This is a genomic window from Prevotella aff. ruminicola Tc2-24 (assembly GCF_900110895.1).
Lineage (GTDB): Bacteria > Bacteroidota > Bacteroidia > Bacteroidales > Bacteroidaceae > Prevotella.
On record NZ_FOIQ01000007.1, the window covers coordinates 1 to 111,641 of the forward strand.

Below are 111,641 nucleotides of genomic sequence, written 5' to 3' on the forward strand. Positions count from 1 at the left end.
CCCAGATGGTCCTTGTTCTGGTAGTAGAACGTGAACTTGTCCGTCGTGCCGCTGGCCGTCGCCTGGGCGTAGCCGCCGTCGAAGAGGTACTTGTCGATCTTGCCGTTCCTCACCACCAGGCTGCCGCCCAGCAGATAGTCCGTCGAGTCCGTGCTCTGGATCTCCGACGCCTTCAGCTCCACCTGCTGCCCGATCGTACGGGTGATGTTCGCCTTGGCCGTGTAGTGCACCATGCGCAGCTTCTGGCCCGTCGCACTGTAGACGTACTTCGTGATGCTCCCGTTGGTGAAGTAGATCTTCTGGGGATTGCCGCTCAGGTCGTAGGTATAGCTATCGCTTATCATCTTCCAAACCGTATGGTTGATTCCGAGGACAAATATAGGCAAATTGTTCGAGACTACCAAATCTGTGAGGTAAATTGTGGGATGGTCCTTCGATGCTTCGACAAACCCAAAAAGGAGATAACCCCCCCCTCGCTTTTTCTAGTTCACAACTTCTTCCGAGCACTTTTTTAGGCACTTTTTTAGGACAAAAGGAGAGATGGCGGTCCGTCAATCCTAGTCCCTTCGACAGGCTCAGGGACCGCGGTGGTTGGGGCTCAGCAACCATGGAAATCGGGGATTTCCGACTGACAGAAAACGCGGAGGCCCCCTCATATACTTTTAGCCCCCTATAGGGGGCCAAGTATAGAGGGGGACACCTCTGGCTTATTCTGTCAGTCGGCCGCCGCCATCGTTCAACTAATACTTGAACGACGAGCCGCCGAGGAATTCACGGAGGAGGGAGGTCGGGGGGATCTGGGTGTCGGGGATGGGCGTGATGTATCGGAGGAACTTCAGCAGGCGGTAGGCCTCGGCATACTCCACACAGTTCTCTGGCACCTGCTCCAGCAGTGGCTCGGCCTGACTCTTGATAACGGCCAGTTCGAAGAGCATGGCGGTGTTGAACATCGCGTCGGCATTCTCCTGGAAGGGGAAGATCCACTTATTCTCACCGGCACGGACCGACGGCCATCGGCGGATGGTCTCGCGGGCACTGACAGCCCGATACTTATGGTCGCGGATGATGCGCCGCAGCAGACGGTTGTCGGTGGTGGGGATATAGTTGTGGTTGTCGAGTAGCACCGTCGTGAGTGCCGAGGCATAGACACGGAAGATCTGCTCTTTGGGTATCTGTGCGGTCAGCTCGGGGTTCAGGGCGTGGATGCCCTCCACCACCAGGATCTCATTGTCACCGAGGCGCAGGCGTCGGCCGCTCTTCTGACTGGTACCTGTGGGGAAGTCGTAACGTGGCAGTTCCACCTCGTCGCCGCGGAAGAGGGCGGTGAGCTGTTCGTTGAGCAAGGGCAGGTTCAGGGCATGCAGGTGCTCGAAGTCGTAGTCGCCTTTCTCGTCGCGTGGCGTCTGGTCACGGTCCACGAAATAGTCGTCGAGTGAGATGTTGACGGGACGGATGCCGTTGACGGCCAACTGTATGGACAGACGCTTGCAGGTCGTGGTCTTGCCCGAGCTTGACGGACCGGCGATAAGCACGAGCTTGACGCCTTTCCGCTGTGTGATCTCATCGGCAATCTTCGCGATCTTCTTCTCCTGTAGTGCTTCCGATATCTGGATGAGGGTGGAGCTGTGGCCTTTCTGTACCACATCGTTCAGGTCGCCGATGGTGCTCAGACCAAGGATGTTCTGCCAGTTGTGGTGCTCCTTGAAGATGCCGAACATCTTATCCTGAGGGATAATCTCGCCCAGCTCGTCGGGATGCTCACGAGAAGGGATGCGCAACAGCAGACCATCGTAGTATTTCTCTAATCCGAAGAGATAGAGTTGCGAGGTGTTCGTCAGCAGTGAACCGTAATAGTAGTCCATATAGCCGTCGATGTCATAGAAGGTCGTGTAGAGCCGCCCCAGTCCCTGCAGCAGTTTCACCTTCGACTTGTAGTGAAGACTCTCGAACAGTCGGATGGCCTCCTCGGTGGTGGTCTCATGACGATGTATCGGCAGGGCCGCGTCGATAATCTCCTGCATTCGTCGGCGGATGGCGCCCGCATCGTCGAGGGTGACGGGGCGGCCGATATGCAGGTTGACATAGTAGCCGTTGCTTACGGGGATGTCGATGACCACCTTACATGGGTCGTAGAGATCGCGGACGGCCTTGCAGAGTACGAAGAACAGCGTTCTGGTATAGGCACGTGAGCCGCTCGTCGAGGTGATGTCGAGGAACTCCACCTCTTTCTGCTTATAGACCCGGTAGTGCATACCCTCTACCTTGTTGTTCACGTGGGCTGAGATAGGACCGTGCTTCAGTTCCAGTCCGCTGAGATGATACACATCTGCCAGTGTGGCACCGATCGGTACGTTGATGGTGGTGCCTGTATTGCGACAAAAAACTTGTGCTGTTTCCATTTTGATGATGATTTTCGACCACAAAGATAACGAAAAAACCAAAGAAGTGTTGGTGCATTTAGATTTTTTTATTATTTTTGCAGCAAAATTCAAATCATAGGATTTCTTTATGCTCGTTTTGTTCAAACTCCTTGGCTCGCTCGCCCTTCTGATGTTTGGTATGAAGTCGATGAGTGACGCCTTGCAGAAGATGGCGGGTCCGCAGTTGCGACACGTCCTCGGTGCAATGACCACCAATCGTTTTACGGGAATGCTGACAGGTATGCTGGTGACAGCATCGGTCCAGTCGTCGACGGCAACGACGGTGATGACGGTCTCGTTCGTCAATGCTGGACTGCTGACCCTGGCGCAGGCCATCTCGGTGATCATGGGTGCGAACATCGGAACGACGCTCACGGCCTGGATCATGTCGGCCGGTATGTCGTTCGACATTACAAGTGCCGTCTATCCGGCATTCCTCGTGGGTATTATCCTGATCTATCTGAAGAGATACCGTTATATCGGCGATTTCCTTTTCGGTCTGTCGTTCCTGCTCTTAGGACTGGGCACGCTCCGAATCACTGGAGCGGAGATGCATCTGGGCGAGAACCAGGCCGTGCTCGACTTCTTCGCTTCGTTTGATCCCGACTCGTTCGTGACCACGTTGGTCTTCCTCTTCCTTGGAGGTGTGCTGACCTTCTGCGTCCAGTCGTCGGCAGCCGTCATGGCCATCACCATGATCCTCTGTTCAAGCGGCGCCTTACCGATCTATCAGGGTATCGCCCTGGTGATGGGTGAGAATATCGGTACGACGATCACCTCTAACCTTGCCGCGCTCTCGGCTAATACCCAGGCGCGTCGGGCCGCCTTGGCACATATGTTCTTCAATGTGTTCGGTGTGGTGTGGATCCTGTTCGTCTTCCGTCCCTTCGTCGATGCCGTCTGTGGCTTGGTGGGCTACGATGTCGCCATGGTGAAGGGAGAGGTGGCCACCAAGGTGTTCCTGGCTAATGCCGCTAAGCTGAGCTTTGTGCTTGCCGCTTTCCATACCTGCTTCAATGTGGTGAACACGTTCATCCTCATCTGGTTCATCCCACAGATCGAGCGTTTCGTCTGCTGGGTCATCAAACCGAAGAAGGTCGACGAGGAGGATGAGTTCCGCCTGCATTTCATTACGGCTGGCTTCATGAAGACTCCGGAGCTTTCCGTGTTCGAGGCCCAGAAGGAGATACAAGCCTTCTCGGAGCGTATGCAGCGTATGTTCAATATGGTGCGTGAGCTGCTGACGCTCTCGTCGAGCACCAGCAGTAAGAAAGACAGCAATGGGGCTGACTTCAACAAGCTCTACTCGCGGATTGAGAAGTACGAGGGTATCTCTGATAACATGGAGTTGGAGATAGCCAACTATCTCGACCAGGTCTCAGATGCTCATCTCTCCGATGACACCAAGGCCAAGATCCGCTCCATGCTCCGTGAGATCTCCGAGCTAGAGAGTATCGGTGACGCCTGCTTCAATATGGCACGCACCATCTCAAGGAAGTATAATGGCAAGCAGGATCACTTCAACGAACGGCAGTATGATCATATCCATCAGATGATGGAGCTGACCGACCAGTCGCTCACACAGATGAACCGACTGATGATGGGACGGAAGGAGACCTTCGATGTGAACCGCACGTTTAACATCGAGCATGAGATCAATAACTTCCGTAGTCAACTGAAGTCGCAGAATATCACCGACGTGAACAACCACGAGTATACCTATGCCGTGGGTACAATCTATATGGACCTCATCAACGAGTGCGAGAAGCTCGGCGACTATGTCGTGAATGTCGTGGAGGCCCGTATGGGTATTCGCTGATTATCAAGGGGTGCCCACGGGTGTGGGCTGAGATGATACCCTCTAACCTGATCCGGATCATACCGGCGTAGGGATGGATAGTAGGCTTAATCAACACAAATCCCCCTTTACATAGATGAAAAAAAGTAAAAGGTAAGTAAAGGAATGAAAAGATTATTTTTAGGAATGGCAGCGCTGGTGGGCGCAATGAGTGTGAATGCCCAGAACAAGGCAGCGTTGTATGACTCCACACAGGTGGAGCAGTTGCAAGAGGTCGTAGTGAAAGGTGTGCGTGCGCAGAAAAACGCACCGTATGCCGTTTCCAACATCAGGAAACAGCAACTCGACGCGTTCTCGAAGACGGGGCGCGAACTGCCTCTCCTCTTCTCACAGACACCCGGTGTGCTGGCATGGAGTGAGAACGGACTGGGCACGGGAACGACGGCCATGCGTATCCGTGGTGCCGGTGGCTCACGTATCAACGTGACGCTCGACGGCGTGCCCTTAAACTCGCCCGAGGACCAGTGCGTGTTCTGGGCCAACATGAACTCCTATGGTTCTCTGCTCGGCAGTGTGCAGATACAGCGTGGCGTAGGTACATCGACCAATGGCGACGGAGCCTTCGGTGGTACGGTGGCCCTGGCGTCGGCCACGCCCTTGCTGGTGCCGAGTGTGGAGGTGTCGGCCTCATACGGCTCCTATAACACGTATAATGTCGGTGGGAAGTTCTCCTCCGGTCTGTTGTGGAACCATCTGATCATCGACGGTGCCTACCATGAGACGCATACCGATGGTTTTATGCACGGCACAAGCGGTCGCTCGGGCTCCTACTATGGCGGTCTGACATGGCTGACCGATCATTTCCGTCTGAGCTATAAGAATATCGGCAACTTCGAGCGTACCGGTCAGGCTTGGAACGGTGTGACGGCAGGTAATGATGATTACTCTCTGATGGATGGCAGCTACGACGACGGCTCATGGTCGTACAATGCCAAGACGGGTATCAGAACTTATCAAGATATGTGGAACGCCGGACTGGGTAAGTTTAATTCTCTTTATGAGCGACTTGCTACCGGTAGCGACGGACTCTTCGTGAAGGATGCCAACGGAAACTACCAGACGGAACGCTACCGCATGGCCGATGGCACCATCTGGGACAAGACTACCGATAACTTCTGGCAGAACCATAACATCCTCTCCGCAGCATGGACTATCAATGACCACTGGAGCACGACAGCCTCGCTGCACTACACCTATGGTCATGGTTACTACGAGGAGTTCCGCTATAATAATAAACTGGTGAAGTATGGCATTAAAGCGGCCGATGCCGATGGTACGAACATCAAGCGCTCGGACTTCGTGCGTAAGAAAGGACTGACACAGCATACCTATGGACTGGTGTGGAGCGCCAACTACAAAGACGATCTATGGGATGTCATCGGTGGACTGTCAGTCCAGAATTTCGATGGTAATCATTTCGGTTTCCTGACCTATGCCTCCAACGAAGTCGTCAGACAGCAGTTCCTGGGCGGCGGTGCCTATCGCTACTACGATTCAGATGCTCATAAATTCGACGGGAATGCGTACCTGAAGGCTGCTCGCCATCTTGGTGAGCAGTGGGATGTATTTGCCGACGTGCAGTATCGGTATGTGGGTTATAAGACTGATGGCTATAACGACAAGTACAAAACCGACAAGGCTACCGGTGAGATCCTGACCCATTATCTTGACATCAACGAGAAGTATCACTTCTTTAACCCGAAGGCTGGCTTCTCATGGCATACGGGTGGCCATCGCGTCTATGGTTCTGTGGCCCTGAGTCATCGCGAGCCTGAGCGAAACAACTTCACCGACAATGGTCACCGTGCCTATCCGAAGGCGGAGCGACTGACGGACTATGAATTGGGCTATACCTATAACAGCGGTATCTTCCGTGCTGGGGCGAACTTCTTCTATATGGACTATACCGACCAGTTCGTGCAGACCGGAGCCGTGAGCGATATCGGTGAGCCTCTGACCACAAATATCAAAGACAGCTACCGCATGGGTGTGGAGCTGCAGACCGGTGTGGATCCCACATCGTGGCTGACCATCGAGGGTAACGCCTCACTGAGCAGGAACAGGATCAAGGACTTTGACGAGACCGTGAACATCGACTGGGACGACGACCCCGACGACGGACAGTGGGAGACCATCCACTATGATCACTCTACGCTGGCCTTCAGTCCTTCTGCCATCCTGAATGGCTTCGTCACCCTGCATCACAAAGGCTGGCAGGCCGTATGGCACACCAACTTCGTGTCGCGCCAGTATCTCGACAATACAGAGAACGCCGACCGCTCGCTGCCCTGCTACAGCGTGTCGAACGCTTCTGTCAGTTATACTCTGAAGCCGAGGAAGGTCATCAAGGAGACGATCTTCGGCCTGAACTTCAATAACGTGTTCAACCGTCGGTATGCCGCCAGCGGATGGTCGTACTCCTGCATTCTCCGCAACTATGGCAATCATCCGAACGACAACCGTTACTACCAGCTCGGCTTCGTTCCGATGGCGGGCTTCACGGTGTCGGGCAGTGTGACGGTAAGGTTCTAAGAAGATGATGGACTTCCTGATAGCACACTGGCTTGATATCCTGACCACCATCCTGGGTCTGGCCTATATCCTGTTGGAATATAAGGCGAGCGTATGGATGTGGGTCGTGGGCTTCCTGATGCAGGCATTGGGCATCGTGCTCTACTACCAGAAAGGACTCTATGCCGACTGCGGCATGGAGTTCTACTATCTGTCGATGACGGTCTATGGCTACTGGAAGTGGGTCCGTGGGTCAGCCTCGAAGACCGTCCTGCCCATCCGTCATTTCCCTTGCCGGCTGGTACTCCCGTGGTTGGCATTGATCGTTGGTGTGTGGGGCCTTATCTATTGGCTTCTCGTGACGTACACCAACTCGACCGTGCCCCTGGCCGACAGTTTCACGACCGCCTTAAGCATCGTCGGTGTCTGGGCCCTGGCTCACAAGTATCTGGAGCAGTGGTTCATCTGGATTGCCGTCGATGTGGTGACGTGCGTGCTCTATTTCTATAAGGATATCCCCTTCAAGGCCAGTCTCTATGGCCTCTACGTCGTGATAGCCGTCTTAGGCTGGTTCAAATGGCGACGGATGATGAAGGAAGAGTCATAAAGCATATAACCATCTAACCCTCTGGGTGTCGGTCTTTCGGCCTTGTCGGGTTAGATGGTTATATGATTACCTGATAACGTTATTAGTCTATCAAGCCCAGGTGTTGTAGAATCGGAAACACTGTTGCTGCAGACTGACGATCTTTTTTCTTTTTGATGGCATTATACTCATCGGCCACCTTCTGATGGTCCTTCAGAACCTCAGCCATGAAAGCATCGTCAATCAGCCGGATGTTCACCTTACCCTTCTTTGCGTCCGACTCTATCAGGTAGCACACCTGATTGCTCATCTGCGAAGAAGCAGCAATGGCTCCGCCAACAGCGCCGCCGAGACCTCCGAGCAAGCTCTGACGGGTAAGGGCTGCCTTCCCGATTATCTTATTGACGATGCACAGTTTGTCGCCATCATAGCGGTAGCCTTTCGTATAGCCGTTGCCGAAGCCGGTATTCTCGAAGCGCAGGTTGCGACAATTCACATAGATGGTGTCTTTGCATATCACAGCAAAGGCCTCTTTCTTGATGATCTCATCCTGTGCTTTGTCGCCCGTCGTCAGCTTATAGTCGTTTCCGCCCATCCACAACTGATGTGACTTGCTGTGACCATTCAGATAGACGGTGTCGATCTCTGTCCACTGGTCGGCCTTGAAATCCTCATAACTCTTACAATACTTGTTCTGTGCCGTTGCCGTCATGGCAATAGCGAGACATAACATCACTAATCCTTTTCGTTTCATTTTTTTATGGTTTATGGTTTTTAAAGAATGCTCCCTGTAAGTTTCCTCACGATATTGCTACATCCAAGAAGACACATGACTCCACCACATGCAAAGGCCACTGCATAAAGAAAACAAATCCACCTCATAATGGATGGCTTCTTGTCTAACTCCTCAAAGTCTTTTCTATATTTCTCTTTGTCAATCCAATATTCTAATCCAAATGCGACAATTATACCAGGAATAATTAGGAATAACCAGGGGTCATAGTCAGACGTAAAAATGGAATAACCAATAACATTTTTAACAACTAGGAATATTAAAGACCATACATATAGTGTAATAGAGAAGACAAAAAGGATGCCTCCTGTTCTAATATGATACATACGGTAATCACGGATTCCAAAAACATAGTCTATTTGATAAAATCCATAGAAAATGTAATTTATGATTTTTTTCACTGCAGATGTTTAAAAGGCGAGTTGTATTCGCATAGTATGCAATATAATAAGAATTCGCCTGCAAAAGTAGAACAAATATATTAATTTTCCAAACATAAGAAGTACTATTTTATGCAAAAACTAAGCAAGACGCATGGGAGGGCGTGTTGGTTTGAGTGTTGCTTTGTAGTTTTTCCTTAACCTGACGATGGGAATCTCGGTAAAAAAGCGTAATTTTGCAGCGCAAAAGACGAAGAGTAATGAATGGGAAGGGGAGGCTTCCCGAAAAAGATACTATCAAGACATGAATAGAAGCTATGCTTTATTTTTCGATATCGACGGTACACTGGTGAGTTTTAAGACTCATGAGATACCGGACTCGACGGTCCGTGCGCTGACACAGGCGAAGGCCAACGGCCATCGTGTGTATATCGCCACGGGACGGCCTCCTATCATCATCACGAACCTTGGTGCGATTAAGCACCTGATAGACGGTTATGTGACCACCAATGGCGCCCGCTGCTTCGTCGGCGAGGAGACGGTGTCGTGTAATGCCATCCCGGCAGAAGAGGCTCGTCTGGTGGCAGATGATGCCAGAGAGAAGGGTTACGGACTGATCATCGTGGGGGAACGCGATCTGGCTGTCTTCGACCCGAAGGGTGACGTGGATCGTATCTTCCGACTGGAGCTCGCGGTTAAGAACCTCCATCTGGCGCGACCTATCGAGGAGGTGCTGCAACAGCCGGTCCTCCAGCTGACGCCATTCTTCCCCGATGACTATGAGCCACAGCTGATGGAACGGATTCCTGGCTGTATTTCCGGGCGCTGGCATCCAGAGTTCACCGATATTACCGCAAGGATGGCCGACAAGGGGCGCGGACTGCTGGCCATGGCTGCCCATGAGGGGATAGAACCGGCACACACGATCGCCTTCGGTGATGGTGGAAACGACACCTCGATGATACGTACTGCCGGCATCGGCATCGCCATGGGAAATGCCGTCGAAGCCCTGAAGCAGGAGGCAGATTATGTGACGTCCTCTGTCGATGACGATGGCGTATGGTCTGCCTTGCAACATTTCGGTATCATATCCGAATAAAAGAAAAAAAGGCATCCGGCACTATCACAGTGCCGGATGCTACGCAAACTTCAAACCGCTCGGCTCGCAGGTCATGCAAGCCTGAGCAAGAACCAAAAAAAGAAATATTACCGAATGAACAGCAGTTCGCGGTACTTAGGCAGTGGCCAGAGGGCATCATCGACGATGAGCTCGAGCTTGTCAATCTGATAACGGATATCGTCAAGCTTCGGTTCTACCTTATCGTGATACTCGATGGCTTTCTCATGTTCATCTGTGATCTTGTTGGCTAGTTTACGGGCGTTCACCAGTTCCTCTACACCCTTTTCGATGGTTGAGGTGCGCTCGGCAATCTCCTCGATGAGCTTGATGTTACGGGCAGACAGCTTCTCGGCCTTGTCGGCGGGGAAGATGGCCGACATATCCTCTACGTTGTGGAGCAGGGCGCTCTGGTAGCGGGTGGCCACAGGGATGATATGGTTCATCGAGAGGTCGCCCAGCACGCGGGCCTCGATCTGGATCTTCTTCGTGTAGGTCTCCCATTTTACCTCGTTACGTGCCTCCAGCTCCTTCTTCGACATCACACCGAGACTCTCGAACATCTTGATGCTCTCGGGGTCGAGGTAGCGCTCGAAGATCTTCGGACAGCTCTTCTCCACGTCAAGACCACGCTTCTCGGCCTCCAGTACCCATTCGTCGCTATAGCCGTTACCGTCGAAGCGGATGGGCTTGCAGGTCTTGATGTCCTCACGGAGTACGTCAATGATGGCATGGAACACAGCACTGTGCTCTGTACCGTCAAATTTCTTGGCGGTCTCGGCTACACGACTGTCTACACGTTTCTTGAAGTCTACCAAGGCCTCGGCCACGGCACTGTTCAGGGCGATCATCGCACTGGCGCAGTTGGCCTCTGAACCTACGGCGCGGAACTCGAAACGGTTGCCGGTGAAGGCGAAGGGTGATGTACGGTTACGGTCGGTATTGTCGATAAGCAGTTCCGGAATCTCAGGGATATCAAGCTTCATACCCTGTTTGCCGGCCATCGAGAAGAGATCGTCCTTGTCGGCCTTCTCGATATGATCGAGCAGTTCGGTGAGCTGCTTGCCGAGGAATGAGCTGATGATGGCTGGGGGAGCCTCATTGGCACCCAGACGATGAGCGTTGGTGGCACTCATGATGGAGGCTTTCAGCAGTCCGTTGTGCTTATAGACACCCATCAGTGTCTCGACGATGAAGGTGACGAAGCGGAGGTTCTGCTCGGCAGTCTTACCAGGAGCATGGAGCAGGACACCATTGTCGGTGCTCAGCGACCAGTTGTTGTGTTTACCGGAGCCGTTGATGCCTGCGAAGGGCTTCTCGTGGAGCAGGGCGCGGAAGCCGTGCTTGCGGGCCACACGCTTCATCAGCGACATCAGCAGCATGTTATGGTCGACGGCCAGATTGGTCTCCTCGAAGATAGGAGCCACCTCGAACTGGTTGGGTGCCACCTCGTTGTGACGGGTCTTACAAGGGATGCCGAGTTCCAGGGCCTGGATCTCAAGATCTTTCATGAAGGCAGCCACACGCTCGGGGATAGAGCCGAAGTAGTGGTCGTCCATCTGCTGGTTCTTGGCTGAGTCGTGACCCATCAGCGTGCGACCGGTGAGCAACAGGTCGGGACGTGCGGCATAGAGGCCTTCGTCGACCAGGAAATACTCCTGCTCCCAACCGAGGTTGGAGGTGACCTTCTTCACGGCCGTGTCGAAATAATGGCAGACGTCGGTGGCGGCAACATTGACGGCCTTCAGGGCACGTAACAACGGAGCCTTGTAGTCGAGGGCCTCACCTGTATAAGAGATGAAGATCGTAGGAATACACAGGGTGTCGTCGATGATGAACACCGGTGATGTGGGATCCCAGGCAGAATAGCCACGTGCCTCAAAGGTGGCACGGATACCACCAGAGGGGAACGATGAGGCGTCGGGCTCCTGCTGAACGAGCAGCTTGCCGGAGAACTCCTCGATCATACCGCCCTTACCGTCGTGCTCGATGAATGAGTCGTGCTTCTCGGCCGTGCCCTCGGTCAACGGCTGGAACCAGTGGGTATAGTGGGTCACGCCGTTCTCCTTGGCCCACTGCATCATACCTGTTGCCACGGCATCGGCGATATTACGCTCCAGGCGCGCGCCGTTGTCGATGACGTCGATCATCTTCTCGTAGACATCCTTCGGCAGGTACTTGTACATCTTCTCACGGTTGAAGACCTTCTTTCCGAAATACTCATAAGGTCTCTCACTCGGTGCCTTTACGTCGAGGGGCTTCTTTGCGAAAGCCTCGCCGACCATCTGAAATCTTAATGCTTCCATAATCTTTCCTTTCTATGATTTGGTTTGTGTTACTTTGTTGACAGATAAGTGTTGACTTTTGCGGCGGTCTGCTTGCCACTGGCCATGGCGCGGACAACGAGGCTGGCGCCATTGGCGGCATCGCCGCATACGAAGACGTTCTCCGCATATTGCGGATGGTCGGGCTTCAGGAATCCCATGGCCAGTAGCACGAGCTCGGCCTTGATGATCTCGGGCTTACCTTTCTCGACCATGATGGGACGACCGCCGTCGGGGTTGGGCTTCCAGTCGATCTCCTGGACGCGTACTCCCGTGAGTTTACCGTCTTTCCCGAGGAACTCCAGAGAGTTGATGTTCCAGCGACGTACACAGCCCTCCTCGTGACTGGAGGTGGTCTTCAACGTACGGGGGAAGCCGGGCCAGGGATTCTTCGGATCGACGGGTCCTTCGACGGGCTTCGGCATGATCTCGATCTGAGTAACGCTCTTACAACCTTGGCGGTGTGCCGTTCCGATACAGTCGCTGCCGGTATCACCGCCACCGATGACGAGGACATCCTTGCCCTTGGCCGTGATACGCTCCTCCTTGGAGAACTCCATGCCGGCGAGCACCCTGTTCTGTTGGGCGAGCAACTCAAGGGCAAAGTGTACGCCCTTCAGGTCGCGACCGGGGATATTCAGGTCACGGGCTGTCGGTGTGCCTGTGGCGATGACGACAGCATCGTAACCGGCAAGACCGTTGACAAGCGACTCGCTGGTCATCTCCTCGCCGTAACGGAACTCGATGCCCTCCTCCTCAAGCAGTCGCAGACGACGATCGATGACCGCCTTGTTGAGCTTGAAGTTCGGGATGCCGTAGCGGAGAAGACCGCCGGCGGCTTCAGCTTTTTCAAAGACCGTGACCTGATAACCCATGTGGTTCAGATCGTTGGCGGCAGCAAGACCGGCAGGCCCTGCTCCTACCACGGCCACCTTCTTGCCATTGCGAAGGGGATGATGAACACTGACGTAGCCCTCACGGAAAGCCGTCTCGGTGATGGCACACTCGTCTTCACGGTTGGTGGTCGGCTCATGCTCAATCAGGTTCAGCACGCATGCCTTCTCGCAGAGGGCAGGACAGATACGTCCGGTGAACTCTGGGAACGGGTTTGTGGCGTTGAGCAGACGGTAGGCCAATTCCCAGTCGCCTTTATATAGGGCGTCGTTCCATTCAGGCGGTTTGTTGCCTAACGGACAAGCCCAGTGGCAGAAGGGAACGCCGCAGTCCATGCAGCGTGATGCCTGTGCTCTGCGCTCTTTGGTGTTGAGCGTCTGTTCGACCTCACTGAAATCGTGGATCCTATCTTGGATAGGACGGTAGCCGGCTTCCTGCCGGTGTATCTCTAAAAATGCTTTTGGATTTCCCATTGTCTCTTTCTGTTTGAAGTTTAATAGTCGCGCTGCATGTCTGCAATCTTCTGTTTCAGTTTGTTCATCTGCTCTTCGTGGAGCACACGCTTATATTCGATGGGGACTACTTGGATGAAGTCCTCGACATAGCGGTTCCAGTCATCGAGCATCGTACGGGCCAGCTTGGAGCCTGTATAGAGGTAGTGCTGACGGATGAGCTCGTGCAGTTCCTTACGGTACTGACTCTCCTCGACGAGGTTGATCTCTACCATATCCATATTACAGAAGTAGTCGAAGTTGTGGTTCTTGTCCCAGACATAGGCGACACCACCCGACATACCTGCGGCGAAGTTACGTCCGGTCTCACCGAGGACGACCACCCGGCCGCCTGTCATGTACTCACAGCAGTGGTCGCCTGCACCTTCGAGCACGGCGATAGCACCGGAGTTACGCACACCGAAACGCTCACCGACTTTTCCGTTGATATAGAGTTCACCGGAGGTGGCTCCATAAAGACCTGTGTTACCTGCGATGATATTATCTTCTGCATTGAAGTTGGAACGTACCGGCGGAAGGATAGCGATGCGACCGCCACTGAGACCTTTTGCGAAGTAGTCGTTGGTCTCGCCCTCCAGCTTGAAGCTGACACCATGAGACAGGAAGGCACCGAAAGACTGACCTGCGGAGCCCTTGAACTTCACGTTGACGGTATTGTCGGGCAGACCGGCAAGACCGTACTTCAGAGCGATGGACCCTGAGAGCATGGCACCGACGGCGCGGTCGGTATTCTTGATGGCATAGTCGAGGTTCACCTCGTCCTGCTGGTCGATGGCTCGTTGGGCGGCTTGGATGATCTGCTGGTCGAGGGTTGTTCCTTGCATGCCCAGAGGTACCGACGGCTTGTGCACATCGCCGGTGAAGTGGCGCGTGCCTTCTGTCTGATTCAACAGTCGGCTGAAGTCGAGTACAGAGGACTCGGTCTCGATCAGTTCCGTATGACCGACAATGTCGGTCAGTCTCTTGTATCCCATCTCGGCGAGGTACTCGCGCACCTCCTGAGCGAGGAACGTGAAGTAGTTCACGAGATGCTCATATCTGCCGAGGAAATGCTTACGTAACTCAGGGTTCTGAGTGGCGACACCCATCGGACAGGTGTTGAGGTTACATTTGCGCATCATGACACAGCCCAGAACGATCAAGGCCGCAGTTCCGAAGCCGAACTCCTCGGCACCGAGGAGTGCCATCAGGATAATGTCGCGACCGGTCTTGATCTGTCCGTCAACCTGCAGACGCACACCGCCACGCAGTCCGTTCCGAACCAGTGTCTGCTGGGTCTCACTGAGACCGATCTCCGGTGAGATTCCCGCAAAGCGCATGCTGCTGGCAGGACTTGCGCCTGTTCCACCTTCGGCACCCGAGATGACGATGAGGTCGGCTTTCGCCTTGGCGACACCTGCGGCAATCGTGCCTACGCCACTCTCAGCCACCAGCTTCACGCTGACGGTGGCCTTCGGGTTGACATTCTTCAGGTCGAAGATCAGTTGGGCCAGATCCTCGATGGAATAGATATCGTGGTGAGGTGGGGGCGAGATGAGTGAGATGCCTGGGATGCTATGACGCGTCTTGGCAATGACCTCGTTCACCTTGAAGCCAGGCAGCTGTCCGCCTTCACCGGGCTTGGCACCCTGTGCCACCTTGATCTGGATCTCCTCGGCATTTACCAGATATTCAACGGTCACACCAAAACGACCGCTGGCCACCTGCTTGGTCTTACTGCTGAGGCTGATGCCGTCGACCTCGGTATGGAAGCGCTCGGAATCCTCGCCGCCCTCACCCGTATTACTACGGGCGCCCAGCTTGTTCATGGCCAGACAGATGGCCTCGTGAGCCTCTTTTGAGAGGGCGCCAAACGACATGGCACCTGCTACAAAGTGCTTGACAATCTCTTCGACGGGCTCCACCTCGTCGATGGAAATGCTCTTCTTGTTTCCGCTCTTGAACTTGAGGAAGTCGCGAATGAAGATAGGATCCTCTTTCTGGTCGACGAGCTTGGAGTATTCCTTGAATTTCTCGTAAGAAGCGGTACGGCAGGCCAATTGTAATGTAGCGATCGTCTCCGGGTTCCAGGCATGTCGGATACCATCCTTACGCCAATGGAACTGTCCGAGGTTAGGCAGGAACTTCTCGCTGCTACTGTCGGCGGAGATCGCCTTGTCGTGCATGGCGATGGCGTCCTGTGCGATCTTCTCCAGACCAATGCCACCGATGGTGCTGACTTCTGTGCCAAAGTAGGTCTTGAGTAGATTCTCGCTCAGTCCGATGCTTTCGAAGATCTTTGCACCACGATAGCTACGGATGGTAGAGATGCCCATCTTGGCCATGATCTTGAAGAGTCCCTTCTTGACGGCCTTGATATAGTTCTTCTCAGCAGTCTCGTAATCCTCCTGTATCTTATGACGCTTGACAAGATCGTCGAGGATGGCGAAGGTCATGTAAGGACAGAGTGCTGATGCACCGTAGCCCAACAGTAGGGCGGCGTGCATGGTCTCACGGATTTCACCCGACTCCACGATCAATGCCGTCTGAACGCGTTTGCCGACGGAGATCAGGTAATGGTGCACGGCCGAGACGGCGAGCAGAGAGGGAATGCAGCCTCCTCCGATCTCTCCAAAGGTGGGGAGTGCCTTGCGTATCTCTTCCTCACGGTCGGTCAGGATGATATAGTTGTAACCATCGTCGACGGCCTTTTCCGCATCCTTGCATAACTGATCCAGGGCGGCCCGCAGACTCTCCCCACCTTTAGAAGGGTCGGGGGAGGTGAAGGCGATTGGCAGTTTGATGGTGTTGAATCCTTTGTAACGGATGTTACAGAGGATGTCCAGTTGCGTGTTGTTCAGGATGGGGTGCGGCAGACGTACCATCTTACAGTTGGTCTCGTCGGGGTTCAGGATGCCCGTGCCGACACGTCCGATATATTCTGTCAGCGACATCACCAGTTCCTCACGGATAGAGTCGATGGCGGGGTTCGTGACCTGCGCGAACTGTTGACGGAAGTAGTTGAAGAAGACCTGAGGTTTGTCGGAAAGAACAGCAAGCGGGGTGTCGTTACCCATCGAGGCTGTCGGCTCCTGACCGTTGACGGCCATCGGTGCGATCGTTCCGTCGATGTCTTCCTCGCCATATCCGAACATCTGCTCTTTTTGCAGCAGATGGTCTACGGCATTCTCGACATGACGACCGCTCTTTAGCTTCTCCAGCTGAATACGGTTCGTCGACAGCCACTGGCGGTACGGATGTTCGTTGGCCAGCTGCTGCTTGATTTCTCCGTCGTAGTAGATTTTTCCTTCCTGGGTGTCGATAAGCAGGATCTTTCCTGGTTGTAGTCGTCCCTTCTCTGCAATCTCTGTCGGGTCGAAGTCCATGACACCGACCTCTGAGGCCACGACCATCGTGTCGTTTTTCGTGATGGTGTATCTTGCCGGTCGCAGACCATTACGGTCGAGCATACCTCCAGCAAAGCGGCCGTCGCTGAAAAGCAGGGCGGCAGGACCGTCCCATGGCTCCATAAGTATGGAGTGGTATTCGTAGAATGCTTTCAGGTCTTCACTGATCGGGTTCTTGTCGTTGAACGATTCTGGTACGAGGACACTCATGGCATGAGGCAGTGAGAGACCGCTCATGACGAAGAACTCCAATGCATTATCCAGGCTTGCCGAGTCGGACATGCCCGGTTGTATGATGGGCGAGATCTGTCTGATATCGCCAAGCGTCTCACTGCTCAGGACACTCTCGCGTGCCTGCATCCATCCTCTGTTACCGCGGATGGTGTTGATCTCTCCATTGTGTGCCAGAAGACGGAAGGGCTGGGCCAGCGACCATGTGGGGAATGTGTTGGTGCTGAAGCGTGAGTGTACCAGAGCCAGTCCGCTCGTGAAGTACGGGTTCGTCAGGTCAGGGAAATACTGACGTACCTGTATGGACGACAGCATACCCTTATAGACAATATTGGAGTTGCTCAGTGAGCAGATGTAGAAGTCTTTGTTTGATACACGGCATTCGATCTTCTTACGGATCATGAATAAGGTGCGTGCGAAGGTGTCGACCTTATCGTCGTTCACCCCAGTGATGAAGATCTGCTTGATGACAGGTTCTGTGGAGCGCGCAGCCTCACCGAGACAGTCGGGATTTGTCGGTACATTGCGCAGGTGCATCAGCTGTAGTCCCTCGCGCTCGATCTCCTCGATCATCACACTGAGGATGTCACGCTGTTCTTTCTCGTCCTTTGGCAGGAAGACCAGGCCTGTGCCGTATTTGCCTTTTTCAGGTACGGGGATTCCCTGAAGCAGGATAAACTCATGCGGAATCTGCAACATGATACCTGCTCCGTCACCGTCTTTTCCGATCTCCGCTCCACGGTGCCTCATGTTTTCAAGCACACGTAGCGCATTGTCTACCAGTTCGTGACTCTTACTTCCGTGGATGTTCACAATCATTCCAACGCCACAGGCATCATGTTCGTATTCTGCCTGATAGAGCCCTTTCCGGGTTTCTGTTTGCTCTTTCTTTTCCATTTGGTTTATGATCATCTCTTTTTGGGTTGTTTGAAGTATTTGTTATCTGTTATTCGGGAAGGTTGATCTCACCGTCGAAGACGAATGCGGCTGGTCCTGTCATGTAGACGTGTCCGTCGCTCTCACGCCATTCGATATCGAGCGTTCCTCCGTCCATGACGATACGACTCTTCCGACCCGCTCTTCCGGTAAGACATGCTGCTACGGCGGTGGCGCAGGCACCAGTGCCGCAGGCCATGGTGATGCCGCTACCCCGTTCCCATACCCTTGTGCGGATGCTTCCGTCGGACAAGATCTGTGCGAACTCAATGTTACAACGCTGCGGGAAGTACGGGTGGAGCTCAAGGAAAGCACCATAATGAGCGACATCGGTCTGATTGATGTCGTTAACGAAGATGACGAAGTGGGGGTTGCCCATCGAGACAAATGTTCCGATGAACTCGGTGTCGATGGCCCCCACGACACCGTCGCGCATCTCACCACCACCGACAGCCAGCTGCTTGCTGTTGCGAAGCACCGGCTTAAGCATGTCGACGGTAACGCTCTTAACCTCTCTCTCTTCGTTTATATCTAATGAGAGCGTTTTGATGCCTGATGGGGTGAGAAGTTTAATCTCTGACTGTGATGTCATCTCTCTCTCATACAGGTATTTCCCAATACAACGGGCGGCATTTCCACACATCATAGCCTCGGAACCATCAGCATTGAAGATTCTCATGGAGAAATCGGCCTCGGGTACCGGTGACTTGCCAATCAGCACTAGTCCGTCGCTGCCGATACCTTGGTGGCGGTTGCTCCAGGCCATGGCTGCGGCAGTGGGGTCAGGGATACTATATAATAAGGTATTGACATAGATATAGTCGTTCCCGGCTCCGTGCATCTTGGTGAAGTGTATCTTTTCTGTCATTTTGCTTTCTTTTTCGACGAAAATCTTTCTTTTTGTCTTATTGACGATGCAAAGGTAATTCTATTTGAAAGAGAAAAAGAGGAATAGCTGACGATTTTATCTACATTTTGCGCTCAACTTATAGATTGTAAGATAAAGGGCGTGGTTTTCTTTCGAATTGAAAGCAAATGATATGTGGATTATGCAAAAGGATAGCTTTTGTGTATTATTGATATCAAAATGTATCACAAATGGTTTATTTTGCTTTCAAAATGTCGTAACTTTGCACTCGAAAGCTTTCGATGTGTAACAAATAATAGGTAACAAGGTATGAAAAGGATTGAAGCAATCATCCGTAAGACAAAGTTTGAGGATGTGAAAGAAGCGTTGTTACAGTCGGACATCGACTGGTTTGAGTATCATAACGTGCATGGTATCGGACAGAGCCGTGAGGAAAGGATATACCGTGGCGTCCAGTACTCAACGGATGTGATAGAGCGTGTGGCACTGACGATTGTCTGCCGCGACCAGTTCGTAGAGCCTACGGTGAATGTCATCCTGAAAGTTGCCCACACGGGTGAGGTCGGCGATGGTCGGATCTTTGTGAGCGACATGATCGACACCTGGAGCATTCGTACGGGTGAGCATGGTGATATCGTATTAAGGGATAAGAAATAAAAACCCTAGCCTCCTTCGAAAGGAAGGCGTAACAACACAAACACAAAAAACACAAACCCCACGTCTCCGTTCGGGTTCCCCCTCCAAGTGGAGGGGGTTAAGGGGAGGCTTATGAGATATGAATGAAATAGGATTATCACTCGATACTGTATGGATGTTGTTGGCTGCCATGTTGGTTTTCTGGATGCAGCCGGGATTCGCACTGTGCGAGGCAGGTTTTACCCGTAGTAAGAACACAGCAAACATCTTGATGAAGAACTTTGTGGACTTTATGTTCGGCTCGTTGCTGTTTTTCTTCCTCGGTTTTGGCTTTATGTTTGGCAGCGAAGGCGCAGGTTTTATCGGTATGCCCAACTGGGGCGACCTCTCATTCTATAAAAGTGATCTGCCGGTAGAGGGCTTCCTGATTTTCGAGACGGTGTTCTGTGCTACCAGTGCCACGATCGTGAGCGGTGCTATGGCCGAGCGCACAAAATTCTCGATGTATCTGATCTATAGTGCCGTCATTTCACTGTTCATATATCCGATTGAGGGTCACTGGACGTGGGGTGGAGGCTGGCTCTGCAACGATGCTGCCGACAGCTTTATGATGAGCACTTTTGGTGATGTGTTCCACGATTTCGCAGGTTCTGCCATTGTGCATAGCGTGGGTGGTGTGCTGGCTTTGATCGGTGCTTTGGCTCTCGGTCCCCGTATCGGTAAGTATGCGAAGGACGGCAAGAGTCGTGCTATTCCTGGTCATAACCTGACGATGGCTGCACTTGGTGTATTCATCCTCTGGCTGGGATGGTTTGGATTCAACCCAGGCAGTCAGTTGGCAGCCTCTGGCGAGGTGAACCGTGTGGCTATCTCGCATGTGTTCCTTACCACAAACCTTGCTGCAGCCATGGGTGGCGTAGCTACGATGTTTGTCACGATGCTGAAGTATGGTAAACCTTCGCTATCATTGACGCTGAATGGTGTTCTGGCTGGTCTTGTTGGAATTACGGCAGGTTGTGATATGGTCAGTCCGATGGGAGCTGTTGTGATCGGTCTTGTCTGTGGTGTGGTACTGGTCTATGCCATCGAATTCATTGACCATAAACTCCATATCGACGATCCTGTGGGTGCTTCTTCCGTTCATGGTGTCTGTGGTATTCTCGGAACCCTGATGACTGGTCTGCTTTCAACGACCAATGGTGCTTTCTATGGTCACGGCTGGGGATTCTTCGGAGCAGAGTGCTTCGGTGTCTTGGTCATCGATCTCTGGGCTGCTGCATGTGGCGTGGCTTTGTTCTATGGAATCAAGAAGATACATGGTCTGCGTGTCGGTACTCGTGTCGAGGAAGAAGGACTGGATATCTATGAACATGGAGAAGCTTGTTATAACTAAATGAGTATAGGATATTAAAGAATGAAACATATGAAAAAGATTATATTATTTGTTTTGGGTTTGGTCGCTGGAACGACCGTTTATGCACAGGAGGTAGAAACAACAGTAGCTGCGGATGTGGTGAGTCAGTATATATGGCGTGGCCAAGACTTGGGTAACGTTTCGTTGCAGCCAACGCTTGGTGTCGAATATAAAGGTTTATCACTTTCGGCTTGGGGGAGTGTAGGCCTCTCTCAGCCAGCCGACACCAAGGAGTTTGACCTGACATTCGGCTATACTACTGGAGGGTTGACGATCGGTGTTACAGACTACTGGTTCGATGCCGGACTTGACCCTGAAGGACGCTATTTCAAGTACGATGCCCATGGAACGAACCATGTGTTTGAGGCAACGGTCGGTTATGACTTCGGAGTGCTCTCCTTACAATGGTATACGAACTTTGCTGGCAACGACGGCGTGAACAAGGAAGGCAAGCGTGCCTATAGTAGTTACGTGGAGGCTAATGTCCCATTCAAGCTTGCTGCTGTTGACTGGACTGCTACGGCCGGTGTCGTTCCTTCTGCCACGACGCTTTACGGAACAACAGGTTTCGCTGTCACCAACCTCGCACTGAAGGCAACGAAAGATATCAAGGTGACAGACTCGTTCTCAATCCCAGTCTTCGGACAAATTGCTGCCAACCCTTGTTCTCAGAAAGCATATCTAGTATTCGGCTTCACGCTGCAGCCGTAATCTTATATTCCCCTCCCTTCCGTCACTGATGATGGAAGGGAGGGCTTTAATGCAAACTTTTAATACACCAAAAAATGAAGATTAAGAAACGTTGGAAGATCCTGATGACGGCGATGACGCTGATTGCCGTGGTGGGTCTGGCGGTGGGAGAGCCGTCGTTTGAGTGTGACTGGTCCGTAATCTCGGCTGCAGATGTGGCTTGGCTGATTACGGCTACAATCTTTGTACTGATGATGACGCCAGGTCTGTCGTTCTTCTACGGTGGTATGGTGGGGGCGAAGAATGTTATCTCGACGATGCTCCAATCGTTTATCGCCATGGGACTGATCTCGGTGCTATGGGTGGTCGTTGGCTTCTCGTTGTGTTTTGGCGATGACATTGCAGGAGTAATCGGCAACCCGCTCACATTCCTGATGTTCAATGGTGTGGGTGGAGCCGTCTATACGACTCCGGCCGGTCATGTGCTGGGTGGAGCTACAATACCACTGGCACTCTTCGCCTTGTTTCAGATGAAGTTCGCCATTATCACGCCATCGCTGATTACTGGCTCGTTCGCTGAGCGTGTGAGGTTCTCGGCCTATATGTTCTTTATGATGTTCTTTTTCTTTGTCATCTACTGTCCGCTGGCACATATGACATGGCATCCTGAGGGATTGTTTATGAAATGGGGTGTCGTCGATTTCGCAGGTGGTATCGTGGTGCATGCCTCCAGTGGTGTGGCTGCACTGGCCGGTGCGATTTTCTTAGGAAGACGTAAGGCAGAGACACGTAAGAGTGAGCCGGCGAACATTCCTTTCGTGTTGTTAGGTGCTGCGATGTTGTGGCTTGGATGGTTCGGCTTCAACGCCGGTTCGTCACTACATGCCGATGGACAGGCTATCAAAGCGTTCCTGAATACAAACACCGCCTCGGCTACGGCTATGATGACGTGGATATTCTTCGACTGCCTGCGTGGTCGAAAACCGTCTGCCATGGGTGCTGCCGTAGGTTGCGTGGTTGGATTGGTGGCCATTACACCGTCTGCAGGCTATGTCACAGTGGGGCAGAGTATCTTTATCGCCTTTGTTATCACGCTCATCTGTAACGTTGCTGTCTACTGGCGCTCACACACCAGTATTGACGATGCACTCGACGTATTCCCGACACACGGTACAGGTGGTATTTTCGGTACCGTACTGACAGGTATCTTCATACAAGAAGGTCTCATCGCTGGCACGTGGGAGGGTTTTGTGGTATTCTTGCTCCATCTGTTGGCAATCGTCATAGTGTTCGTCTATACCTTCGCCATGAGTTGGTTGGGTTATAAGCTTATCGATCATCTCATCCCCATGCGTGTTTCGGCCTATAGTGAGAAAGTCGGTCTCGACTTCTCGCAGCATGACGAACACTATGGTCTTGCTCATATCGGTGAACGCGAGTTGGCGGAGTACGAGGAGCATATCAGAGAGAAACAGAAAGGTTGAAGAATGAATCAGTAAACTTACGTATTGTAACAGACTGGATGTGATTTGCAACTAAATGACGACGAATAGATGGTTGTGGTTATGAAAGAGATTACGAATTGTAAGTTCGGTCAATTTTTAACAATTAAAATATCGGCTGCGCGGATGGTTTTCGATAGAATTATCATATCTTTGCAGTCCATAAATACATTTGATTTATGGAAACAAAATACATCTTTATTACTGGAGGCGTGGCCTCGTCGTTAGGTAAAGGAATTATCTCGGCATCGTTAGGAAAACTGTTGCAGGCACGTGGCTATAAAATCACGATTCAGAAGTTCGATCCGTATATCAACATCGATCCTGGGACACTGAACCCCTACGAGCATGGTGAGTGCTATGTGACGGCCGACGGTATGGAGACCGATCTGGACTTAGGACACTATGAACGTTTTACGGGTATTGAGACCAGCCGCGATAACAGTGTGACAACAGGTCGTATCTATCTGAGTGTCATCGAACGTGAACGGCGTGGTGACTATTTGGGAAAGACGATTCAGGTGGTGCCGCATATCACCGACGAGATCAAGCGTCGCATCCTTCTGAATGCCACGAAGCAGGACTTGGATTTCGTCATTACAGAGATTGGTGGAACTATCGGCGATATCGAGAGTCAGCCGTTTTTGGAGGCCATCCGACAGTTGCGATGGGAACTCGGTCGTAATGCCATCAATGTGCATCTCACCTATGTGCCTTATCTGGCTGCTGCCGGTGAGCTGAAGACCAAGCCCACGCAGACGAGTGTGAAGCAGTTGCAAGGCTTGGGTATCCAGCCCGAAGTGTTGGTGCTGAGAACGGAACACCATCTGAGCGATGAGTTACGTGCCAAGGTCGCTCATTTCTGTAATGTCGATGTTGAAGCTGTTATCCAGAGTCAGGATCTGCCAAGCATCTACGAGGTGCCGGTGAACATGCAGCATCAGGGACTGGATTCCATCTGTCTGAAGAAAATGGGGGTAGAGGTAGGACCGACACCCGGTCTTGGTCCTTGGCGCAACTTCCTTGAGCGTCGTAAGAAAGCCACTAAGGTGGTTCGTGTCGGACTCGTAGGTAAGTATGACTTACAAGATGCCTATAAGAGTATTCTGGAGAGTCTCGCCCATGCAGGAACCTATAATGACTATAAAGTGAAGACCACCTTCATCAATAGCGAGCATATCACATCAGAGAATGTGGAGAAGCAGTTGGAAGGGATGAATGGTATTGTGATCTGTCCGGGGTTTGGCACGCGGGGCATCGAAGGAAAGATTATTGCTGCCGAATATACCCGTACACATGATATCCCGACGTTCGGCATTTGTCTTGGTATGCAGATGATGGTCATTGAGTTCGCGCGAAATGTGCTTGGTTACAAGGATGCCAATAGTGCAGAGATGAATCCTGACACACCGCACAATGTGATTGACATGATGGAAGAGCAGAAGAGTATCACCCAGAAGGGGGGTACGATGCGTCTTGGTGCCTATGAGTGTGAACTTGTCGAAGGTAGTCGCACATGGGATGCTTATGGTGAGGAGACACTCATCAAGGAGCGTCATCGCCATCGTTATGAGTTCAACAATCGGTATCAGACCGAGTATGAGGCGCATGGCATGAAGTGCGTGGGCATCAACCCGGCAGCTAACCTTGTGGAGATCGTGGAGATACCTGAGAAGAAATGGTATATCGGCACGCAGTTCCATCCGGAATACTCATCGACAGTACTGAATCCGCATCCTCTGTTTATGGACTTTATAAAAGCTTGTATCCATGGAGCAACTGAAGCATGAGTGTGGTGTGGCGATGATTCGCCTGCTGAAGCCGCAGAGTTACTACGAACGAAAATACGGTACGTGGGCATACGGTTTTAACAAACTCTATCTGATGATGGAGAAGCAGCATAACCGTGGTCAGGAGGGTGCGGGAATTGCTTCTGTGAGTCTGACCAAGGAACCGGGTACGGAATATATGTTCCGTGAGAAGGCCGAGGGTAAGGACGCTATTACAGAGATTTTCAGTCGTGTGACTCAAGAGATGGCAGGTGAGTTGTTGATGGGTCATCTGCGTTACTCGACCACGGGTAAGAGTGGGTTGACGTTTGTGCATCCCTTCCTGCGCCGTAACAATTGGCGCGCCAAGAACCTTTGCCTGTGTGGAAACTTCAACATGACTAATATTGAGGAGGTCTTTCAGTTCCTGACCCAGCAAGGACAGTCGCCGCGTATCTACGGTGACTCATATATCACACTTGAACTGATGGGACACCGTCTGGACCGTGAAGTGGAACGGTTATATACCATCGCCAAAGAACAGGGATTGACAGGTACGGACATCACAGACTATATCGATAATCACGTTGAGATGGCTAATGTGCTGAGGACAACGATGCAGCATTTCGACGGTGGTTATGTGATGTGCGGATTGACAGGTTCTGGTGAGATGTTCGCTGTGAGGGATCCCTGGGGGATTCGTCCTGCGTTCTATTATCGTGATGACGAGATTATAGCCCTTGCCAGTGAGCGTCCTGTGCTCCAGACGACGTTTGATCTGTCGTCGGAAGATATCTGTGAGCTTCAGCCTGGTGAGGCACTCATCGTGCATAAAAACGGTGAGAGCCGGCTGGAACTGATTATGCCTGCTCAACAGTTGAGCGCCTGTTCGTTTGAGCGTATCTATTTCAGTCGAGGATCTGATTGCGATATTTATCAAGAACGCAAACGTTTGGGTGAGCAACTTACACCTGCTATTCTCAGGGCCATTGACAATGATGTGGATCATACTGTATTCTCCTATATCCCTAATACTGCCGAGGTGGCCTTCTATGGTATGACAGACGGCTTCCGTAAACTTCATGGGGACGTGAGGACGGAAAAGGTGGTGTGGAAAGACATCAAGTTGCGTACCTTCATTGCCGATAACTCCGAGCGTAATGATCTTGCAGCACATGTCTATGATGTCAGTTATGGTTCGCTGAAAGCACACGAGGATAATCTGGTGATAATCGACGACTCGATTGTGCGCGGTACTACGTTGAAAGAGAGTATCTTCAAGATTCTTGACCGTCTGCATCCAAAGAAGATTGTGATGGTATCGAGTTCGCCTCAGATCCGTTATCCCGACTATTATGGTATTGACATGTCGCGTCTTGAGGAACTCTGTGCCTTCCGTGCCGCCATCGCACTGATCAAGGAGCGTGGCATGCAACAGTTGATAGCCGATACCTATCATGCATGTAAGACCGATCCTTTATCTGCAAACTACGTACGGGATATTTATGCACCGTTTAGTGTCGATGAGATTAACCATAAGATTGTGGAGATGCTCCGACCAGAGGGAATGCAGTCGCCCGTCGAGTTGGTGTATCAGAGTATCGAAGGACTGCATGAGGCTTGTCCTCATCATCCAGGAGACTGGTATTTCACCGGCTGTTATCCTACCCCCGGTGGTATCCGGATGGTGAACAGGGCTTTTGTGAGTTATGTAGAAGATGTGTTGAAGATGCAATTGTAAATCCGTAAATCGTAATATCATTATGTGTGGAATTGTTGGAATATTCAATGTAAAGGAGCAAACATCCGAACTGAGGCAGAGAGCACTGCGTATGAGTCAGAAAATCCGTCACCGTGGTCCAGACTGGTCTGGTATCTATTGTGGTGGAAGTGCTATCTTGGCTCACGAACGTCTGAGTATTGTCGATCCGGAGTCGGGTGGTCAACCGCTCTTCTCACCGGACAGGCAACAGGTACTTGCCGTCAATGGTGAGATATATAATCATCAGCAGATCCGAGAGAGATATGCAGGAAAGTATGATTTTATGACGGGCAGCGACTGTGAGGTTATCCTCGCGCTTTATCGCGACAAGGGTATTGATTTCCTTGAGGATCTCAGTGGTATTTTCGCTTTTGCGCTTTATGATGAGCAAAAGAATGAGTTCCTGATTGCCCGTGACCCCATAGGAGTGATTCCCCTTTATATTGGATATGACAACGACGGGAAGGTGTACGTGGCCAGTGAGCTAAAAGCACTTGAAGGTCAGTGTGATCATTACGAGCCGTTCCTTCCGGGACATTATTATTGGAGCAAGGAACCAGGCATGAAACGGTATTATCAGCGTGACTGGATGAAATATGATGCTGTTAAAGATAATCCTGCCAGTGTTGAGGCTGTCCGTGATGCCTTGAAAGACGCCGTGCGTCGTCAGTTGATGTCCGATGTGCCTTATGGCGTGTTACTTTCTGGTGGCCTTGACTCTTCAGTCATTTCTGCAATTGCGGAGAGATTCTCGGAGAAACGTATTGAGAACAACGGTCAGACACGTGCTTACTGGCCACGTCTGCACTCTTTCGCTGTTGGTTTGAAGGGAGCACCGGACTTGGCCAAGGCAAAGATGGTGGCCGATCATATCGGTACTGTTCATCATGAGATCAACTATACCATTCAGGAAGGGCTTGACGCCATTCGCGACGTGATCTACTTCATTGAAACTTATGATGTAACAACGGTTCGTGCCTCAACACCGATGTATCTGTTGGCGCGTGTCATCAAGTCGATGGGTATTAAGATGGTGCTTTCAGGTGAGGGTGCTGACGAGATCTTCGGTGGATACCTTTATTTCCACAAAGCCCCTGATGCACAAGCTTTCCATGAGGAGACTGTCCGTAAGCTCTCCAAACTGTATCTCTATGACTGCCTGCGTGCAAACAAAAGTTTGTCGGCATGGGGCGTGGAGGGTCGCGTGCCGTTCCTCGACAAAGAGTTCCTCGATGTGGCTATGCGGACCAATCCCGAGGCAAAAATGTGTCCTGGAAAGACCATGGAGAAACGTATCGTCCGAGAGGCCTTTGCCGATATGCTGCCAGCCGAGGTGGCTTGGCGACAGAAGGAACAATTCAGTGACGGCGTGGGTTATTCGTGGATTGACACACTGAAGAAGATAACCTCTGAGGCCGTCAGTGATGAACAGATGGCACATGCCGCTGAACGTTTCCCTATCAATCCCCCAAAGAATAAGGAAGAGTATTATTATCGGAGTATCTTTGCCGAACATTTCCCCAGTGAGTCGGCAGCACGAAGCGTTCCCAGTGAGGCGAGTGTGGCTTGCAGCACAAGCATCGCATTGGAGTGGGATGCCGCATTCAAGGGGATGAATGACCCAAGCGGGCGTGCCGTCAAGGGGGTTCATGAACAAGCCTATTAATATCTGAGAAGGCTGGATGTCATTTCGATATCCAGCCTTCTTTGTTTATGTTGTGTTTGTGTTGTTATTTCAACCAGTTTTGAATGCGTTGTAAAGCCTCGTCGGTCTGTTCATGACTGCCGAAGGCTGTGAAGCGCACATAGCCCTCACCGCTGGGGCCGAAGCCGACACCTGGCGTGCACACGACATGGGCGCCATAAAGCATCTCTTCGAAGAATTTCCATGAGAGACTACGGGTAGACGAACGTAGTCCGTGGGTGCTAGAGGCTTCTGGGGTCTTCGCCCATATATAAGGGGCGTTCTCTCCGCCATAGCACTCAAATCCAAGAGAGCGGAGGGCTTGGAGCATTTTGCTCGCATTCTGCATGTAATAGTCGATCGTGGAACGTATCTGTTCTTTTCCTTCTGGCGTATAGATGGCTTCTGCAGCACGCTGACTGATATAGCTTGTTCCGTTGAACTTCGTACATTGCCGACGGTTCCAGAGCGGGTTCAGAGGGATACGTTCGCCACTGAGAGTCGCAGCAGTCAACTCCTTCGGAACTACGGTATATCCGCATCGTACACCGGTAAAACCTGCGGTCTTGGAGTAGCTGTGAAACTCGATGGCAACCTTTCGCGCACCTTTTATCTCGTAAATAGAATGGGGAATCGTGTCGTCTTGTATATAAGCCTGGTAGGCGGCATCATAGAATATGAGTGTGTCATTCTTCAATGCATAGTTCACCCATTTGCGTAATTCTTCCTTGGAGATGACGGTTCCCGTAGGATTATTCGGGTAGCAGAGGTAGATGACGTCTACACGCTTGTCGGGAATCTGTGGCACAAAGCCGTTCTCTGCCGTACAGGGCATGTAGATGACATTCGACCATTTCCCATTCTCGTCTTGTGTGCCTGCCCGTCCGATCATCACATTGGAATCGATGTAAACGGGGTAAATTGGATCTGTGACGCCGATGGAGTTATCCCACCGGATGAGTTCCTGAATGTTACCAGTATCACTCTTGGCACCGTCGTTGATAAAAATCTCGTTGATATCAAGATGGATGCCACGCGGCAGGAAGTCGTTTTTTAGAATGGCCTCGCGAAGGAAATCGTAACCTTGTTCTGGTCCATATCCGCGGAAACTGCTTTGTACTGCCATCTCGTCGGCGGCCTTATGGATGGCGTCGATGACGGCTGGAGCAAGTGGCTGTGTCACATCACCAATGCCAAGACTGATGACATCGGCTTTAGGGTGCATTGCTTTGAAGGCATTAACCTTTTTGGCGATGTCAGCGAACAGATAGTTGTTCGGCAGTTTTAGAAAATGTTCGTTTACTAGTGCCATAACGTTTTTGTTACCTTTCGGACTTAATCTCTTTCTTCTTGTTCTTTTCTGTTGCAAAGATACAGCGTTTTGGTATAATTAGCAAAGATTGGCTAACTTTTTTCATGTACATTCGACGGCAAAGTAACAAATCGAAACCAAAAGACTAAAAATAATAACAGATTGAAAGAGTGCTATTCCGTTTTGATGCTTGTTCATTTTTAGGAGGGGATATGGGTATCCTTTGGATGGATAATAGTTGGGGCGTTTTCCTTTTTTCCCTGATATAATTTGGCTATCTGCGTCATTTTGCTTACTTTTGCACCAAATATCTCATTTGTTATGCAGACAAACAGTCATTTATCGCGACTTATCCATGATCAGGCCAAGAAATATGGCGAACGGGAAGCCTTGATTTACAAGGATTTTGGTAGCACGGAGTGGAAGTCGTATTCGTGGAACCAGTTTTCTGAGACAGTCAGAAAGGTCTCGAATGCCCTGTTGAATATGGGTGTTAAGGTGCAGGAGAATATCGGTATATTCTCACAAAATACAGTACAGTATCTGTTCTGTGATTTCGGCGCATGGGGAGTTCGTGCGGTGACGATACCTTTCTATGCCACGAGTAGTGAGCAGCAGATACAGTTTATGGTTAATGATGCGAATATCCGTTTCCTCTTTGTCGGAGAACAAGAACAATATGACAAGGCTCGTCGAGTATTCCCGACCTGTCGAACCATGGAACGCATCATTGTCTTTGATAAAAAGGTGCGTATCTCTGACCAAGATGCTAATACGATGTATTTCGATGATTTCCTGAAGATGGGTGAGAATTTTCCCCGTCAGACAGAAGTTGATGCCATTCAGGCATCGGCATCGATGGATGATATTGCCAATATCCTCTATACGAGTGGTACGACGGGTGATTCCAAGGGCGTTATTCTGACCTGTGGTCAGTATGATGCTGCCATGATTGCTAATGATAAGTGCGTGCCAGTAGGAGAGAACGATCGTGTGTTGAACTTCTTGCCGTTTACCCATATCTTTGAGAAAGGGTGGAAGATCCTGTGTCTCACAGAAGGTGCACGACTGATTGTTAATACCTATCCGCAAGAGGTACAACAGTCTATGAAGGAAACTCATCCTACCTGTATGTCGAGCGTCCCCCGATTCTGGGAGAAGGTCTATATGGGTGTGCAGGAGCAGATTGAGAAGGCCAATCCCGCCAAGCGGAAACTGTTCCGTCATGCCGAGAAAGTCGGTAAGAAACATAATATTGATTATGTTTCAAAAGGCAAGCGTCCGCCGTTGGCACTCCATTTGGAGTATGAGATGCTTAACAAGACGGTATTCTCATTGGTCCGTAAAGAATTAGGACTTGAAAACGCCCATTTCTTCCCCACAGCAGGTGCAACGGTAAACCCGAAGGTGGAGGAGTTCGTTCATGCCATCGGTCTGAATATGGTCGTTGGGTATGGACTGACAGAGAGTCTTGCGACAGTGAGTTGTAACCATCTTGGTGAACCGTATACGGTTGGTGGCGTCGGCATTCCCATAGAGGGCATAGATATCAAGATCAGTGACGAAGGTGAGATCTTGTTGAAGGGACCGACTATCACCCGTGGTTATTATAATCGTGACGACCTGACAAAGGCAGCCTTCACAGAAGACGGCTATTTCCGTACGGGTGACTCCGGTTATCTGAAGGGGGGTGAGTTGTTCCTGAAAGAACGTATCAAGGATTTGTTCAAGACGTCGAATGGTAAGTATATTGCGCCACAGATGATTGAGTCGAAACTTTTGGTAGATAAGTATATTGACCAGATTGCCATTATTGCCGATCAACGGAAGTTTGTCTCTGCGCTCATTATTCCCGTCTATTCGTTGCTGGAGGAATATGCTCGTGCGCATAAGATCCCGTTTGAGAATAGGGAACAACTTTGTACTAGTCCCCAGATTTGTGAAATGATGAAAGAACGTATTGACACGCTTCAGCAGCAATTGGCGCATTATGAACAGATCAAGCGCTTCACCTTGTTGCCCCATCATTTCTCTGTGGAAAAAGGAGAGTTGACCAACACGTTGAAGATTAAGCGTCGCGTGCTGAACGAGAACTATAAGAAAGAGATCGATGCGATGTACGCAGAGTAGTTTATTGTATAGAGTTTATAGATGATTACGCAAGACCAGTTGAAAGATGTTCTAGAGAGGGCGGAGGCGTTGCACCGTTATCTGGAAATTGACAAGAAAAAGATAGAATACGAGGAGGAGGATCTCCGTACTCAGGCACCCGATTTCTGGGAAGATCGGAAGCGTGCCGAGGAACAGATGAAGAAAGTCAAGGGCATTAAGAAATGGCTTGATGGCTACCAGGAGGTACGTACGATGGCTGATGAACTTCAGCTTGCCTTTGATTTTTATAAGGACGAGATGGTGACGGAGGAGGAGGTCGATGAGACCTATCGTAAGGCTGTTCGGGCTATTGAAGATTTGGAACTGAAAAATATGCTGCGCCAGAAGGAAGATCCCATGGAGGCTGTATTGAAGATTAACTCCGGTGCCGGTGGCACTGAGGCACAGGACTGGGCCTCGATGCTGATGCGTATGTATATGCGTTGGGCAGAGGCGCACGGTTATAAGGTGACCATATCTAACCTTCTTGACGGTGATGAGGCCGGCATCAAGAGTGTGACGATGCAGATAGAAGGAGGCGATTATGCTTATGGATATCTGAAATCGGAGAATGGCGTACATCGACTGGTGCGTGTATCTCCGTTTAATGCCCAAGGCAAACGCATGACCAGTTTTGCTTCGGTGTTCGTGTCGCCTCTTGTCGATGACACGATTGAGGTGTATGTCGATCCGGCCAAATTGTCGTGGGATACCTTCCGTAGCTCAGGTGCCGGTGGTCAGAACGTGAACAAAGTGGAGTCGGGCGTCCGTCTGCGCTATTGGTATACGGATCCTGATACAGGAGAGGAAGAGGAAATCCTCATTGAGAATACGGAAACCCGTGACCAACCGAAAAATAAGGAACGTGCGATGACGTTGCTCAAATCACAGCTCTACGACCGTGCCATGAAGAAGCGTCTGGAAGCTCAGGCCAAAATCGAGGCTGGTAAGAAAAAGATAGAATGGGGTAGTCAGATTAGAAGTTATGTGTTTGATGATCGTCGTGTGAAAGATCATCGCACGAATTATCAGACCACCGATGTTGATGGCGTGATGGATGGTAAGATCGACGACTTTATTAAGGCGTATCTGATGGAGTTCCCCGTTAATGATGAAGAAAACTGAAAACCAAATAATTAAAAACGTAGAATTATGAGTCAAATTGCAAAAGCATCAAAGGCTACCCATAAGAAGGCAGCTTATCAGAAGAAACAGGAAAAAGGTGGAAAGAAGGTGATGGAATGGATCTTTGGCGTATTGGTCCTTCTTGCAATCGTACTTATCTTCTTTTACATCTCCTCCATGTAACATGGATCCTTGGGGAGTTGAATGGAATACAGACATCTCCTTGGGTTCTTGTGTATCACGCCAGGCATTTTTTAATGTCTGGCGTGATAACGTAAGAGGACCAGGCCAATCAGTGCAGCCGTGGAGACGCCTATCGCGTTTGCTGCTAGATCCAACCAGTCGCCAGCTCTTCTCCCACCTGTACAATACTCTTGTAACAGTTCGATGAGCCCACTCATTAGGATGGGCATCAGCCATGCCCAGACAAACAACTTTCCGTAATTGGGACGGGTGTGTCTGCGAAGGTACTCTATCCAAATGACCAGACAGGTGATGCCATACATCACCATGTGAACCCATTTGTCGATAAATGCCACATCGTCAAGTCTTGTGGGGGGCGGTGTGAAGAATGACAGATACCAGATGGCTGCAAAAAGCAGGCAGGAAAAGGGATAATTTCTGATAAAATACAACGGGAAGCGCATATTTACTTTCAATTTGAGTGCAAAAGTAAGAATTATTTTATACTTTTGCAAACGAAAAGAAAAAAACATATGGCTAAACTGGAGAGAGCAAGTTTTGGAAGTAGGCTTGGCGTCGTTCTGGCTACGGCAGGTTCCGCAGTCGGACTGGGTAATATATGGCGTTTCCCGTATATGACAGGACAGAATGGCGGTGCAGTGTTCATCATGATCTACATCTTCTGTGTGCTGTTGTTGGGTATCCCCTGTATGATCAGTGAGTTTATCATCGGCCGTTATGGACAGGCGAACACGGCTCGTTCCTTCCGAAAACTGTCGGGTGGTAGCATGTGGTCACTCATCGGTTATATGGGTGTACTGACTGGTTTTCTGATTTCAGGCTATTATGCAGTTGTCTCCGGTTGGTGTCTTGAGTATATTTGGGCATCCTTATTAGGGAAGCTTCAGGGAGACACAGAATATATCAGTAACTATTTCGTGACTTTCTCTCAAGATCCAGTAAAACCGTTGTTTTGGACATTCCTGATATTGTTTGCCACTTATATGATTATTGAGAACGGTGTGCGTGATGGTATCGAGCGTGCCTCGAAGTTGATGATGCCCACACTGTTTATCTTGTTGTTGGTAATTGTGGGCGCGTCATGTATGTTGCCCAACGCAGACAAAGGTATTGAGTTCCTGTTTAAACCGGACATGTCAAAGTTGACAGGGGATGTCTTCCTGGCGGCTCTTGGGCAGTCATTCTATTCGCTTAGTATTGCGATGGGGTGTATCTGTACCTATGCCAGTTATTTCTCCAGACAAACGAATCTGACTAAATCAGCCGTACAGATTGGCGTAATCGATTTCCTGGTGGCTTTGTTGGCAGGATTAATTATCTTCCCTGCAGCCTTTTCGGTAGGTGTAAAGCCAGACAGCGGTCCTTCCCTGATCTTCATCACCTTACCAAATGTGTTCCAACAAGCATTCGGTGGTATTCCGTCTTTAGGCTATGGTGTTTCGGTGTTGTTCTATATCCTGTTATCCATGGCCGCGCTGACGTCGCTGATGTCGCTGCATGAGGTGAGTACAGCTTTCCTTCAGGAAGAGATGGGAACTACCCGTAAACGTGCAGCCCTGATGGTGACGGTGGGCTGTATTGTGATGGGTGGTGTCTGTTCTTTGTCGTTGGGGGCCTGGAATGGACTTCGGATGTTTGGTATGACGGTCTTTGACATGTTTGATTTTGTTACAGGTCAGCTTTTCCTCCCGATGGTGGGATTTCTCACCTGCATCTTTATCGGTTGGTTTGCTCCTCATAAGATCGTACGTGATGAGTTTACCAACCAAGGAACCCTCCGTAATGTGACGATGTTCCATTTTTATTTATTCCTAGTGAAATATGTTTGTCCGCTCTGTATCTTGTTTATATTCCTGCATCAGTTAGGTTTATTATAGTGCATTATGGAACAGAGAGGTGTGTTTGGTAGCAGACTGGCAATAGTCCTTGCAACAGCTGGTTCGGCGGTTGGCTTGGGTAATGTGTGGCGTTTCCCTTTTATGACAGGACAGAATGGTGGGGCGGTCTTCATCCTAATTTATTTCGCTTGTGTGTTGTTGTTGGGCATTCCCGGCATGGTGAGTGAATTCGTTATTGGACGACATGCACAGTCGAATGCAGCCCGAGCCTATGGGAGCATGGGACACCGGAGTTGGCGGTTTATCGGTTATCTCGGTATCCTCACTTCTACCATCATCCTAGGGTTCTATGCCGTTGTGGCAGGTTGGTGTCTTCAGTATTTGTTTGCTTCTGTAGCCGGACAACTGACGGGTGATGCGGCATATGTCATTCGCTATTTTCAGACTTTTTCTGCTGATCCTATTAAGCCATGTCTGTGGGGAGTGGCTTTTGTCCTGATTACCCACTTGGTGGTCTCTAAAGGTGTGAACGATGGTATCGAACGAGCTTCGAAGTTGCTGATGCCTTTGCTCTTGATCCTGCTTGTTGTACTGGTTGTGGCCTCCTGCATGCTTCCGGGAGCATATCGGGGTGTCGAGTTCCTGTTAAAGCCTGATTTTTCTAAAGTAAGTGGAAATGTGTTCCTTGAAGCATTGGGACAAGCTTTCTTCTCGCTGAGTCTGGGCACTGCCTGCCTCTGTACATATGCTTCATATTTTAAACGTGATACCGATTTGTTGAGATCGGCCACTCAGATAGCCTTGCTTGATTCGGGTATTGCCATCCTGGCAGGCTTGATGATCTTCCCTGCAGCATTCTCTGTGGGTGTGCAGCCTGACAGCGGGCCTTCCCTTATCTTCATTACCTTGCCAAATGTGTTTCAAGAAGCTTTCGGTGCTGTTCCTGTGGTGGGCTATTTTATTTCGATTCTTTTCTATGCCCTTCTAGTCTTTGCGGCACTGACATCCACAATCTCCATGCATGAGATTGGGACGGCATTCTTCCACGAAGAACTGCATCTGTCCCGTCGACGGGCGGCATGGGTGATTACCGGGGCCTGTGTGCTGTTGGCTGTGATTTGCTCCCTCTCTGTGGGTGCCTATGATGGTCTTCGCCTATTTGACATGCCGCTGATGGACTTCTGCGACTTTCTCACCGCTCAGTTTATGTTGCCGGCAGGTGCTTTCCTGACAAGTATTATGCTGGGCTGGTTTGTCAGTCGGCGACTGGTACAGGAGGAATTCCTCATGGGTCAGACTCATGACACAAGCCGTATGGTGAAGAGAGCATTCTTCCATATCTGGTTGTTCTCTGTGAGGTTTGTTGTCCCGATCTGTATTCTTCTCATCTTCCTCCATCAGTTCGGAGTCATATGATCCGCGAGTTCTTCTATCTCCAGAAGTCCGACCGGAAGGTGATCCTGACCTTACTTGTTGTGATGGTCGTGGCCCTGTCTGTGATCTTTCTGACGGGTGAGGAAAATAGTGAGACGAATGCATTGACACCGACTGACACCACCGTCATAAAATCGGGGTATGATAAGCAACGCAAGCCGCGTACGTCAGATATCCGTACCCGTGTAGTCTATCGTGATCGTCCTTATTATAGCAGCGATAGTCGTGCTTCGTCGCATCGCGCCTCTGAGTCACGCGACTCTTCTGTTTTTCGTTATCCGGTGAAGATCCGTGAGACAGAATATGTCGTGCTTAATTCTGCCGATACAACTGTTCTACAAACAGTTCCTGGTATTGGTCCTTATTATGCACGACAGATCGTACGTTATGGTGAACGGCTTGGAGGGTACGTCAGTGTTAACCAACTTGATGAGATTGAGGATTTCCCATTGGAATCAAAGAAGTATTTTGTGATTAAGGATTCCACCCCACGGAAGTTGAATGTGAACCGACTGACGCTCAATGAACTGAAACGACATCCTTACATCAATTTCTATCAAGCTCGAGCTATCACCGACTACCGCCGCTTGCACGGTCCTATTCGTTCGTTGGATGAACTGCGACTCTCCAAGGATTTCTCTTCAGAAGCTATCAGTCGACTATCACCTTATGTGGAGTACTGATTTTAGTTAATAAATGATAGCAGATGCTTGGCTTATGCGTTTTTTTCGTATATTTGCAACAGAAACTTAAAATACGAAGGAAATGTCAGAATCATTATTGTTGTTTATGAATGTTGGTCCGACGGAGATCATCATTATCGCACTTGTTGTGTTGCTGCTTTTCGGTGGCAAAAAGATTCCCGAGTTAATGAAAGGTCTTGGCAAGGGAGTCAAGAGCTTCAAGGAAGGAATGAACGAAGTAACGAATCTGGAAGAAGAGGAAAAGGAACAGTCTGAGAAGTAGTATGAGTGGTATGACGTTCTGGGATCATCTCGATGAGCTCCGTACTGTTATCATTCGCATCCTTTCTGTGACGGTGGTCGCTGCAGTGGTGGCCTTCTGTCTGAAAGACGAATTGTTTACCATCGTGCTGGCTCCCCGATCGAGCGATTTTATCACCTATCGGCTGATAGGCGGCGAGCCTTTCTTTCTCTCATTGATGAATACAGGACTGGCCGAGCAGTTCATGATTCATCTTAGAACGGCGATGTATGCTGGTGTGTTAGTGGCGATGCCGTATATCATCTATCAGTTGTTCTGTTTTGTCTCGCCTGCACTTTACGCCAAAGAGCGTCGTGGTGCCACCATCCTTGTCGTGAGCGGCTATGTGATGTTTATGCTTGGCACTTTGCTGGACTATCTGCTGATTTTTCCTTTGACAGTGAGGTTCCTCGGTACCTATCAAGTGAGCCCTGACGTGACGAATATGCTCACACTTCAGTCATATATGGACACATTGCTGATGATGAATCTCGTCATGGGTATTGTCTTTGAGTTACCCGTCGTCAGCTGGCTCCTGGGGAAGATGGGACTGGTGAATGCAGAGGTGATGAGTCTGTGGCGCCGACATGCCTTCGTGGCGATATTGATTATCGCTGCGATTATCACGCCGACGACGGATGCTTTTACACTCTTTGTGGTGGCTATGCCGATATGGTTGCTTTATGAACTGAGTATCTGCGTGGTCCGACTGACAGGAAAGAAATAACTAAATAAATACTTAATTATGCTACGTAAAATCAGAACGATCCTTGCCGGGGTGTTCTTTGTACTGATCACCTTGTTGTTCCTCGACTTTACGGGAACGATGCATCATTGGCTCTCATGGATGGCGAAGATACAGTTCTTGCCAGCTGTGCTAGCCCTCAATGTGGGTGTTGTCGTTGTGTTGGTGCTTTTGACACTCCTTTTCGGTCGCATTTATTGCTCGGTTATCTGTCCGTTGGGGGTATTCCAAGATGTCATCGCACGACTTAATCGCAAGAAGAACAAATATAGTTTCTCGAAAGCGCTGTCATGGCTTCGCTATACAATGCTTGGGGTGATGGTCGTAGCTTTGGTGGCGGGCATAGGCTCTGTTTTCCAGCTGTTGGCTCCTTATAGTGCATATGGCCGTATCGCCACCATGCTATTCCAACCGGTCTGGAAGGCCGGGAATAATATCCTGGCTTCTATTGCTGAGCATGTCGACAGTTATGCTTTCTATCATGTAGAACAGGTGGCGGCAGTAGGGGCTGTGATGGCCATTGCGGTAATTACTTTTATTGTTATATCCGTGTTGGCTTTGCGGAACGGACGTACCTATTGTAATACCATTTGTCCTGTGGGAACGGTCCTCTCGTTCTTTGCTCGTTTCTCTTTCCTGAAGATACGTTTTGACGAAGAAAAGTGTAAGAACTGTTCTTTGTGCTCAAAGAACTGCAAGGCGGCCTGTATCGATTATAAGACACACACTGTCGACTATAGTCGTTGTGTGGTCTGTGGAAATTGTATCTCAAAATGTAAGTTTGGCGCTTTACGCTATGATTCCCGTCTTCAGCGCCAGAAAGAGAAATCAGAGAACTTGTCCGTAGATACTTCCAAACGGTCGTTCTTACTTGCTTCGGCCATGGTGACAACTGCAGCTTTGGCACAGAAGAAAGAAAAACTGATGGACGGTGGCTTGGCAGAACTGGAAGATAAGGTGGCACCGGAGCGACAGACGGTTTTAACACCTCCGGGTTCATTGTCTTTCCAGCATTTCGCCCAGCATTGTACGGGTTGTCAACTCTGTGTATCGGAGTGTCCGAACCATGTGCTCCGACCTTCTGTTAACCTGATGCATCTGATGCTACCAGAGATGTCGTATGAGCGTGGCTATTGTCGTCCTGAGTGTAACCGTTGCTCGGAGGTGTGCCCAGCAGGTGCTATACGGCTGATTGGTCACGATGAGAAGTCTTCGATACAGTTGGGGCATGCCGTTTGGATTAAGAAGAACTGTGTACCCATCACTGATGGTGTGGAGTGTGGAAACTGTGCACGCCACTGTCCGTCTGGCGCGATTGATATGGTGCCGCTCGATGAGAATGACGAAGAGTCACCGATGATTCCTGTTGTCAACGAGGCAGCCTGTATAGGCTGTGGTGCCTGTGAATATGTCTGTCCGTCGCGTCCGTTCTCGGCTATCTATGTCGAGGGACATGAGGTGCATAGGAAGATATAGTAGGTTATATAGTAAGTCGTTAAAGTAGTAAAGTCCAATGAAAGACAAGAATATCTCCCGTCGTTCGTTCCTGAAGATCTTCGGAGCGGGAACCGTCGCCACTGCAGCCACGTTGGTCGGCTGTAAGAATACAGATAAAGCTGGGAAACAGGCTGTCAGCGAATATCGGAATCAGGTGGAGCCTCCTGTGGGTAAGATGACCTACCGTGTGAATCCGAAGACTAAAGAAAAGGTGTCGCTTCTGGGTTATGGTATGATGCGTCTGCCGACAAAGGTGGATAAACCTGATGAATTTGATCAGGAGATGATCAACAAACAGATAGACTATGCCCTTGAGCATGGCTTGAATTATATCGACACATCGCCAGTCTACTGTCAGGGAAAGTCGGAACGCTGTACGGGTATTGCCCTTAGTCGCCATAAGCGCAGTGAATATCTTGTGGCTACGAAACTCTCCAACTTCAACCATGATTACTGGTCATTCGAGAAGTCCAAGGAGATGTACCTCAACTCGATGAAGGAATTGCAGGTCGACTATATTGACTATTATCTGCTGCATGCCATTGGTGGTGGAATGGAGGAGTTCAATGGCCGATATATTGACAATGGTATCATGGATTTCCTGCAAAAGGAACGACAGGCAGGTCGCATCCGTAACCTCGGTTTCTCTTTCCATGGAAAGAAAGAGGTGTTCGATGAAATGATGGCACGACATGACGAGTTTCGGTGGGATTTCGTTCAGATTGAATTGAATTATCTCGATTGGGACTATGCTAACGAGATAAGTAACGCTAATGTGGATGCAAGCTATCTTTATGCCGAGTTACAGAAACGTGGCATTCCTGCTGTTATCATGGAACCGCTTTTAGGTGGGCGGTTGGCAAACCTCCCACAGTATCTGGCAACAGAATTGAAGAGCCATGCTCCTGAGCGCAGTGTCGCTTCGTGGGCATTCCGTTATGCGGGAAGTCATGAGGGCGTACTTTGTGTACTTAGTGGTATGACTTATATGGAACATCTGAAGGATAACCTGTTGTCTTATTGCCCGCTTGTACCACTGACGGAAGACGAGATGCGTTATCTTGACAAGGAGGTCGCAAAGAAGATTGTCGGATTGGAGAATATCCCTTGCAACGATTGTAAGTATTGTATGCCTTGTCCTTACGGTATAGATATCCCGGCAATCTTTGTGCATTATAACAAATGCAAGAACGAAGGCTCGCTACCGATGGGTGTTGGAGACAGCGAGTATCGCAAGCACCGTCGTCAGTATTTGATATCACTAGACCGTGTCGTGCCTCGTGACCGTCAGCCCGACCACTGTATCCAGTGTGGTCAGTGCGAACCCCATTGTCCACAGAGTATCCGTATCCCTCGTGAACTCCGCAAGATCGACGAGATGATAGAGAGTCTAAGGCGTGATCCCTTGGGGTTGGGTGTAAATGATAAGAAATAGATAATATGGATGCTAAAAGAATTATAGGATTCCTGCGCCAATTGATGGCAAACAATAATCGTCCTTGGTTTCAGGAACATAAAAAAGAATATGAGATTATCAGAGCGGAGTTCGAACGTGGCATTGTCCAGGCGATAGAGCGGATCACGACTTTTGATCCTGAGGTCGCTCATCTGCAGGTGAAGGATTGTACTTATCGTTTCTATCGCGACGCGCGTTTCTCGCCCGACAAGTCTCCTTATAAGAATCATCTTGGCGCTTATATCAATGCTAAGGGAAAGATGGCCTTGCGTGGTGGCTACTACCTGCATCTGGAACCAGACCATTGTGTCGTGGCGGTGGGAAACTACTGGCTTCCCACAAACATTCTCACATCTTGTCGCAACGAAATGATGGCGAACACGGATGAGTGGCTCAAATGCGTGGAGAATCCGGAGTTTCTGAAATACTTTGGCAGTGATTTGGTTAACAGTTCCAAAGAACCGATGAACATCCCTTATTGGGACCAACCTCAAGGATTCGGGTTAGAGAAACTGAAGACTTGTCCTTCGGGTTTCCCCCGTGACTGGCCATATGTGCATTATCTGCGTCTGAAGAACTATTGTGCCTGGCATGCCGTTCCTGATGACTTCTTCGAGGGCGACGCCTGGCTTGATGAGGTTGAGCGTATGTTCCGTGCCGCCAAACCGATGATGGATTTCATGAACGCGGTCATCGATGATTACGAGTGATATATACGTAAGAAAATTGTTCTTATGGAAAAAAAAGGTGAAGCAATATATGCTTCACCTTTTTTTGTTTGATTCTATGTTTGGTGCTTATTTGAAAAGCAACTGTGCGAACTGATATAGGCTCCGACGCCAGGTCTGCCACTCATGGGCAGTCTCGGGTGAGATGTAGCTGTGAGCATTGATGCCAATGGCCTTCAGATCATCGGCAACCTTACCTACGCTGGTTTCACCTTCTGCCATTCCTGTTTCCTTGCCGCCAGCACTCATAAAGAGTACCTTATTGGTCTTCTTGAAGTCAGGAATATCGGTTAGTTCGTCAGCACCGATAGTGCCACCGCTGAAGATGCCGACATAGGAGAATGTGGTGGGATTGTTCAGCGTGATACCGTGGGTTTGCATACCGCCCATTGAAAGACCTGCCATAGCACGGTGCTCTGCGTCGGCAACCACACGGTAGTTCTTCTCAACCATCGGGATGATGTCCTTGATCAGTACTTCCTCGAAAGCACCACCCATACGTCTGGCCATCTTGGCAAAGTCAGCTCCACTCATACGTGGACGAGCACCACCTTGAGGAGCACCCTGCGGACGTGGTCCTTGAGGAGCACCTTGTGGGCGTACGCCACCGGGACGTGGACCGCCAAAGCCCATAGGTTGCTCACCCGGCTTGCGGGCGTTCAGACCATTGTCCATAAAGATGATGAAGGGTACGGCCTTACCTGCGGCAATCAGATTATCCATGATAATGCCTGTCTTGCCCTGAGCACTCCAGCCCGTCTCGTTCTCACCCATGCCATGCTGCAAGTAGAGCACAGGATATTTTTTATCTGGATTAGAATAATATTCTGCTGGCAAATAAATGTAGCCGTGACGCATCTTCTGAGTTACTGATGAGTAATAATATACCTCGTTGACAGAACCCTGAGGAACATTCTTGACTGTATAGAAGTCCTCGTCGGCAGCGGGAACGTCGATACCGCTTCCCCAACGGCTGGCACCGTAGTAGTACAAACTATTTGGATCGGGCACGTTTGCACCATCGATGTTGAGCTGATAGTAATGGAAACCTTCGTCCTGAGGCTCTGAAGTACCAGTCCACACTCCGTTCTCATCCTTGGTCATCTCATAGATTTTTCCAGCAATGTCAAGTCCTACAAATGTGGCCTGAGGTGCGGTAATCTGTGCACGGACCTGACGCTTAGAGTTAATGGCCGGGAACTGTTTGTTCTCTTGGTTGGTTGTCGCAGGTTTGAAGTCCTCAACCTCTGCTTTTACAGAAGGAACAATAGGATTCTGCGCGATTGCTGTGAGGCTTGTGAGAGCCATCAACGAAATTAATAGCTTTTTCATAAAATTAAAGTTTGGTTTTTAAAATTGATAATGAGTTAATTGTTACTTTTACACTTCTATCTTGTTTGACACATCATAAATGCAAAAGTAAAATCGATAGTTCTAATCTTAGAGAAGATTAACAATTCAAAAACCAGATTACTCAAAACAAACTGGAAAAAGTGAGGTATTATGGTTAGTATTACGAATGGCCATTTCGATGTAAAAATAGAGATATGGCGTAACTATAAGTCCTATATGAAAAAAGGAAGTGACTAATTTGCTAGTCACTTCCTTTTTTTTGGTCGGGATGAGGCGACTCGAACGCCCGACCCCTACGTCCCGAACGTAGTGCGCTACCAACTGCGCTACATCCCGATTTTTTAAATCGGCTGCAAAGGTACTGCTATTTTTTGAATTTCGTGCAAGAAAATAGATAAAAAATTAGAAATAAGCGGAAAAACGCCTAATCCGCTCTCTCTTTACCGACGGTTATAAGCTTGCAGAAACTGTTTGTATTCATCGCACTTCGACACGTATCCACTGGGTTTATTGATGCTCTTCTCATACTCCACCAAGGAGGCGAAGGCTTTGTATTGCGCAGACTGTGGAGCAGGGTGACGGTCGTATTCATAGGTGTTACTGTTCCATGTCAGTGTATACCAGGGTGAAGGATTCATATAGATGTATGCTTTAGCGAAGAGTACTTCCTCTTTCAGTCTTGTGTCTTTAGAGTTGTCTGCTTTTCGCAGGAGTTCTGCGGCCTTGGCGGCGAGGTCTGTCTCATTGACACGGACAGAGTCGGAGACATTCTTCCCGTCACGCATTAGGAACCAGCAGTCACCGGTATAGCTAGCTTGCGCATAGCGTATGGCTAATTCGTAGTATCGTTTCTTTAGGTCTTCACCCGACAGCACGTTTAATTCACCTTCCATGCGTTGCATCTCCCGTGCGAAGGTAAGTTTTGGGTTTGACTTTAGTTTGCCGTTATGATTACTATAGAGAACAGCACTTCTCAGCCACTGCCGTTTGATCCAGGGAGCAACGTCATACTTGCGATTGGCGGCATAGACGGCATAGCCTTTCTTCTCATAGTACGATGTCGGAATGTCCTTCAGCCACTGGATGGCCTTTTCCCACTGACAAAGACGCATATACTTCGTGCCAATGAGATCCTCCAACGCATGTTCTGTCTTTTTCTGGTGAGTCCATAGAAAACGATCAAGGGGCGTGCGAGGAGACCGGAGTGTATACTGGAGGTAGTCCTCCAATCTTTCTACCTTCATGGTGTCGATATAGGTCTCGTATTCATAAGTGCCGGTCGCATTAAACAAGGCGGCCATCCGTTCTGGACTTTCAGCATAGCGTTTCTTGAGAGTTTGGTAGGTGACGCGGTTCAGTACGTTCTGATAATGGTTTTCGGCTTGTTTGCTAAACAACCACTCTAGTTCTTGTGCCAGCCAGTTGTCATAATTCTCACTCTGGGGAACGAGAGCCGACTCGATATATAGACGTAATACGCGGGCGTTGTCTTTAATCCGCTCTGTGCCAGACAGAGTCGTTGCTGTTCGGATATCCTTCAGTGCCCGTTCCTTACTACCAAACATATACTCTAACCAGGCTTTGGCACTTTTCCAGAGGGCAGGAACCTCTGTTTTTCTTTCTTTCACAACTTGCTCACAGAAGTTACGCATCTGCTTGGCTTCGTCTTGTGAGATGTCGCGGATGAAAAGCTTACCGCCAAACGCCTCACCCTCACCATGTGGCTGACAGGCATCATAGGCTTCCTGTGAGTTGTTGACGAAATCTTGTAGTAGGAAGGGTAGCACTTTGGCATTGGGGTCGCGGAGATACTCCTGACGGATGGCGGCGAAAGAGCGCTTCTTATAATATTGTGTCATCAGACTATTATAGTCGCCCATCTCGGCAAACAACTCTCCTGCCTTTGCCTCCTGACCGGTTTTGTACAGGGCTCCGGCATAGATGTTCTTCATCATGTCCTTGTAGACGGTCTCGATATACTGACTCGCAGTCTGCTCCCAGAAGTTGATGTTTGTATCATGCTGCCCGAGCATCATGTTGGAACGCATATAGAGAAGGGCATGCTGCGAACGAAGCCGTGTTTTCAGTTTCCCGGCAGCGTAGCTGCGGATAGCTTGCAGATTCTTTCTGCAAGCGTTGATCTCTTCCTTGGTGGGGTAGTTCCATTCCCGTTGCTTCCGTTCCTCAATGGCCACGCATCTGAGGTATTTCTCGAGATTCTGCACATAACTGACCATCAGAGCGTCGCCCTTTTTCCGGGCAGCTTTGATGATGTCGTCTGCACGGAAGAAAAAATAACTGTCATCGTTCTGTCCAAGGTAGGCCTTCCAATTGTTTCTGGTTATCTCATCCATACGGTTACTGAACTCTGTCCGCTCATAGACGCTAAACAGATAGTAGTTGTGATTGTCTGCCCAGTAGCAGGCCAGCATGGGCAGTGCGATGACTGCCAACAGACTAGTGGTGATAAATCTCCTCATAGATTTCCGGTTTATATCTGTGAATATTCTCTTTGTCAAGATGATAAGTAATGATGCTACGTTTCAGACCGTCACGTCTCTGTTCTACAGCTCGTTTCACTTTCAGAATCTCCTCTGCCTCTACAGTGTGCTCGACATGCACCCCCCGAATAATCCTCAGCCACGAGAATACGGGATAGGCGGTGGACAATGGAAGGGGATAATCATTGAGATGTTTCAGATAGGGCGATACATCCCGGATGTCGAGGATAGGGTTCCGCTCCATATAATTCTCTGGATTGCCTGTGTTATAGATCATCAGCACCCCGTAGTCTGTAGGTGGAGGAGTCATCGATAACTGGTGTAAGCGGATGGTGGTCGAAAGTTGTTGGCTCCATGCCTGTTTGACTTCTCGTAGGAACTCATAATATATGTTTCTGCTTCTGACAGTGTAGTCACAGTCAATCTGTATCTCCCGGACATTTGGGATGCCGTTGGTTTCATTCATCTGACGGATGCGTCTCACGAGCTTTTCTGCCAGTCCTTGATGCGACTGATGCATGCAGTCCTCCATGATATAGACAGTCGGGATGATTTCTATATTCCTTGGTAAGGTGTCGCTAAACGATATGGTTGCATTTGGCATAGGCCCCCGACCCTGTGTCGTGTCCATCACCACATCGAAATATCTGCAGTAGATCTTTTGGATATGGTATTGATTCAGGAATACCCGTTCTGTCGAGTCGAGCCGGAAGTCGGTGCGCCAATAATAAACGGCGTTCCCTTCTTCTAACTCTTCCTGTCTCTGACAACCTGTCATCAGCAGACAAAGGAATAGACCTGACCAGATAGTTATTTTCTTCATGATCATCAATGGTAATATCATGATGAAGCCTTTCAACTACGGTAGTTATAGTAGTTCCGGCAGTTGGAAAAGCTTGGTGCCGTTGGAGCCTTTGATCAGAATAGTCTTACCCTCAGGCGATTGTGATGTGATGGCTGTCTTTACCTCCTCCACATCATGGAATTTCCTAAAATCGCAGTTGGTCTTGGCAAACTCGTCGCCGACGAGCCAGACATCCTCAAGGTCCATTTTCTTTAGATAATCAATAACATGCTGGTGCTCTTCGACGGAAGCGTCGCCAAGCTCACGCATGTCACCAAGAATCACCATTTTATGGTCTGCTTGTATCATCTGGAAATTCTCTAGTGCGGCAGTCATACTTGACGGATTGGCATTGTAAGCATCGACGATGAGGCGGTTGTTCTTGGTGACAGTCATCTGCGAACGATTATTACTCGGAACGTAGTCCTCCAGTGCCGCACAGATCTTCTTGCGATCGACACCGAAGTTAATGCCTACGGCGATAGCCGCCAACAGATTGTCGATGTTGTACGAGCCCACGAGTTGGGTCTGTACCTTGTGCCATTTTGTGGAACGGCCCTCTTCTTCGAGTGTCATCAATGGTTCGCGCCAACGGAACTTGAGGAATGGATCATTGGCAGTAATCTCACCGCTAATGCACGTATATTGGTTCTCTGGATCGGTGGAGTACGGACTGATCCATATATCCTCGTCCTCCCCGATCTGATCGATGAGATATTCATTGTCGGCATTGAGGAAGATGAGAGCGTCCTCTTGGGTGCGAAGAAAGTCATAGAGCTCACATTTCGTCTTGATGACTCCCTCGAAGGAACCGAAGCCCTGCAAATGAGCCCTACCCACATTCGTAATTAGACCACAGGTTGGTTCGGCAGTCTCGGCAAGTGTCTTGATGTCACCAGGGTGACTGGCTCCCATTTCGATAACAGCGATCTCATGCTCCTTCGTCAGACGGAAGAGCGTCTTGGGTACGCCGACATCGTTGTTGAAGTTTCCTTGTGTATAGAGCACATTATATTTCTGTGAGAGAACAGCGGCAATCAACTCTTTCGTAGTCGTCTTACCGTTGGTGCCGGTGATGCCGATTACTGGGATGTCGAACTGGCGACGGTGCTCACGGGCAAGATCCTTGAAAGTCTGCAAACAGTCGTCGACAAGGATAAACTGTCCACTATGGTCGCCCGATTGTTGCTCTTTGGCGATTCCCGGGTCATCGACAATCGCATAGGCACATCCTTTTTCTAAGGCAGCCTCGGCAAACTTGTTCCCGTCGAACGATTCTCCCTTCAACGCCAAGAAGATACTTCCCTCCGGACAGTCTCGACTGTCGGTCGTGATGCAGGGATGTTGCAGATACAGCTGATACAGTTCCTTGATATCCATCGTCTTCACTATTTTTTGTGCAAAATTACAAAAAAACTATGAACTATGAACCATCAATTATGAATTATTTCGTATCTTTGTAGGCGATATGGACTATATGATAAATGTACACGGCAGGCTGATGGACTTGTCGGAACCACAAGTGATGGGTATCCTGAACGTGACACCCGACTCTTTCTATGCTGGAAGCCGAAAACAGACAGAGCGGGAGATAGCTGAACGAGTCCATCAGATCATAGAGCAAGGAGGGACGATGATAGATGTCGGCGGATGTTCTACCCGCCCTGGTTGTCAGGTCGTATCGGAACAGGAGGAGATGGAACGGTTGCGTTTCGGCCTTGGTATTGTGCGTCGCGAAATCCCTGATGCTGTTGTTTCTGTTGATACATTTCGTCCCGATGTGGCACGTATGACCGTGGAGGAGTATGGTGCCGATATTATCAACGATGTCAGTGAGGGCTCTACAGAGATGTTCCGGATGGTTTCTCGTCTGCGCGTACCTTATATATTAATGTCTGTCCGACCGACAATGCGAGAGATGTTGCTCTCGTTTGCCCAAGAGGTACAGCAGTTGCGCGATTTGGGTGTGAATGATATCATTCTCGATCCCGGCTTTGGTTTTGGGAAGTCGTTAGAACAGAACTATCAGGTGATGGGTGAACTGGAGAAACTGCAGGTCTTGGATCTTCCTGTGCTTGTGGGAGTGTCTCGTAAATCAATGATATTCAGACTTTTTGGATGTACCCCAATGGAGTCCTTGAATGGAACGTCTGCCCTTAACACTATCTCACTGATGAAGGGGGCGAGCATTCTTCGTGTGCATGATGTGAGTGAGGCTGTGGAGTGTTGCAAGATAGTCCAGTCGTTAACGGTCAAAAATCAAGAATAGATGTTTTTTGAGTTCGGACTGAAAGATATTATTGACATTCTGTTGGTAGCGCTGACGCTTTACTATATCTACCGACTGATGCGTGAGTCGCGTTCGCTGAACGTGTTCATCGGCATCATGGTGTTTGTCATCTGCTGGCTTTTCGTGTCGCAGGTATTACAGATGCGTCTACTGGGGTCTATCCTCGACAAACTTGTCAGTGTGGGTGTCATAGCCTTGATCGTGCTCTTTCAGGACGATATCCGGAAGTTCCTATATAATTTGGGCGCCCACCGTCGTATAAGGGCATTCTCTCAGTTCTTTACTTCTACGAAAGGTAAGGAAAAAGGACGGCGCGACGTCAAGGAGACGATTATGCCAATCGTGATGTCGTCGATGAACATGAGTAAGGCCAAGGTCGGCGCCTTGATTGTCTTGGAGCGGACAGTGCTTCTGGATGATATTGTTGTTACGGGCGACCAGATTGACGCGGTCATTAATCAGCGCTTGATAGAGAATATCTTCTTTAAGAATTCACCTTTGCACGACGGAGCCGTCGTCATATCGAAGAAACGTATTAAAGCGGCAGGATGTATTTTGCCCGTCAGTCATGACTTGGACATCCCCAAAGAATTGGGTCTTCGTCATCGTGCAGCCATGGGTGTCTCTCAGGAGAGCGATGCTGTAGCTGTTGTTGTCTCAGAGGAGACGGGAGCCATCTCTGTTGCTGTCAGGGGCGAGTTCCGCCTCCGGCTTTCGGCAGAGGAGTTGGAGAGTATACTGACTAAGGAATTAGAGTAATTTTTTAATATAAAAAACAAACGATGGATTTATTAGGTCAAATTGTAGCGCGTGCAAAATCTAACAAGCAGCGCATCGTGCTCCCCGAGGCAACAGAGGAGCGTACACTTCGTGCAGCCGATAAAGTGCTGGCTGACGATGTTGCAGACATCATCCTGATTGGTAATCCCGATGAGATCAACAAACTCGCAGCAGAATGGGGACTGACGAGTATTGGAAAGGCAACTATTATTAATCCGGAAACTAGTCCGAAAGCAGAAGAGTATGCAGAGAAGTTGGCTGAGCTCCGTAAGAGTAAGGGCATGACTATTGAGGAAGCCCGTAAGCTTGTGAAGAACCCCTTGTATTTCGGATGTATGATTATTAAGACAGAAGGCGCTGATGGTCAGATTAGTGGTGCCCTGTCGACGACGGGCGACACCCTGCGCCCGGCACTTCAGATTATCAAGTGTGCCCCTGGTATCACCTGTGTCAGCGGTGGTCTGCTGCTGATCTCCAAGGAGAAACAATATGGTGAGGATGGCGTGCTTGTCGTCGGTGATGTCGCCGTGACACCGATGCCTGATGCCGCTCAGCTGTCTCAGATCGCTGTCTGCACCGCTCAGACAGCTAAGTCGGTGGCCGGATTTGCCGAGCCTCGCGTGGCTATGCTGAGTTTCTCGACAAAGGGATCTGCTAAGCACGAAGTCTGCGACAAGGTCATTGAGGCTACCCGTCTGGCAAAGGAACTCGATCCTACGTTGAAGATCGACGGAGAACTGCAGGCTGATGCTGCTCTTGTGCCCAGCGTGGGCGCAAAGAAAGCGCCCGGCTCCGATATCGCTGGTAAGGCTAATGTCTTGGTGTTCCCGAATCTCGAGGTCGGAAACATCGGTTATAAGATGGTTCAGCGTCTGGGTGATGCTATTGCCATCGGTCCGATCCTCCAGGGTATCGCACGTCCTGTGAATGATCTCTCTCGCGGATGTTCCGTGGATGATATCTATTATATGGTGGCCATCACGGCTTGTCAGGCTATGGATGCCAAAAAGTAATTTGAAAGTATGAAGATATTAGTGCTGAATTGTGGCTCGTCATCCATCAAGTACGCATTGTATAATATGGATGATAAGAGCGTGATGACGTCGGGTGGCGCTGAGCGTGTGGGACTCGACAACGCTTTTGTGAAAGTGAAGTTGCCAAATGGTGAGAAGAAACAGATTATGCATGATATCCCCGAGCATACGGAGGGCGTGAAATTCATCTTCTCGTTGTTGACCGACCCTGAGATAGGCGTGATCAAGTCGCTTGATGAGATTGATGCGGTTGGCCATCGTATGGTACATGGCGGAGAGAAGTTTAATAAGTCGGTCATCCTGACCGACGAGGTGCTGAAGGCTTTCGAAGAGTGCTCTGATCTGGCTCCGCTGCATAACCCCGCCAATCTGAAAGGAGTTAATGCCGTCAAAGAGTTGATGCCAGGTCTGCCCCAGGTGGGTGTGTTTGATACGGCATTCCATCAGACGATGCCACCGAAGGCATTCATGTATGCTATTCCTTATGAGCTGTATGAGAAATACGGCATCCGTCGTTATGGATTCCATGGCACCTCTCATCGTTATGTCTCGCAGCGTGCCTGTGAGTTCCTGGGTATCAAGCCGGAGGGAACAAAGATGATTACCTGTCATGTAGGTAATGGTGGCTCTCTTGCTGCCATTGTCGATGGAAAGTGCATTGACACGTCCATGGGTCTTACCCCATTGGAGGGTCTTGTGATGGGTACCCGTGCCGGTGATATTGATGGAGGTGCAGTAACCTTCATCGAAAAGAAACTTGGTCTTGATGCCGATGGTATGTCCAACCTGTTGAATAAGCAGAGTGGAGTGGCTGGTATCACTGGTGGTTCCAGCGATATGCGCGATGTTGAGAATGCTGCCAAGGAGGGTAATCCCCGTGCTAGACTTGCTCAAGAGATGTATTTCTATCGTATCAAGAAATATATTGGTGCCTATGCTGCGGCCATGGGTGGGCTCGACGTTATCGTCTTTACTGCTGGTGTCGGAGAGAATCAGGTCAGCATGCGCTCTGAGGTGTGCAAGAATATGGAGTTCCTCGGTGTGAAGTTCGACGAGTCAAAGAACAGCGCACGTGGTGAGGAGGCAATCATCTCTGCCGATGACTCGAAGGTGAAGGTGGTTGTCATCCCGACCGATGAAGAGTTGATGATTGCTACCGACACGATGAATCTTCTGTAATCGTACGATGGTAACATCTGATAATCAAGGGTAGTCCTTCATGGGCTACCCTTTTTCTGTGTCTGAGCAGACAGGGATATGTATTTGTCAGTTTCTTATAAAAAAATTACAAAAAATGCAAGAAGTAACAAAAAAAAGATTAATTTTGCATCGCACTATGGACTTTGCCGATTACTAACACTTGTGGAACGATGGAGTCTGTTGTGGTAGTACGTAAATATGTTTATGGTCAAATATTAGGATTAGAAATGAAGAAGTTTGTTTTTTTCTGTATGGCGTTACTTTGCTTCTCAGCATGTAAGACGGATCTTTCAGAGATTGAGGAGCGAATTGATGAGATAGAAAGACAAGGCAAGAATCTTGAGCAGCAGGGTAAGAACCTTGAGCAACAGGGAAAGGATCTTGAGAACAAAAGTAAGGATCTTGAGCAACAGGGTCAGGACTTGGCTGGTGAAACAGAGAGGCTGCAGAATGATTTGGACAATACCCAGAACCGGATAGACGAGATAGAGAAGGAGATGAATAAGGTAGAGCCGAAGTTGCTCTCTATGGAATTCCTGGCTTCTGAGAATCCGCTCCTACTCGTGGAGAATACACGGTGCGATATCAGTGCCGATGGTATTGTGGAGTGCTGGGTCGTCAATATTATGAGTTCCAAAAAACTTATTCCTCATTTCACTTATCAGGGAGAGAACGTCACGATTGGTGGCAAGGCTGTTGAGAGTGGCGTCACGGAGGTTGACTTCAGTCAGCCTGTCGTCATGACCATCACTTCATCTGACAAGACGAAGGATTATACTATTAATGTCCACTCGTACACAGGTCTGCCTATCCTTTGGATTGAGACCATGAACAGAAGTCAGGTCTCTGTTGTCGAGAGATTCTATAATGCCCAGTTCAAGCTGGCAGAGAACGTGACAACCCGTTCTTCCGGAAGTGTAATTGAGGCAAGTGGAAAGATTAAAGGTATTGGCTCAACACAGTGGTGGAAACCTAACCTGACGGGCAAGACATACACGGAACTATGGAAGAATACTTACGAACTCCAGTTCAATGGTGTCATCTCGGTACTGGACGAGGCGAAGAATAAGGCTTGGGCACTTATTCCTAATGCCGATGATATCACGATGCTTCGTAATCAGACCGCCTATGCTATGGGAAAGATCAGTAAGTTGGCGTTTACACCGCGTTTCCATTATGTCGATGTCATGATGAATGGGGTTTACTTTGGTACCTATATGATTGGTGATAAGATTGAGGTGGGGGCCGACAGAGTCAATATTAGTAAAGACGGCTTTATCCTGAAGATTGACGCAAAGACCTCTGGTACGAACTTCAGTGCACAGACCATCGAGAAACCGCTGAGCATCATTGCTCCGAGCGTGAGCTCTGGGGATGCGAACTATAAATATATCAAGAATTTCATTACGACAGCGGAAGATGCTCTCTTCTCGGAGGATTTCACCAATACCTCTACCGGATGGCAGAAATATCTTGATATGGACTCTTTCGTTGACTGGTATCTGATCAATGAGATTGCCAAGAACTCAAACGGCGCCTTTGCTGCCGACTGCTATATGACTCTTGAGCGGGATGGTAAATTAAAGATGGGTCCGATATGGAACTTTGAGAATGCTTTCGGAAATGTGAAGAATACCAGTTCGAATGGCTTTGTCGTAAAGAACTCAAACTGGTATGCTCGTCTGTTCAAGGATCCAGCATTCGTGACTAAAGTGAAGGAACGCTTCAACTATTTCTATAAGCAGCGTAACACGATTCTGTCGGAGATTAATTCCAACGCCCAGTATCTGCGCTATTCTGTACGAGAGAACTCCAACAAATGGGAGGTGTTCGACTCTTATAAGTCGTATAGCTCCGATGTCTCAGTGATGTATCAGAATGCCGTGGGATCTATGAAGTCATGGCTGGATAAACGGATGACATGGCTGAAAGGTGAGTTTGATAAGATGTAAGGCTTTGGCCGACGGATATTGGTGATGTTTATCTAATTCAAGAAGATGAGAAAGATCGTATTCTTTGCTATCATAGTCCTATGCCTCACTAGCTGTAAGGAAGACCTGTCGGATTACTTCGAGAGGATGGATCTTCGCGAGGAGGCCAACAAGAGACAGAAGGAACGTAATGAGCAACAGGCGAAGCGGAACGAAGAGCAGGCCAAGTGGAACGAGGAACAGGCTCAACGGAATGCCGACCAGGCAGCGCTGAACAGAGGCCTGCGCCTTCAATGGGAGGAGTTGGCCAAGAAGCTTGACAGTCTTGAGGCTGTCCGGGCTGTTGTGCCACCAGTTGAGCCGAAGTTGTTGTCCGTCACTTTTGCTAAGGCGGAGAACCCGAAGTTGAGTGCGGACATCAAATGTGAGATTGTCGATGATAATACGATAGAGTGCTGGTTGCCGGGCATCGTTACCGAGAAACAACTCATCCCGCAGTTCACTTTCGACGGTACCATGGTCACCATCGATGGTATTGAGGCTGTCAGTGGAGAGACGAAGTTCAACTTCAAAAAACCGTTAAAGGTGACGGTCATGACCTCGGACAAGATGGTTCACTACTTGATGTATGTCCATTCCTATACGGGCTTACCGATTCTCTACATCAATACGGCAGGTCAGCAGGAAGTTACATCCAAGGAGTATTATATTGATGCTTCGGTCAAGTTGGTGGAGGATGTACGGACGAGAAGTGCCGGTGATGTGACCGAGGCTGTCGGTCATATCAAGGGCCGTGGTAACTCGACATGGGGCCTTCCCAAGAAACCATATAGACTGAAGTTCGACGAGAAAGTGTCTTTCCTCGGAGAACATAAAGACAAGTCATGGGTGCTGATTCCTAACTGGACGGACAAGAGTATGCTTCGCAATGCGTTGTCTTTCTATCTGGGTAAGATGAGTAATATGGACTGGACCCCTTGTTATCATTTCGTAGAGGTGATCTTCAACGGTCGTTATGACGGTACTTATCTGTTGACAGAGAAAGTGAAAGTCTCCAATCACCGGGTGGCCGTCGGTGACGACGGGTTCTTGCTCGAATGCAACAACTGGGCCGACCGTGAGGACGACGCGACATATTTCCATACGACCTATGTCGATCCGGCTATCGTAATCAAAGAGCCTGAGGATGTGCAGTATGATGATGCTAATTACACGTATATCGTGAATTATATGTCAACGCTTGAGCGTACCCTGTTCTCCTCCAGCTTTACGAATCCTTCCACTGGATGGCAGAAGTATATGGATATGGATTCTTTCGTTGACTGGTATCTCATCCATGAGATTGCCAAGAATGTTGACTGTATGTTCAACTTCAGTACATTCATGCATCTGGAGAGAGGAGGAAAACTGAAGATGGGACCACTCTGGGACTTTGATATCGCATACGGTAACCTTAAGGAAAGTGGCTCTAGTTATCTGAAATGGATCTCCCCACAGGGGAATCTCCTCACGCAGACGAAGTGGTACAGTCGTTTGATGAAGGATCCTGCCTTTGTTGCGAGACTGAAAGAACGGTTCGACTTCTTCTATAAGCATAGAAACGACGTGTTTATGTTCTTGAATGATTATGCCGATTATCTCCGTTATTCTGTCATAGAGAATGAGGATCGTTGGGGCACCTTATATCATTATACTTATAAGAATGCCGATATCTGGGGATCCTACAAGAATGAGGTGCAGGATCTGAAGGAGTGGCTGAACACGCGTTTCGAATGGATGAAGTCCGAGTACGATAAGCTATAACAGCAAAGCGGTGATCTCCTCGTCGGTCGACAGGTTGAAATCACCGGGTATCGTGTTCTTCAGGGCTGCTGCGGCCAGCGAATAGTTGAGTTGTTTCTGTTTGTCATCGGGGTATACCCTCATGGCATGTAACCACGCGCCCATGAAAGCGTCGCCCACCCCTACGGGGTCCACTACGTCGGGGATATCTACGATGGGAGCCTGAAGAAGCTCTCCGTCGGTCCATAGCAGACCTGTCAGAGTGTGGTGGTTGGACGACACGATATTACGCATGCCCATCATCCAGTTCCGCAATCGTGGGAAACGTTCATGCAGTTCGTCGAACCATTCCTTATACTCATCCATCTGCATCTTGAAGTTTGAGTCTGTTGCCGTGAATGGCGGCTGTGGATGCTGACTCAGCCATTCAAATTCGATGGCATCGCCAAACATCATGTCGCACCGTGACAGCATCCTACTAAGAGTCTCCCGTGGGTCGGCACCATAGCGCCACAGGTTCTTGCGGTAGTTGATGTCGAAGCAGACGGTTATACCCAACTCGTCGGCAATATCGAGTGCCTCAAAGGTGGCATCGGCAGCCTGTTGTGAGATAGCCGCAGTGATACCAGATACATGGAAGAATAAAGTGTCTTTCAAGATCTCGCGCCAGGGAATCATACCAGGCTTCAGGTCGTAGTAGGCGGAGTTGTTACGGTCGTAGATCACCTTGGCGGGACGCATGCCTGCTGCCGGCTCAAAGTAATAGGTGCCAATGCGTTGTCCTCCGTAGAGCACATGACTGGTGTCGACACCCAACTGAGCCAGACACATAGCTCCTGCATGTCCGACAGGGGTGTCTGGCAGACGGGTGATATATGTCACATCCTCACCGAGTGTGGCCAGCGATACGGCCACGTTAGCTTCGCTTCCTCCATATTTGCTGGTGAACATATCACCCTGTGTCAGTCGTTGGTGGTCTGGCTTTGAGAACCGGAGTAATAGCTCTCCGAAAGTTACAATCTTCTGCCTCTTCATAATTTGTCTAGTTTATCTGTTGGCTTTGCTATGGCATACTTTCTCCCTCAACGTATTGCGACATTAAGAGGTGGTCACCATCATAGACAACATAGGTGAAATGGGCGATCCAGTCGCCGAGGATGATCATACGTACCTTCTTCGTCAGTTGAAGGTCTAGTTCGATATGGCGGTGGCCATAGATGAAATAGTCCACGTTTGGGTGGTACTGGATATATCCTTTGGTGAAAAGCACCAGATGTTCGCGGCTTTCTCCCATATAGGGCGGTTCCTCACCGCTCGGACGTTTCAGTCGACTGTGCTTGGCCCAGTGAAGACCGAACCACATGCCCCAACGGGGATGCAGGGCGGAGAAGGCCCACTGACAGAAGGATGAGTGGAAGATGGTACGGATCAGCTTGAACTTCTTGTCGGGATCGCCTAGTCCATCGCCGTGAGCCAAGAAGAACATCTTACCGTAGATCTCCGTCGTCATGGGCTGCTTGTGCAAGATAACACCGCATTCCTTCTCCAGATAGTCGTATGCCCAGATGTCATGGTTGCCGGTGAAATAATGTACCTCCACACCCATGTCGGTCAGTTCCGACAGTTTGCCGAGGAAACGGGAATATCCTTTTGGTACGACATATTTGTATTCGTACCAGAAATCGAACATGTCGCCCAACAGGTATATGGCAGCTGCTTTCTCCTTGATACTGTCAAGGAAGCGCACCAGTCGTCGTTCTTGCATCCGTCCGTGCGGAATGGCAAGCGATCCCAGATGGGCATCGGAAAGGAAATAGACATTCTTCATCTGAATTGTTGATTAGTCGAACCCCAGTTCGACGCGTGCCTCTTCACTCATCATCGACTGATCCCAGGCTGGCTCAAATACCAGATTGACATTACAGCCTTTCACCCCTTCGACACTCTCCACCTTCGTACGTACATCCTCCAATATGAAGTCGGCTGCGGGACAGTTGGGCGCGGTGAACGTCATGTCAAGTTCAACAAATGGTTCTGAGTCGTTGTCCTGTACGTCAATCTTATAGATCATTCCCAGATCGTAGATGTTGACAGGAATTTCTGGGTCGTAGACGGTCTTCAGCACATCAACGATCCGCTCTTCTATCATTGTTTTCTCTTCTTGTGTCATATTCGCTGCAAAGATACGTATTTTTATCAAATTTTGCTATACGTAACAACTTATTTTATTATTTTTGCTTAGGAAAATGGAGGGCTTAATTGTATTAAGAAGAAAAGACTGCAAAAACAGATGATCGACAAGCGAGAATTCGAAATGGTTTTCAGATGTCATTATGACGGGATGTTCCGACTGGCACTAAGGATGTTAGGCGATGAGGCTGAAAGCAAGGATATTGTGAGCGACGTGTTCGCCCAACTGCTCCATCGCGGCACAGATCTCAAGTCGGACACTCTTCGGGCCTATCTGTTGACAAGCGTACGTAACCGCTGTATCAATCTGTTGGTGCACAAACAGAAAGAACAGCAGATGCAGAAGGCCGTCGTTGTAGAGATGATCACCCCAGAAAAGACCGTTGAACAGGAACAACTGCAGATGCTATACCACTACATCGACACGCAGTTTCCCAAACTCTCGCAGCAGATACTTCGTCTGCGCTACCAGCAAGGCTTGAAGTACCGCGAGATTGCCAAGGTGCTGCAGGTCAGCGAGGTCACCGTCCATAAACATCTGTCGCAGTCGCTGAAACAATTAAAGGATTATTTTAAATCATCGGATTATGGAATCAAATGACAAACTGGAAAAGCTCCTCAGGCAGATGTATACCCTAGAGTCCCTCCACGATAACGATATAGATACATCGGACATTGTCGACGAGGCGTGGACGAAGTTTGAGGCAGAACACTTTGGAGGTGGAAAGCGAAGCGTGAAAACTGAAAGTTTTTCGTTTCTCAAGATAGCTGCAATATTTGTTGGAGTACTACTGCTCTCTGGTATCACCTATGCTGCTGTGCAGATGATAAATAGCAGTTCACAGAAGTTACAGAAAGAACAGGTCGTGGCGACAGTAAATACAGAACACTCAGCTGGCAATGCCCAACTGACAGAGCAGGATAGTACTCTGCACAAACCCATCGTCTACGAAGATGCAGAATTGGCAACCATCCTGAAAGATATGGCATCTTACTATCAGGTTGAACTCATCTATAAGAATGAGGCCAGCAAGCATATCCGTCTCTATTTCACATGGGACCAAAAACAGACGATAGACGATCTTGTCGATACGTTTAACAAGTTTGAGCGCATCCAGATTGTTTACGAGAACAAGAAATTGATTGTAGAATAACTTGAATCAACACAAAATGAAACATTATATATTCACAGTGCTGCTCTGTGGCTTGACGTTGTGTGCTCAGGCACAGAGGATTAGCCGCCATTACCAAAACGAGTCACTGTCAAAGGTCCTTGAGGACTTGAACACAGTCACCAGCGATAAGACCATCTATTTCATCTATGATGAACTGGAAGACTTCACAGTTACCAGTCATTTCAGCGATCTTCCCATCAAAGAGGCCATCCGCGAGGTCGTTGGTTTCTATCCGATGAAGGTGACATATGAAGGTGACAAGATCTTCATAGAATGCACCCAAAAGGAAGATACCAAGGTGATAGGCCATATCGTGGACGAAAACGGACAACCCGTAGAATTCGCCAATATCTCATTGCACAACGCCATAGAAATTCAAAACAATGATCAAAATTCCACATATATTAACGGAGGCGTGAGCAATGAGAATGGCGATTTCGTAATACCCTGTAAGGCCCAGCGCATCACACTGAGAGTGTCGTATGTCGGCTATAAGACCGTTACCCGAAACGTCAGCGTGGGCAACATCGGCACCATCACCCTCCAGCCTGAGACCTATATGGTGAAAGGTGTTGAGATTAAAGGCGAGAGACCTCAATACAAACCAACAACGGGTGGCGTAAGCGTCGATGTGCAACATTCGCTGCTCCATGACATTGGCAATGCCGACGATCTGTTGTCGATAATCCCGATGGTGCAGGGCAAGGATGGTAAGTTTGAGGTGCTGGCCAAAGGTGAACCCGAGATCTACATCAATAATAAGAAGGTGCGTGATATGGGTGACCTGAAACAACTGAAATCGACAGACGTCAAGAGCGTGGATGTGATTACTGCCCCTGGTGCGAAATACAATGCCGAGGTGAATGCCGTGATTCTTATCAAGACCTTGAAGCCTCAGGGCGATGGATTCAGTCTGATGGCCACCAGTCAGACTTGGAAAAACAACAAGTGGAACACCTACGACGACTTGACGCTGAAATATCGCACTGGCGGTCTGGAGGCTTTTGCCAACGTTGCGCTCGATAACGGTCACTATAGCAATGATCAGGATATCGATCAAGAACTGCATATCAGCAAGGACTTGTTTAGCGGCAGTGCAGAATTACCTGTTAGGAGTTCGTGGACGGAGATTCAGTATCAGGCAGGTCTGAGTTACGACTTCAGCTCAGATCATTCTATAGGTCTGAGTTTCTCTTCGCAAAAGAACCTCCATAGTTGTTTCAAGTCGGATATGAAACAGTACTACATGAAGAACGGAACCTTTGATGGTAATGTCTATCTGACAACAGATATCCGCGAGAAAGACAAGCCCGTATGGGAACTGAACACCTACTATGTAGGTAAGATAGGGCAACTGGGTATTGATCTGAACGCTACCATATTACGACGTGAATCAGAGGAAAATAACAATCAGTATGAGACAAGTCAGGAATATGGCAACCGCACCATCACCACGCTGACCAATGAAGACCGTAAGATGGTAGCAGGCAAACTGGTGCTGACCTATCCCGTCTGGAAAGGTGAGTTAAGTGCTGGATCAGAGGCGACGAGCACGAAGAGCCGTGGTGGTAACTTTAATCTGGAGAATATCATCCCAGAGTCGGACACCGAGATGGAAGAAAAGAATATCGCCGGCTTTGCTGAGTATGAGTTACAACTAGGCCTGTGGCACCTAAATGCTGGTCTGCGCTATGAGCACGTCGCTGCGGACTACACCTCGTTTGGCGTCTGGCAGGAGGAGCCCAGCCGTACTTATAACGACTGGTTCCCCAATGTCTCAGCAGCCTGGCAAAAGGGCAAATGGGGTGCTCAACTGAGTTACAACAAGCGCATCACCCGTCCGCCATACAGCATGTTGACCTCTATGGTCATATACGACAGTCGAATCCTATACGAAGGCGGTAACCCATTGTTGCGTCCCTCGGTAAGGCAGAGCATCGATTTCAACCTCACCTATTCATGGCTGAACTTTGTCACTGGCTTTACTCGTGAGAACGACTTCTTTACCCATGTTGGTCAGGTGTACGATGAAGTGCAGGAGATTGCCATCCTCCGTCCAGATAACTTCGACCATCAGGATCGCGTCTATGCCACACTCGTCGCATCACCCAAATTCGGATTCTGGCAGCCGCAGGCTACGCTGCACTATTATCAGCAGATGTTCGATGCAGAGAGATATGGTGCGCCAAAGAAACTGAATAAGCCTGAGTTCAGTTTTAATCTGAATAGCTGGTTTGAGATCAATCCGACGGCTAAGGCCCTGGTACAGGTGAACTATTCTGGCGCCAACCACTGGGGATTCATGTATCGTGGTGACAAATTCCAGGTGAATGCCCGATTGCAGAAGTCATTCCTGAAAGGGCGCCTGGCAGCTACCCTGTATGCCAACGATATTTTCCATACGGCTAAGAACAAGACGACAACTTACTATGCCATCGGAAAGACAGCACAGGATTACTACAGTTACACGCAAAGCGTGGGACTCACCCTGAGCTATAACTTCAATGTCGCAGGCTCGAAGTATCGTGGTACAGGTGCTGGTAACGACGAAAGGAACCGTCTCTGACCATTAACATCTCCCTTGCTCATGATAAGAGTAATATTGTCCGTCAGTGACGATGACATGATCGAGAAAATGAATACGCATCAGTTCACAGGCGCGTTTGATGCTTCTGGTCAACTCATCGTCCTGACGACTAGGGGAGATGTTACCTGACGGGTGATTATGACAGACGGCCAGGATGGTGGCGTTAGCCAGCACCGCTTCGCGGATGATGATGCGGATATCGACGGCGGTCTCTGTGATACCACCGTGCGAGATGCGTATTTTCTTGATAAGGCGGTAATGCTGGTTGAGTAGTAGAACCCAGAACTCCTCCACGTCAAGATCCTGCATCACGGGTCGCATGTGGTTGTAGATACGGGTGGCGGTACCGAGATCGGGCCGTTCCTCGGGTGTCTCCATCTGTCGGCGTTTGCCCAGTTCGCAGGCGGCGAGGATACTGATGGCTTTCGCCTCACCGATACCGTTGTAGACACAAAGATCATTGATGTTTCTCTTTCCGAGAGTGTTCAGGTTGTTATTACAATCTGCGAGAATCCGTTTCATCAGTTCGACCGCGCTCTCCTTCGTGGAGCCTGATCCGATGAGGATAGCCAGCAACTCTGCATTACTCAGTGTTTCTGCACCGAGACTTGCCATTTTCTCCCGTGGCCGGTCTTCCTCCGCCCATTCTGATATTTTTAGTTTGTTCATAGTGAAAAGTTTGTGAATGAAAAGTTAACAATGAAGGATTTATTTTTGGTAATTAATTATAGAATGTCTTTTCGAACGCTTGGAACTCATCTTGCCTGAGGACACATCGTTTCCACCACGATTCGATGAACCCTAGTCCGTAACCCATCAGTTGGACGAAGGCCGCAGGGATGGAGAGAAGCCCCACCTTGAGGCTCTTGTTCCTGATGGCCGAGTCGGTCAGGATAAGGATGCCGTATAAGATGATTGGTAACCAGGGCAGCAGACAGAGCCAGCGCCATTGGTCGTTGCCACAGTAGTACATGAGGAGTCGTCCGACAGCAGAGATGAGGATCAGTCCGATGACACCGACGGTGAAGACGGTGGGCAGCAGATGTACGAGCTTGAGTGTACCAGGATGGCGCTTCTCAAGATTGATACGAGCGATGCCACTGTTGTAGACCTGCCGGAAGAATTTCCGGAAGTCGGTACGACGCTTGTGCCATACCCAGGCTTCGGGAAAGAGACGTGGCTTATAGCCTGCCTCGACGATACGATAGGAGAAGTCGATGTCCTCACCAAAACGCATCTTTGAGAATCCTCCGAGCTGAAGATAGACATCACGACGGATACCCATGTTGAATGAACGGGGATAGAACTTGTCGAGTTTCGTCTTTCCACCACGGATACCACCCGTGGTGAAGAACGAGGTCATCGAATAGCTGATGGCCTTCTGCACTGGGGTAAACGAGGGGTGGGCTGCGTCGGGACCGCCAAAGGCTTCTGCAGGAGTCTCTTTCAGAGAGTCTTCGACCGCCTGGATATAACCTTCATGCAGTACGACATCGGAATCGAGAATTAGCAGGTAGTCGCCGCTGGCACGCTCAGCCCCGTAATTACGGCTTTGGCCAGGACCGCTATTCTCCTTGGCGTAATAATGCAATGCAAGGATGTCTGCGTACTTGTCGCAAACATCCTTGCAGTTTCTGGTCGATCCGTCTTCCACAATAATGACCTCGAAGTCCTTTAGTGTCTGATTAGATAGGCTTTCGAGGAGTTCGTCCACTTCATCGGGACGATTATAGACGGGAACGATGATTGAATATTTCAATGCTCAATATTCAATTATTCCTTTACGCGCTGCAGATAGCTGCCATCGCGGGTGTCAACCTGAATCAGATCGCCCTCGTTGATGAACAGGGGAACGCGAACCTCAACACCAGTCTCCAGTGTGGCGGGCTTCAGTGTGTTAGTGGCGGTGTCGCCCTTGATGCCCGGCTCGGAATGAGTAACGCGGAGCACGGTCTTTACCGGCATCTCGGCATAGAGGATCGTGCCGTCGGTGGTGTCGGATACCACCTCTACGATATCGCTCTCCTTCATGTATTCATGGCCGATAACGAGCTCGTTGTCGATGGGGATCTGCTCGAATGTCTCCTGGTTCATGAAGATACGACCCGACTGGTCCTCATAGAGGTACTGGTAGGGACGGCGCTCGATGATGACGTCTTCGAGTTTCTCACCGATGTTGAAACGACGCTCCAGAACACGTCCGTCAGAGACGTTCTTAACCTTGATGATCATGATCGTGTTACCCTTACCCGGCTTTCTGTGCTGGAAATCGATGCAAACCCAGATGCCACCATCCATTCTGATAGCAGTTCCTTTTTTAATGTCTTGTGAATTAATCATATAAACTAAAATGTTGATTTTGTTTCGTTTTCGGGTGCAAAATTAGTGCAAATCGAGTGAAAAACCAAATTTTATTGGATTTTTCCGCATAAAACTTGCGTAATTCAAAAGAAATGAGTACTTTTGCAGCCCAAAAGTGACGATAATAACAAAATAAAATAAGTATAAAGCAATGAAGAGAACATTTCAGCCGCACAATCGCCGTCGCGTCAACAAGCACGGCTTCCGTGAGAGAATGGCCACAAAGAACGGCCGCCGCGTATTGGCTGCACGTCGTGCCAAGGGTCGCAAGAAGTTAACAGTTTCTGACGAGAACCACGGAAAGTAATCCGTTTTCTCTAACAGAATATTCGGTTAAAATAGGAAGAAGCAGAGTGTGATCTTTGCTTCTTCCTGTTTTTTGTGGTATCGTTCTAAGCATTTACTTCGTTTCAACAAACCTGAAGAATCCTTTGTTCTGTTCTTATCCTTCCGTATTTCTGCTGTCTGCAATGGTGAAGGTGCTCACGCTCGGAAAAAAAAAGAAACAAGTTTCTTTGTTTTTCTCTCGCTTATTCGTACCTTTGCACTAAAGAAAAGAATAAACAACATGAAAGCAAAGGATTTCTTTGGGAAATTCGTCAGTGCCTATCTGTGGGGTAACCTATTGGCGATGTTCCTTGTGATTGTCGCTTTGGCAATCGGCGTCAAATACGGTCTGGCATGGTACACGCATCATGGTGAGGGTATCGAGGTGCCCAAGATCGAGGGGATGTCCTATGCCGACGCCCGTCTGATGATTGATGAGATGGGCCTGAACATCATCGTCAGCGACTCTGGCTACAACAAGCGTCTGGCGGCCGACTGTGTTCTGGCGCAGAACCCGGGACCGGGTATGAAAGTAAAGACCGGTCATACGATCTATGTCACGGTGAACTCTCCTTCCTCTCCTTCCTTTGCGATCCCCGATGTGGTGGATAACAGCAGTTACCGCGAGGCGGAGGCCAAGCTGACGGCCTTGGGCTTCAAGCTCCTGCCTCCGCAGTATGTGTCGGGTGAGAAAGACTGGGTCTATGGTATCCTGTGCAAGGGTCGCCGTGTGTCAACGGGCGATCATGTGTCGATAGAGGCCCCGTTGACCCTGATGATCGGCAGCGGTGAGTACGACTCCGACGAGGATGTCGACTATATAGAGCCTGAGTACAGGATGATGCGTGGCGACGACGTGGACGAGTTCGAAGAGGTGAGATAATGCGACAGGACGAGATAGACGAGTTAGAGTGGTTGTCCGAAGAGGAATCCGACAGTGAGTCGGAAGGCGACGGCCAGCTCTATGAGCACTTCCGGATAGAGGTGGACAAAGGACAGGAGCCTGTCCGTATCGACAAGTACCTCTCTGAGCATCAGCAGCATTCCAGCAGGAACCGTATCCAGAAGGCTGCCGATGCGGGCTTTATCCATGTGAACGACAAGCCCGTAAAGAGTAATTATAAGGTCAGGCCTGGCGATGTCATCACGCTCATGCTCGACCGTCCCCATTATGACACGACGATCGAACCGGAGGATATCCCGTTGGATGTGGTGTACGAGGATGACGATCTGATGGTCATCAACAAGCCTGCGGGCATGGTGGTGCATCCCGGCTGCGGCAATTTCAACGGTACGCTCGTCAATGCCATTGCCTGGCATCTGAAAGACCTGGCCTCGTATGATCCGAATGATCCGGAGGTCGGACTGGTGCACCGTATCGACAAGGATACCAGTGGCCTGTTGGTCGTTGCCAAGACACCGGATGCCAAGACCTCGTTGGGCAAGCAGTTCTTTAATAAGACCACCCATCGTAGTTATAACGCACTGGTATGGGGTAACTTCGTCGAGGACGAAGGGCGCATAGAGGGGAATATCGGTCGCGACCCGAAGGACCGCCTCAGGATGGAGGTCTTTCCCCCCGACTCCGAGATCGGCAAACCGGCCGTCACCCATTACCGGGTGCTGGAGCGCTATGGCTATGTGACGCTGGTGGAGTGTATCCTCGAGACAGGGCGTACCCACCAGATACGTGCACACATGAGACATATCGGTCATCCGTTGTTCTGTGATGAGCGTTATGGCGGCACGGAGATCCTTCGGGGCGAGCGCACGGCGAGTTATAAGGCTTATATCCAGAACTGCTTCAAGCTTTGTCCCCGTCAGGTCCTGCATGCCCGCACGCTCGGGTTCGTCCATCCGTCGACCGGTCAGCAGATGGACTTCTCCTCTGAGTGGCCCGACGATATGGCAGCACTGATCGAGAAATGGAGAAGATACGTAAAGGTAAGAGAATAGAAAGGTAAATAGATAATAAGGTAAAAAAGTAAAGACACAATGAATGATATGAAAAGAACGATAGCTATCGTCTGCGGAGGCGACTCATCGGAGCATGATGTATCACTACGCTCCGCTCAGGGACTCTACTCCTTCTTCGACAAGGAGCGTTACCATGTGTATATTGTCGACATCAAAGCACAGGACTGGCGCGTGGAGCTCTCGGATGGCACAACTGCAAAGATCGACCGCAATGATTTCTCGTTTGTCGAGAATGGAGAGAAGAAGGTGTTCGACTATGCTTATATCACCATTCATGGTACACCGGGCGAGAATGGTCTGTTGCAGGGTTATTTCGACCTGATAGGACTGCCCTATAGTACCAGTAGTGTGTTGGTCGAGGCACTGACCTTCGATAAGTTCGTGCTCAACCAGTACCTGCGCGGCTATGGTGTCAGCGTGGCTGAGTCGCTGCTGATCCGTGAAGGCTACGAGGAGTTGGTGAGCGATGACGAGATCGAGGCGCGCATCGGCATGCCCTGTTTCGTGAAGCCCGCCGCCGACGGGTCGTCGTTCGGTGTCTCTAAGGTCAAGAACAAGGATCAGTTGGCCCCGGCCATCCGTAAGGCGATGATGGAGAGCCCGGAGATCATGGTCGAGAGCTTCCTCGAGGGAACGGAGATCTCCATCGGTGTCTACAAGACCAAGGAGAAGTCGGTCGTGCTGCCTGCTACGGAGGTGGTGACGACGAACGAGTTCTTCGACTACGATGCCAAGTACAACGGACAGGTGCAGGAGATCACCCCGGCCCGTCTGTCCGACGAGGTGACCGAGCGCGTGCGCCAGATCACCAGTCATATCTATGATATCCTGCACTGCAATGGTATCATCCGTATCGACTATATCATCTCGAAGGAGGGTAAGATCAGCATGCTGGAGGTGAACACCACACCGGGCATGACGGCTACCAGCTTCATTCCCCAGCAGGTCCGTGCCGCCGGTCTGTCCATGACCGATGTGCTCACCGAGATCGTAGAGAATCAGTTCGATGAGGACTGAGAATAGCGTCATTGATATCTATTCATTAATCATTAGTTCGTATGGCAGAGTTCGACGAGATACGGCCTTATGAGGCGGAGGAGATGAAGCAGGCGTTCGACGACTTGCTTCACGACCGACAGTTCAATGTCGTGATGAAAGGTTTCGCACCCTGGCTGCCTAAGTCAGTGCGTAATGGTCTGCTCAGATGTCTCTTCGTGGGGGTGAGGACCCCGCTCGACTTCCAGAAGCGGTTCATGAAACCCATCGTGAAGCATATCATCCGCAAGCACACCGACGGCTGCACGTTTGATGATTCGTGCCTGCCGACGGATAAGAGTCAGCGCTTCACGTTCGTCAGCAACCACCGTGATATCGTGCTCGACTCCGCTTTCCTCGATGTCAAGCTCGTGGATAAGGACTATCCCACCACCGTCGAGATCGGTATCGGCGACAACCTGCTCATCTATCCGTGGATCAAACGACTGGTACGCATGAACAAAGCCTTTATCGTGCGTCGTGGTCTCTCCCTCCGCGAGACGCTTGCTGCCTCGCAGCTCATGAGCCGTTATATCCATTATGCCGTGACGGAAAAGAAGGAGAATATCTGGATTGCCCAGCGTGAGGGTAGGGCGAAGGACTCGAGCGACCATACGCAGGATGCCGTGCTGAAGATGCTCGCCATGGGCGGCGACCTGAAGGAACTGAACATCGTGCCGCTAACCATCAGCTATGAGTATGATCCCTGCGACTACCTGAAGGCGCTGGAGTTCCAGCAGAAGCGCGATAACCCTGCCTTCAAGAAATCTCGTCAGGACGATCTCGACAATATGAAGACCGGCATCTTCGGTTATAAGGGTCGGGTGCGCTATTGCTGCGCGGCACCCGTCAACACGTGGATCGATGAGCTGGCAGACCTGCCCAAGACGGAATGGTACAAGGCACTGGCAGAGCGGATGGACCGTGAGATCCATCGTGGTTATACGCTCTATCCCTGCAACTACATCGCTCTTGACGAACTCAATGGCGACAACACTTATGCCGCCCATTATACCGCTGCCGATAAGGAACGCTTCGAGAGCTATCTGACGGGGCAGATGGCCAAGATCAAGCTCCCCGATAAGGATGAGGCTTTCCTCCGTGAACGTATGCTTACGATGTATGCCAACCCCGTACGAAACAAACTTGCAGCCGATGCGAAGTAGTCTTGTTGTTATATTATGCGCCGTCTGCGCTGTCTGTATTGTCGGTGGCTGCACGCAGGATGCCTATGATAAGGGCGAGGGCGAGTACTCTATGCTGAGAGGCGACTTCGCCGAGGCTTTCGTCGGTAGCGACAGGAAGGTGGTATCTGTTACCACTGATGATGGCGACCGTCTGCCTCTGGCCATTCCTTTTTCTGCCTCTTGGATCACCAAGGCCGACACGGCCTACCGTTGTATGCTATATTATAATAAGGTGAAGAGTACAGACGGAGCCCATCAAGCCGAGGTGGTGTCTATGAGCTCGGTGCCCTGTCCTGTCTTGAAATCCCGTTCCGAGATGAATCCCGTCAAGACCGATCCGGTGAAGTTTGAGAGCCTCTGGCTCAGTAAGACCAGGAAGTATGTCAACCTGCGACTGCTGCTCAAGACTGGCATGACCGACGACTCCACAGCCGTCCAGCGACTGGCTCTCGTCTCCGATACCGTGCTGGCATATCCCGACGGCACGCGCACTCGTTGTCTTCGTCTTCACCACGATCAGAATCGTGTGCCCGAATACTATTCCACTCAGGTATATATCAGCATCCCCACCGATAGTATCGCTACTGATACCGTCAGCTTTTCCATCAACACCTACGACGGCCTTGTCGTCAAGACGCTCACCCTTCGGTAACTTCATCGCCTGTCGAAGCTTTGACGCTCTCCCTGCGGTCCCTGAGCCTGTCGAAGCCTTGACGCTCTCCCTGCGGTCCCTGAGCGAACCATCCCTGAGCGGTCCCTGAGCCTGCCGAAGGGACTTGTCGAAGGGCCAACCAACATTCTACCTCACAGATTTGGCAGTCTCAGGCAAATTGCCTATATTTGCCGTTGATTATCAACTATGAATCGCATGGGATTACAAAAGAATGGTTGGAAGGATGACTTTAAAGTCTTTGGTTTCCAGCGCAAACATAAAACATGGGATAAAACAGCTGATGATTATAAACAAAATATGGTATGATGTCTATAACAAAAAAAAGAGGTAAGTTCGTAGTACCTGTATTACTTTTATTGCTCTTGTCTAACTGTACGGTCAGAAATACTGGCGAGGTTAAAAATGCCGACACAGATAAAGGCGTGGAATGTCGTTTATATTATATAGGAGACAGTTATCCAAAGGCAACAGAAGAGGCTGAGGAGGATGATTGGAGATCTATCAGTCTCAATTATCTTATTATCAATAACACGAGGAGGGATTTCTTTCTTCCAATTAAAAACGCCACTCATAGAGAAGACTCCATGTATGCCTCGGAAATGCGTGCCTATATAAATAAAAAGCCTATACGTACATGGTTTTCTACGAATACAAACTGGAAAGGCATTTTAAAGCCAGGCGATAGCATTAGAGCTGATTTGAAGATTGAACAGTGGGTGTTAGAAAAGAATAGTATCGATAAAAGAATAAAATTACTTGATTTGTTGAGTATGTTTGAGATGGCATATAACTGGTGTCCTTCTGATACAATATACTCTAAACTCCCCATGCCTCCATTACATTTTACGAGGAATGATTCTGTTGTTATATATTATAAAGAGATTGATCCAAAATCGACAGAAGTCATTTATTAACACAATAACGTATAAATGTAAGACATGCCATCGACGACCTTCACCTCTCTGTTTGTCCTAAAAAAGTGCTTAAAAAAGTGGTCGTCTGATGTTGTGAACTAGAAAAAGCGAGGGGGACTTTTATCTCCTTTTTCCTCTATCCGGTGTGGAAAATGACCCTACTCCGGGTGGGGGTGCCTTCTAACAGTCAAAGAGATAGTCTCCACGACGGTAAGGAATGGCACTTACGAGTGTAAGGGATAATCCCTATACCCCCTAAGGGATTATCTCTTTCTCTTGTGGAGCCTATCTGAACGACTCTTGGAGCCTATCTCGTTGAGCGTAAGATGCCACCCTGTTCTCGAACATGCATAACCGATTTATTTTCAGGCAAATATAAAAGGTTGCCAAAACTCGCGTGTACAACTCTCGCTCCAGTGTTCCTGACTTACACGCGAGTTATGATGGGGCGTTTGTAAAGATATATCGTATTTACCCCTTCTTGGACAAGCCAAGCGACCAAAGGTCGATTACGACAGGCTCAGGGACCGTGGGAAGATTGGCTCAGGGACCGTGGGGCTGTAGGCTCTTGGTCGAAAGTTGACATGTTATGCCAAATACTGATACTTTTTTGTTGTATTACTGGTATTGATAGTGTGCACACTTATAGAGATGAACTCCAATCCTATTCCAATAATTCAATGGCATGGCATGGTTGTTCGGCTTCACCTTATTAATAAATAGGGGGATTGGGTGCGCTATGATAGCCGTGAAAAGAGTGTTGTAATTACATTTGTTTACAAAAGAAGGGGCTCTTTTGATTGTCTTGTTGACACTTTATGCCCGCAAAACCCTCATATTGCGTGACCTTTCCTTCAAATGAAGCATATTGATAGGATAGTATTATGAATTGACAAGAAAAGAAAGGCCTTATTTAAAAAATGTGCTTATCTTTGCACCCGAATGTGTCTAATTACATAACTATAAACTTTGGCTTTAAGCCATGAATACAAACCAAAACGTATGAACCTAAACAACTCTTCCTAGCTCAAGAACTTGATAGTTCTGTTTAGAACTAACTAGTTTTTGGGGACTATTATGCTTCCCGACTAACATTTTCTTGCATTTTATTAAACCATTTTATCTATAGTTAAATACTTAAGTATGAATCGAAATTTTGGAAAGACAGCGCTGCTGATGGGTGCCATGACTCTTTTGGGTCTCGGTTACTCGTCAAACGCCAATGCCGCTGATGCCGTGCAAGAGGTACAGCAGGCAACGAAGAAGATTACAGGTACTGTAGTCGACGCGATGGGGCCGGTTATCGGAGCCAGTGTGATGGAGAAAGGAACCTCGAACGGTACGATTACCGATCTCGATGGTAACTTTACACTTAACGTGAAGCCGGGTGCGACGATTGTCGTATCGTTCATCGGCTTTGAGACACAGCAGATTGCCGTTGGCAATCGTGACAACTTCCAGATTACGCTGAAAGACGACAATGCCGTTCTCGAGGAGGTGGTGGTCGTAGGTTACGGTGTCCAGAAGAAGAAGCTGGTCACAGGTGCTACCGTTCAGGTGAAGGGTGAGGAAATCGCCAAGCTGAACACGACCAATGCTCTGACAGCCATGCAGTCAAGCACGCCTGGTGTGCAGATCACGCAGAGTTCATCGCAGCCTGGTAAGGGCTTTAAGGTGAATATCCGTGGTGTCGGAACCATGGGTACCTCTTCGCCATTGCTGATCATCGACGGTATCAATTCCGGTAACGCTGACGATGGTCTGAACGGTTTGAATCCCAATGATATCGAGAGCATCGATGTGCTGAAGGATGCTGCCTCGGCTGCCATCTACGGTGCCCGTGCCGCTAACGGTGTGATCCTCGTGACCACCAAGCAGGGTAAGGCTGGTAAGGTGCAGGTTCAGTACGACACCTATGTGGGTTGGTCAAATGCCTACAAAGTGCCAGGCACCGTTAATGCACAGCAGTATATGCAGATCATCAATGAGACCAACTTCAATACATACGGAACTGCTACCAACTGGAGCAGCATCGTTCCACAGGCCATCCTCGACAAGGTGGACAATGGCTGGAAGGGTACCGACTGGTTCAAGGAGTATGAGAACAAGAACGCCCTGCAGTTCAGTCACGCTATGACCATGACCGGAGGCTCTGACCGCTCAAAGTTCTCGATATCTCTGAACTACAGCTCTAACGAGGGTATCATGGGTGCAGACAATGCCTCTAACTACAAGCGTTACGGTGGTCGTATCAACTCTGAGCACGTCCTGCTCAAGGCTAATGATCGTGATGTGATCACCATCGGTGAGAATCTGTCTTACTGGTATCACAGAAGCCATGACCTCGCAGAGTCGAATGGTTACTGGAATATCATGCAGGCTGCTTATATCGCCTCTCCTCTGGTAGAGCCTTACGATGCAGGCGGCAACCTCGCTTCTTATAAGAACAATGGTGCTGGCTATAGCACGATGATCTATAACAACCCGTTGAACCACTTCCTCAATGGCGGTTTCAACTCTATCAATAAGAACCGTGACTTCGGTGTAGGTGCTACCTTCTACTGGATCATCGAGCCGATAAAGAACCTCCGCTACCGTGGACAGTTCAATACGGGCTACAGTGCCAGCAACTACCGCAGCATCTCTAAGCCATTTAGTTCTAGCTCAACTAGCTCCAGTGCTAACTTTGATCTGAACATGGGTGAGTATGAGAGCAGTAGCTTCACTTTGGAGAACACGCTCTCTTATATTCTTCCGAAACTGGGTAAGCATACGATTGATGTCCTCGTCGGTCAGTCTCTTGAGCGTTCGAATTGGAGCTCTGGTATGAATATGAGCTTCACCGTTGATGAATCGAACTTGAATTCTCTGGTTCGCAACGGATGGGACTACAATATTCCTTCTAACTATGAGACACAGTATATGACGGGTCATGGTGGTTATGACAACCCGATGCAGGGTAGTATTGCCTCCTTCTTCAGCCGTTTGAACTGGAACTACGACGAGAAGTATATGGCAACAGCCATCTTCCGTGCCGATGGTTCCAATAACTTCGCCCGCGGTCATCGCTGGGGCTATTTCCCCTCATTCTCCGCTGGTTGGGTGATCAGCAACGAGAAGTTCATGGAGAACACGAAGAGCTGGATGGACTTCTTGAAGTTCCGTGCTTCTTGGGGTCAGAATGGTAACTGCCAGATTCCTAACTTCTATTATCTCTCTAACATCGCTTTCTCTCCGACAGAATATGCCGACTATGGCTATAAGTTCTCAAGCGATAAGATTAAGACCGTTGATAGCAATATCTATACAACTGGTGCATACGCTAAGAACGCTCCTAACCCTGACGTGACTTGGGAGACTTCAGAGCAGATTAATGTTGGTTTTGATGCTCTGTTCATCAATGGCAAACTCGGCTTAAACTTCGACTGGTATGTTAAGAAGACCAAGGACTGGTTGCTCAGTGCTCCGATGAATGAGGTGCTAGGTTATGAGGAGCCTGCTATGATCAATGGTGGTGACGTGAAGAATACCGGTTTTGAGTTGGCTCTTTCTTGGCGCGATCAGGTCAATAAGGACTTCAGCTATCATGCCAATGTGAATGTGGCTACGAATAAGAACGAGGTAACCCGTATCGCCAACGCCAATGGATTTATCAATGGTCAGGTTGATGCTATCTTCGAGAACTCTTCTTTTGCTTCTCGTGTAGAGCTCGGTCACCCCATCGGTTACTTCTATGGTATGTCTTATAGCGGTATCTGGCAGAACCAGGCTCAGATTGATGCCGCTAGAGCTGCAGGCAAGGCCGTGCTTCCTAATGCTGCCCCTGGCGATCCTATCTGGGATGACTTCAGTGAAGACGGTACCATCGACTATGACGCTGACCGTCATGAGATCGGTAATCCTCATCCCGATGTAACCCTCGGTGTCAGCCTTGGCTGCGAGTACAAGGGCTTCGATTTCGCTGTCACCGGTTCGGGTGCCTTCGGTATGCAGGTGATGCAGTGCTATCGTACCGCTCTGCTGGCTAACCAGTATAACAGCTATACTGTCGATGCCTTCGATCGTTGGCACGGTGAGGGTACCAGCAACAAGTATCCTCGTCTGACCGTTGGTCAGATTGCTGATCAGTGGGTTTCTACCCGTTATATGCAGGATGCCGACTACTTCAAGATCCAGAACGTCACACTGGGCTACAACTTCAATAAGATCTGGAAGAATTCTCCGTTCAGCCAGCTCCGTCTCTATGTACAGGCTCAGAACCTCTACACCTTCACTGGTTATACTGGTGTCGATCCTGAGGTCGGTTCTTCTGGTGGTAAGGATTCTTGGGCACGTGGTATTGACGTAGGTCTGTATCCTTCGGCCCGTACTTTCATCGTAGGTGCAAGTATCAAGTTCTAATAATTTAATAAGGAAGATAAGAATATGAAAAAGATATATTTAATGGCAATCGCGATGCTCTTCGCTGTAGGTCTGACCTCTTGCGAGGACTTCCTCGATTCCGAGAATTACACGCAAGCCAATAGCTCTAACTATCCAGCCTCTGCTGGAGACCTGAATAAGGAGCTGGCCGCTCTGTATGGTGTGATGAACCAGTTTAGCACAACTCCGCTGGAGACACCATGGTTCGTTGGTTATATTATGTCTGACGATGCTAACGGTGCCGGTGGTACTGGCGACGTTGAGGCTCATGCTGTTGGTCACCTGATGGCTAACAAGGAAGACTTGTTCGACAATGCTTGGCATAATACCTATGTGGGTATTGCCCGTGCCAATGCGATCATCTATGCTGTCGACGCTTTCGACTGGACCGGTCAGGAGAAAACCCGCAACCAGTTGCTGGGTGAGGCTTACTTCATGCGTGGTCTGTTCTATCTCTGGGGCGTACAATTCTGGGGTGATATCCCTGCTTACTGGGCTTCAGCTGCTCCCGATCCATGTCCTCAGGAGAGCGCAGAGAATGTGATTATGCCACATATCCTGGCCGACTTCACCAGTGCTGCCAATCTGATGACTCATGGTATGACAACCCGTGGTGACGGTCATGCTACCAAGGGTGCTGCCGAGGGTTACCTGGCTCGTGCCTATATGTTCTATGAGGGCTTCTATAAGAAGGCTGGCGAATTGGCAAATGCCAATCTGGCTGATGTTACTTTCGACTTTGAGCAGGAGGGTGCCGGCGCTTCTCTGAGCAAGGCTCAGGTTGTGGCTTTCCTTGAGGATGCCATCAACAACGGCGGCTATAAACTCATAGAAGACTATCGTCTGCTTTGGCAGTACACCAACGAATACACCATCAAGGACTATGCTTTCGTAAAGGATCTGGATAAAGCCGGTAAGGTATGGGCTGGTAATGGTAACGAGGAGGAAATGTTCCAGATACAGTATATGAACGCTGGTTCTTGGAATGGTACTATCGGTATGGGATTCGTAAACCAGGTGTCTCTGTATACTGGCTTGCGTTGTGATGACGACGGTGCCGGTACAGCTAATGGTGACGCTAATACTCTTCCTTTCGGACAAGGCTGGGGTCAGGGTACCATCAATGCTAACCTCTGGGATGAGTGGAGTGACAGCGACCCACGTAAAAAGGCTACTATCCTTGATGCTCAGGCAGAGTGTGAGAAATTCGTATTTACCACTTCCTGCTCTGAGGATGCAGGTTACTACAACAAGAAGTGGATGCCTATCACATGCTCAAAGTCAACTTGGGATGATCATAACACCGCTTATACATGGTGGGGCGTTTATCGTAGCGAGAACACAAGTGCAGCCAACAACAACAAGAACTCTTTCCAGGGTGACCACTTTGCCGACATCATCTTGCTTCGTCTGGCTGATGTGATGCTGATGCATTCTGAGTTGACGGGCGATGCCACTCAGATGAACAAGGTTCGTGCACGTGCAGGTCTGCCTGCTACAACCTACTCTTGGAAGAACATCAAGGATGAGCGTCGCTTCGAGCTCGCTGGTGAGGGCCTGCGCTTCAATGACCTGCGCCGCTGGTCTGGTAAGGACGGTGGAGCTAGCTGTGAGGCTGCTGTGGCTCTGCAGAAGCAGGACGGATCTCGTGTGAACTACACGGGCCACTGGACTGTGATGCATCATGGTCAGGGCGTAGGCGGTAGCAGCTGGGCTCAGCGTTATGCTGATACCGACGGCTTCGTCATGATTCCTCCCCAACAGATCAGCATTGTCGGTAATCCTGAACTCCTGAAACAGAATCCAGGCTGGGGGGCAAGTGCTACTGGTGCTAATATGTCGGGTTGCCCGGTATATGACTAATAAAGAGTTTCGAATTAATCATTAAGAATAAGCAATATGAAAAAATCAATATTATTGTTCGCAGTAGCGCTGGGTATGCTCACGGCCTGTGATCCTATCAAGGAGGACGGAACCTTTGGCGTGGACAACTATACATCCAGCAACCTGCTTGATGGTGCTGAGTTTTCGCAGTATGCCGATCAGGCTTGCACGACTCCTCAGGCTGATGGTAACTATATTAAGTATAATATTCCCAATGCATCAGGTATTTATATCTATTATATAAAGGCTGATGGTTCAGAATTTAAGCTTACAAGCGGTGCAAGCGGTGGTGTATTTAACTTTGTTCCTGCTCGTGGTTCTGATCCTAACCAAACAGTTTACTTTAAGTATATCGATGCCAACAACCAAGAAGTGGTGGCTTCTAAGGAGTTTAATGTTGCTGTAGCTGCTGAGCTGAAGCCAGAGGTTCGTCTTATCGCTTCTAATGCTTATGGCAAGAAGACCTGGACATGGAACACTCATAGTGGCATTAGTGCTGGTGGAGTTGATAACCTTGTCTGGGGTAACTTCGGCGCAGATGGTAGTTGGCGTGGTGAAACCCTTAATGATTTTGTTTGGTGGGGAGTCAACGATGCTGCTGATTTGAAAGATCAGATGGGTCACTCTGTAACTGGTACTGCTATCGGTGAGGAGGATAATGGCGCAACGATGGTCTTTACAGAAGACGGTCTCGTGAAGTGCTATGACGCAAATGGCGCAGAAATTCGTTCTGGTAGCTATGAGATAAAGGGATGGACTGGTGAAAACCATGATGGATTCAAATATGGTATACTCCATACCTCAGAGGGTGCAACACTCTTCCCTTATGAGATCAATGCTGGTGGGCGTTATGTGACGGACTTCTGGATTTATTCTCTGACATCGGATAATCTTGTTCTGGTTTATCCAGATAATGGTGCATTCAGTGGCTGGTCTGAAGGAACGTATTGGGCATTTAAGAGCGAATCTGACGTCTCTGGTATGATGAACAACTACGGTAGTAAGACCTGGACATGGGATACTGAGAGTGGTATTAGCGCTGGTGGAACTGATAACCTTGTCTGGGGAAACTTCGGCGCAGATGGTACTTGGCGTAATGAAGACTTTGCTTCCTGCGGCTTCACATGGTGGGGCGTTAATGATGCATCACAACTGAAAGATCAGATGGGTCACTCTGTTACAGGTGTTGCAACTGGAGAGGAAGACAATGCTGCCACAATGGTACTAAATGAGGATGGCTCTGTAAAGTGCTATGACGCCAATGGAACGGAGATTCGTTCTGGAAGTTATGAGATTGACCTCTCAACAGCGGATGGCTGGAAGAAGGGTACATTCAAGACTACAGAAGGTGCAACTCTCTTCCCTTATGAGATTAATGCTGGTGGACGTTATGTAACAGACTTCCAGATTTACAGCATCTCTGATTCTCATATGGTACTTACTTATCCTGACAATGGCGCATTCAGTGGCTGGTCAGAAGGAACATATTGGGCTTTCAAGAAAAAGTAAATTCGTTTTGAGGTTTTAATATTTCAGTCGTCCCGCAGCACTTGATTTGCTGCGGGGCGATGTCTATTTCGCTTGCGTAAAGACTCTTTGCAACTAGATACGAACAATAGAACAAAGCAGCGTATTGACCAAAACTAATAAGGCGTGAAAAAAGTATTTTGGATTCTGATAACACAGTTGATGATACAGCTCCCCCATGCGGTAGGCAGACCTGTCGTTCAAGCGACCGTCCCCATAGTGGCTGAGGATGTGCACGTGGGGTGGTTTTCCTTGGCAACTGAGAAGAAGGCGGTAGCCATATATACAGATGCCAATGATTATAATGTCGTGCAGATTGCAGCAGAGATGCTGGCCGATGATGTGGAAAGAGTAACGGGACTTCGACCTTTACACCAGACTGTGGGATCACTGCCAAAGGATGCTTGCATCGTGTCGGGTACATTAGGAAAGAGCCAACTAGTAGACAGACTGGTGAAAAGCCTGGGAATAGATGTCAGTGGTATTCGAGGTAAGTGGGAGTCGTATATCATCACCACTGTTCAGCAGCCAGAGGGCAATGCCCCTTTGCTCCTTGTTATCGGCAGCGACCGACGAGGGACTGCTTTCGGACTGACATCTCTTTCTGAGGCTATTGGCGTGTCACCATGGTATTGGTGGGCTGATGTGAAGCCGCTTCGTAAAAAAGTACTTTATGTTGAACCGGGCTTTTTTTGTCAGGGTGAACCGGCAGTACAGTATCGCGGTATCTTTATTAACGACGAGCGCTTTGGTGGATGGGCGCGCTGGGCTGAACATCATTTCGAAAAGGCTGAGGGGAAAGTTGGTCCAAAGACATATCAAAAGGTTTTTGAGTTGTTGCTGCGTCTGAAAGCCAACTACCTTTGGCCTGCCATGCATCCAGGGACCCAAGCCTTCAATGATGATCCGGAAAACGCACGTCTGGCAGACGACTATGCGATCGTGATGGGATCGTCGCACTGTGAACAGATGCTGCGCAATAACGAGGGAGAGTGGAAGGCTGTAAACGAGCGGGCAAAGGCAAAAGGTGAGGCCGGACTTGGTAGTTTTAACTATATAACCAACCGCCAGATGATGCAGGATTATTGGGAGGAGCGTATTAAGGTCAACGGGAAATATGAGAATACCTATACCCTTGGTTTGCGCGGTATCCATGATTATCCGATGGAGGGAGCCCATACAACTGCAGAACGTGTGGCTCTGATGCAGCAGGCCATTGACGATCAGCGCAACATTCTGCGCCGTAACATCCATAAGGCAATAGAAGAGATTCCTCAGGTTCTTTGTACTTACGAGGAGGTGCTTGATGCCTATCATCATGGATTGAAGGTGCCCGATGATGTGACGCTGCTCTGGAGTGACGATAAGCATGGCTACTGTCGTAATCTTTGCAACCCAGAGGAGCTACAACGAAAAGGTGGAGCAGGCATATATTACCATTTGTCGTATCATGGTGATCCTGCCAGTTGGATATGGCTCAGTCCGCTCTCGCCCGCCTTTCTCAGTACAGAGCTCACCAAGGCTTACACCTATGGTGCCAGGAAAATCTGGGTGTTTAACGTCGGAGATATCAAACCTGCGGAAAAAGAGATATCCTTTGTGATGGACTTGGCGTGGAATCTTAATCGATGGAAACCTACCGAGGCACACAACTATACAAGATATTGGGCAGCAAAGACTTTCAGCCGGGACCTGGCACCAGAGATCGCCGATATGCTAGCAGGCTACTATCGGTTACAGGCTGCAGGCAAAGATTCCCATGTATGGTTCGTAAATTACAGCGATGAGCAGATTGGGCAGCGTATAGCTCAATGGCGTGCGCTGGCTGCTCATGCAGATGAGTTGTCATCTCGTATCCCGGAACCGTTAAAGGCGGCCTATTTCGAACTGGTGCACTATCCCATTCGTGGTGCTGCCATGATAAATGAATATCAGTTGCTGGCTCGTCGTAGTATGGTGAGGGCAACGACAGGTGATGGTGATGAGGCCATAGCAGATGGCCGACGTGTGGAAGAGATGTTTGACCGGCTGAATGCATGGACAGATCATTATAATAACGGAATCCTTGACGGCAAGTGGGCAGATTTCTTCAATTGGCAGCCCTACCATTGGTTCCGTTCGGAAAAGATAGATCCGCCTTACTGCACGCCAGAGGTGTTGGAACAGGTTCAGAACAGCCCTAAGCCGCGCTTCCTCCCTGTTTGCGAAGCTGTCTCTGTTGAAGGCGTCAGCATTGATAGTGAAATGGAAGGTGATATACCCCTTTGGATAGAGGCATTAACACCTGTTGAGAACTTCTCGAAAGCGGCTCAGGACAACGTATTCTGTCATGTCGTCTCTGACTCGGGTAATTACGATGCCTCGGCGACACCTATTAATAATATATGGCATGCTTCTTATGTCGGTCCGATGTGGAGTCGTGTCGGCATGTTGCACCTGAAGAAAGGTTCTAACCGCCTCGCTATTAACAGTCTGAAACCTGGTACCCGTATCTATAAGATATACATGGGGCTCTATCCTCCGTTTGAAAGAGAGCCTCGCCTCAGGATTCCTGCATCTCTCTATCAGAGCGCACAGGGTGGTGTCGAGCGCGTAGAAGGTTTAGGTTATACTGATGGAGTTTTAGCGCAACCTTTTGATACGTCATCTTATCAGCAGATAGAGAAGGCTCCTTTTGTTGAATATGAACTGGATCTATATGATGGTGATACCACAATCGAAGTGCGGACGTTGCCTACACTTCATCTCTATGAGGGGCGTGATGCCCGCTATGCGGTCCAACTCGGTGATACCGTACCGCAGGTGTTCTCTATCCAGACTGAGGATTTTACTGCAGAGTGGCGCTCAAACGTACTGCGTGGCTATGCCTCACGCTCGCTGTCCGTTGCTGCCACAGGTCGTCAACGGCTGCGTATTTACCTGCTCGATCCAGGCATTGTGCTACAAGAGGTCTTAATTCACTCTAAAGAATAGGGAAATGATGAGGGGATTGTGTTTAGTTATCATTCTAATGATCTCAGGATCTTGTAATCAAATGTTGGCAGAACAGCGCCAATATCTGCATGATAATTGGACGTTCGGGTTAACGCACCAGTCTAGCCGATACCCTGCTGTGGTGCCGGGGGTTGTGCATACAGACCTAATGCGCCAAGGGCTTATAAAGGATCCTTATATAGGGCTAAATGAACGGGACGTTCAATGGGTTGACAAGGAAGACTGGTTATATGAGACTACATTCCGTGTGACTGATGGTGTCTTAGCCGAGGAACATGTTGATCTTTGTTTCGATGGGCTTGACACCTATGCTGATGTTTATCTGAATGATCATAAGATATTAGAGGCGGATAATATGTTTCGCAGATGGCGAATCGATGTCAAGTCGCTGTTAAGAGTCGATAATAACGTGTTACGTGTATATTTCCATTCTCCAATAAAGGTAGATATGCCTAAGTGGGAAAAGCACTCAGGGCTTTATGATGCTGCCAATGATCAGTCGGAGAATGGCGGACTACAGGATAGAAAACTCAGCGTATTTGCTCGTAAGGCAGGCTATCACTATGGTTGGGATTGGGGACCACGACTCGTCACCTCTGGCATTTGGCGTGATGTGTATATGGAGGCTTGGAGCAAGGCCCGTATTACGGATGTCTATCTTCATCAGTGTGAGGTCAGCAAACAAAAAGCAATCGTCAGGGATGAAGTGCAGATAGAGACTGATATTGATATACCTAATGCCGTGATTACTGTGATGGATAATAAAGGTAGGAGTGTAGTCCAAAAAAAGTGTTCATTACGGAAAGGGCAGAACACTGTCTCTGTGGATTTTGTCATTAAGAATCCTCGGCTATGGTGGTGTCGTGGTTTGGGAAAGCCTGAACGTTACACTTTTATGACGAATGTTGTCGCAGATGGAAAACTTATGGCGCGGAATGAGCAACGTATTGGATTGCGTTCTGTTAGATTAGTGATGGATCCGGATGAAAAAGGTAACAGTCAGTTCTATTTCGTACTTAATGGCGTGAGAGTATTTGCAAAGGGGACCAATTATATACCACAAGATAACTTCCTGACCACTGTTACACCTGAGCGTTATTGGCAGACTTTGCGAGATGCTGTGTTGGCAAACATGAATATGATTCGTGTCTGGGGTGGAGGTATATATGAGAACGATATCTTCTATGATCTCTGTGATGAGATGGGGTTGATGGTATGGCAGGACTTTATGTTTGCCTGCAGCACCTATCCGGCTGAGGGTGACTGGTTGGAAAGTGTGCGTCAGGAAGCTGATGACAATATCCGTCGTTTGCGTAACCATCCTTGTATCGTTCTATGGTGTGGCGGTAATGAATGCCTGGATGCTTGGTATAACTGGGGGTGGAAAGGGCGTATGGAGAAAACCGATCCTGAAGGTGCCAGGCTGGTGGAACAACAGCAGGAACATCTTTACTATGATGTGCTGCAAGAAATAACTAGTCAGTTGGTTCCCGATGATATCTATACTCCAGGATCGCCTTACTCCGTACGTGGGCATGGTAGCGATGACGTGAACGGTGACCGTCATTTCTATGGCGTCGGGCATCGGCGCATGCCTGTCAGCATGTATAATCAAGAGACTTCCCATTTTTTCTCTGAGTATGGCATGCAGTCATTTCCAGAATATGCTTCGGTACTCCGCTATGCACCTGACACAACTACTCATGATATCGGTAGCCAGTTGATGATGTGGCATCAACGGGGTGGCGTGGAGGCCAATAAGGTCATTGAGTGGTATGTCAACAATGAATATGGTCATCCTCGTGATTTCCGGCAATTCCTCTATGCTTCACAGCTGCTCCAGGGTGATGCCATGCGTACAGCCATAGAATCTCATCGCCGTGATATGCCTCATTGTATGGGGTCATTGCTCTGGCAGCATAACGACTGTTGGCCTGTAGCCTCTTGGTCTACCCGTGATTATTATGGTCATTGGAAGGCGGCTCACTATATGGTGCGCCATGCCTTTGAGCCACTACTCTGTTCTGCAGTTACGAAAGGGGACAGTTTGCTTGTCTATGCAGTCAACGATCTGCAGCTCAGGCAACAGGTGAGATTGAGACTAACTGTCTATACTCTCAGTGGGCAGACGGTTCATACACAGACACAGACAAAGGTGATTTTACCCAATACATCGACTTTGTTACTTAAGCAGTCTTTATCAGAATTGCTGAAAGAACATAAGCGTGAGGATGTCGTCGTAAACATGAGCCTTACAGCCTCGTCTGGAGTCGCATATGAGGCCAATAGCTTCCTTTGTTTACAGAAAGACCTGCGACTACTGCCTGCGAAACTAGCTTTTCAGGTGGATGCAGTCGATGGTGGATGTATCATCACCATCAAGTCTGATAAGTTTGTGCGTGCTTTGGCTATTTCTTTGGATGCAGAGAAGTACTGGTTGGACAAGAACTATTTCGACTTGCTTCCGGGAGTCCCAGTCCAATGCTTTCTGCGTTCATCGTTGTCTCCGGCAGATGTCCGGCAGAGAATGACGTTCATTTCTTTGAATAGTATGAAAGAGCAATAGCGAAGGCCTGTTATTTGATATATTATTTGGTGGAGTCAGAAAATGTTAGTAACTTAGCAGCGTTTATGAATCAGGTGAAAGTGAAATATTTAGGCAATGGGTTGTCTTTGCTTGTGGGCATTGGCGTGTTCTTGTTTTGGTATGTGTGGTATCCTCACGCATTATCATATCAAGAGCAGTATCAATTGTTCCTGTGGACAGGTGACTATTTCATGGAACGTGTGAGTGTGCCTGGTGGCTTTGCTGAATGGTTGGGTGAGTTTATCGTTCAGTTCTATTATGTAGAATGGTTAGGGGCACTGCTGTTAGCGCTTCTGTTTGTTGGCTTTGGATGGTTGGCTGGCTGGATTCCTGCAGCCTTGTTGTTGTGGCTTTTAGGCGATCCAAGTGTCCTGTTAGGTTATGTTATGGCGGTTATGATCGCCGTCGGAGTAAACAGGATGAACAGGCTTTCTGGACGAACGGGCCTGCTGGCTGATATGGCGCTGGTGCCTCTGGTGTATTGGTTAGCGGGATCTTTGGCTTGGATTTATGTGGTGATGCGATGGCTTAAACTTCATAAGGCTGTAGGTTGGCTCCTGCCGTTGTATTTGCTGGTTCTGCAGTTACTGGCCTATCGTTTCCTCTTGCCGCAGTGGACGCATGAGATGGTTTTCCTGCCTGAGCAATATTACCGTATCCCGATGATGTTGCCTGCACTGATGTGGATAATCCCTGTTGTGGTGATCATCGTTTTCGTGGTGCAGTCGCTGATAAAGTCTGTCAGATGGCATATGCCTGTACAGTTTGTGGTGGCTCTGGTATTGGGCTATATAGGTATGACCAGTGGCTATGACAAGGATATGTTTGAACTTATCCGTCAGGACTATCTGGTGAGAAACGAGCGATGGGATGAAATCGTGAAACGTGCTCAGGAGTATCAGGTAAAGACACCGTTCAGTTCCGTATGCGTGAATCTGGCCTTATCTCAAAAGCATCAGTTGGCAGATCGGATGTTCGACTTCTATCAGAGTGGCGCAGATGCGTTGATCATGCCTCGTATCCGTGATTTAACCTCGATGCTCCCCTCTGCAGAGACATTCTGGCGGTTGGGTATGGTGAACTCTGCTTTGCGCTATTTCTTTGACACACAAGAGTCCATCCTTAACGGACGGACAAGTGGCCGCTGTACCAAGAGAATAGCGGAATGTATGGTTGTGAATGGTCATTATAAGACGGCCAAGAAACAACTTCATCTGTTGAAACGTAGTTTATATTATCATGACTGGGCTGTCGAGACCGAGGCTCTGTTGGCCAATGAGGATGCCATCAACAGACATCCCATATATGGTAAGCTACGTCGGTTGCGCTATCAGGACGACTTCCTCTATAGTCATCTTGAACTGTACAAAATGTTTGGCATATTGTTTATGAACAACAATAAGAACACCATGGCTCTTGAATACTTTATGGGCCAGATGTTGTTGGAAGGCCAGATGCAGGGATTCATGCAATATATGCCCATGGCGGAGAAGTATAGTGGCTATCGGACGATGCCTATTGGGTATCAGGATGCCATGCTGTGCATTCGGAAACAGGGGGCAGTCTCCGGTTCACCCTATGCGAGCTATGTAAAACGGATGATGGAAGAAAGGAAAAAAGATGAAAGCAATGATGAAGCTCACTAAGATATCATATAAGTTGTTGGCTATTGGCTGTTGGCTATTAGCTATTGTCGGTTCGTCGTGTACAGATATACCAGAGAATCCGACATGCCTCAATCAGCAGCCTTCCATATACCCCGATTATATCGGTGTAACGATTCCTGCCGATATTGCTCCTCTCAATTTTAGTTTGGCAGACGAGAATATCGACTGCATGGATGTGGTCGTAAAGGGTAGCAAGGAAGGTGAACTGCATGTAAACGGTGAGTGGGCAGATTTTGATATTGACGACTGGCATGCGTTGACTGAGCAGAATGTCGGGGGAAACTTGTCGTTTACGGTATGCATCAAGAAAGACGGCCAGTGGTTAAAGTATCAGGATTTTAAGATGTTTGTGAGTCCTTACAGGCTTGATGAATATGGTGTGACATATCGTCGCATTGCTCCTGGTTATGAGGTTGGAGGCGATATAGGTATCTATCAGCGGGATATCCATAGCTTTCAGGAGTCTGCGATCTTGGCAGAGTGTATTGTTCCTGGTCAGTGTATGAACTGTCATGTGGCCAATCGCGCCAATCCTCACACGTTTAATATGCAGATGCGTGGTTCTTGTGGCGGAACATTGATCTATAAAGACGGGAAGCAGAAATACCTGATAACCAAGACAGATAGTACCGTTGCTAACACGAGTTATTCTTATTGGCATCCTGATGGTGACTACTGTGCTTTCTCGACGAACTCCATCCACCAGAGCTTCTTTGTCGGGACAGGTCAGCGCATAGAGGTTTATGATACCTATAGTAATGTTCTCGTCTTAGATACGAGGACTGATGAACTGGTGCTTTGTCCGTTGTTACAGACAGAAGACTGGGAGACCTATCCGGCTTTCTCGGCAGATGGGAAGACGTTGTTCTATTGTACGGCCAAGCCTTATCATGTGCCTGCAGAATGGAACAAGGTGAAGTATAGTCTGTGTAAGATTTCCTTCGATGCCAGAACAGGTACGTATGGTGACCATGTGGATACCTTGTTGAATGCTCGTGTGCTGGATAAGAGTTTTACTTATCCCCGTCCTTCGTATGATGGAAAGTGGCTGATGTATAATGTGACAGATTGTGGTAATTTCCCTGTCAACCACCCTGAGGCTGACCTTTGGCTGATGAACCTGGAAACAGGGGAGACCTATCCATTGAAAGATGCAAACAGTGAGGATACGGAGAGCTTTCACAACTGGAGCCTGAATAGCCGTTGGTTTGTATTCTCCAGTCGTCGTGAGAACGGGGTTTACAGTATGCCGTATATCGCGTTTCTCGGTGAGAATGGTCAGGCTGGCAAGCCTTTCCTGCTGCCGCAACGTAATCCAAAGAAGTATTATCTGGAGGAGATGGACTCCTATAACTGTATTGACTTTACAAAAGAGGAAGTGCAGTTAGATGCCCGTGAGGTACATAAAAAAGTATTCGAGAATAAGAGAGAACAAGTAAAGATTAGATAAGATATGAAGAAGATTTTATGGTGTGTGATGGCTATGGCTGTGATGACTATGTTCTATAGTTGTAAGCAAAATAGCAATGTGTGTCGGATTCAGGGTGTTGTCAATGGAGAACAGTTTGAAGGCAAACGTATATTCCTTGTGCCGTTTACAGGCCCCAAAAGCGCAGAGACCGTTGACTCAATGGAGATTAAGGACGGGAAGTTCCATTTCGAGACTGATAGCATGCAGATGTATAAAATCCTTATTGATCTGCGATTCCGTGTAGGCATTCAACCTTTGTTGGTAATAGGTGAGCCGGGCGAGGTGAAAGTGGTCATTGATAGCGTCAGCCATGCTGTGGGTACACCTCAGAATGACTCTTTGGAGAAGTGGAAGGTGCGTACGGAGATCCATAACCGGGAGTTGAGTAAAATGCGCAGATATATAGCCGACCTGCAGCAGCAAGGCGATACGGTGCGGGCCAAGTATATCCAGCAACGTGCCGACAGTTTCCATCTGGTGTATAAGAACTATTCCCGTCAGATGGCAGAGAACCTGAAGGAGGGCGTGTTGCACGATTTCCTGAAGGATATGTTCCCGCTGACGTATCAGCGCAAGTATCCTGACGGAAGAGTCGTAACGATGAATGCTGATACGAATGAGGAAATCCCTGAGTAGATATTGGAAGGTCGGGCTGACGGTGCTGTTCGGCTTGGCGGTATTCCTGTTCTGGCAATACCGTTATCCCTTTGTTCTGGCCTATCAGGAGCAGTTACAGCTGTTTCTCTTCGACGATGACTATTTCTGCGAGCGTATGTCAGAGCCTGGCGGCTTGGCAAGATACATCGCTGAGTTCATGGTGCAGTTCTATAATTTGGTTACTATTGGGGCTGCCGTGATAGCATTACTCTTTGTACTGGTACAGCGATTGATGTGGCGGTTGATGTCTTCCAAGACTGACGGATCCTACCTCTTGAGTTTCCTGCCCGTCGTGCTGTTATGGTATGCCATGGGCGATGAGAGTGTCATGTTGACATATGTCATCGCATTGATCATGGCTTTATCTGTAGCCTTAGCTTGGTCGCGGTGGTTCGCAGATGGTGTGTTGTGGAAGAAGTTCATTGTTGCTTTGGTCATCATCCCGATGCTCTATTGGCTGATAGGTCCGATGGTCTTGCTTGTGGCTTTGATGATGATGCCTTGGCTGGTATCTGTGTCTGCCGTTGTCTATGCCTTGGGACTGATGTTGCTGAGTGCCCATTTCCTGCCGTTCCCGATGATGCGGGTGATGTTGGGTATTAGTTATTACCGCATCCCTGTTACGTTGCCATATATGCTGATGGTTATTCCTGTTGTGGCGGCTTTCATAACCTGGTCGTCTCGTATGGACTGGCTCAAGTGGAAATATATGGGACCTTTGTCTGCCGGCGTGTTGGTCTTAGGACTGCTCTTTGTCCCTCGTGGCTATGATGCCAGGAAATACGGACTCATCGAGTACGATTATCTGGTACGTGTGGGTGATTGGAATGCGATCATACAGAAAGCCGAGAGGCAGATGCCGGACCTGCCGATGAGTGTCAGTGCCACAAATCTCGCCTTAGGTATGACGAATCAATTGGGCGATCGGGCATTCGACTTCTACCAGCGCGGTACGGGTGGTCTGCTGCCGAGGTTTGAGCGAAACTTCGCTACAGCCCAGCTGACGGGTGAGATTTATTTCCATCTCGGTTTGGTGAATACTGCTCAGCGCTTTGCCTTCGAGGCCATGGAGGCTATACCTAATTACAATAAGAGTGCCAGGGTGGTGAAGCGTCTGGCCGAGACAAACCTCATCAACGGACAGTACGAGGTGGCCCGGAAGTATCTGCAGATGTTGGAAAAGACGGTGTTCTATCGTCTCTGGGCGCAGCGTACGATGGCGATGCTGGGCGACGAGAAGGCTATCAACGGGCATCCTCTCTATGGCATGCTCCGCCAGTACCGTCTGCAGGACGACTTCCTCTTCAGCGAGCGCGAGTTGGATAAGATCTGTGGTCAGCTCTTCATCCACAATCAGCAGAACATGATGGCAGCGCAATATCTGCTTATGATGCCGCTGCTCGATGGGGATGTAGCGCGATTCATGAACTATGCACAATATGTGCAAGGGAAGATAGCTTATAATCCCCGACATTGTCAAGAGGCTATCGCCTTTGCTTTTTTCCAGCAGCGGCAGCAGCCACCGCAAGGTCTCGTCAATCAGCTGACGTTGCAGCAAATGAACGAGTTCGCCCGTGTCTATGGCTCTGATAAGAACTCACCGGCACTGGCTCAGTTCAAGAACACGGTTTGGTATTACTTAACAGCAGGAAAATGAAGAAGCTAATATGGTCTTTGTGTCTTTGTCTCTCTGGGCTCCAGTTGCTATCATGCAGTTCTGGACCAGAGAACCCAATACAGGTAAGTCAGCTGCCGCCGATCTATCCTGACTATGTCGGGGTGACGGTTCCGGCAGAGATCGCTCCACTGAACTTTAACAGTGTGGAGACTGATATCGACTGCATGGATGTGGTGGTGCGCGGCTCGAAGGGCGGTGAGATGCATGTTCAGGGCAATGAGGCTGACTTTGATATAGACGATTGGCACCAGCTGACTCAGCAGAACAAGGGCGGACAGCTCTCCTTTACCGTCTGTATCCTGAAGGACGGCCAGTGGAAGCAATACAAGGACTTTTCTGTCAGCATCAGTCCGTATGCCCTCGATGAGTGGGGATTGACCTACCGCCGTATTGCTCCAGGCTATGAGGCATTCAGTAAGATGGGCCTCTATCAGCGCAACCTCTCTACCTTCGATGAGTATCCTATCATAGAGAATACTCAGGTGCCAGGCATGTGTGTCAACTGCCATTCTGCCCATCAGACCGACCCCTCGAAGTTTGTCTTTCATGTGCGTGGTGACCATGGTGCCACCATGTTCCAGATAGACGGACAGCGAGAATGGCTGAAAGCCAGCAATGACCAGTTGGGTGGCTCGATGGTCTATCCCTATTGGCATCCCAGCGGGAAGTATTGTGCCTTCTCGACCAACCAGACACGTCAGGGATTCCACGTCGCGCCTCATGAACGTATAGAGGTGTTCGACCACTCCAGCGATGTGTTTGTCTATAACCCCGTAACCCATGAGATTATCCGCGACTCGCTGCTCTCTACTAAGGACTGGAGCGAGAACTCGCCTGTATTCTCTCCCGATGGGCATACCTTGTATTATATGACCTGTAAGCAGCAGGACTATCCCATACATTACAAGGACGAGAAGTATAATCTCTGTAAGATTGCCTTTGATCCCGAGACCGGCACCTTCGGCGAACGGGTGGATACGGTATTCAATGCCGTGGCGATGGGTAAGAGTCTGACATGGCCGCGCCCTTCGTACGACGGGAAGTATATACTCTTTACCTTGATGGATTACGGCTATTTCTCTATCTGGCATAAGGAGAGCGACCAGTGGTTGCTTGACCTTCGGACAGGTGGGGCACGTGAGTTGAAGGAGATCAATAGTACGGACGCGGATAGCTATCATAACTGGAACCTCAACTCGCACTGGATTGTCTTTACCAGTCGCAGAGGCGATGGATTGTATAGCCGTCTCTATTTAACGAGTGTCGACGATCGGGGACGCTTCTCGAAACCGTTCCTCTTGCCGCAGCGCCACCCGAAGGAATACTATGAGGAGAGTATTTACTCCTTTAATACTCCCGACTTCACGAAGACGAAGGTGAACTTCGATGCCTATCGTGCCGGCCGTGAAATAGCTTCGGATAGGCGTCTTGAGACGAAGGTGTGCTCTCCAACCAAGTAGGAGATGGCATCTTTAATAGTAAAACAACTTGTTTTACCTTGTAAGGGATGGTTTCTTTAAGTGTAAAAGACTATCTGAACGAAGGTAAAACAAGTTGTTTTACTTTTAGGAAGATAGGGGTTTACTTCCGTAGGGATGATTCTCGGAACTGAATAGCCTGTCCCTTCATGGCTTTAACAACGTCATCCACGTCGAAGGGTACCTTGCCCTTACCCAGTTCCGGGGCATTGAACGACTTCAGGTTGTTGTCATAGAACGTCGGATGCTCTTGGGGCAGACAGAAGGGCTTGTGGGCTCGACCGTTCTTGTCGACGTAGCAGAAGTAAGGCTTGCCATATAGTCCGTCATCGCGTTTCGAGGCGAAGACAAACCAACGACTGTTCGATGACCAGGAATGATAGGTGTCACTCTTCCCGCTGTTCACAATGGCAAGGGGGTCGATGGCTCCTGTCTGCAGGTCCATCATCTGGAGGTCAGCCTCCGGATGCCAGATAGGGAACGTGCCATAGTCGGCAACGGTATATAGGATGAAGCGCCCGTCGGGACTGATGCGGGGATGGCAGACGGAGGTCAGGTTCTGTCCTTGGACCTTCAGTCTTTGACTGTTGAGCAGGGTGTCGACATGTGTGCCGATGGTGCCGGTACGCTCGTCGAAGGAGATACGTACAAGACTGTATTGCAGTCGCTTGATATCGTGAGGCAGACTGACGGTGTCGGCGGCGCAGTAGTATATATACTTGCCGTCGGGCGAGAAGGTCGGGAAGGTCTCGAACACCAGACTGTCGGCCAGCTGAGGAGAGGTGAAGATACGGTGTTCCTGCATGTCGGCCACAAAGATGTTCGACGAGGCATCATACACCTCCAGTCGTTTACTAGGGTCGCTGTGGAAGGCGGGGATGATCTTCTGCGTGGAGTAGGTGATATACCGCCCCGAAGGACTGAAACAGAAATACACGCTACCTGGGATGTCAAGCTTGTTGAGCCGACCGTGACGGTTAAGGATCGCACCACCGCCGGGTCCTCGAACGTACATCATCGTCAGGTCGGGATCCTGATGGGCATAGGTGTGGCAGTTCATACAGCGGTTCTCCAGCTGTTCGTGGTGGGCGATGGCGGTCACATCGAAATTCTCTACACAGCGCTGCTGAATCTGCACGTGGTTCCATATCTCGTAGTCGGGCTCGATGAGACGATAAGTGAGGTAGGGGTCTACCTTTTCACTCACTATCTGCCAGCTGAAAGGCTTGTACTGGATCCACTTGCCGTCGACAAGTGCTGTGACGGTGACCTTGATTGTTTGATCAGTTGATTGCTGCATCAGTTCTCTCCACTCGTCGATCCCGAAGACGACCTCGTTGCCACTGGCGTTGAGCGCCAGTCCGCCGGCCTTCACCTCGATAGCTTCGCAGTCGGCACGGAGCAGGAAGTTCAGTGGAGCGATATTCTCAGGTATGGTCACATCGCAGTAGTCGGGGTAGATAGGCGGCAGCGTGTTCTGCATCGTGACATCCTTCGGTGTCGGTGTGCAGGAAAGGAAAAAGGGCATAAGGGTAAAAAGGAACCCCAGGCCTTTTGCCAAACTCGTTCTATGTAATTTCTCCATCCAATTCATTCTTACCTGTCTGCTTTTTTACTTTAGTTTGACCTCGGGCACTTTGGCCTTATCGAAGTAGTACCAATAGGTGTCCTTGAAGCGGTTGTCGCCGCGTAGCTGGTTATACTGTTGGAAACGTTGGAACACGTCGCCTCGTTGGATATACGTCTCCCACTCTTTTTGTGAGGCGTCGGTGCCGGCCAGCCAGATGCACAGGGCTTCTTGATAGAGCGATTTCAGGCGGGGCTTGCCAGTCTCGATGCAATAGCGGTCGTAGTCGCGCTTGAAGCTGTCGATATCCTTCAGCAGCAGGTCGCTGCACAGGATATAGTCGAGGGCGATGGTGTTGTCAGGATTAGCATTGAGCAGTTGCATCATCAGGAAGTGAGCATTGTCTGAAATGCTTATCGTGTCGCCTGCGTTCACCATCAGGATCTTCTTCTGATAGATCTGCCGACCGTGCTGACGGATGTTCCCGGCCCATTTGCTATATACCCATGTCTTGTCGAGGATGCGCAGATACTTCTCCGCGGCCAGTGTGTCGCCGCTGACGATGTTACATTCTGCCAGGCGGCGCATCATACGGACATTACGGTTGTTATGCGAGAAGACGTTGGTCATCATGGCGGCTCGTTCCGTGAAGGTCATGTCGCCCAGTGCCCAGTAGAGCTCGTTCATGTTGCGGATGGTGAGCATGGGGGTCTCGGGACCGATCTTCTCGAAGGTGCCGAGGTAGTTTGGCGTGAACTTCAGCAGGTGGTCGGGCAGTTGGCCACGCTGGGCCTGGACCAGATTATAGAAGAACAGCATCTGGTCGGTCCATCGGTCAGAGCCTTCTATCAGTCGGATCACCTTGTCGTGGTTGCCGAAGTAGTATTCACAATCTACGGCAAAGTCTTTCTCTAAGATGAAGTCGGGCCCTTGCAGCTTCTTCATTGGTGGCAGGCCGAAGAGTAGCCATGTGGGTAACAGACCGCAGCAACAGACAACGGCTCGCTTCTTCCACCCCTTGGTGAGTGATATCAGCCACAGCAGTAACACCCAACCCATGATGGCGATGGTGGATGACAGACGGTAGCTGGTGCTGAAATGGCAGACGGCCATGAAGGTCATCAGTACCAGCGCCAGCGCCAGTGATACGATGCGGTCAACCTTAAAGTGCCTGAGAGCCCTGTAAAGGATCATGCCCGTTGCTGTCAGACAGAGCGTCAGGATGGTGGCGCCGATGTAGAGGTAGTAGTAAAACTGTGTCAGGAAGTCGCCTGTCAGTGTGGCAAGCCAACCGGGACCGGTATAGGATGATATATAGTCGCACGACCAGAGGAACAGTTGGTTCTGCTCCTGAAAGAAGAGATGGTAGGGATAGCAGAACTGGAAGAAGCACCAGCAGGTGACAGTCCAGAGTGCAATGAAGACTCCCGGGGTATATCTTAATATCTTATTTCTCACTTTCCAGAATTTTTTCCAGTTCGTTGATCTCTTCTTCCGTCGTGGCCCAACTGGTGACAAAGCGACAGATGGTATGGTGCTTGTCGGCTTGTCCGAAATGCGTGAACAGCATCTTACAACTCAGTCGGTCTACCTGTTCATTGTCGATGATGACAAACTGTTGGTTGGTGGGGGAGTCGACGTAGAACTCATAACCGTTCCTGATGAAGATATCCTTCATCCGCATGGCCATCCTGATGGCATGCGCTGACAACTTGAAATAGAGGATCTCGTCCGATTGCTCTGATAGAGGGGAGAAGAGCGCCTCGAACTGAAGACCGATCAGCGCCCCTTTGGCAATGACGGCCCCGTGCTGCTTCTGAATGGAGAAGAAATGCTTGTGGGCATTCTGGTGGGTGAAGACGACTGCCTCGCCGCAGAGTGCCCCGATCTTCGTACCGCCGATATAGAAGACATCGCAATGGCGGGCAAGATAGGGCAACGTGATGTCATTACCTTCTGCCGCCAGTCCGTAGCCGAGACGGGCACCGTCGATATAGAGCGGTATCTCGTAGTGCTGACACACCTGGTAGATGTCGTTAAGCTCCCTGGCACTGTAAAGCGTGCCGAACTCCGTCGGGAAGGTGATGTAAACCAGACCGGGGTGTACGGCGTGATCCTTGTTGCCGTCGTGCATGTAGTCGTCGAGATACTTGTCGAGCACCTTGGCCTCCATCTTTCCCTGTGTGTCGGGCAGGGTGATAATCTTATGCTCGGTGAACTCCACGGCTCCGGCCTCGTGTACGTTGATATGGCCTGTGCCGACACAGATCACTCCCTCATACTGGTAGAGCATGGAGTCGATGGTGGTGGCATTGGTCTGGGTACCACCTGTCAGGAAGAAGATCTGTGCGTCGGGCATCCCGCAGGCCTCCCGTATCCGGTTCTTGGCACGTTCGCAGAACGTATCGAAGCCATACGGGGTCGGCTTGGCACCGTTATTCTTGATCAGGTTCTCGAGCACTTTTTCGTGTGCTCCGTTGTTATAGTCACATTCGAATGAAATCATCTCGTAATTAGCTTATCTGGCTACAAAATTACGAAAAAAACTCCATTGTCGGTTGCCAAATATCAATTATTTAGTATCTTTGCAGACAAATTTGTTGCAGACTCGAGATATGTCAAAATATAAGACGACTTTCGTGGTGATTTTTTTTGTTTCTCTGATGTTTATGCTCTCATCATGGGATGGTGGGCGAAGCGGGCTGACAGGCCCCATACCACAGAGACCTCTCTACGGTGATTCCACGCAATGGTATATTCAGGACAGGGGCGGCATAGCCGATATCTTCTATGTCATCTCTACAGAGACAGGCGACCGACAGGTGGGTGGTGATACGTGTCACTTTGCCGACACCTATGATCAGGTATCGCGCGGAGCTATGTTTGTGGAGATGGCTGCTGTCGACTCGTTCTATTCCGGCAGGTTGAATTTCTATTCGCCTTTTTATCGGCAGGTATCCATGCAGTCATGGACGTCGCAGGATACGGCGATGGCGCGTATCCCTATAGCACTTTCCGACGTGAGGCGTAGTTGGGAATATTACCTGACTCATTTCAATCAAGGACGTCCTTTCGTGCTGGCTGGTTTCAGTCAGGGTGCCTGTGTCGTCAAGGAACTGATCAAGGAGATGCCCGACTCTATCTATAAGCGGATGATAGCAGCCTATGTGATTGGCTATCGTGTCACGCAGGATGAAGTGGGCCGTTATCCGAATATCATACCGGCACAAGGCGCGTCCGACCTCGGCGTGACCGTCTGCTTCAACTCCGTACGCTCTGTCGACTGTGCTATTCCCATCGTGTCTGAAGGAAATGTGGTGTGTATCAATCCTGTCAACTGGCGGACGGATACAGTGAGTACACCGTTTGTCTACTTCGGGAGACACAAGAACGATACGCTTTCTGTACGATGTGATGTCGAGAATTGTCTGCTGGTTGTCGATGGCTTCCGGGAGAGAGCGCTTCTGCCAGTGATAGGGCGCTCGGGAAACTATCATAATATGGAACTGAAGTTCTATTATCCTTATATCCGTCAGAATATTGCCGACCGTGTGGCGGCTTACATGAGTATTACCAACTAAATAATAAAAGCTATGAACAGAAAACTAATGTTTTTCGTGCTGTCGCTGGTCGCTATGGCGATGCAGGCACAGACAGCCAGAAAGTTTACAATCGACCTGACCGACGACGGGAAGGCACAGATGGTGGCGTTCCTGCCGGAGAACCCTTCTGGTAGGGCTATTGTAGCAGTGCCTGGTGGCGGCTATTCTGTCCTCTCTAACTCGCATGAGGGTTATCTCGCATCGGAGTGGGTTAACAAACGCGGTATATCCTATTTTGTGGTTAACTACCGTTTGCCCAATGGTGACCGTACTATTCCGATGGGGGATGTTCAGAAAGGTATCCGCATCGTTCGTGACTCGGCTGCCATCTGGGGCATCAACCCACATGATGTAGGTATTATGGGATTCTCTGCAGGTGGTCATCTGGCCTCTGTCGTATCGACTCTCTCCGACTATGATTCACGCCCGGACTTCTCCATCCTGTTCTATCCTGTCATCTCTATGGACGAGCGGGTATCGCACAAGTGGTCGTGCATCAATTTCCTCGGTGAGGAAGGACATAAGGACCCGGAACTCGTCAAGCAATACTCCACGCAGAATGCCGTCAGACGTCATCTGACACCTCCAGCCGTTATTATCACCTCTAATGACGACCGTGTAGTCCCGCCAGTAACCAATGGCATCGCCTACTATTCGGCGATGCGCAATGCCGGTAATGACTGCTCTCTGTTTGTCTATCCATCTGGTGACCATGGCTTTGGCTTTGGTACTTGGTTCAAATACCATGACCAGATGCTCAGCGATCTTGGTCGTTGGCTGGATCATCTCCAGACACCTTCGACAGATGCTGTAAAGGTGGCTTGCATAGGTAATAGTATTACCGACGGTCATGGCATTGACATGGCATCGGTTTTTGGCTATCCTGCTCAGTTGCAGAAAATCTTAGGAAAGGATTACTGGGTGAAGAATTTCGGTGTGGGTGCACGTACGATGCTGAATAAGGGCGATTATCCTTATATGAATGAATTGGCATGGAAGGATGCGCAGGCGTTCGATCCCGACATCGTTGTCATCAAACTCGGCACCAACGACTCGAAGCCGGAGAACTGGCAGTATGGGGCAGAGTTCAAGAAAGACCTGCAGCAGATGATCACGACCCTGCGTCCCGATCTGGCACAGCCGGTGAAGAAGAAGGGTAAGAAGGTGGCCGTTCTGCCTGCTCGTCCACAGATATATCTCTGTACGCCTATCCCGGCCTTCAAGCCGTCGTGGAACATCAGTGACTCTGTGATCGTGAATAACATCATTCCTATCCAACAGGAGGTGGCTAAGCAGTACGGACTGCAGGTTATCGACTTGCATACGCTCTTCGCTGAAGACGGTGATAAGATGCTGGGCGATGGTATCCATCCCAATGAGAAAGGGGCTCGTCGCATGGCAGAGATCATCGCTGGTGCTATCAAAGAGAAGTAACAAACAGTTGAAAGCATAAAACAAATCATCCCCCATTCTCATAGAGAGTGGGGGATGATTTGTATGGTGGGAGGTCGTTGCCTATAGGGCTTCGAGCATCCGCTTAATAACAACGGAACAGCTGATCTCGCGGTTGGCGGCCTCGGGGATGACAAGACTGTTGGCGCTCTCAATCACATCGTCGGTAACGATGAGGTTACGACGTACGGGCAGACAGTGCATGAACTTGCCATTGTTGGTCCATGACATATGCTCTGTGTCTACAGTCCAGGAACGGTCGTCGCAGGTGATCTTACCATAGTCGGCAGGGTTGGTTAAACCCGGATTGCTCCAGTTCTTGGCATAGATGAAGTCGGCTCCTTCGAAGGCTTTCTTCTGGTCGTACTCTACACAGGCATTACCGACGAACTTCGGGTCGAGCTCATAGCCTTTCGGATGGGTAATCACCAGATCCACGTCGGCTGCGTTCATCCATTGGGCGAACGAGTTGGGTACAGCCTGAGGCAGGGCGCGGCAATGGGGTGCCCACGTGAGCACGACCTTTGGTCGCTTCACTGTCTTATGCTCCTCAATGGTAATCAGATCGGCAAAGGCCTGCAGAGGATGCACGGTGGCGGTCTCCATGGCGAAGACGGGTCGGCCGCTATATTTGATGAACTGGTTGAGAACGGTCTCGGCATAGTCGTACTCGCGGTCAGTGAGTCCGGCGAAGGAACGTACGCCAATCAGGTCGCAGTAGCATCCCATCACGGGTATGGCCTCCAACAGATGCTCGCTCTTGTCGCCGTCCATGATGACGCCACGCTCGGTCTCCAATTTCCAGGCTCCGGCATTGACGTCGAGCACGATGACATTCATACCTAGGTTCATCGCGGCCTTCTGTGTCGACAGACGGGTACGAAGACTGTTGTTGAAGAAGATCATCATGAGCGTCTTGTTCTTACCCAGATGCTGATACTTAAAACGATCGTTCTTGATCTCCATGGCCTCGGCCATCGCCTTCTCTAACGGGCCGATATCTTCTACATTGATAAAACTTCTCATATGATAATACCTAATTTATCTGTTTGTTATTCTTCTAACTCAGCGGGAGCGTCATGATGAAACGGGCACCCTTGGTATAGCTGGTGTCTAGGATGATGTCTCCATCCAGTCTTCTGGCTATCGAACGGGCAACGGTCAGTCCGATACCGGTGCCGTCGTAGTTCTCATCTAACTGGACGAACTCCTCAAAGATATGCTGTGCCTCATCATGAGGAACGCCGATGCCTGTGTCCTCGACGATAAAGCGGACAGACCGCTGCGGTTGGGTGTCAACGGACAGAAGGACTTTTCCCTCCTTGGTGAACTTCCTCGCGTTGTCAAGCAGTAGTGTGAGGGCACGGATGGCGTAGTGCTGGTCCGTATGCAGCATGACAGTCTCTACCTCTGGTGTCACCTGCATGTCGAATGTGATGTGAGTGGCTTCTGAGAGCTGTGCCTCGTCGGCCGCTTGTGTGGCAATCTGAATAGCCAGTACATCATCGTTGCGGGCTATCACAGAGTGGCTGCTTGCCTCACTCAGTTCCAACATTTTGTTGACAAGCTCGGTGATGCGGTTGGTATTCTCTGTTATCCGCTGACTGATGTCTTTCCGTGTGGCATCGTCTAATGTCATATCCTCTGTCGTGAGGACTTGTGTGAAGCCGCTGAGGATATTGAGCGGGGTACGTATCTCGTGCGAGATCTGGTGGATGAAGTCTGTCTTCATCCGCGATGACTCCTCGGCACGGGTGTTGGCAATAGTCAGTTGTCTGTTTTTGTCCTTCAACTCAAGATTCTTCTCCTCCAGCTTCTTGGCTGAGCGGTAGCTCAGAAGCATGATAATGAACAGGGTGACGAGAATGAGCAGTGCGATACCGATGATAAACCGTTGTCTGTCTTGCTGGCCTTTGGTCCGTATCTCGTCGAGTTGGAAGATGGTATTGAATTCGTCCAATTGTATGCGCATGTCACGGGCAAAGGTTGAGTCCTGCTGCTCGTAGAGAGAACGATAAAGACGGGCGGCATCGGCACTGCGGTTTGCCTTCATCAAGATCTCACCGCGAATCAGACGGGCGGGTTTCCAGTCGTCATTGGCCATCATAGGGACGTAGGCGTCACTCAGTGTGACGGCCTGTTCAATATTCCCGTTGAGCATGGCAAGATGGGCACGATGCACCAGTGACAGGTAGTGGTAGTAGTTGTCTTGAGGTGCTTTGTTCAGTTGTTCTGCTTTCGCCAACTCCTCATCGGCCTCCTGTAGTCGTGAGAGTCCCATCAGGGCACTGGCTTTCTGGAGGTGTAGTTCGATGAGAACACGCTTGGTCGACACCTTGGTGAGATCGCCTCCATACTGCGCCAGCAACTGTTCCCACTCATTACAATAGGACAGTTCTGAGGCATACTCTTTCTCGTTGTCCAGTGCCTCGCAGAGATAACCGTAGGCACGGCTCATCTCACTGAACCTGTCGTCGCCCTCTCCCTTCAGCAGATCGATACTGTGCTTGTAGGCTTTGATGGCCTCACGGTTGTCAATCTCCAGATAGAAGAAGCCCATCTGCTGGTAGGCAATGGCACGTCCTCGGTTGTTGTTATGCTGTTGGGCATGCTCAAGCATACGCTTGGTCTCGAAGAGCGCTGTCTGTGGTCTCTTGCTGAAGTAGTAGGCCTCTGCCAACAAACGCCATGTTCTGTAATAGTATGTCCATTGATCGTGCTCTTCCATCCATCGCATCTGCTTGGGTGCTTCAATGATGACCAGACTATCTTTTTGGGCACGTGATATCAGAGAAATCTTCTCGCGTCGTAACATGGCGGCGGAGTCGATCTTTCCTTCTCGTTCAACTCTCTCGGCGGTCTTTTCAATTCTGGCCAGAATGGTGTCTAGAGTGTCTTCTGCGACGATAGGTAGACAGCAGCAGACTGAAAGGATGACGGATAATAATACTCTTATACGCATAGGTCGTTACGGTCTTATTTGTCCTTCTCCCTCAATGAGCCATTTGTAGGTACAGATCTCTTCCAGGGCCATAGGACCGCGCGGACCGAGCTTCTGGGTGCTGATGCCGATCTCTGCTCCGAGACCGAACTGTGCTCCGTCGGTAAACGAGGTGGGGGCGTTCCAGTAGACGCAGGCCGCATCGACATGTGCTTGGAACTGACGGGCGGTCTGCTCGTCTGCGGTGATGATCGCCTCACTGTGTCCACTGCCTTTCTCATCAATGTGGACAAGTGCCTCGTCGAGTGAGGCAACAGTCTTAATTGCCAGTTTGTAGTCCATGAACTCAGTGCCGAAACTGTCGACAGTAGCATGCTCAAGATATGGGTAGTTGCCGTCGAGAGCAGCGAAGGCACGTTCGTCGGCATAGATGGTGACATGCTTCTCTGCCATCTTCTCGCAAAGCACAGGCAGATCATTAAGGCGACTCTCATGGATTAACAGACAGTCGAGTGCGTTACATACAGAGACGCGGCGTGTCTTGGCATTGTTGATGATAGCCTTACCCATCTCCAGATTACCGTCTTTGTCGAAATAGGTGTTGACGACACCTGCTCCAGTCTCAATGACCGGCACGCGAGCTGTATCACGAACGAAATCGATGAGCTTACGTCCGCCCCGTGGGATACATAAGTCGATATAGCCCACGGCATTGAGCATCTCACCGGTTGCCTCATGGGTAGCTGGCAATAGGGCAACAACGTCCTTGCTAACCCCATATTGCTCTAGTACCTCGTGGATGAGTGCCACCTCCTCGCGGTTGGAGCAGTCGGCATCTTTACCACCTTTCAAGACACAGGCGTTACCGCTCTTGAAACAGAGAGAGAAGACATCGAACGTGACGTTAGGGCGTGCCTCATAGATCATGCCGATCACCCCGAAAGGCACACTAACCCGACAGAGACGTAGGCCGTTGGGTAGCGTCTTCTGTTTGGTGATGTGTCCGAGAGGTGTGGGCAACGTGGCAACATTCCGCATGTCGTCGGCAATACCCTCTAGTCGCTGAGGCGTCAGCATCAGTCGGTCGTAGAGGGGATTAGACTTCTCCATCTTGGCTAGGTCCTGGCCGTTGGCGACAAGGATTCGCTCTTGTTGGCGGATAATGGTATCAGCCACGGCATTCAGAATAACCTTCCGCTGCTCGTCGCTTAACAGAGCGAGGCCTTTGCTGGCCTGTCTCACACGCTCAAATGTCTCTTTCAGTTGCATGGCTTTTATTATTTTCTGTGGACTGTCAGACTAACGCGACACTTGTCGTCTTCTGAATAATCCTTCAGTCCTGTTGGTCTTTATGATACTACGAACTCTGTATGTGGTGTCGTCTCTGGGCGCTCAATGAGGTCAACGAGGATGTTTTCACGCTCTCCGTTGGCGATGATAACGCGGATACCTGCCTGTTGCACCTTCTGTGCGGTAGTATATTTGGAGTGCATGCCACCACGACCAAAGGCGCTCTTCTCGGCCTTGATGTACTGCGACAGGTCGCGCCCGGGTTTCACCTGTGGGATGATGTGCGACGAGGAATCGTCGGGATGCCCGTCGTAGATGCCGTCGATATTCGATAGCAGGATAAGGGTGTCGGCTTCCATCATCTGGGCGATGAGGCCCGAGAGTTCGTCATTGTCTGTAAACATCAGCTCGGTGACGCTCACCGTATCGTTCTCGTTGACGATAGGCAACACATTGTTCTCCAGCATCACGGTCATGCAGGCGCGTTGATTGCGGTACTGCTCGCCGGGCTCGAAGTTCTCCTTCATAGTGAGCACTTGTCCCACGTGAATGCCGAACTCACGGAACAGGTCGTAGTATAGACCTACGAGCTTCACTTGACCGACAGCAGAGAAAAGCTGGCGCTGCTCTACTGAGTCGAGAGAGTGGTCGACGGTCAACTCCCGTCGTCCGCAGGCCACTGCACCCGACGAGACGACGATGACCTCTATGTCCTGCTTTCGCAACCCTGCTATCTGGTCGACCAGTGCCGACATGCGTGTCACGTCGAGCTTCCCGTCTTTCCGAGTCAGCACATTTGAGCCGATCTTTACAACAATTCGTTTCATATCCTTTAATTGATATTCTTATTTCTCTGCATCCTTCTGTCGGATCTCCACGCGACGGATCTTTCCGGAGATGGTCTTCGGAAGCTCGTCAACGAACTCGATGATTCGGGGATACTTATATGGTGCGGTCTCATTCTTTACATGTTGTTGCAACTCTTTGATGAGATCGTCACCGGCCTTGTTCTTCCATTCTTTTCCGAGTACGACTGTAGCCTTGACCACCATGCCTCGGATGTCATCAGGCACACCAGTGATGGCACACTCCACTACGGCAGGGTGGGTCATGAGGGCACTCTCTACTTCGAACGGGCCAATGCGGTAGCCAGAACTCTTGATGACATCATCGATACGGCCCTCAAACCAGTAGTAACCGTCCTCGTCACGCCATGCCATGTCACCCGTATGGTAGATACCATCGTGCCAGGCCTCGCGCGTCTTCTCGTCGTCACGGTAGTAACCCTTGAACAGACCGATAGGCTTCTTGTCGCCTACACGCACAACAATCTCGCCTTTCTCTCCATCCTCGCACGACGTGCCGTCGGCGCGTAGCAGGTCGATATCGTATTGGGCGTTAGGAATACCCATGCTTCCGGGCTTCGGTGTCATCCATGGGAAGGTACCAAGTGTCATGGTGGTTTCTGTTTGTCCGAAACCTTCCATCATCTGGATACCTGTTTTCTCCTTGAACTTGTCGAAGACGGCGGGGTTCAGGGCCTCACCGGCCGTGCAGCAATACTCGAGTGAACTGAGATCGTACTGCGACAGATCCTCACGTATCATGAAACGGTAAATGGTCGGAGGAGCACAGAAGCTCGTCACATGGTATTTTTCCATCTGTCGGAGGAGTGTGTCGGCATTGAATTTCTCGTGGTCGAATACAAAGACCGTCGCACCAGCAAACCACTGTCCATAGAACTTCCCCCATACGGCTTTGCCCCAGCCCGTGTCAGCCACGGTGAGGTGCAGTGAGCCTTCGTGAAGGTTGTGCCAGAAGACACCCGTCGTTAGATGTCCCATGGCATAGAGATAGTCGTGTGCCACCATCTTCGGTTCACCGCTCGTTCCACTGGTGAAATACATCAACATCGTATCGTCGTTGGTGTTGACGAAGGCGGGCCTTACGAACTTCGGAGCCTGCTTCCATTCTGTCTGCCAGTCATGGAATCCTTCAGGAATCGGTTTGCCGTGGTCGGTGATTGTGATATATTGCTTCACCGTTGGACTCTCAGGTATGGCGGCCTGTATCTGACTGACGACATAAGGGTCGTCGACGCAGATGATGGCCTTGACGGAGGCGCGGGTGTTGCGATATACGATGTCATGCTTGGTGAGCATATGGGTCGCGGGGATGACGATGGCGCCAATCTTATGCAGGGCCAGCATCACTACCCACCACTCATAACGGCGCTTCAGAATAAGCATCACGGGGTCGTTCTTGCCGATGCCGAGCGACAGCAAATAGGAAGCTGCCTGATCTGTCTGCTCCTTCAGTTGTCCGTAGGTGGTTCGTATCTCTTCGCCTTGGTCGTTGGTCCAAAGGATCGCTAATTTCTCCGGAGCTTCCTCCGCCCATGCGTCCATTACGTCATAGGCGAAATTGAAGTTCTCAGGAATGATAAATTCCAGATTCTTATTGTAGTCCTCAACAGACGTGAATGTCGTCTGTTTCAAAAATCTTTCTACCATATTATAATGCTTCAATCATTCAATTCTTTAATCCTACTCGACGGTGAAGGCAAGGAACTTCACGGGCTTGTCGCCGATAGCTAGCATACCGTGTGGCTTGCTTGAGTCAAAGTAGATACTGTCGCCCTCTTCCAGGATTATGGTCTTTCCGCCGATATAGAGTTCCATCGCTCCTTCCAATACGAGGTTGAACTCCTGACCGGGGTGGGTGTTTTTGTAGACTGTATGTGCTTCAGGCTTCGGTTCTACTGTCACAATGAACACGTCGGCCTTATGGTTCACAAAACCACTTACCAGACTCTGGTATTTGTATGCCTTCGTGCGCTCAACACTCATGCCTTGTCCCTTGCGCACCACGAAGTACGACTTCATGTGGGGAGCCTCTGCGAACATCAGTTCTTCGGCGGAGACGCCATATTTGTGAGCGATCTTCATCAGGTTGGAGATGGTAATATCAACCTCGCCGTTCTCAATCTTCTCATACTTCTCGAGCGAGATGCCTACGGTGTCGGCCACCTCCTGCGCTGTCAGGTCGAGCACGTCGCGCAGTCCGCGCAGGCGTTCACCTATTTGCTTTAACTGTTCGTCCATATTATATTTGTTGTTATCGTTCGTCAATGACTTTATAATCAGCGTATCTCTTCTTTGGGAATACGAAAATATCATCGTTGATGCCACCGGCCTGAAAGTCAGCGAAGGTGATGGTCGCCCAGAAAATGGTCACTTTGATGCGTAGCCGCTTAGGGTAGTAGTCGCCTCGGGTGAGCAATGCCTGAACCTGTCTGATACTGCCTTTGGCGCCTGACTTGGCCTTTAGCGTCACTAGGAACCCTTCGGGAGCTTCGGCGATGGAATAAGTGAAATCATCAGGATAGAACTTGAACTTCTGCAATTTGTCATCCTTCTTGTTCACCTTCGGGTCGTGGAGCTCAACGATATGTTTGTTCTGTCGTACGATATGCTTCAGATCACCGTTGTCCCAGATGATGGTATTCTTATGCTGCGACTTACTTTTGTTGCCCTTGTAACAAGCCGTACCTTCCTCCTTATAGAGATGCAGGATATTAATTTTATAGGAGAATCTTACGCCCTCCGGCCCGAAGAAATGATTATACGCCGTCTGGAAGATACGACGTGCCTGTCGCTCGTTTGGGGTCATTCCCGTATCCTGCTCGCCTACATGTGTTCGCCCCTGTGCTAGGGTTATCATACACAGACAGGAACAGCAGAGTACTAGAAATCTCTTGATCATTTCAGTCCGGCTTTGAGTCCGCGGATGACGGCAGAGGTGAAGCCGGCATGCTCCATCTCATTAAGTCCTTTGATGGTTACACCGCCGGGAGTCGTCACAAGATCGATGGCCGCCTCCGGATGCATGCCGCTGGCTTCAAGCAGTTCTACTGCACCCTTTATGGTCTGCATGACGATCTTCTTGGCATCGTCGGCCTTGAAGCCCAACTCTACACCACCTTCCGATGCGGCACGGATATAACGCATGGCATAGGCGATGCCACAGGAGGCGAGGGTCGTACCTGCTGCCAGATGTTGTTCGTCTGTGATGAGGGTGTTGCCCATCTCGTTGAAGATGTCGGTGACGGTCTGGGTATCCTTCCCCGAGGCCCCTACGGGCACGATGAAGGTCATAGAGGCCATCTCGGCAATGGCAATGTTCGGAATCACTAGGAATAATGGAGGACAGTTATCACCCAACCACTCTTTGATGCTTGCAGATGAAACACCGGCAGCAATTACTATCAACAATTGCTTCTTAGCGTTCAGCTCTGGCTTGATGTCTTTCAAGACCCGTTCCACAAGCCATGGCTTGACCACAACGCAAACGATGTCTGCAGTGTCGGCTGCTAACTTGTTGTCAGTGGTAACGTTGACACCTGTCTTTGCGAACTTCTCTACGACAGCCTGTGACGGATCACTTACTGTGATATCCGCGTTTTTAAACTGTTTGCCTTTGATGAGCCCTTCTACGGTGGCACCACCCATGGCGCCAGCTCCAATGACTGCTATCTTCATAATACTCGCTTTAATCGTTCAATAAAATCGTCTGCATTTTGTTTTGTCAGACATAGTGGCGGTAATAGGCGCAGAATCTTTTCTCCAGCACAACCGGTGAAACAGTGCTCCTGATGGATGAGTGGCAACCGCACTTCCTTGTGGGGAATGTTAAGATCGATGCCGATCATCAGACCGCGTCCACGAACATCGGTGATATGGCTCTTCCCCTTTGATTTCAACTCGTCGTTTTTCAGGTCCTTCAGTTTCTTAATCAGGTACTCGCCGGTATCATGGGCGTTCTCAACCAGATGCTCCTGCTCGAAAACATCGAGCACGGCCAGTGCTGCCGCACAAGCTAGATGATTTCCGCCGAAGGTTGTGCCGAGTTGTCCATAGACTGGTACGAAGTCGGGACTGATGAGTACGCCGCCCATCGGGAAGCCGTTGGCTATACCTTTTGCCACGGTGATGATATCGGGCTTGATACCCAACCATTGGTGAGCGAAGAACTTTCCGCTCCGACCGTAGCCGCATTGAATCTCATCGCAAATCAGGACTGCACCATAGCGTTTACACGCATAAGCCAGTCCTTGAGCAAACTCAGGGGTGGCCATTTGGATTCCACCGACACCCTGAATGCACTCCAGAATCACGGCTGCCACACCACCTTTTGACAGTTCGCGCACCCATGGCTCAAGATCATTCAATGGCAGAAACCGTGTATGGTGGTTGTCGTTGATCGGAGCAATGATCTTCGGATTGTTGGTCACCTCGACGGCAAGACTTGTTCGTCCGTGAAAGGCCTTCTCACAGGAAAGCACTCGTGTGTTGCCTGTTTTGAAAGAGGCAAGCTTTAGTGCATTCTCATTGGCTTCTGCACCAGAGTTGATAAGGAAAAGTTGGTAGTCATCGTAGCCACTGATTTTACCAAGACGCTCTGCCAACTCTACCTGTAGTTTGTTGATGACGGAGTTGGAGTAGAACCCCATCTTATTGAGCTGCTCAGACACTTTCTCTATGTAGTGTGGATGCGAGTGGCCGATGCTGATTACTGCATGCCCGCCATAGAGGTCCAGGTATTCCTGTCCCTTGTCGTCCCATACCTTACAACCCTGACCCTTGACGATGTTCACGTCGAAGAGCGGATATACGTCGAATAGTTTCATGTTATTAAGTCTATAATCGTTTGCAAAGTTACGGCAAATATCCGAAAACACGTCACATTCTTCAGTCTTTTTGCACGTTTTTTTGTGTTCCTTTAGAAAGCGGATGCCTTTAGTCTCAGACCGGTGGTCTCATCAATGCCGAACATGATGTTCATGTTCTGAACGGCCTGACCTACGGCACCTTTCAGTAGATTGTCGATGCAGGAGGTGATGAGCAACTTATTGCCATACTTCTCAACATGCACCAGTGCTTTGTTGGTGTTTACCACCTGTTTCAGGTCGATGGGCTTGTTGCAGTAGTGAGTGAAAGCCGCATCATGATAGAAATCCTGATAAACTTTAATTACATCTTCTACAGGAGCCGTAGTCTTGACGACGGCGGTACAGAAGATTCCTCGGGCGAAGTCACCACGATAGGGGATGAAGTCGATGTCGGCATCGAGCGTGCCTTGTACTTGTTTCAAACTCTGACGGATTTCTGCGATATGCTGATGCTGGAATGGCTTATAGATGCTCAGGTTGTTGTTTCGCCAAGAGAAATGCGTGGTGGCACCGGGCTTCTGTCCGGCACCAGTCGAACCAGTGATGGCATTGACTGCAACATCTTCTTTTAAGAGCCCCAGATGAGCGGCAGGCAGAAGCGCCACTTGGATGCATGTGGCAAAACAACCGGGGTTGGCTACATGCTGTGCCTTCTGAATCTCGATCTTGTTGATCTCCGGCAGACCGTATACATAGTCGTGGTCACCTTTGATACGGAAGTCCTGTGCCAGATCGATGATTTTCACATTCTCAGGAATTACGTGCTCCTTAAGAAATTGTTCGCTCTTACCGTGCCCGAAACAGAAGAATACAACATCTACCTTGTTGAAGGGCATCTCATTGGTGAAGCATAAGTCTGTCTCACCCACAAGACCCTCGTGCACGTCACAGACCGGATTGCCGGCATTGCTTTCCGAATTGGCAAATACGATTTCTGTTTCTGGATGGTTGAGTAGCAGACGGATGAGCTCGCCGCCCGTATACCCTGCTGCGCCAAGTATTCCTACTTTAATCATCTCGTAATCTGTTTAATCCGTGACTTATCTTTTCTCGTCTTTATGTATTCCGTAGTAGACACGGAGAGGCGTAGAGCTAACCTTGATGAAACCTTTGGCCTCGTCGGCAGTCCAACCGGTCTGCGTCTCACCGTATTCACCGAGTTTGCTCTTTGTAAGGTCATTGTCAGAGTCAATACCGACGGTCTCAAAGCCATAAGGACGGAGTTTCAGGATGGCGGTACCAGTCACGTTACGCTGACTGGAGGTCAGCATGGCCTCGATATCTGGCATAACAGGCTCTAGATACTGGCTCTCATGCAGGAACATACCATACCAGTTGGCTACTTGATCTTTCCAATACTGCTGCCACTTCGAGAGTGTTGACTTCTCTAACAGGCGGTGTGCCTCAATAATCAGTTTCGGTGCTGCGGCCTCGAAACCTACACGACCCTTGATGCCGATAATTGTGTCACCTACATTGGCATCACGACCGATGGCATATGAGGCGCCAATTTCCTCAATTTTCTGGATGGCTTTGATCTTGTTACTAAACTGTTCTCCATTGACTGCTGTGATTTCTCCTTTGTCGAAGGTAATCTTCAGTGTGGCTTCCTTCTCTGTTGCTGTGACGTGCTTCAAATAGGCCTCCTCAGGCAGCCCCTGTGTGGGGTCAAGCAGTTCACCACCGCAAATGCTGGTGCCCCAGATGCCCACGTTGTAACTATACTTCAGTTTGGTAAAGTCTGCAAAAAAACCGTGGTCGTTCAGGTAGTCTACTTCTTCCTTGCGGGTCAACTTTTGGTCACGGGTCAAGGTAATAATCTCTACACCTGGAGCCATCACGAGGAAGGTCATGTCGAAGCGGATCTGGTCGTTGCCTGCACCTGTAGAGCCATGCGCAATGGCATCGGCACCAATCTCTTTGGCATAACGGGCAATGGCGATAGCCTGGAAGATTCGTTCGCTGCTCACACTGATAGGGTAGCAATTGTTACGTAGCACATTACCGAAGATCATGTACTTCAGCGATTTCGCGTAGTACTCTTGCGTCACGTCGAGCGTTATGTATTGTATGGCGCCCAACTTGTAGGCGTTCTCTTCATTTTTCTTTAACTGTTCTTCACTGAATCCGCCGGTATTGGCGCATGCTGCATATACGTCCCAACCTTCCTGGGCTAACTTCATCACTGTATAGGAGGTGTCTAGTCCTCCAGAAAATGCAACTACAACTTTTTTGTTTGCCATATTTCTTGTTTTTTTTTATGTCTTGACTATTTATTTCTTCTCTGTTCCATCGATCTTATGGATGCGCTCGATAACGTCGTCTGGAATTTTTGCAGGTAAATGCTCTGTCGGGTCGTACAGCATGGCTGTACAGATACAATACTTACGACCTGTACGATGTAGTACGTCTACGTTACAGCAGCCTTCGCATCCTTTCCAGAAAGCCTCATCTTCCGTGAGATCGGCAAAGGTGACGGGCTGATAGCCAAGGGCTGTGTTCATGGCCATCACTGCCGCGCCACTAGTCAGCGAGAAAATTTTGGCATGTGGCCAACGGGTGCGCGCGAGCGTAAATGTCATGTCCTTGATACGCTTTGCCACATGATGGCCGCGAAAGTCCGGATGCACAATCAGACCGGATGTCGTGACGTATTGTTGATTCTCCCAAGTCTCAATGTAACTGAAGCCGGCAAAGGTTCCGTCTTTCGTCAGTGCGATGACGGCCTTAGCTTCCAGCATCTTTTTGGTCAGATACTCATGCGTCCGCTTGGCGATTCCTGTACCGCGTACCTTTGCGGCTTCAGCAATCGTCTCGAGGATGGTGTCGACGTATTTCTCATGTTCTGGTCCCGCCACCAGGACCTCTATTTCTCCTTTTTCCATTGATTCTCAATTGTCAATATCAACTTAGGCTCTGCTTCGATGGTTCTCACAGAGTCCTAAAAAATATTATTATTTTAGTTATTTCATGTTAGGAACGACATCGCTCAGTGCCTCGACAATCTCCTGATGTCTGATACCTTCTTTGATTACAATGAAAATAGTGTCGTCGCCGGCAATGGTTCCTAGAATCTCGGGGATGTCGCTGTTGTCGATGTTCCAGGCTATCGAACTGGCATAACCGGGACGTGTCTTGATGATACCCATGTTACCTGAAAAATTGATGCTCACAAAACCAGGTACTTTCATCATTTCACGGATGCTGTTAGGGGTGCTAACGCGTTTGTACATCGTCTCGTTCGGAAGTACGTACACATAATTGCCACTCATAGAGGCCGCCTTTGCCACTTTCAGTTGTTTCAGATCTCGGCTTAGTGTTGCCTGTGTCAACTTGAAACCTTCTTTCTGGAGGGCGGTCAACAACTCGTCTTGACTACCCAGTTGCTGACTTGAGATAATCAGGCGTAATGCCTCTAATCGGTTGTTTTTTACTTTCATTGTGGTATATTTATTCAGAATTTGGGTGCAAAATTATACAAATTCTTGCATATAACCAAATGATATTGCGTAAATCTTTTGCGAATTAATGAATATTAGTGAATAAATATGCCTCTCGTCGTATATCCGAGAGGCATAATTGCATAGATATAAGAAAAACTTTCAGAATGATCACTTCGTCATGTCGAAACCGACACGCACACCGTCGTAGTTCTTGCTCAAGTCGCCAATCGTCTGCAGGTTGGCATTGCCGCTCAGGGCAGACATGGTCTGAAGTAACGTCAATAATTTCTTGGCCTCGAAGAGAATAGAGATGCCGTTGATCTCTTTCTTCGCATAGCAGTTAATCGACAGAAGTAGTCCCTTCAGTTTGATTTGCTGGGAAGCCTCGTCGAAGGTGTAGTTGCCGCTGAATGGGGTGCCGGCAATCTTTGATGAGAAGGTCCCGTCCTGTTTGAAGGTGATGTAGGTGTTGTTGGCTGAGATACCTACCTGCTTGTAATAGGGCAGAAGTTTTTCTTCAATTTGTACGGCGGCCACTTCACCGCCGGCTTTTGCCAATAGATTCTCGCTGGTAAATGCGCAACCGGGACCTTTGTATTGCCAGTCTCCAATTAGGCTCTGCGCCTTCACTTTGTCAAGACCGATGACGCTTGTGACCGCATTGACGATGCCACCGCCATTGGCCATGGCATTCATCACTTGACCTAAATTCCCGCAACTGACCAATGCTATACATGCAAGGGCCATCATTCCAATTTTAATCTTTTTCATCTTACTATACTTTTAATATCGTGGATAATATCATAATAATATTGCTGCGAATTTACGACATATTTTCCAAATTCACAAGAAAAATCTGCAATTATCCTGTAAAACCACCAATTTCTTCTTCTGTCTTTTCTCTGTCATGCGAGTGCTTAAGCTTTATTTGTTCTTGGTGTCTATGTCAAACTTGTATGAGGGAGAGAAGATGTCATATTCTGTTTCCTCTATAATATATAATAAGGTGTGCCTTGCATTTGTGCTTGATGTTGGTCAAGAGGGATAAAAATTTTGCATATAAAATGAAATTTTTCCTGGAAAAGTTTTGGTGGTTCGGAAAAAGTGTGTACCTTTGCATCCGCTAACGAGGAAACGACCTCTGTAAGCGACGAAAGAAAGAGTTCTTTGAAAGATTTACATAGACAGAAGTAGTACAAGAAGCGAGAGCATTGTAGTGATGCTCTTGGGTAGAAGAAACGAACCGTTTATTCTTTTAAACAATTACTTGATACTGGATAGTCGTTCTGAGACAGATAACATTCCGTAATGGATAAAGATATTTTTTACAGTGAAGAGTTTGATCCTGGCTCAGGATGAACG

General features: G+C 49.5%; 86 protein-coding genes, 1 tRNA gene, 1 pseudogene and 1 riboswitch. Of the genes and pseudogenes, 50 read left to right on the plus strand and 38 right to left on the minus strand.

Going from position 1 to position 111,641, the window contains the following annotated elements:
- Both BMY63_RS11700 and BMY63_RS11705 read right to left on the minus strand, forming a co-directional pair.
- A pseudogene (locus tag BMY63_RS11700) lies at nucleotides 1-386 on the minus strand (hypothetical protein); the annotation flags it as partial.
- Nucleotides 387-740: 354 nt separating this feature from the next.
- Nucleotides 741-2,399 (minus strand): nucleoside kinase, encoded by a 1,659-nt coding sequence (locus BMY63_RS11705; protein ID WP_091917003.1) that lies wholly within the window; start codon nucleotides 2,397-2,399, stop codon nucleotides 741-743.
- Nucleotides 2,400-2,508: 109 nt separating this feature from the next.
- On the opposite strand from BMY63_RS11705, the gene BMY63_RS11710 reads away from it, so the two are divergent.
- The 3 genes from BMY63_RS11710 (at nucleotide 2,509) to pnuC (ending at nucleotide 7,396) form a co-directional block, all read left to right on the plus strand.
- Nucleotides 2,509-4,239, plus strand: a complete 1,731-nt coding sequence (locus tag BMY63_RS11710) for a Na/Pi cotransporter family protein (RefSeq protein WP_091917005.1) — start codon at nucleotides 2,509-2,511, stop codon at nucleotides 4,237-4,239.
- Nucleotides 4,236-4,331, plus strand: a riboswitch (TPP riboswitch). Its footprint overlaps the gene before it by 4 nt.
- A gap of 52 nt (nucleotides 4,332-4,383) precedes the next feature.
- Complete coding sequence (locus BMY63_RS11715; RefSeq protein WP_091917008.1) at nucleotides 4,384-6,810, plus strand: TonB-dependent receptor; 2,427 nt, start codon at nucleotides 4,384-4,386, stop codon at nucleotides 6,808-6,810.
- A 4-nt stretch (nucleotides 6,811-6,814) separates the two neighbouring features.
- Nucleotides 6,815-7,396: a nicotinamide riboside transporter PnuC gene (pnuC, locus tag BMY63_RS11720; RefSeq protein WP_091917010.1), complete on the plus strand. Its 582-nt coding sequence runs from the start codon at nucleotides 6,815-6,817 to the stop codon at nucleotides 7,394-7,396.
- A gap of 82 nt (nucleotides 7,397-7,478) precedes the next feature.
- Here pnuC and BMY63_RS11725 read toward each other — a convergent pair whose 3' ends face one another.
- The gene (locus BMY63_RS11725; protein ID WP_143065791.1) at nucleotides 7,479-8,129 is read right to left on the minus strand and encodes a DUF6563 family protein; all 651 of its coding nucleotides are present in this window, start codon (nucleotides 8,127-8,129) and stop codon (nucleotides 7,479-7,481) included.
- A 20-nt stretch (nucleotides 8,130-8,149) separates the two neighbouring features.
- A complete protein-coding gene (locus tag BMY63_RS11730; protein WP_091917015.1) occupies nucleotides 8,150-8,569 on the minus strand; it encodes a hypothetical protein in 420 nt (139 codons plus the stop codon).
- Between the two features lie 283 nt (nucleotides 8,570-8,852).
- On the opposite strand from BMY63_RS11730, the gene BMY63_RS11735 reads away from it, so the two are divergent.
- Nucleotides 8,853-9,647 (plus strand): Cof-type HAD-IIB family hydrolase, encoded by a 795-nt coding sequence (locus BMY63_RS11735; protein ID WP_091917091.1) that lies wholly within the window; start codon nucleotides 8,853-8,855, stop codon nucleotides 9,645-9,647.
- Nucleotides 9,648-9,754: 107 nt separating this feature from the next.
- Here the strand turns inward: BMY63_RS11735 and BMY63_RS11740 are convergent, their stop codons facing one another.
- Genes BMY63_RS11740 through dapF form a run of 4 tightly spaced genes read right to left on the minus strand, consistent with a single transcriptional unit; the run spans nucleotide 9,755 to nucleotide 18,816 of the window.
- On the minus strand, nucleotides 9,755-11,971 hold the full coding sequence (locus BMY63_RS11740; protein ID WP_091901865.1) for a glutamine synthetase III family protein: 2,217 nt from the start codon (nucleotides 11,969-11,971) through the stop codon (nucleotides 9,755-9,757).
- 29 nt (nucleotides 11,972-12,000) lie between these two features.
- On the minus strand, nucleotides 12,001-13,356 hold the full coding sequence (locus tag BMY63_RS11745; RefSeq protein WP_091901868.1) for a glutamate synthase subunit beta: 1,356 nt from the start codon (nucleotides 13,354-13,356) through the stop codon (nucleotides 12,001-12,003).
- A 20-nt stretch (nucleotides 13,357-13,376) separates the two neighbouring features.
- Nucleotides 13,377-17,909: a glutamate synthase large subunit gene (gene gltB, locus BMY63_RS11750; RefSeq protein WP_091917017.1), complete on the minus strand. Its 4,533-nt coding sequence runs from the start codon at nucleotides 17,907-17,909 to the stop codon at nucleotides 13,377-13,379.
- A 49-nt stretch (nucleotides 17,910-17,958) separates the two neighbouring features.
- Nucleotides 17,959-18,816, minus strand: coding sequence for a diaminopimelate epimerase (dapF, locus tag BMY63_RS11755; protein WP_091901872.1), 858 nt, complete (start codon nucleotides 18,814-18,816; stop codon nucleotides 17,959-17,961).
- Nucleotides 18,817-19,125: 309 nt separating this feature from the next.
- Here dapF and BMY63_RS11760 point away from each other — a divergent pair, with 309 nt between their 5' ends.
- From BMY63_RS11760 to asnB, 7 genes are all read left to right on the plus strand, one after another.
- On the plus strand, nucleotides 19,126-19,473 hold the full coding sequence (locus BMY63_RS11760) for a P-II family nitrogen regulator (RefSeq protein ID WP_091917019.1): 348 nt from the start codon (nucleotides 19,126-19,128) through the stop codon (nucleotides 19,471-19,473).
- A gap of 118 nt (nucleotides 19,474-19,591) precedes the next feature.
- Nucleotides 19,592-20,845, plus strand: coding sequence for an ammonium transporter (locus tag BMY63_RS11765; RefSeq protein WP_091901877.1), 1,254 nt, complete (start codon nucleotides 19,592-19,594; stop codon nucleotides 20,843-20,845).
- A gap of 30 nt (nucleotides 20,846-20,875) precedes the next feature.
- Nucleotides 20,876-21,577, plus strand: coding sequence for a TorF family putative porin (locus BMY63_RS11770; protein WP_369807722.1), 702 nt, complete (start codon nucleotides 20,876-20,878; stop codon nucleotides 21,575-21,577).
- A 74-nt stretch (nucleotides 21,578-21,651) separates the two neighbouring features.
- The gene (locus tag BMY63_RS11775; RefSeq protein ID WP_091917021.1) at nucleotides 21,652-23,040 is read left to right on the plus strand and encodes an ammonium transporter; all 1,389 of its coding nucleotides are present in this window, start codon (nucleotides 21,652-21,654) and stop codon (nucleotides 23,038-23,040) included.
- Between the two features lie 197 nt (nucleotides 23,041-23,237).
- Nucleotides 23,238-24,848 carry a CTP synthase gene (locus tag BMY63_RS11780; protein WP_091917023.1) on the plus strand — a complete coding sequence of 537 codons (1,611 nt, stop codon included), beginning with the start codon at nucleotides 23,238-23,240 and terminating at the stop codon, nucleotides 24,846-24,848.
- Entirely contained in the window at nucleotides 24,829-26,568 is a 1,740-nt protein-coding gene (locus tag BMY63_RS11785; RefSeq protein ID WP_091917093.1) for an amidophosphoribosyltransferase, read from the plus strand. Before BMY63_RS11780 ends, BMY63_RS11785 begins: the two co-directional genes overlap by 20 nt.
- Before the next feature lie 22 nt (nucleotides 26,569-26,590).
- Nucleotides 26,591-28,255, plus strand: coding sequence for an asparagine synthase B (asnB, locus tag BMY63_RS11790; RefSeq protein WP_091917025.1), 1,665 nt, complete (start codon nucleotides 26,591-26,593; stop codon nucleotides 28,253-28,255).
- A 64-nt stretch (nucleotides 28,256-28,319) separates the two neighbouring features.
- Here asnB and BMY63_RS11795 read toward each other — a convergent pair whose 3' ends face one another.
- The gene (locus BMY63_RS11795) at nucleotides 28,320-29,585 is read right to left on the minus strand and encodes an LL-diaminopimelate aminotransferase (protein ID WP_091901889.1); all 1,266 of its coding nucleotides are present in this window, start codon (nucleotides 29,583-29,585) and stop codon (nucleotides 28,320-28,322) included.
- 321 nt (nucleotides 29,586-29,906) lie between these two features.
- Here BMY63_RS11795 and BMY63_RS11800 point away from each other — a divergent pair, with 321 nt between their 5' ends.
- The 3 genes from BMY63_RS11800 to BMY63_RS12390 are packed head-to-tail and all read left to right on the plus strand — an operon-like array spanning nucleotide 29,907 to nucleotide 33,044.
- Nucleotides 29,907-31,715, plus strand: coding sequence for an AMP-dependent synthetase/ligase (locus BMY63_RS11800; RefSeq protein WP_091917027.1), 1,809 nt, complete (start codon nucleotides 29,907-29,909; stop codon nucleotides 31,713-31,715).
- 21 nt (nucleotides 31,716-31,736) lie between these two features.
- On the plus strand, nucleotides 31,737-32,861 hold the full coding sequence (gene prfB, locus BMY63_RS11805; RefSeq protein WP_091901893.1) for a peptide chain release factor 2: 1,125 nt from the start codon (nucleotides 31,737-31,739) through the stop codon (nucleotides 32,859-32,861).
- 27 nt (nucleotides 32,862-32,888) lie between these two features.
- Complete coding sequence (locus BMY63_RS12390) at nucleotides 32,889-33,044, plus strand: hypothetical protein (protein ID WP_176771125.1); 156 nt, start codon at nucleotides 32,889-32,891, stop codon at nucleotides 33,042-33,044.
- Between the two features lie 71 nt (nucleotides 33,045-33,115).
- On the opposite strand, the gene BMY63_RS11810 is transcribed toward BMY63_RS12390, so the two are convergent.
- On the minus strand, nucleotides 33,116-33,520 hold the full coding sequence (locus BMY63_RS11810; protein WP_371113591.1) for a VanZ family protein: 405 nt from the start codon (nucleotides 33,518-33,520) through the stop codon (nucleotides 33,116-33,118).
- 57 nt (nucleotides 33,521-33,577) lie between these two features.
- Between BMY63_RS11810 and BMY63_RS11815 the strand changes: the two genes are divergently transcribed.
- From BMY63_RS11815 to BMY63_RS11850, 8 genes are all read left to right on the plus strand, one after another.
- The gene (locus BMY63_RS11815) at nucleotides 33,578-34,942 is read left to right on the plus strand and encodes a sodium-dependent transporter (protein WP_091901895.1); all 1,365 of its coding nucleotides are present in this window, start codon (nucleotides 33,578-33,580) and stop codon (nucleotides 34,940-34,942) included.
- Nucleotides 34,943-34,948: 6 nt separating this feature from the next.
- Nucleotides 34,949-36,319, plus strand: a complete 1,371-nt coding sequence (locus BMY63_RS11820) for a sodium-dependent transporter (RefSeq protein ID WP_091901897.1) — start codon at nucleotides 34,949-34,951, stop codon at nucleotides 36,317-36,319.
- Nucleotides 36,316-37,020, plus strand: a complete 705-nt coding sequence (locus tag BMY63_RS11825; RefSeq protein WP_091917095.1) for a ComEA family DNA-binding protein — start codon at nucleotides 36,316-36,318, stop codon at nucleotides 37,018-37,020. The genes BMY63_RS11820 and BMY63_RS11825 overlap by 4 nt, the downstream gene beginning before the upstream one ends.
- An 82-nt stretch (nucleotides 37,021-37,102) precedes the next feature.
- Nucleotides 37,103-37,303 carry a Sec-independent protein translocase subunit TatA/TatB gene (locus BMY63_RS11830; protein ID WP_091901899.1) on the plus strand — a complete coding sequence of 67 codons (201 nt, stop codon included), beginning with the start codon at nucleotides 37,103-37,105 and terminating at the stop codon, nucleotides 37,301-37,303.
- A 10-nt stretch (nucleotides 37,304-37,313) separates the two neighbouring features.
- The gene (gene tatC / locus BMY63_RS11835; protein WP_091902056.1) at nucleotides 37,314-38,048 is read left to right on the plus strand and encodes a twin-arginine translocase subunit TatC; all 735 of its coding nucleotides are present in this window, start codon (nucleotides 37,314-37,316) and stop codon (nucleotides 38,046-38,048) included.
- Nucleotides 38,049-38,066: 18 nt separating this feature from the next.
- Nucleotides 38,067-39,542 (plus strand): 4Fe-4S binding protein, encoded by a 1,476-nt coding sequence (locus tag BMY63_RS11840; RefSeq protein WP_091917029.1) that lies wholly within the window; start codon nucleotides 38,067-38,069, stop codon nucleotides 39,540-39,542.
- A 37-nt stretch (nucleotides 39,543-39,579) separates the two neighbouring features.
- Nucleotides 39,580-40,998, plus strand: coding sequence for an aldo/keto reductase (locus BMY63_RS11845; protein ID WP_091901904.1), 1,419 nt, complete (start codon nucleotides 39,580-39,582; stop codon nucleotides 40,996-40,998).
- Nucleotides 40,999-41,003: 5 nt separating this feature from the next.
- Complete coding sequence (locus tag BMY63_RS11850; RefSeq protein ID WP_091917031.1) at nucleotides 41,004-41,729, plus strand: DUF2461 domain-containing protein; 726 nt, start codon at nucleotides 41,004-41,006, stop codon at nucleotides 41,727-41,729.
- An 87-nt stretch (nucleotides 41,730-41,816) separates the two neighbouring features.
- On the opposite strand, the gene BMY63_RS11855 is transcribed toward BMY63_RS11850, so the two are convergent.
- From BMY63_RS11855 to BMY63_RS11875, 5 genes are all read right to left on the minus strand, one after another.
- A complete protein-coding gene (locus BMY63_RS11855; RefSeq protein WP_091917033.1) occupies nucleotides 41,817-43,079 on the minus strand; it encodes an alpha/beta hydrolase in 1,263 nt (420 codons plus the stop codon).
- Between the two features lie 281 nt (nucleotides 43,080-43,360).
- Nucleotides 43,361-43,436, minus strand: a tRNA-Pro gene (locus BMY63_RS11860).
- Between the two features lie 104 nt (nucleotides 43,437-43,540).
- Complete coding sequence (locus tag BMY63_RS11865; protein ID WP_143065792.1) at nucleotides 43,541-45,580, minus strand: hypothetical protein; 2,040 nt, start codon at nucleotides 45,578-45,580, stop codon at nucleotides 43,541-43,543.
- Nucleotides 45,558-46,424 (minus strand): hypothetical protein, encoded by an 867-nt coding sequence (locus BMY63_RS11870; RefSeq protein ID WP_143065793.1) that lies wholly within the window; start codon nucleotides 46,422-46,424, stop codon nucleotides 45,558-45,560. The genes BMY63_RS11865 and BMY63_RS11870 overlap by 23 nt, the downstream gene beginning before the upstream one ends.
- A 45-nt stretch (nucleotides 46,425-46,469) precedes the next feature.
- Nucleotides 46,470-47,825, minus strand: a complete 1,356-nt coding sequence (locus BMY63_RS11875) for a UDP-N-acetylmuramoyl-tripeptide--D-alanyl-D-alanine ligase (protein ID WP_091917039.1) — start codon at nucleotides 47,823-47,825, stop codon at nucleotides 46,470-46,472.
- Between the two features lie 88 nt (nucleotides 47,826-47,913).
- On the opposite strand from BMY63_RS11875, the gene folP reads away from it, so the two are divergent.
- From folP to BMY63_RS11905, 6 genes are all read left to right on the plus strand, one after another.
- Nucleotides 47,914-48,714, plus strand: a complete 801-nt coding sequence (gene folP, locus BMY63_RS11880; RefSeq protein ID WP_091917041.1) for a dihydropteroate synthase — start codon at nucleotides 47,914-47,916, stop codon at nucleotides 48,712-48,714.
- Nucleotides 48,715-49,494 carry a diadenylate cyclase CdaA gene (gene cdaA, locus BMY63_RS11885; protein ID WP_091901920.1) on the plus strand — a complete coding sequence of 260 codons (780 nt, stop codon included), beginning with the start codon at nucleotides 48,715-48,717 and terminating at the stop codon, nucleotides 49,492-49,494.
- A gap of 23 nt (nucleotides 49,495-49,517) precedes the next feature.
- On the plus strand, nucleotides 49,518-50,528 hold the full coding sequence (gene pta / locus BMY63_RS11890) for a phosphate acetyltransferase (protein ID WP_091901923.1): 1,011 nt from the start codon (nucleotides 49,518-49,520) through the stop codon (nucleotides 50,526-50,528).
- Between the two features lie 9 nt (nucleotides 50,529-50,537).
- Nucleotides 50,538-51,728, plus strand: a complete 1,191-nt coding sequence (locus BMY63_RS11895) for an acetate kinase (protein WP_091901925.1) — start codon at nucleotides 50,538-50,540, stop codon at nucleotides 51,726-51,728.
- A gap of 248 nt (nucleotides 51,729-51,976) precedes the next feature.
- Complete coding sequence (locus BMY63_RS11900) at nucleotides 51,977-53,701, plus strand: CotH kinase family protein (RefSeq protein ID WP_177178440.1); 1,725 nt, start codon at nucleotides 51,977-51,979, stop codon at nucleotides 53,699-53,701.
- A gap of 45 nt (nucleotides 53,702-53,746) precedes the next feature.
- The gene (locus BMY63_RS11905) at nucleotides 53,747-55,483 is read left to right on the plus strand and encodes a CotH kinase family protein (RefSeq protein WP_091901930.1); all 1,737 of its coding nucleotides are present in this window, start codon (nucleotides 53,747-53,749) and stop codon (nucleotides 55,481-55,483) included.
- Here BMY63_RS11905 and BMY63_RS11910 read toward each other — a convergent pair.
- From BMY63_RS11910 to BMY63_RS11920, 3 genes are read right to left on the minus strand one after another with little or no spacing between them, the layout of a single operon-like run.
- Nucleotides 55,478-56,497 (minus strand): sugar kinase, encoded by a 1,020-nt coding sequence (locus BMY63_RS11910; protein WP_091901932.1) that lies wholly within the window; start codon nucleotides 56,495-56,497, stop codon nucleotides 55,478-55,480. The genes BMY63_RS11905 and BMY63_RS11910 overlap by 6 nt on opposite strands.
- A gap of 28 nt (nucleotides 56,498-56,525) precedes the next feature.
- Nucleotides 56,526-57,290 (minus strand): UDP-2,3-diacylglucosamine diphosphatase, encoded by a 765-nt coding sequence (locus BMY63_RS11915; protein WP_091917045.1) that lies wholly within the window; start codon nucleotides 57,288-57,290, stop codon nucleotides 56,526-56,528.
- 12 nt (nucleotides 57,291-57,302) lie between these two features.
- On the minus strand, nucleotides 57,303-57,632 hold the full coding sequence (locus BMY63_RS11920; RefSeq protein WP_091901936.1) for a metal-sulfur cluster assembly factor: 330 nt from the start codon (nucleotides 57,630-57,632) through the stop codon (nucleotides 57,303-57,305).
- A 120-nt stretch (nucleotides 57,633-57,752) separates the two neighbouring features.
- Between BMY63_RS11920 and BMY63_RS11925 the strand changes: the two genes are divergently transcribed.
- Genes BMY63_RS11925 through BMY63_RS11935 form a run of 3 tightly spaced genes read left to right on the plus strand, consistent with a single transcriptional unit; the run spans nucleotide 57,753 to nucleotide 61,393 of the window.
- Complete coding sequence (locus BMY63_RS11925; protein WP_091917047.1) at nucleotides 57,753-58,253, plus strand: RNA polymerase sigma factor; 501 nt, start codon at nucleotides 57,753-57,755, stop codon at nucleotides 58,251-58,253.
- Nucleotides 58,254-58,278: 25 nt separating this feature from the next.
- Nucleotides 58,279-58,806 (plus strand): DUF4974 domain-containing protein, encoded by a 528-nt coding sequence (locus tag BMY63_RS11930; protein WP_218141897.1) that lies wholly within the window; start codon nucleotides 58,279-58,281, stop codon nucleotides 58,804-58,806.
- A gap of 16 nt (nucleotides 58,807-58,822) precedes the next feature.
- Nucleotides 58,823-61,393 (plus strand): outer membrane beta-barrel family protein, encoded by a 2,571-nt coding sequence (locus BMY63_RS11935; RefSeq protein ID WP_091917051.1) that lies wholly within the window; start codon nucleotides 58,823-58,825, stop codon nucleotides 61,391-61,393.
- 3 nt (nucleotides 61,394-61,396) lie between these two features.
- Here the strand turns inward: BMY63_RS11935 and radC are convergent, their stop codons facing one another.
- Genes radC through efp form a run of 3 tightly spaced genes read right to left on the minus strand, consistent with a single transcriptional unit; the run spans nucleotide 61,397 to nucleotide 63,754 of the window.
- Nucleotides 61,397-62,083 (minus strand): RadC family protein, encoded by a 687-nt coding sequence (gene radC / locus BMY63_RS11940; protein WP_091917053.1) that lies wholly within the window; start codon nucleotides 62,081-62,083, stop codon nucleotides 61,397-61,399.
- A 52-nt stretch (nucleotides 62,084-62,135) separates the two neighbouring features.
- A complete protein-coding gene (locus BMY63_RS11945; RefSeq protein ID WP_091917055.1) occupies nucleotides 62,136-63,173 on the minus strand; it encodes a glycosyltransferase in 1,038 nt (345 codons plus the stop codon).
- Nucleotides 63,174-63,187: 14 nt separating this feature from the next.
- The gene (efp, locus tag BMY63_RS11950; protein ID WP_036911629.1) at nucleotides 63,188-63,754 is read right to left on the minus strand and encodes an elongation factor P; all 567 of its coding nucleotides are present in this window, start codon (nucleotides 63,752-63,754) and stop codon (nucleotides 63,188-63,190) included.
- 172 nt (nucleotides 63,755-63,926) lie between these two features.
- Here efp and rpmH point away from each other — a divergent pair, with 172 nt between their 5' ends.
- The 17 genes from rpmH (at nucleotide 63,927) to BMY63_RS12035 (ending at nucleotide 90,235) form a co-directional block, all read left to right on the plus strand.
- Nucleotides 63,927-64,082 carry a 50S ribosomal protein L34 gene (gene rpmH / locus BMY63_RS11955; protein ID WP_013063965.1) on the plus strand — a complete coding sequence of 52 codons (156 nt, stop codon included), beginning with the start codon at nucleotides 63,927-63,929 and terminating at the stop codon, nucleotides 64,080-64,082.
- Nucleotides 64,083-64,343: 261 nt separating this feature from the next.
- The gene (locus BMY63_RS11960; RefSeq protein WP_091901951.1) at nucleotides 64,344-64,985 is read left to right on the plus strand and encodes a PASTA domain-containing protein; all 642 of its coding nucleotides are present in this window, start codon (nucleotides 64,344-64,346) and stop codon (nucleotides 64,983-64,985) included.
- On the plus strand, nucleotides 64,985-66,058 hold the full coding sequence (locus BMY63_RS11965; protein ID WP_091917056.1) for an RluA family pseudouridine synthase: 1,074 nt from the start codon (nucleotides 64,985-64,987) through the stop codon (nucleotides 66,056-66,058). The genes BMY63_RS11960 and BMY63_RS11965 overlap by 1 nt, the downstream gene beginning before the upstream one ends.
- Before the next feature lie 39 nt (nucleotides 66,059-66,097).
- A complete protein-coding gene (locus BMY63_RS11970; RefSeq protein WP_091917057.1) occupies nucleotides 66,098-67,096 on the plus strand; it encodes a D-alanine--D-alanine ligase in 999 nt (332 codons plus the stop codon).
- 41 nt (nucleotides 67,097-67,137) lie between these two features.
- On the plus strand, nucleotides 67,138-68,280 hold the full coding sequence (locus tag BMY63_RS11975) for an acyltransferase (protein WP_091917059.1): 1,143 nt from the start codon (nucleotides 67,138-67,140) through the stop codon (nucleotides 68,278-68,280).
- Nucleotides 68,270-68,953: a NigD1/NigD2 family lipoprotein gene (locus tag BMY63_RS11980; protein WP_177178441.1), complete on the plus strand. Its 684-nt coding sequence runs from the start codon at nucleotides 68,270-68,272 to the stop codon at nucleotides 68,951-68,953. Before BMY63_RS11975 ends, BMY63_RS11980 begins: the two co-directional genes overlap by 11 nt.
- 323 nt (nucleotides 68,954-69,276) lie before the next feature.
- The gene (locus tag BMY63_RS11985) at nucleotides 69,277-69,888 is read left to right on the plus strand and encodes a hypothetical protein (protein ID WP_091917063.1); all 612 of its coding nucleotides are present in this window, start codon (nucleotides 69,277-69,279) and stop codon (nucleotides 69,886-69,888) included.
- 1,143 nt (nucleotides 69,889-71,031) lie between these two features.
- Nucleotides 71,032-74,289 (plus strand): SusC/RagA family TonB-linked outer membrane protein, encoded by a 3,258-nt coding sequence (locus BMY63_RS11990; protein ID WP_091917065.1) that lies wholly within the window; start codon nucleotides 71,032-71,034, stop codon nucleotides 74,287-74,289.
- A gap of 24 nt (nucleotides 74,290-74,313) precedes the next feature.
- Nucleotides 74,314-76,173 (plus strand): RagB/SusD family nutrient uptake outer membrane protein, encoded by a 1,860-nt coding sequence (locus BMY63_RS11995; protein WP_091917067.1) that lies wholly within the window; start codon nucleotides 74,314-74,316, stop codon nucleotides 76,171-76,173.
- Nucleotides 76,174-76,209: 36 nt separating this feature from the next.
- The gene (locus BMY63_RS12000; RefSeq protein WP_143065794.1) at nucleotides 76,210-77,703 is read left to right on the plus strand and encodes a hypothetical protein; all 1,494 of its coding nucleotides are present in this window, start codon (nucleotides 76,210-76,212) and stop codon (nucleotides 77,701-77,703) included.
- A gap of 144 nt (nucleotides 77,704-77,847) precedes the next feature.
- Nucleotides 77,848-80,694, plus strand: coding sequence for a glycosyl hydrolase 115 family protein (locus tag BMY63_RS12005; RefSeq protein ID WP_143065795.1), 2,847 nt, complete (start codon nucleotides 77,848-77,850; stop codon nucleotides 80,692-80,694).
- 61 nt (nucleotides 80,695-80,755) lie between these two features.
- Nucleotides 80,756-83,281 carry a beta-mannosidase gene (locus BMY63_RS12010; RefSeq protein ID WP_256219021.1) on the plus strand — a complete coding sequence of 842 codons (2,526 nt, stop codon included), beginning with the start codon at nucleotides 80,756-80,758 and terminating at the stop codon, nucleotides 83,279-83,281.
- A gap of 65 nt (nucleotides 83,282-83,346) precedes the next feature.
- Nucleotides 83,347-84,948: a DUF6057 family protein gene (locus BMY63_RS12015; protein ID WP_091917071.1), complete on the plus strand. Its 1,602-nt coding sequence runs from the start codon at nucleotides 83,347-83,349 to the stop codon at nucleotides 84,946-84,948.
- Entirely contained in the window at nucleotides 84,923-86,419 is a 1,497-nt protein-coding gene (locus tag BMY63_RS12020; protein WP_371113592.1) for a TolB family protein, read from the plus strand. Before BMY63_RS12015 ends, BMY63_RS12020 begins: the two co-directional genes overlap by 26 nt.
- Nucleotides 86,420-86,422: 3 nt before the next feature.
- Nucleotides 86,423-87,076: a DUF4369 domain-containing protein gene (locus BMY63_RS12025; RefSeq protein ID WP_091901984.1), complete on the plus strand. Its 654-nt coding sequence runs from the start codon at nucleotides 86,423-86,425 to the stop codon at nucleotides 87,074-87,076.
- A complete protein-coding gene (locus tag BMY63_RS12030) occupies nucleotides 87,057-88,754 on the plus strand; it encodes a DUF6057 family protein (RefSeq protein WP_091917073.1) in 1,698 nt (565 codons plus the stop codon). The genes BMY63_RS12025 and BMY63_RS12030 overlap by 20 nt, the downstream gene beginning before the upstream one ends.
- Complete coding sequence (locus tag BMY63_RS12035; RefSeq protein WP_091917075.1) at nucleotides 88,751-90,235, plus strand: TolB family protein; 1,485 nt, start codon at nucleotides 88,751-88,753, stop codon at nucleotides 90,233-90,235. The genes BMY63_RS12030 and BMY63_RS12035 overlap by 4 nt, the downstream gene beginning before the upstream one ends.
- A gap of 121 nt (nucleotides 90,236-90,356) precedes the next feature.
- On the opposite strand, the gene BMY63_RS12040 is transcribed toward BMY63_RS12035, so the two are convergent.
- From BMY63_RS12040 to BMY63_RS12050, 3 genes are all read right to left on the minus strand, one after another.
- The gene (locus tag BMY63_RS12040) at nucleotides 90,357-91,781 is read right to left on the minus strand and encodes a TolB family protein (protein WP_091917077.1); all 1,425 of its coding nucleotides are present in this window, start codon (nucleotides 91,779-91,781) and stop codon (nucleotides 90,357-90,359) included.
- Nucleotides 91,782-91,865: 84 nt separating this feature from the next.
- Nucleotides 91,866-93,278 carry a DUF6057 family protein gene (locus BMY63_RS12045; RefSeq protein WP_091917079.1) on the minus strand — a complete coding sequence of 471 codons (1,413 nt, stop codon included), beginning with the start codon at nucleotides 93,276-93,278 and terminating at the stop codon, nucleotides 91,866-91,868.
- Complete coding sequence (locus BMY63_RS12050; protein ID WP_091917081.1) at nucleotides 93,268-94,326, minus strand: threonine aldolase family protein; 1,059 nt, start codon at nucleotides 94,324-94,326, stop codon at nucleotides 93,268-93,270. Before BMY63_RS12050 ends, BMY63_RS12045 begins: the two co-directional genes overlap by 11 nt.
- Before the next feature lie 109 nt (nucleotides 94,327-94,435).
- Here BMY63_RS12050 and BMY63_RS12055 point away from each other — a divergent pair, with 109 nt between their 5' ends.
- Together BMY63_RS12055 and axeA1 are read left to right on the plus strand one after the other, a co-directional pair.
- On the plus strand, nucleotides 94,436-95,401 hold the full coding sequence (locus tag BMY63_RS12055; RefSeq protein ID WP_091917083.1) for a DUF3089 domain-containing protein: 966 nt from the start codon (nucleotides 94,436-94,438) through the stop codon (nucleotides 95,399-95,401).
- Between the two features lie 12 nt (nucleotides 95,402-95,413).
- Nucleotides 95,414-96,856 carry an acetylxylan esterase AxeA1 gene (gene axeA1 / locus BMY63_RS12060; protein WP_091917085.1) on the plus strand — a complete coding sequence of 481 codons (1,443 nt, stop codon included), beginning with the start codon at nucleotides 95,414-95,416 and terminating at the stop codon, nucleotides 96,854-96,856.
- Between the two features lie 81 nt (nucleotides 96,857-96,937).
- Here axeA1 and BMY63_RS12065 read toward each other — a convergent pair whose 3' ends face one another.
- The 14 genes from BMY63_RS12065 to BMY63_RS12130 form a co-directional block, all read right to left on the minus strand.
- Nucleotides 96,938-97,900 (minus strand): Rossmann-fold NAD(P)-binding domain-containing protein, encoded by a 963-nt coding sequence (locus BMY63_RS12065; protein ID WP_091917087.1) that lies wholly within the window; start codon nucleotides 97,898-97,900, stop codon nucleotides 96,938-96,940.
- 34 nt (nucleotides 97,901-97,934) lie between these two features.
- Entirely contained in the window at nucleotides 97,935-99,836 is a 1,902-nt protein-coding gene (locus tag BMY63_RS12070) for an ATP-binding protein (protein WP_091917089.1), read from the minus strand.
- Nucleotides 99,837-99,842: 6 nt separating this feature from the next.
- Nucleotides 99,843-101,084 carry a glutamate-5-semialdehyde dehydrogenase gene (locus tag BMY63_RS12075; protein ID WP_091902007.1) on the minus strand — a complete coding sequence of 414 codons (1,242 nt, stop codon included), beginning with the start codon at nucleotides 101,082-101,084 and terminating at the stop codon, nucleotides 99,843-99,845.
- An 80-nt stretch (nucleotides 101,085-101,164) separates the two neighbouring features.
- On the minus strand, nucleotides 101,165-101,932 hold the full coding sequence (proB, locus tag BMY63_RS12080; RefSeq protein WP_091902010.1) for a glutamate 5-kinase: 768 nt from the start codon (nucleotides 101,930-101,932) through the stop codon (nucleotides 101,165-101,167).
- Nucleotides 101,933-101,950: 18 nt separating this feature from the next.
- The gene (locus BMY63_RS12085; protein WP_091902012.1) at nucleotides 101,951-103,618 is read right to left on the minus strand and encodes an AMP-binding protein; all 1,668 of its coding nucleotides are present in this window, start codon (nucleotides 103,616-103,618) and stop codon (nucleotides 101,951-101,953) included.
- Between the two features lie 33 nt (nucleotides 103,619-103,651).
- Nucleotides 103,652-104,209 carry a helix-turn-helix domain-containing protein gene (locus BMY63_RS12090; RefSeq protein ID WP_091902062.1) on the minus strand — a complete coding sequence of 186 codons (558 nt, stop codon included), beginning with the start codon at nucleotides 104,207-104,209 and terminating at the stop codon, nucleotides 103,652-103,654.
- A 13-nt stretch (nucleotides 104,210-104,222) separates the two neighbouring features.
- On the minus strand, nucleotides 104,223-104,870 hold the full coding sequence (locus BMY63_RS12095) for a hypothetical protein (RefSeq protein ID WP_143065796.1): 648 nt from the start codon (nucleotides 104,868-104,870) through the stop codon (nucleotides 104,223-104,225).
- The gene (locus BMY63_RS12100) at nucleotides 104,867-105,646 is read right to left on the minus strand and encodes a pyrroline-5-carboxylate reductase family protein (protein ID WP_091902016.1); all 780 of its coding nucleotides are present in this window, start codon (nucleotides 105,644-105,646) and stop codon (nucleotides 104,867-104,869) included. The genes BMY63_RS12095 and BMY63_RS12100 overlap by 4 nt, the downstream gene beginning before the upstream one ends.
- Nucleotides 105,643-106,794 (minus strand): aspartate aminotransferase family protein, encoded by a 1,152-nt coding sequence (locus tag BMY63_RS12105; RefSeq protein ID WP_091902018.1) that lies wholly within the window; start codon nucleotides 106,792-106,794, stop codon nucleotides 105,643-105,645. Before BMY63_RS12105 ends, BMY63_RS12100 begins: the two co-directional genes overlap by 4 nt.
- Nucleotides 106,795-106,886: 92 nt before the next feature.
- Nucleotides 106,887-107,852 carry an N-acetyl-gamma-glutamyl-phosphate reductase gene (argC, locus tag BMY63_RS12110; protein WP_091902020.1) on the minus strand — a complete coding sequence of 322 codons (966 nt, stop codon included), beginning with the start codon at nucleotides 107,850-107,852 and terminating at the stop codon, nucleotides 106,887-106,889.
- Between the two features lie 24 nt (nucleotides 107,853-107,876).
- Nucleotides 107,877-109,079, minus strand: coding sequence for an argininosuccinate synthase (locus BMY63_RS12115; RefSeq protein ID WP_091902023.1), 1,203 nt, complete (start codon nucleotides 109,077-109,079; stop codon nucleotides 107,877-107,879).
- 30 nt (nucleotides 109,080-109,109) lie between these two features.
- Nucleotides 109,110-109,721 (minus strand): GNAT family N-acetyltransferase, encoded by a 612-nt coding sequence (locus tag BMY63_RS12120; RefSeq protein WP_091902025.1) that lies wholly within the window; start codon nucleotides 109,719-109,721, stop codon nucleotides 109,110-109,112.
- A 78-nt stretch (nucleotides 109,722-109,799) separates the two neighbouring features.
- The gene (gene argR / locus BMY63_RS12125; RefSeq protein WP_091902026.1) at nucleotides 109,800-110,276 is read right to left on the minus strand and encodes an arginine repressor; all 477 of its coding nucleotides are present in this window, start codon (nucleotides 110,274-110,276) and stop codon (nucleotides 109,800-109,802) included.
- Between the two features lie 171 nt (nucleotides 110,277-110,447).
- Nucleotides 110,448-111,050 (minus strand): DUF4923 family protein, encoded by a 603-nt coding sequence (locus tag BMY63_RS12130; protein WP_091902029.1) that lies wholly within the window; start codon nucleotides 111,048-111,050, stop codon nucleotides 110,448-110,450.
- Nucleotides 111,051-111,641 lie beyond the last annotated feature (591 nt).

Bases quoted from the DNA above. Each gene is read 5' to 3' on its own strand.
- BMY63_RS11705 (WP_091917003.1), bottom strand. From the start codon at position 2,399: ATGGAAACAGCACAAGTTTTTTGTCGCAATACAGGCACCACCATCAAC.
- BMY63_RS12085 (WP_091902012.1), bottom strand. From the start codon at position 103,618: ATGGTAGAAAGATTTTTGAAACAGACGACATTCACGTCTGTTGAGGAC.
- pta (WP_091901923.1), top strand. From the start codon at position 49,518: ATGGATTTATTAGGTCAAATTGTAGCGCGTGCAAAATCTAACAAGCAG.
- gltB (WP_091917017.1), bottom strand. From the start codon at position 17,909: ATGGAAAAGAAAGAGCAAACAGAAACCCGGAAAGGGCTCTATCAGGCA.
- proB (WP_091902010.1), bottom strand. From the start codon at position 101,932: ATGAAACGAATTGTTGTAAAGATCGGCTCAAATGTGCTGACTCGGAAA.
- pnuC (WP_091917010.1), top strand. From the start codon at position 6,815: ATGATGGACTTCCTGATAGCACACTGGCTTGATATCCTGACCACCATC.
- BMY63_RS11975 (WP_091917059.1), top strand. From the start codon at position 67,138: ATGGCAGAGTTCGACGAGATACGGCCTTATGAGGCGGAGGAGATGAAG.
- BMY63_RS11865 (WP_143065792.1), bottom strand. From the start codon at position 45,580: ATGAGGAGATTTATCACCACTAGTCTGTTGGCAGTCATCGCACTGCCC.
- BMY63_RS11935 (WP_091917051.1), top strand. From the start codon at position 58,823: ATGAAACATTATATATTCACAGTGCTGCTCTGTGGCTTGACGTTGTGT.
- BMY63_RS11840 (WP_091917029.1), top strand. From the start codon at position 38,067: ATGCTACGTAAAATCAGAACGATCCTTGCCGGGGTGTTCTTTGTACTG.
- BMY63_RS12025 (WP_091901984.1), top strand. From the start codon at position 86,423: ATGAAGAAGATTTTATGGTGTGTGATGGCTATGGCTGTGATGACTATG.
- BMY63_RS11740 (WP_091901865.1), bottom strand. From the start codon at position 11,971: ATGGAAGCATTAAGATTTCAGATGGTCGGCGAGGCTTTCGCAAAGAAG.
- BMY63_RS11765 (WP_091901877.1), top strand. From the start codon at position 19,592: ATGAATGAAATAGGATTATCACTCGATACTGTATGGATGTTGTTGGCT.
- BMY63_RS12020 (WP_371113592.1), top strand. From the start codon at position 84,923: ATGAAAGCAATGATGAAGCTCACTAAGATATCATATAAGTTGTTGGCT.
- BMY63_RS12090 (WP_091902062.1), bottom strand. From the start codon at position 104,209: ATGGACGAACAGTTAAAGCAAATAGGTGAACGCCTGCGCGGACTGCGC.
- BMY63_RS11815 (WP_091901895.1), top strand. From the start codon at position 33,578: ATGGCTAAACTGGAGAGAGCAAGTTTTGGAAGTAGGCTTGGCGTCGTT.
- argR (WP_091902026.1), bottom strand. From the start codon at position 110,276: ATGAAAGTAAAAAACAACCGATTAGAGGCATTACGCCTGATTATCTCA.
- BMY63_RS11800 (WP_091917027.1), top strand. From the start codon at position 29,907: ATGCAGACAAACAGTCATTTATCGCGACTTATCCATGATCAGGCCAAG.
- BMY63_RS12075 (WP_091902007.1), bottom strand. From the start codon at position 101,084: ATGCAACTGAAAGAGACATTTGAGCGTGTGAGACAGGCCAGCAAAGGC.
- BMY63_RS11825 (WP_091917095.1), top strand. From the start codon at position 36,316: ATGATCCGCGAGTTCTTCTATCTCCAGAAGTCCGACCGGAAGGTGATC.
- BMY63_RS12065 (WP_091917087.1), bottom strand. From the start codon at position 97,900: ATGAGAAGTTTTATCAATGTAGAAGATATCGGCCCGTTAGAGAAGGCG.
- BMY63_RS11785 (WP_091917093.1), top strand. From the start codon at position 24,829: ATGGAGCAACTGAAGCATGAGTGTGGTGTGGCGATGATTCGCCTGCTG.
- BMY63_RS11870 (WP_143065793.1), bottom strand. From the start codon at position 46,424: ATGAAGAAAATAACTATCTGGTCAGGTCTATTCCTTTGTCTGCTGATG.
- BMY63_RS11875 (WP_091917039.1), bottom strand. From the start codon at position 47,825: ATGGATATCAAGGAACTGTATCAGCTGTATCTGCAACATCCCTGCATC.
- dapF (WP_091901872.1), bottom strand. From the start codon at position 18,816: ATGACAGAAAAGATACACTTCACCAAGATGCACGGAGCCGGGAACGAC.
- efp (WP_036911629.1), bottom strand. From the start codon at position 63,754: ATGATTAATTCACAAGACATTAAAAAAGGAACTGCTATCAGAATGGAT.
- BMY63_RS11735 (WP_091917091.1), top strand. From the start codon at position 8,853: ATGAATAGAAGCTATGCTTTATTTTTCGATATCGACGGTACACTGGTG.
- BMY63_RS11900 (WP_177178440.1), top strand. From the start codon at position 51,977: ATGAAGAAGTTTGTTTTTTTCTGTATGGCGTTACTTTGCTTCTCAGCA.
- BMY63_RS11905 (WP_091901930.1), top strand. From the start codon at position 53,747: ATGAGAAAGATCGTATTCTTTGCTATCATAGTCCTATGCCTCACTAGC.
- BMY63_RS11715 (WP_091917008.1), top strand. From the start codon at position 4,384: ATGAAAAGATTATTTTTAGGAATGGCAGCGCTGGTGGGCGCAATGAGT.
- BMY63_RS11990 (WP_091917065.1), top strand. From the start codon at position 71,032: ATGAATCGAAATTTTGGAAAGACAGCGCTGCTGATGGGTGCCATGACT.
- BMY63_RS12035 (WP_091917075.1), top strand. From the start codon at position 88,751: ATGAAGAAGCTAATATGGTCTTTGTGTCTTTGTCTCTCTGGGCTCCAG.
- BMY63_RS12095 (WP_143065796.1), bottom strand. From the start codon at position 104,870: ATGATCAAGAGATTTCTAGTACTCTGCTGTTCCTGTCTGTGTATGATA.
- BMY63_RS11930 (WP_218141897.1), top strand. From the start codon at position 58,279: ATGTATACCCTAGAGTCCCTCCACGATAACGATATAGATACATCGGAC.
- BMY63_RS12055 (WP_091917083.1), top strand. From the start codon at position 94,436: ATGTCAAAATATAAGACGACTTTCGTGGTGATTTTTTTTGTTTCTCTG.
- rpmH (WP_013063965.1), top strand. From the start codon at position 63,927: ATGAAGAGAACATTTCAGCCGCACAATCGCCGTCGCGTCAACAAGCAC.
- prfB (WP_091901893.1), top strand. From the start codon at position 31,737: ATGATTACGCAAGACCAGTTGAAAGATGTTCTAGAGAGGGCGGAGGCG.
- BMY63_RS11985 (WP_091917063.1), top strand. From the start codon at position 69,277: ATGATGTCTATAACAAAAAAAAGAGGTAAGTTCGTAGTACCTGTATTA.
- BMY63_RS11920 (WP_091901936.1), bottom strand. From the start codon at position 57,632: ATGACACAAGAAGAGAAAACAATGATAGAAGAGCGGATCGTTGATGTG.
- BMY63_RS11895 (WP_091901925.1), top strand. From the start codon at position 50,538: ATGAAGATATTAGTGCTGAATTGTGGCTCGTCATCCATCAAGTACGCA.
- BMY63_RS12050 (WP_091917081.1), bottom strand. From the start codon at position 94,326: ATGATTTCATTCGAATGTGACTATAACAACGGAGCACACGAAAAAGTG.
- BMY63_RS11915 (WP_091917045.1), bottom strand. From the start codon at position 57,290: ATGAAGAATGTCTATTTCCTTTCCGATGCCCATCTGGGATCGCTTGCC.
- BMY63_RS11710 (WP_091917005.1), top strand. From the start codon at position 2,509: ATGCTCGTTTTGTTCAAACTCCTTGGCTCGCTCGCCCTTCTGATGTTT.
- BMY63_RS11850 (WP_091917031.1), top strand. From the start codon at position 41,004: ATGGATGCTAAAAGAATTATAGGATTCCTGCGCCAATTGATGGCAAAC.
- BMY63_RS11830 (WP_091901899.1), top strand. From the start codon at position 37,103: ATGTCAGAATCATTATTGTTGTTTATGAATGTTGGTCCGACGGAGATC.
- BMY63_RS11980 (WP_177178441.1), top strand. From the start codon at position 68,270: ATGCGAAGTAGTCTTGTTGTTATATTATGCGCCGTCTGCGCTGTCTGT.
- BMY63_RS11795 (WP_091901889.1), bottom strand. From the start codon at position 29,585: ATGGCACTAGTAAACGAACATTTTCTAAAACTGCCGAACAACTATCTG.
- BMY63_RS11745 (WP_091901868.1), bottom strand. From the start codon at position 13,356: ATGGGAAATCCAAAAGCATTTTTAGAGATACACCGGCAGGAAGCCGGC.
- BMY63_RS11760 (WP_091917019.1), top strand. From the start codon at position 19,126: ATGAAAAGGATTGAAGCAATCATCCGTAAGACAAAGTTTGAGGATGTG.
- BMY63_RS12390 (WP_176771125.1), top strand. From the start codon at position 32,889: ATGAGTCAAATTGCAAAAGCATCAAAGGCTACCCATAAGAAGGCAGCT.
- BMY63_RS12100 (WP_091902016.1), bottom strand. From the start codon at position 105,646: ATGAAGATAGCAGTCATTGGAGCTGGCGCCATGGGTGGTGCCACCGTA.
- BMY63_RS11995 (WP_091917067.1), top strand. From the start codon at position 74,314: ATGAAAAAGATATATTTAATGGCAATCGCGATGCTCTTCGCTGTAGGT.
- BMY63_RS11925 (WP_091917047.1), top strand. From the start codon at position 57,753: ATGATCGACAAGCGAGAATTCGAAATGGTTTTCAGATGTCATTATGAC.
- BMY63_RS12130 (WP_091902029.1), bottom strand. From the start codon at position 111,050: ATGAAAAAGATTAAAATTGGAATGATGGCCCTTGCATGTATAGCATTG.
- BMY63_RS11725 (WP_143065791.1), bottom strand. From the start codon at position 8,129: ATGAAACGAAAAGGATTAGTGATGTTATGTCTCGCTATTGCCATGACG.
- BMY63_RS11910 (WP_091901932.1), bottom strand. From the start codon at position 56,497: ATGAAGAGGCAGAAGATTGTAACTTTCGGAGAGCTATTACTCCGGTTC.
- cdaA (WP_091901920.1), top strand. From the start codon at position 48,715: ATGTTTTTTGAGTTCGGACTGAAAGATATTATTGACATTCTGTTGGTA.
- BMY63_RS11780 (WP_091917023.1), top strand. From the start codon at position 23,238: ATGGAAACAAAATACATCTTTATTACTGGAGGCGTGGCCTCGTCGTTA.
- BMY63_RS12015 (WP_091917071.1), top strand. From the start codon at position 83,347: ATGAATCAGGTGAAAGTGAAATATTTAGGCAATGGGTTGTCTTTGCTT.
- BMY63_RS11965 (WP_091917056.1), top strand. From the start codon at position 64,985: ATGCGACAGGACGAGATAGACGAGTTAGAGTGGTTGTCCGAAGAGGAA.
- BMY63_RS12070 (WP_091917089.1), bottom strand. From the start codon at position 99,836: ATGCGTATAAGAGTATTATTATCCGTCATCCTTTCAGTCTGCTGCTGT.
- BMY63_RS12040 (WP_091917077.1), bottom strand. From the start codon at position 91,781: ATGCCCTTTTTCCTTTCCTGCACACCGACACCGAAGGATGTCACGATG.
- BMY63_RS12030 (WP_091917073.1), top strand. From the start codon at position 87,057: ATGAGGAAATCCCTGAGTAGATATTGGAAGGTCGGGCTGACGGTGCTG.
- BMY63_RS12000 (WP_143065794.1), top strand. From the start codon at position 76,210: ATGAAAAAATCAATATTATTGTTCGCAGTAGCGCTGGGTATGCTCACG.
- radC (WP_091917053.1), bottom strand. From the start codon at position 62,083: ATGAACAAACTAAAAATATCAGAATGGGCGGAGGAAGACCGGCCACGG.
- tatC (WP_091902056.1), top strand. From the start codon at position 37,314: ATGACGTTCTGGGATCATCTCGATGAGCTCCGTACTGTTATCATTCGC.
- BMY63_RS11845 (WP_091901904.1), top strand. From the start codon at position 39,580: ATGAAAGACAAGAATATCTCCCGTCGTTCGTTCCTGAAGATCTTCGGA.
- asnB (WP_091917025.1), top strand. From the start codon at position 26,591: ATGTGTGGAATTGTTGGAATATTCAATGTAAAGGAGCAAACATCCGAA.
- BMY63_RS12115 (WP_091902023.1), bottom strand. From the start codon at position 109,079: ATGGCAAACAAAAAAGTTGTAGTTGCATTTTCTGGAGGACTAGACACC.
- BMY63_RS12010 (WP_256219021.1), top strand. From the start codon at position 80,756: ATGTTGGCAGAACAGCGCCAATATCTGCATGATAATTGGACGTTCGGG.
- BMY63_RS12105 (WP_091902018.1), bottom strand. From the start codon at position 106,794: ATGAAACTATTCGACGTATATCCGCTCTTCGACGTGAACATCGTCAAG.
- BMY63_RS11960 (WP_091901951.1), top strand. From the start codon at position 64,344: ATGAAAGCAAAGGATTTCTTTGGGAAATTCGTCAGTGCCTATCTGTGG.
- BMY63_RS11775 (WP_091917021.1), top strand. From the start codon at position 21,652: ATGAAGATTAAGAAACGTTGGAAGATCCTGATGACGGCGATGACGCTG.
- BMY63_RS11970 (WP_091917057.1), top strand. From the start codon at position 66,098: ATGAATGATATGAAAAGAACGATAGCTATCGTCTGCGGAGGCGACTCA.
- argC (WP_091902020.1), bottom strand. From the start codon at position 107,852: ATGATTAAAGTAGGAATACTTGGCGCAGCAGGGTATACGGGCGGCGAG.
- folP (WP_091917041.1), top strand. From the start codon at position 47,914: ATGGACTATATGATAAATGTACACGGCAGGCTGATGGACTTGTCGGAA.
- BMY63_RS12120 (WP_091902025.1), bottom strand. From the start codon at position 109,721: ATGGAAAAAGGAGAAATAGAGGTCCTGGTGGCGGGACCAGAACATGAG.
- BMY63_RS11820 (WP_091901897.1), top strand. From the start codon at position 34,949: ATGGAACAGAGAGGTGTGTTTGGTAGCAGACTGGCAATAGTCCTTGCA.
- axeA1 (WP_091917085.1), top strand. From the start codon at position 95,414: ATGAACAGAAAACTAATGTTTTTCGTGCTGTCGCTGGTCGCTATGGCG.
- BMY63_RS11770 (WP_369807722.1), top strand. From the start codon at position 20,876: ATGAAAAAGATTATATTATTTGTTTTGGGTTTGGTCGCTGGAACGACC.
- BMY63_RS11855 (WP_091917033.1), bottom strand. From the start codon at position 43,079: ATGAAAAAGCTATTAATTTCGTTGATGGCTCTCACAAGCCTCACAGCA.